At 72.6% G+C, this 115,343-nt stretch carries 93 protein-coding genes (2 of these 93 running past the window's edge); 24 read left to right on the top strand and 69 right to left on the bottom strand.

The window, feature by feature from the left end; translation table 11 throughout:
* Positions 1-520, top strand: partial view of an alpha/beta fold hydrolase gene (locus NYZ95_RS07595; RefSeq protein ID WP_262850320.1) — the 3' portion only. 296 nt of this gene lie to the left of the window's left edge; 520 of the gene's 816 nt are visible here — the last part of the coding sequence; its start codon lies off the left edge, out of view; the stop codon is at positions 518-520.
* Between the two features lie 61 nt (positions 521-581).
* On the opposite strand, the gene NYZ95_RS07590 is transcribed toward NYZ95_RS07595, so the two are convergent.
* The gene (locus NYZ95_RS07590) at positions 582-2,207 is read right to left on the bottom strand and encodes a GMC family oxidoreductase (protein WP_262850319.1); all 1,626 of its coding nucleotides are present in this window, start codon (positions 2,205-2,207) and stop codon (positions 582-584) included.
* A 132-nt stretch (positions 2,208-2,339) separates the two neighbouring features.
* Here NYZ95_RS07590 and NYZ95_RS07585 point away from each other — a divergent pair, with 132 nt between their 5' ends.
* Together NYZ95_RS07585 and acpS are read left to right on the top strand one after the other, a co-directional pair.
* Complete coding sequence (locus NYZ95_RS07585) at positions 2,340-11,432, top strand: type I polyketide synthase (RefSeq protein WP_262850317.1); 9,093 nt, start codon at positions 2,340-2,342, stop codon at positions 11,430-11,432.
* The gene (gene acpS, locus NYZ95_RS07580) at positions 11,429-11,821 is read left to right on the top strand and encodes a holo-ACP synthase AcpS (RefSeq protein WP_262850316.1); all 393 of its coding nucleotides are present in this window, start codon (positions 11,429-11,431) and stop codon (positions 11,819-11,821) included. Before NYZ95_RS07585 ends, acpS begins: the two co-directional genes overlap by 4 nt.
* Positions 11,822-11,912: 91 nt before the next feature.
* On the opposite strand, the gene NYZ95_RS07575 is transcribed toward acpS, so the two are convergent.
* Complete coding sequence (locus NYZ95_RS07575; RefSeq protein WP_262850315.1) at positions 11,913-12,539, bottom strand: TetR/AcrR family transcriptional regulator; 627 nt, start codon at positions 12,537-12,539, stop codon at positions 11,913-11,915.
* 126 nt (positions 12,540-12,665) lie between these two features.
* On the bottom strand, positions 12,666-14,147 hold the full coding sequence (locus NYZ95_RS07570) for a S8 family serine peptidase (protein WP_262850314.1): 1,482 nt from the start codon (positions 14,145-14,147) through the stop codon (positions 12,666-12,668).
* A gap of 238 nt (positions 14,148-14,385) precedes the next feature.
* On the opposite strand from NYZ95_RS07570, the gene NYZ95_RS07565 reads away from it, so the two are divergent.
* From NYZ95_RS07565 to NYZ95_RS07555, 3 genes are all read left to right on the top strand, one after another.
* The gene (locus tag NYZ95_RS07565) at positions 14,386-15,891 is read left to right on the top strand and encodes an acyl-CoA carboxylase subunit beta (RefSeq protein WP_262850313.1); all 1,506 of its coding nucleotides are present in this window, start codon (positions 14,386-14,388) and stop codon (positions 15,889-15,891) included.
* Positions 15,878-16,087: a biotin/lipoyl-binding carrier protein gene (locus tag NYZ95_RS07560; protein ID WP_262850311.1), complete on the top strand. Its 210-nt coding sequence runs from the start codon at positions 15,878-15,880 to the stop codon at positions 16,085-16,087. The genes NYZ95_RS07565 and NYZ95_RS07560 overlap by 14 nt, the downstream gene beginning before the upstream one ends.
* Before the next feature lie 101 nt (positions 16,088-16,188).
* Entirely contained in the window at positions 16,189-17,760 is a 1,572-nt protein-coding gene (locus NYZ95_RS07555) for an AMP-binding protein (RefSeq protein ID WP_262850309.1), read from the top strand.
* A gap of 15 nt (positions 17,761-17,775) precedes the next feature.
* Here the strand turns inward: NYZ95_RS07555 and NYZ95_RS07550 are convergent, their stop codons facing one another.
* The 6 genes from NYZ95_RS07550 to NYZ95_RS07525 all read right to left on the bottom strand — a co-directional run bounded on the left by NYZ95_RS07550 (position 17,776) and on the right by NYZ95_RS07525 (position 25,516).
* Entirely contained in the window at positions 17,776-19,437 is a 1,662-nt protein-coding gene (locus NYZ95_RS07550; protein ID WP_262850307.1) for an FAD-dependent oxidoreductase, read from the bottom strand.
* Between the two features lie 12 nt (positions 19,438-19,449).
* On the bottom strand, positions 19,450-20,355 hold the full coding sequence (locus NYZ95_RS07545; RefSeq protein ID WP_262850305.1) for an AurF N-oxygenase family protein: 906 nt from the start codon (positions 20,353-20,355) through the stop codon (positions 19,450-19,452).
* A 55-nt stretch (positions 20,356-20,410) separates the two neighbouring features.
* The gene (menD, locus tag NYZ95_RS07540; protein ID WP_262850303.1) at positions 20,411-22,102 is read right to left on the bottom strand and encodes a 2-succinyl-5-enolpyruvyl-6-hydroxy-3-cyclohexene-1-carboxylic-acid synthase; all 1,692 of its coding nucleotides are present in this window, start codon (positions 22,100-22,102) and stop codon (positions 20,411-20,413) included.
* Positions 22,099-23,016, bottom strand: a complete 918-nt coding sequence (locus NYZ95_RS07535; protein ID WP_262850942.1) for an o-succinylbenzoate synthase — start codon at positions 23,014-23,016, stop codon at positions 22,099-22,101. The genes menD and NYZ95_RS07535 overlap by 4 nt, the downstream gene beginning before the upstream one ends.
* A gap of 63 nt (positions 23,017-23,079) precedes the next feature.
* Entirely contained in the window at positions 23,080-24,444 is a 1,365-nt protein-coding gene (locus NYZ95_RS07530; protein WP_262850301.1) for a DUF2252 domain-containing protein, read from the bottom strand.
* Between the two features lie 19 nt (positions 24,445-24,463).
* Positions 24,464-25,516, bottom strand: a complete 1,053-nt coding sequence (locus NYZ95_RS07525; protein WP_262850300.1) for an AMP-binding protein — start codon at positions 25,514-25,516, stop codon at positions 24,464-24,466.
* A 45-nt stretch (positions 25,517-25,561) separates the two neighbouring features.
* Between NYZ95_RS07525 and NYZ95_RS07520 the strand changes: the two genes are divergently transcribed.
* On the top strand, positions 25,562-26,434 hold the full coding sequence (locus tag NYZ95_RS07520) for a 1,4-dihydroxy-2-naphthoate polyprenyltransferase (protein WP_262850298.1): 873 nt from the start codon (positions 25,562-25,564) through the stop codon (positions 26,432-26,434).
* Between the two features lie 9 nt (positions 26,435-26,443).
* Here NYZ95_RS07520 and NYZ95_RS07515 read toward each other — a convergent pair whose 3' ends face one another.
* The 3 genes from NYZ95_RS07515 to NYZ95_RS07505 form a co-directional block, all read right to left on the bottom strand.
* Positions 26,444-26,995: a hemerythrin domain-containing protein gene (locus NYZ95_RS07515; protein ID WP_262850296.1), complete on the bottom strand. Its 552-nt coding sequence runs from the start codon at positions 26,993-26,995 to the stop codon at positions 26,444-26,446.
* 101 nt (positions 26,996-27,096) lie between these two features.
* Positions 27,097-27,993, bottom strand: coding sequence for a diacylglycerol/lipid kinase family protein (locus NYZ95_RS07510; protein WP_262850294.1), 897 nt, complete (start codon positions 27,991-27,993; stop codon positions 27,097-27,099).
* The gene (locus NYZ95_RS07505; protein WP_262850292.1) at positions 27,990-29,591 is read right to left on the bottom strand and encodes an FAD-binding oxidoreductase; all 1,602 of its coding nucleotides are present in this window, start codon (positions 29,589-29,591) and stop codon (positions 27,990-27,992) included. Before NYZ95_RS07505 ends, NYZ95_RS07510 begins: the two co-directional genes overlap by 4 nt.
* Positions 29,592-29,650: 59 nt before the next feature.
* On the opposite strand from NYZ95_RS07505, the gene NYZ95_RS07500 reads away from it, so the two are divergent.
* Positions 29,651-30,316, top strand: a complete 666-nt coding sequence (locus tag NYZ95_RS07500) for a TetR/AcrR family transcriptional regulator (RefSeq protein WP_262850290.1) — start codon at positions 29,651-29,653, stop codon at positions 30,314-30,316.
* Entirely contained in the window at positions 30,313-31,878 is a 1,566-nt protein-coding gene (locus NYZ95_RS07495; RefSeq protein ID WP_262850288.1) for a glycerol-3-phosphate dehydrogenase/oxidase, read from the top strand. The genes NYZ95_RS07500 and NYZ95_RS07495 overlap by 4 nt, the downstream gene beginning before the upstream one ends.
* A 7-nt stretch (positions 31,879-31,885) precedes the next feature.
* On the opposite strand, the gene cds1 is transcribed toward NYZ95_RS07495, so the two are convergent.
* The 8 genes from cds1 to NYZ95_RS07455 form a co-directional block, all read right to left on the bottom strand.
* Complete coding sequence (gene cds1, locus NYZ95_RS07490; RefSeq protein ID WP_262850286.1) at positions 31,886-32,968, bottom strand: L-cysteine desulfhydrase Cds1; 1,083 nt, start codon at positions 32,966-32,968, stop codon at positions 31,886-31,888.
* 4 nt (positions 32,969-32,972) lie between these two features.
* Positions 32,973-33,239, bottom strand: a complete 267-nt coding sequence (locus NYZ95_RS07485; protein WP_262850284.1) for a DUF4229 domain-containing protein — start codon at positions 33,237-33,239, stop codon at positions 32,973-32,975.
* 33 nt (positions 33,240-33,272) lie between these two features.
* The gene (locus NYZ95_RS07480) at positions 33,273-34,895 is read right to left on the bottom strand and encodes a serine/threonine-protein kinase (protein ID WP_262850283.1); all 1,623 of its coding nucleotides are present in this window, start codon (positions 34,893-34,895) and stop codon (positions 33,273-33,275) included.
* A gap of 106 nt (positions 34,896-35,001) precedes the next feature.
* Positions 35,002-37,431, bottom strand: a complete 2,430-nt coding sequence (locus NYZ95_RS07475) for an ABC transporter permease (protein ID WP_262850281.1) — start codon at positions 37,429-37,431, stop codon at positions 35,002-35,004.
* Between the two features lies 1 nt (position 37,432).
* Complete coding sequence (locus NYZ95_RS07470; RefSeq protein WP_262850279.1) at positions 37,433-38,221, bottom strand: ABC transporter ATP-binding protein; 789 nt, start codon at positions 38,219-38,221, stop codon at positions 37,433-37,435.
* An 89-nt stretch (positions 38,222-38,310) separates the two neighbouring features.
* Positions 38,311-39,003, bottom strand: a complete 693-nt coding sequence (locus NYZ95_RS07465) for a response regulator (RefSeq protein ID WP_262850277.1) — start codon at positions 39,001-39,003, stop codon at positions 38,311-38,313.
* Positions 39,000-40,196, bottom strand: a complete 1,197-nt coding sequence (locus tag NYZ95_RS07460; protein ID WP_262850940.1) for a sensor histidine kinase — start codon at positions 40,194-40,196, stop codon at positions 39,000-39,002. Before NYZ95_RS07460 ends, NYZ95_RS07465 begins: the two co-directional genes overlap by 4 nt.
* 70 nt (positions 40,197-40,266) lie before the next feature.
* Complete coding sequence (locus tag NYZ95_RS07455) at positions 40,267-41,232, bottom strand: threonine ammonia-lyase (RefSeq protein WP_262850275.1); 966 nt, start codon at positions 41,230-41,232, stop codon at positions 40,267-40,269.
* Positions 41,233-41,279: 47 nt separating this feature from the next.
* Here NYZ95_RS07455 and NYZ95_RS07450 point away from each other — a divergent pair, with 47 nt between their 5' ends.
* On the top strand, positions 41,280-41,537 hold the full coding sequence (locus NYZ95_RS07450) for a PLD nuclease N-terminal domain-containing protein (RefSeq protein ID WP_262850273.1): 258 nt from the start codon (positions 41,280-41,282) through the stop codon (positions 41,535-41,537).
* A 13-nt stretch (positions 41,538-41,550) separates the two neighbouring features.
* Here the strand turns inward: NYZ95_RS07450 and ccsB are convergent, their stop codons facing one another.
* Genes ccsB through hemL form a run of 6 tightly spaced genes read right to left on the bottom strand, consistent with a single transcriptional unit; the run spans position 41,551 to position 47,466 of the window.
* On the bottom strand, positions 41,551-42,534 hold the full coding sequence (gene ccsB, locus NYZ95_RS07445) for a c-type cytochrome biogenesis protein CcsB (protein ID WP_262850271.1): 984 nt from the start codon (positions 42,532-42,534) through the stop codon (positions 41,551-41,553).
* Positions 42,531-44,183, bottom strand: coding sequence for a cytochrome c biogenesis protein ResB (gene resB, locus NYZ95_RS07440; protein WP_262850269.1), 1,653 nt, complete (start codon positions 44,181-44,183; stop codon positions 42,531-42,533). Before resB ends, ccsB begins: the two co-directional genes overlap by 4 nt.
* Positions 44,183-44,944 (bottom strand): cytochrome c biogenesis CcdA family protein, encoded by a 762-nt coding sequence (locus tag NYZ95_RS07435; RefSeq protein ID WP_262850267.1) that lies wholly within the window; start codon positions 44,942-44,944, stop codon positions 44,183-44,185. The genes resB and NYZ95_RS07435 overlap by 1 nt, the downstream gene beginning before the upstream one ends.
* Positions 44,937-45,503, bottom strand: a complete 567-nt coding sequence (locus tag NYZ95_RS07430; protein WP_262850265.1) for a TlpA family protein disulfide reductase — start codon at positions 45,501-45,503, stop codon at positions 44,937-44,939. The genes NYZ95_RS07435 and NYZ95_RS07430 overlap by 8 nt, the downstream gene beginning before the upstream one ends.
* Positions 45,500-46,156 (bottom strand): histidine phosphatase family protein, encoded by a 657-nt coding sequence (locus NYZ95_RS07425; RefSeq protein WP_262850264.1) that lies wholly within the window; start codon positions 46,154-46,156, stop codon positions 45,500-45,502. Before NYZ95_RS07425 ends, NYZ95_RS07430 begins: the two co-directional genes overlap by 4 nt.
* Positions 46,153-47,466: a glutamate-1-semialdehyde 2,1-aminomutase gene (gene hemL, locus NYZ95_RS07420; RefSeq protein WP_262850262.1), complete on the bottom strand. Its 1,314-nt coding sequence runs from the start codon at positions 47,464-47,466 to the stop codon at positions 46,153-46,155. Before hemL ends, NYZ95_RS07425 begins: the two co-directional genes overlap by 4 nt.
* A gap of 282 nt (positions 47,467-47,748) precedes the next feature.
* Between hemL and NYZ95_RS07415 the strand changes: the two genes are divergently transcribed.
* Positions 47,749-49,158, top strand: a complete 1,410-nt coding sequence (locus NYZ95_RS07415) for a lytic transglycosylase domain-containing protein (protein WP_262850260.1) — start codon at positions 47,749-47,751, stop codon at positions 49,156-49,158.
* A gap of 12 nt (positions 49,159-49,170) precedes the next feature.
* Here NYZ95_RS07415 and hemB read toward each other — a convergent pair whose 3' ends face one another.
* From hemB to NYZ95_RS07380, 7 genes are all read right to left on the bottom strand, one after another.
* On the bottom strand, positions 49,171-50,163 hold the full coding sequence (gene hemB, locus NYZ95_RS07410; RefSeq protein WP_262850258.1) for a porphobilinogen synthase: 993 nt from the start codon (positions 50,161-50,163) through the stop codon (positions 49,171-49,173).
* Positions 50,164-50,165: 2 nt separating this feature from the next.
* A complete protein-coding gene (gene cobA / locus NYZ95_RS07405; protein ID WP_372500460.1) occupies positions 50,166-51,836 on the bottom strand; it encodes a uroporphyrinogen-III C-methyltransferase in 1,671 nt (556 codons plus the stop codon).
* A gap of 51 nt (positions 51,837-51,887) precedes the next feature.
* Positions 51,888-52,811 (bottom strand): hydroxymethylbilane synthase, encoded by a 924-nt coding sequence (hemC, locus tag NYZ95_RS07400; RefSeq protein WP_262850256.1) that lies wholly within the window; start codon positions 52,809-52,811, stop codon positions 51,888-51,890.
* Complete coding sequence (locus NYZ95_RS07395) at positions 52,808-54,124, bottom strand: glutamyl-tRNA reductase (protein ID WP_262850254.1); 1,317 nt, start codon at positions 54,122-54,124, stop codon at positions 52,808-52,810. The genes hemC and NYZ95_RS07395 overlap by 4 nt, the downstream gene beginning before the upstream one ends.
* Positions 54,121-54,804 (bottom strand): redox-sensing transcriptional repressor Rex, encoded by a 684-nt coding sequence (locus tag NYZ95_RS07390; protein ID WP_262850252.1) that lies wholly within the window; start codon positions 54,802-54,804, stop codon positions 54,121-54,123. Before NYZ95_RS07390 ends, NYZ95_RS07395 begins: the two co-directional genes overlap by 4 nt.
* Before the next feature lie 157 nt (positions 54,805-54,961).
* Positions 54,962-55,231: a glutaredoxin family protein gene (locus NYZ95_RS07385; protein ID WP_262850250.1), complete on the bottom strand. Its 270-nt coding sequence runs from the start codon at positions 55,229-55,231 to the stop codon at positions 54,962-54,964.
* A complete protein-coding gene (locus tag NYZ95_RS07380) occupies positions 55,228-56,775 on the bottom strand; it encodes an AMP-binding protein (protein WP_262850248.1) in 1,548 nt (515 codons plus the stop codon). The genes NYZ95_RS07385 and NYZ95_RS07380 overlap by 4 nt, the downstream gene beginning before the upstream one ends.
* Positions 56,776-56,838: 63 nt before the next feature.
* Between NYZ95_RS07380 and NYZ95_RS07375 the strand changes: the two genes are divergently transcribed.
* Entirely contained in the window at positions 56,839-57,714 is an 876-nt protein-coding gene (locus NYZ95_RS07375) for an HAD family hydrolase (RefSeq protein WP_372500459.1), read from the top strand.
* 149 nt (positions 57,715-57,863) lie between these two features.
* Here NYZ95_RS07375 and NYZ95_RS07370 read toward each other — a convergent pair whose 3' ends face one another.
* The 10 genes from NYZ95_RS07370 to NYZ95_RS07325 form a co-directional block, all read right to left on the bottom strand.
* Positions 57,864-59,195 (bottom strand): lysophospholipid acyltransferase family protein, encoded by a 1,332-nt coding sequence (locus NYZ95_RS07370; RefSeq protein WP_262850246.1) that lies wholly within the window; start codon positions 59,193-59,195, stop codon positions 57,864-57,866.
* Complete coding sequence (locus NYZ95_RS07365; protein ID WP_262850244.1) at positions 59,188-60,171, bottom strand: NAD-dependent epimerase/dehydratase family protein; 984 nt, start codon at positions 60,169-60,171, stop codon at positions 59,188-59,190. Before NYZ95_RS07365 ends, NYZ95_RS07370 begins: the two co-directional genes overlap by 8 nt.
* A 16-nt stretch (positions 60,172-60,187) precedes the next feature.
* On the bottom strand, positions 60,188-60,289 hold the full coding sequence (locus NYZ95_RS07360) for a 30S ribosomal protein bS22 (RefSeq protein ID WP_100414870.1): 102 nt from the start codon (positions 60,287-60,289) through the stop codon (positions 60,188-60,190).
* A 110-nt stretch (positions 60,290-60,399) separates the two neighbouring features.
* A complete protein-coding gene (locus NYZ95_RS07355) occupies positions 60,400-61,590 on the bottom strand; it encodes an acetoin utilization protein AcuC (RefSeq protein ID WP_262850238.1) in 1,191 nt (396 codons plus the stop codon).
* 64 nt (positions 61,591-61,654) lie between these two features.
* Entirely contained in the window at positions 61,655-62,452 is a 798-nt protein-coding gene (gene proC / locus NYZ95_RS07350) for a pyrroline-5-carboxylate reductase (RefSeq protein WP_262850236.1), read from the bottom strand.
* 40 nt (positions 62,453-62,492) lie between these two features.
* Positions 62,493-63,230 (bottom strand): ABC transporter permease, encoded by a 738-nt coding sequence (locus NYZ95_RS07345; RefSeq protein WP_262850234.1) that lies wholly within the window; start codon positions 63,228-63,230, stop codon positions 62,493-62,495.
* A 7-nt stretch (positions 63,231-63,237) separates the two neighbouring features.
* Complete coding sequence (locus NYZ95_RS07340; protein ID WP_262850232.1) at positions 63,238-63,972, bottom strand: ABC transporter ATP-binding protein; 735 nt, start codon at positions 63,970-63,972, stop codon at positions 63,238-63,240.
* A gap of 5 nt (positions 63,973-63,977) precedes the next feature.
* A complete protein-coding gene (locus tag NYZ95_RS07335; protein WP_262850230.1) occupies positions 63,978-64,568 on the bottom strand; it encodes a TetR/AcrR family transcriptional regulator in 591 nt (196 codons plus the stop codon).
* Positions 64,569-64,618: 50 nt separating this feature from the next.
* A complete protein-coding gene (locus NYZ95_RS07330; protein ID WP_262850228.1) occupies positions 64,619-65,449 on the bottom strand; it encodes a sugar phosphate isomerase/epimerase family protein in 831 nt (276 codons plus the stop codon).
* Between the two features lie 30 nt (positions 65,450-65,479).
* Entirely contained in the window at positions 65,480-66,403 is a 924-nt protein-coding gene (locus NYZ95_RS07325; protein WP_262850226.1) for a Ppx/GppA phosphatase family protein, read from the bottom strand.
* Between the two features lie 48 nt (positions 66,404-66,451).
* Here NYZ95_RS07325 and NYZ95_RS07320 point away from each other — a divergent pair, with 48 nt between their 5' ends.
* The 5 genes from NYZ95_RS07320 (at position 66,452) to disA (ending at position 70,960) form a co-directional block, all read left to right on the top strand.
* Entirely contained in the window at positions 66,452-67,198 is a 747-nt protein-coding gene (locus NYZ95_RS07320; RefSeq protein ID WP_262850224.1) for a DUF3109 family protein, read from the top strand.
* 43 nt (positions 67,199-67,241) lie between these two features.
* Positions 67,242-67,880 (top strand): VOC family protein, encoded by a 639-nt coding sequence (locus tag NYZ95_RS07315; protein WP_262850222.1) that lies wholly within the window; start codon positions 67,242-67,244, stop codon positions 67,878-67,880.
* Between the two features lie 63 nt (positions 67,881-67,943).
* On the top strand, positions 67,944-68,390 hold the full coding sequence (locus NYZ95_RS07310) for a hypothetical protein (protein ID WP_262850220.1): 447 nt from the start codon (positions 67,944-67,946) through the stop codon (positions 68,388-68,390).
* Between the two features lie 60 nt (positions 68,391-68,450).
* Positions 68,451-69,851: a DNA repair protein RadA gene (gene radA / locus NYZ95_RS07305; protein WP_262850218.1), complete on the top strand. Its 1,401-nt coding sequence runs from the start codon at positions 68,451-68,453 to the stop codon at positions 69,849-69,851.
* 20 nt (positions 69,852-69,871) lie between these two features.
* Complete coding sequence (gene disA / locus NYZ95_RS07300) at positions 69,872-70,960, top strand: DNA integrity scanning diadenylate cyclase DisA (protein WP_262850216.1); 1,089 nt, start codon at positions 69,872-69,874, stop codon at positions 70,958-70,960.
* A gap of 21 nt (positions 70,961-70,981) precedes the next feature.
* Here disA and NYZ95_RS07295 read toward each other — a convergent pair whose 3' ends face one another.
* Complete coding sequence (locus NYZ95_RS07295; RefSeq protein ID WP_262850214.1) at positions 70,982-71,719, bottom strand: hypothetical protein; 738 nt, start codon at positions 71,717-71,719, stop codon at positions 70,982-70,984.
* Between the two features lie 46 nt (positions 71,720-71,765).
* Between NYZ95_RS07295 and NYZ95_RS07290 the strand changes: the two genes are divergently transcribed.
* Positions 71,766-72,650, top strand: coding sequence for an iron-sulfur binding domain-containing protein (locus NYZ95_RS07290; RefSeq protein ID WP_262850212.1), 885 nt, complete (start codon positions 71,766-71,768; stop codon positions 72,648-72,650).
* A gap of 68 nt (positions 72,651-72,718) precedes the next feature.
* Here the strand turns inward: NYZ95_RS07290 and NYZ95_RS07285 are convergent, their stop codons facing one another.
* Positions 72,719-75,253 carry an ATP-dependent Clp protease ATP-binding subunit gene (locus NYZ95_RS07285; RefSeq protein ID WP_262850210.1) on the bottom strand — a complete coding sequence of 845 codons (2,535 nt, stop codon included), beginning with the start codon at positions 75,251-75,253 and terminating at the stop codon, positions 72,719-72,721.
* 270 nt (positions 75,254-75,523) lie between these two features.
* On the opposite strand from NYZ95_RS07285, the gene NYZ95_RS07280 reads away from it, so the two are divergent.
* Positions 75,524-76,471 (top strand): class I SAM-dependent methyltransferase, encoded by a 948-nt coding sequence (locus tag NYZ95_RS07280; protein ID WP_262850209.1) that lies wholly within the window; start codon positions 75,524-75,526, stop codon positions 76,469-76,471.
* A gap of 12 nt (positions 76,472-76,483) precedes the next feature.
* Here NYZ95_RS07280 and NYZ95_RS07275 read toward each other — a convergent pair whose 3' ends face one another.
* The 9 genes from NYZ95_RS07275 to NYZ95_RS07235 form a co-directional block, all read right to left on the bottom strand.
* Complete coding sequence (locus tag NYZ95_RS07275) at positions 76,484-78,157, bottom strand: glycosyltransferase family 61 protein (RefSeq protein ID WP_262850207.1); 1,674 nt, start codon at positions 78,155-78,157, stop codon at positions 76,484-76,486.
* Between the two features lie 38 nt (positions 78,158-78,195).
* Complete coding sequence (locus NYZ95_RS20380; RefSeq protein WP_262850205.1) at positions 78,196-80,337, bottom strand: acyltransferase family protein; 2,142 nt, start codon at positions 80,335-80,337, stop codon at positions 78,196-78,198.
* Positions 80,338-80,429: 92 nt separating this feature from the next.
* Entirely contained in the window at positions 80,430-80,771 is a 342-nt protein-coding gene (locus tag NYZ95_RS07265; protein ID WP_262850935.1) for a histone-like nucleoid-structuring protein Lsr2, read from the bottom strand.
* 57 nt (positions 80,772-80,828) lie between these two features.
* Positions 80,829-82,334 (bottom strand): lysine--tRNA ligase, encoded by a 1,506-nt coding sequence (gene lysS, locus NYZ95_RS07260; protein WP_262850203.1) that lies wholly within the window; start codon positions 82,332-82,334, stop codon positions 80,829-80,831.
* Positions 82,335-82,365: 31 nt separating this feature from the next.
* The gene (locus NYZ95_RS07255; RefSeq protein ID WP_262850201.1) at positions 82,366-83,133 is read right to left on the bottom strand and encodes a type III pantothenate kinase; all 768 of its coding nucleotides are present in this window, start codon (positions 83,131-83,133) and stop codon (positions 82,366-82,368) included.
* A gap of 26 nt (positions 83,134-83,159) precedes the next feature.
* Positions 83,160-83,585, bottom strand: coding sequence for an aspartate 1-decarboxylase (gene panD / locus NYZ95_RS07250; protein ID WP_262850199.1), 426 nt, complete (start codon positions 83,583-83,585; stop codon positions 83,160-83,162).
* Positions 83,585-84,451: a pantoate--beta-alanine ligase gene (gene panC / locus NYZ95_RS07245; protein ID WP_262850197.1), complete on the bottom strand. Its 867-nt coding sequence runs from the start codon at positions 84,449-84,451 to the stop codon at positions 83,585-83,587. Before panC ends, panD begins: the two co-directional genes overlap by 1 nt.
* Complete coding sequence (locus tag NYZ95_RS07240) at positions 84,448-85,371, bottom strand: Rossmann-like and DUF2520 domain-containing protein (RefSeq protein WP_262850195.1); 924 nt, start codon at positions 85,369-85,371, stop codon at positions 84,448-84,450. Before NYZ95_RS07240 ends, panC begins: the two co-directional genes overlap by 4 nt.
* A 131-nt stretch (positions 85,372-85,502) precedes the next feature.
* Complete coding sequence (locus NYZ95_RS07235) at positions 85,503-86,525, bottom strand: DUF6270 domain-containing protein (protein WP_262850193.1); 1,023 nt, start codon at positions 86,523-86,525, stop codon at positions 85,503-85,505.
* Positions 86,526-86,626: 101 nt separating this feature from the next.
* On the opposite strand from NYZ95_RS07235, the gene NYZ95_RS07230 reads away from it, so the two are divergent.
* Complete coding sequence (locus NYZ95_RS07230; RefSeq protein WP_262850191.1) at positions 86,627-87,736, top strand: mannose-1-phosphate guanylyltransferase; 1,110 nt, start codon at positions 86,627-86,629, stop codon at positions 87,734-87,736.
* A gap of 13 nt (positions 87,737-87,749) precedes the next feature.
* On the opposite strand, the gene NYZ95_RS20375 is transcribed toward NYZ95_RS07230, so the two are convergent.
* Genes NYZ95_RS20375 through NYZ95_RS07200 form a run of 6 tightly spaced genes read right to left on the bottom strand, consistent with a single transcriptional unit; the run spans position 87,750 to position 96,032 of the window.
* Entirely contained in the window at positions 87,750-90,047 is a 2,298-nt protein-coding gene (locus NYZ95_RS20375) for a CDP-glycerol glycerophosphotransferase family protein (protein WP_262850189.1), read from the bottom strand.
* A complete protein-coding gene (gene rfbA, locus NYZ95_RS07220; RefSeq protein ID WP_262850187.1) occupies positions 90,044-90,907 on the bottom strand; it encodes a glucose-1-phosphate thymidylyltransferase RfbA in 864 nt (287 codons plus the stop codon). The genes NYZ95_RS20375 and rfbA overlap by 4 nt, the downstream gene beginning before the upstream one ends.
* A gap of 38 nt (positions 90,908-90,945) precedes the next feature.
* Positions 90,946-91,638, bottom strand: coding sequence for a class I SAM-dependent methyltransferase (locus NYZ95_RS07215; RefSeq protein WP_262850185.1), 693 nt, complete (start codon positions 91,636-91,638; stop codon positions 90,946-90,948).
* Between the two features lie 3 nt (positions 91,639-91,641).
* Positions 91,642-92,619 carry an NAD-dependent epimerase/dehydratase family protein gene (locus NYZ95_RS07210; protein ID WP_262850183.1) on the bottom strand — a complete coding sequence of 326 codons (978 nt, stop codon included), beginning with the start codon at positions 92,617-92,619 and terminating at the stop codon, positions 91,642-91,644.
* Complete coding sequence (locus tag NYZ95_RS07205) at positions 92,612-93,637, bottom strand: glycosyltransferase (RefSeq protein ID WP_262850181.1); 1,026 nt, start codon at positions 93,635-93,637, stop codon at positions 92,612-92,614. Before NYZ95_RS07205 ends, NYZ95_RS07210 begins: the two co-directional genes overlap by 8 nt.
* A gap of 10 nt (positions 93,638-93,647) precedes the next feature.
* Positions 93,648-96,032: a hypothetical protein gene (locus NYZ95_RS07200; RefSeq protein WP_262850180.1), complete on the bottom strand. Its 2,385-nt coding sequence runs from the start codon at positions 96,030-96,032 to the stop codon at positions 93,648-93,650.
* Between the two features lie 163 nt (positions 96,033-96,195).
* On the opposite strand from NYZ95_RS07200, the gene NYZ95_RS07195 reads away from it, so the two are divergent.
* Positions 96,196-98,049: a glycosyltransferase family 2 protein gene (locus NYZ95_RS07195; protein WP_262850178.1), complete on the top strand. Its 1,854-nt coding sequence runs from the start codon at positions 96,196-96,198 to the stop codon at positions 98,047-98,049.
* Positions 98,050-98,052: 3 nt separating this feature from the next.
* Here the strand turns inward: NYZ95_RS07195 and NYZ95_RS07190 are convergent, their stop codons facing one another.
* Together NYZ95_RS07190 and NYZ95_RS07185 are read right to left on the bottom strand one after the other, a co-directional pair.
* On the bottom strand, positions 98,053-100,188 hold the full coding sequence (locus tag NYZ95_RS07190) for an acyltransferase family protein (RefSeq protein WP_262850176.1): 2,136 nt from the start codon (positions 100,186-100,188) through the stop codon (positions 98,053-98,055).
* Positions 100,185-103,670: a CDP-glycerol glycerophosphotransferase family protein gene (locus NYZ95_RS07185; protein ID WP_262850174.1), complete on the bottom strand. Its 3,486-nt coding sequence runs from the start codon at positions 103,668-103,670 to the stop codon at positions 100,185-100,187. Before NYZ95_RS07185 ends, NYZ95_RS07190 begins: the two co-directional genes overlap by 4 nt.
* Positions 103,671-103,777: 107 nt before the next feature.
* Between NYZ95_RS07185 and NYZ95_RS07180 the strand changes: the two genes are divergently transcribed.
* Positions 103,778-104,389 carry an acyltransferase gene (locus NYZ95_RS07180; RefSeq protein WP_262850172.1) on the top strand — a complete coding sequence of 204 codons (612 nt, stop codon included), beginning with the start codon at positions 103,778-103,780 and terminating at the stop codon, positions 104,387-104,389.
* Between the two features lie 12 nt (positions 104,390-104,401).
* Here NYZ95_RS07180 and NYZ95_RS07175 read toward each other — a convergent pair whose 3' ends face one another.
* From NYZ95_RS07175 to wecB, 7 genes are read right to left on the bottom strand one after another with little or no spacing between them, the layout of a single operon-like run.
* The gene (locus NYZ95_RS07175; RefSeq protein ID WP_262850170.1) at positions 104,402-105,685 is read right to left on the bottom strand and encodes a nucleotide sugar dehydrogenase; all 1,284 of its coding nucleotides are present in this window, start codon (positions 105,683-105,685) and stop codon (positions 104,402-104,404) included.
* 13 nt (positions 105,686-105,698) lie between these two features.
* On the bottom strand, positions 105,699-107,297 hold the full coding sequence (locus NYZ95_RS07170; RefSeq protein ID WP_262850168.1) for a glycosyltransferase family 2 protein: 1,599 nt from the start codon (positions 107,295-107,297) through the stop codon (positions 105,699-105,701).
* Entirely contained in the window at positions 107,294-108,301 is a 1,008-nt protein-coding gene (locus NYZ95_RS07165) for a Gfo/Idh/MocA family protein (protein ID WP_262850166.1), read from the bottom strand. The genes NYZ95_RS07170 and NYZ95_RS07165 overlap by 4 nt, the downstream gene beginning before the upstream one ends.
* Entirely contained in the window at positions 108,298-109,404 is a 1,107-nt protein-coding gene (locus NYZ95_RS07160) for a DegT/DnrJ/EryC1/StrS family aminotransferase (RefSeq protein ID WP_262850164.1), read from the bottom strand. The genes NYZ95_RS07165 and NYZ95_RS07160 overlap by 4 nt, the downstream gene beginning before the upstream one ends.
* Before the next feature lie 57 nt (positions 109,405-109,461).
* Entirely contained in the window at positions 109,462-111,558 is a 2,097-nt protein-coding gene (locus tag NYZ95_RS07155; protein ID WP_262850162.1) for a glycosyltransferase family protein, read from the bottom strand.
* Positions 111,555-112,880, bottom strand: coding sequence for a glycosyltransferase family protein (locus NYZ95_RS07150; protein WP_262850160.1), 1,326 nt, complete (start codon positions 112,878-112,880; stop codon positions 111,555-111,557). Before NYZ95_RS07150 ends, NYZ95_RS07155 begins: the two co-directional genes overlap by 4 nt.
* Positions 112,877-113,977, bottom strand: a complete 1,101-nt coding sequence (gene wecB, locus NYZ95_RS07145) for a non-hydrolyzing UDP-N-acetylglucosamine 2-epimerase (RefSeq protein WP_262850159.1) — start codon at positions 113,975-113,977, stop codon at positions 112,877-112,879. Before wecB ends, NYZ95_RS07150 begins: the two co-directional genes overlap by 4 nt.
* Positions 113,978-114,094: 117 nt before the next feature.
* On the opposite strand from wecB, the gene galE reads away from it, so the two are divergent.
* Both galE and NYZ95_RS07135 read left to right on the top strand, forming a co-directional pair.
* Positions 114,095-115,096, top strand: a complete 1,002-nt coding sequence (galE, locus tag NYZ95_RS07140; protein ID WP_262850158.1) for a UDP-glucose 4-epimerase GalE — start codon at positions 114,095-114,097, stop codon at positions 115,094-115,096.
* A 94-nt stretch (positions 115,097-115,190) separates the two neighbouring features.
* Positions 115,191-115,343, top strand: partial view of a bifunctional glycosyltransferase/CDP-glycerol:glycerophosphate glycerophosphotransferase gene (locus tag NYZ95_RS07135; protein WP_262850156.1) — the start only. Its footprint extends 3,372 nt past the window's final position; 153 of the gene's 3,525 nt are visible here — the first part of the coding sequence; the start codon lies at positions 115,191-115,193; its stop codon lies beyond the right edge, outside the window.

The raw sequence follows: 115,343 nt of genomic DNA, 5'->3' as shown, positions 1-115,343 counted from the left end.
CATGTCCTCCGGCGCCGCGCTGGCGCTCGAGGCCGTCGCCGCGGGCGTGACCGTACGACGCCTCGCCGTCTACGAGCCGCCGTACACGGCCGAGGTCACCGGCCCCGCAGACGTGCGCCGCACCCGCAAGGAGCTCGAGGCGATCCTCGCCGACGACGCGCGCGGGCCGGTCCGGTTCGACGACGCGGTCGCCGCGCTCATGACGCTCACCGGCATGCCCCAAGAGGTCGTCACGCTCGTACGGCACACCCCGGTGTGGCGGGAGTACGCGGCGCTGGCGCCCACCCTCGCGTACGACCTCGCGCTCCTCGGCGACGGGATCGTGCCGCGCACGCGGTTCGAGGCGATCGACGTACCGACGCTCGTGCTCGACGGCGCCGCCAGTCCGGAGCTGCTGCGCCGTCCGTCGCGGATCGTCGCGTGCGTCGTCCGCGCGGCCGCGTACCGCTCGCTCCCCGACCAGACGCACGACGTCGACCCGAACGCCCTCGCGCCCGCGCTTGCCGCGTTCTTCGCCTGACCTCCGACCCGCGCGCGACGCGTTGGTGCCTCAGTGGTCACCGACGGCGATCACGTGACCACTAGCGCACCAACGCGGCACCGGACCCGACCCGCGCCGGCGGGAGCACCCGGCCACGCAGGAGATCCGCCGCCTTCTCCCCCACCATGATCGTCGGGGCGTTGGTGTTGCCTCGCGGGACGACCGGCATGACCGACGCGTCCGCGACCCGCAGCCCTTCGACACCCCGCACCCGCAGCTCCGGATCGACCACCGCACCCTCGCCGGACCCCATCGCGCAGGTGCCGACCGGGTGGAACAACGTCTGGGTCTGCGCCCGCGCGTGCGCGACGAGCTCGGCCTCGGTCGGGACGGCGCGCCGTGCGTTCGGCAGCCACAGGTCCTTGAGCAGCCGCGCGAGCGGGCCGGTCGACACGGTGTCGAGCAACCGCTGCGTCCCGGCGACCATCGCGTCGAGGTCGGTCTGGTCGTCGTAGTAGGCCGCGTCGATCTCCGGGTGCCACGTCGGGTCGGCCGACCGCAGCCGCAGCGACCCGCGGCTCGCCACGCTCACCAGCGTCGGCGCGATGGTCATCGACCGGACCTTGGGCTCGTGCATGCCGTTGTCGTAGAACGCGCTCGGCGCGACGTGCGCCTGGAAGTCCGGCGCCGCCAACCCGTCGCGGGTGGCGAAGAACGCGCCCGCCTCCCCGACGTTCGACGCGAGCGGCCCCTTGCCGGTGGCCTTCCACCGCAGCAGGTTGCCGAGCGACGACGCCTCCGCGAGGTCCGTCGTGTCCCGGGTCGCCCACACCAGCGGCAGCGCCGGGTGGTCGTGGAGGTTCGCGCCGACCCCGGGCACGTCCGCGACCACGTCGATGCCGTGCTCGCGCAGGTGGGCGGCCGGCCCGATGCCGGAGAGCATGAGCAGCTGCGGGCTGTTGACGGCGCCGCCGGAGAGGACGACCTCGCGCTCAACCCGCGCCACCTGCTCGGCGCCGGCCGCACGGTACGCGACGCCGGTCGCCCGGCCGCCCTCGATCACGACGCGCGTGACCAGGGCGTCGGTGAGCACCGTGAGGTTGGGACGGTCGAGGGCCGGACGCAGGTACGCGTCGACGACGGACCAGCGCCGTCCCTTGCGGCACGTCACCTGGTACTGCCCTGCCCCGTCCTGCGACGCGCCGTTGAAGTCGTCGGTCGCCTTCAGGCCCGACGCGACCGCCGACTCGACCCACGCCGCGGTCAGCGGGTGGGTGTAGGTGCGGTCCTCGACGTGCAGCGGACCGTGCTGGCCGTGGTACGGACCGCCGAGGCGGGTGTTGCCCTCCGACCGCAGGAAGTACGGGAGGACGTCGTCGTACCCCCAGCCCGTCGCCCCGTACGCGTCGCGCCACGTGTCGTAGTCGACCCGGTTGCCGCGGATGTAGATCATCGCGTTCATCGAGGAGCAGCCGCCGAGCGCCTTCATCCGGGGCCAGTAGGCGGTGCGGCCGTTGAGCTGCTTCTGAGCGACGGTGGTGTAGCCCCAGTCCCACCGGGTCTTGATGAGCTGCGAGAAGGCGGCCGGGATCGCGATCTCGTCCGCGTCGTCGACCGGCCCGGCCTCCAGCAGGAGGACAGACACCGACGGGTCCTCCGTGAGTCTTGCTGCGACCACCGCTCCGGCGCTGCCGGCTCCCACCACCACGTAGTCGTACGACGTCATGGCCGAAGTGTGGCATGCCTCACATACCCCGGGAAAACATGAGGTTTGCCTCACGAAAATGTTGAGGTTTCCCTCATGTTCGGGTCATCATGAGGACTTCCGCACATCCACCTGAGGAAGTTCGAGGGCCACGTGACGATCATCGACACCCCGACCACCCGGACGACGCACGTCGACCACCGTTCGCGGCTGGTCGACGCTTTGAACGACGGCACGCCGTACGCCGTCGCCTTCGGCGGCCAGGGAAGCCCGTGGCTCGAGCCGCTGAGCGACCTGCTCCGCACGTTCGCCCTCGGCTCCTCGATGCAGGCCCTCTGCGCGGACGCCGAGTCCCGCCTCGAGCCCGTACGAGGCGATCTCGACCGGCTCCCGTACGCGTTCACGCCGCTGGCCTGGGCCGACTCCCTCGCCGTCGCCGAGTCGGCGGCCTCGGAGGACGCGCCCGCGACGCCGGACGCCGACCTGCTCGCGCAGCCCGCGGTCTCCGTCCCCGGCATCCTCCTCGCCCAGCTCGCCGGCCTCCAGGCGCTGGCGCTGCAGGGCCTCGACCCCGCGACGACTCCGCCGACCGCGGTCGCGAGCCACTCGCAGGGCGTGCTCGCCGCGGAGGTCCTGGCCGGACGCGACCCGGCCGACGTCCTCGCGCTCGCGCGGCTCGTCGGTGCGGGCATCCAGCTCGCCGGGCAGCGCGGGGGTCTGCTCGGCGACACGATGCTCGCCGTACGACGGGTCGATCCGGCCGAGGTCGAGCGGTTGCTCGCCACGATCGACGGCGTCGACGTCGCGGTGGCGCTGCGCAACGGCCGCCGTACCGTCGTCCTGTCCGGCCCCGCCGCCGACCTCGCCACCGTCCAGCGCCGCCTCGAGGCCGAGGCCGCCGCGCAGGCTGCGCTGCGCGAGCGCAAGGTGACGGGCGGGACGCCGTTCTCCCCCGTCTTCGAGACCCTCGACCCCCGCGCCGCCTTCCACCACCACGGGATGCGCCCCGCCGGCGACCTGGTCGCCGGGTGGGCCGAGCGCTGCGGCCTCGACCCGGAGTGGGCGCGCGACGTTGCGGTCCGCGCCGTCATCGCACCCGGGGACTGGGTGGCCACGCTCGAGTCCGCGCTCGACTCCGGCCCGGAGTGGATCCTCGACCTCGGGCCCGGCAACCTGGCCTCGCTCCTCGCGTCGTACGAGGCGACCGCCCGCGGTGTCGGCCTCGTCGCACCGACGACCCGCGAGGGCCACCGCGCCCTGACCACGCCGGGGGCTGCGCCGCGCCGCCGCGAGGCGTGGACGGCGTACGCGCCGAAGCCCGTCACGCTCCCCGACGGCCGTACGGTCGTCGAGACCCGCTTCACCCGCCTGACCGGCCGCTCGCCGATCCTGCTCGCGGGCATGACGCCGACCACCGTCGACCCCGCCATCGTCGCCGCCGCGGCCAACGCCGGCTTCTGGGCCGAGCTCGCCGGCGGCGGACAGGTCACCGAGGGCATCTTCGCCGAGAACGTGGGACGCCTCGACGACCTGCTCGACGAGGGACGGACGTACGCGTTCAACGCGCTGTACCTCGACCCCTACCTCTGGAAGATGCAACTCGGCCAGCAGCGCCTCGTCCAGCGCGCCCGTGCCGCCGGCTCAGCCGTCGACGCGGTCGTCGTCAGCGCCGGCATCCCCGAGCTCGAGGACGCCGTCGCCCTCGTCGACGAGCTGCGCGAAGCCGGGATCTCGTACGTCGTCTTCAAGCCCGGCACCGTCAAGCAGATCCGCGAGGTGCTCGCGATCGCCCGCGAGGTCGCGCCGGTCCCGGTCGTCGTCCACGTCGAGGGCGGCAAGGCCGGCGGCCACCACTCCTGGGAGGACCTCGACGACCTCCTCCTCACCACGTACGCGCAGCTGCGCGAGCAGGACAACGTCGTCGTCTGCGTCGGTGGCGGCATCGGCACGCCCGACGCGGCGTCGGCGTACCTGTCCGGCGCCTGGGCGCGCCGCCACGGCTACCCGGCCATGCCGCTCGACGGCATCCTGGTCGGCACCGCCGCGATGGCGACGCGCGAGGCGACCACGTCGCCGCAGGTCAAGCAGATGCTCGTCGAGACGCCGGGCACCCCGGACTGGGTCGGCGCAGGCCGTGCCGCCGCCGGGATGGCGTCGGGGCGCAGCCAGCTCGGCGCCGACATCCACGAGATCGACAACGCTGCGTCGCGTGCGGGCCGGCTCCTCGACGAGGTCGCCGGCGACGCCGAGGCCGTGCAGGAGCGGCGCGAGGAGATCATCGCCGCGATCGCGCCGACGGCCAAGCCGTACTTCGGCGACGTCGACGCCATGACGTACGCCGCGTGGCTGACGCGCTTCGCCGACCTCGCGTACAGCGACGCGTGGCTGGACGTCTCGCTGCGCGACCGCTTCCACGCGATGATCCAGCGTGCCGAGGCCCGCCTGCACACCGCCGACCGCGGCGAGATCCCGACGCTGTTCGCCGACGGCACCAGCGTCGAGGACCCGCACGCCGCCCTCGCGACGCTGCTGGCGTCGTACCCGCACGCGAGCGACGTGATCCTGCACCCCGCCGACGTCCGGATCTTCGTCGACGTGTGCCGCCGCCCCGGCAAGCCGGTGCCGTTCGTGCCGGTGCTGGACGGCGACGTCCGCCGCTGGTACCGCTCCGACTCGCTCTGGCAGGCGCACGACCCCCGGTACGACGCCGAGGCCGTGTGCATCATCCCCGGCCCGGTGGCGGTCGCCGGCATCACGCAGGTCGACGAGCCGGTCGCCGAGCTGCTGCGCCGCTTCGAGGACGAGACCGTCGACGACCTGCTCACCGCCGGTGCGCTCACGACGCGCGTCGCCGGCCGACGCCGGGTCGACGCCGCCGACGACGTGCTCGGGCTCGTGCTCGCCGCCCCCGACGTGTCGTGGGCCGGCCGGACGGTGCGCAACCCCGTCCACCGCCTCGGCACCGACTGGGTGATCGTCGAGCCGTCGCGCGCCGAGCACGCCGAGACCGGCGCCGTGCTGCGTACCGAGGGCACCGACGCGGTGCTCGAGGTCGGCCTCGGCGGCGGCCGTACGCTCACGCTCCGTCTGCAGGTCGCCGACGCCGCCGACGGCGGAGCCCCGCTCGTCAGCGCCGACGACGCCGTCGCCGCCATGCGCAGCCTCGCCGGGCTCGCCGCCGGTGATGCCCTGCCCGAGGTCGACGGCGACGTCGCCCGTACGACCGTGCAGTGGTCGGCCGACCTCGGCTGCGACCACGCCGCGGTGAGCACCGGCCCGCTCGTCCCGGGCGCCCGTCCGGCGCCCGACGCGCTGGTCGGTCTCGCCTGGCCGGCCGTGTTCGCCGTGCTGTCGCACGCCCACGTCGAGGGCGCGGTCCCGCTCGTCGAGGGCATGCTCGACCTCGTCCACCTCGACCACGCGCGCGCGCGCGCCGGCGCGCGGCCGGGGCCCCCGCCCGCGCGGGCCGGCGGGGCGCCCCGCCACGACGTCACCGACACCGGTGTCGGCCGCGTCGTGACGATCGACGTGGAGCTGACCACCGAGGCGGGGGCACCCGTCGCCACGCTGCGCGAGCGCTTCGCGATCCGCGGGCGGACCGGGGACGTCGACCTCACCGATCCCGCCGTCGCGGGAGGCGCGGCACGCGGCCCCGTGGCCGACACCCCACGCCGCACGCGCGCCGAGAAGACCGTCGTCGCCCCGAGCGACCTGCGGGCGTTCGCCGCCGTCACCGGCGACCACAACCCGATCCACACCAGCACCGCCGCCGCCCGCCTGGCCGGGCTCGGCGAGCCGATCGTCCACGGCATGTGGCTGTCGGCGGCCGCGCAGCACCTCGTCGCACCGCGTCGCATCGACGGCTGGACGACGCGCTTCCTCGCCCCCGTACGCCCGGGTGCCGAGGTCGAGCTGCGTGCCGTCCGTACGGGGCTGGACCAGGGGGCCGAGATCCTCGAGGTCACCGGCCGCAGCGAGGGCGAGCTCGTCCTCGCCGCCACGGCACGGGCCTTCGCGCCGCGCACCGCGTACGCGTTCCCGGGCCAGGGCATCCAGCACGCCGGCATGGGGATGGCGGGCTACCAGCGCAGCAAGGCCGCCCGAGAGATCTGGGACCGGGCCGACGCGCACACGCGTGAGGTGCTCGGGTTCTCCATCCTCACCGTCGTCCGTGACAACCCGACCGTCGTCGTCGCGAACGGCGTCACGCACAAGCACCCCGACGGCGTCCTGTTCCTCACGCAGTTCACGCAGGTCGCGATGGCCGTCCTCGGGTCGGCGCAGATCGCCGAGCTCCGTGAGGCCGGCGCGTTCGTCGAGGACGCGGTGCTGGCCGGCCACTCCGTCGGCGAGTACAACGCGCTCTCGGCCGTGTCGGGCGTGATCAGCCTCGAGGCCGTGATCGAGGTCGTGTTCCAGCGCGGCTCGGTCATGCACACCCTCGTGCCGCGCGACGCCGACGGCCGCAGCGACTACCGCCTCGCGGCGATCCGCCCGAGCCAGATCGGCCTCGCCGACGACGAGGTCACCGCGTACGTCGCGCGGATCTCCGACGAGACCGGCGAGTTCCTGGAGATCGCGAACTACAACCTGCGCGGCTCCCAGTACGCGATCGCCGGCACCGTGAAGGGCCTCGAGGCGCTCGAGGCCGACATCGCGAAGCGCCGCGCCGAGTTCGGGGGCAAGGCCGCGTTCATCCTCGTCCCGGGCATCGACGTGCCGTTCCACTCCCGCGTGCTGCGCGGCGGTGTGCCGGACTTCCGTCAGCGCCTCGAGGAGCTGCTGCCGGAGACGATCGACCCGTCGATCCTGCTCGGCCGCTACGTCCCGAACCTCGTCCCTCGCCCGTTCACGCTGGACCGCGCGTTCATCGCCGAGATCGCCGCGACCGTGCCGTCCGAGCCCCTCGACGAGGTGCTCGACGACTACGACGCGTGGGCCGCGACGCCCGGCCGGCTGGCGCGACGCCTGCTCGTCGAGCTGCTCGCCTGGCAGTTCGCGAGCCCGGTGCGCTGGATCGAGACGCAGGACCTGATGTTCGGCGACCTCGGCGTCGAGCGGTTCGTCGAGGTGGGCGTCGGCAACGCGCCGACGGTCGCCAACCTCGCCTCGTCCACGCTCAAGCTCCCGACCTCGCCGGACCGTCCGATCGAGGTGCTCAACATCGAGCGCGACGCGGCCGCGGTGTTCGCGACCGACACCGATCCGGAGCAGGCACCCGCAGACGACGCACCCGAGGAGCCGTCCGCGGCTCCCGCCCCGAGCGCTGGTGCTGCGGCGGTTCCCTCCCCCGCCGCAGCACCGGCTCAGGCACCGGCCTCCGCCGAGCGGCCGGCCGACCTCACGTTCGACGCCGCCGACGCCACCAAGGTCCTGCTGGCCTGGTGGACCAAGATGCGGATCGACCAGATCGGTGCGGCCGACTCGATCGAGTCGCTGTGCGACGGCGCGTCCTCGCGACGCAACCAGCTGCTGGTCGACCTCGGCGGGGAGCTCTCGCTGGGCGCCATCGACGGTGCGGCCGACGCCGACCTGCCGACGCTCTCGGGCCAGGTCAAGGGCCTCGCCCGGGCGTACAAGCCGTTCGGTCCGGTGCTCGCCACCGCGCTCGGCGACCACCTGACCAAGGTGCTCGGCCCGACCGGCAAGCGGCAGTCGGCGATCACCGACCGTGTCACCGGCGCGTGGCAGCTCGGTCCCGGCTGGGCCAGCCACGTCACCGCCGAGCTCGCGCTCGCGACCCGCGAGGGTGCCAGCGTACGAGGGGGTGCGTTCGGCGACCTCGACGTCGCGGCGGGCTTCGACGCGGCGGTCGACGCCGCGGTCCAGGCGGTCGGCGCACGTCACGGCGTCGCGGTCGCGATGCCGAGCACCGGGGGTGGCGGCGACGTCACGGTCGACGCCGCCGCGCTGGGCGAGATCACCGCCGGCATCACCGGACCCGACGGCGTCCTCGCCTCGACGGCGCGTCACCTGCTCGGCAAGCTCGGGCTGGAAGCCACGGCCGAGGCGGCACCGACCACGAGCGAGGCCGACGCCGCCGTCCTGGCGCAGGTCGAGGCCGAGCTCGGCACCGAGTGGGCACGGCTCACGGCCCCCGCCTTCGACGCCCGCCGCGCGCTGCTGCTCGACGACCGCTGGGCCAGCGCCCGCGAGGACGTCGCGCGCATCGCCGCGGGCGAAGACGTACCGGTCGCGAACGGCGCGTTCGCGGGCACCGGCGAGGACGTCGCCGCGCAGGCCCGCTGGTGGGCTGCCCGTACCGACGACCCGGTCCTCGCCGACCGGCTCGCCGCGATCGCCGACGCCGCGCTCGACACCGCCCCCGGGCCGTGGGCCGACGACGTCGCCGTCGTCACCGGGGCGAGCGCAGGGTCCATCGCGTCCGCCGTCGTGGGCCGGCTCCTGGCCGGAGGTGCGACCGTCGTGGCGACCACGTCGCGCCTCGACCAGCGCAAGCTGCGGTCGTTCAAGGCGCTCTACCGCCGGTACGCCCGCGGCGGCGCCCGCCTGTGGGTCGTCCCCGCCAACCTGGCGTCCTTCGCCGACGTCGACGCGCTCGCGTCGTGGGTCGTCGAGGAGCAGACGACAACCGCCGCGGGCGTGACGACCGTGACCAAGCCCGCGTACGAGCCCACGCTGGTGCTGCCGTTCGCCGCGGGCCCGGTCTCCGGCGACATGACTGAGGTGGGAAGCCGCAGCGAGGTCGACATGCGCATCCTGCTGTGGTCGGTCGAGCGTCTCGTCGGGGCGTTCGCCACCCACGGCCGTGACCACGACCTCGCGTCGACACTGCACGTCGTCCTGCCCGGCTCCCCGAACCGAGGCACGTTCGGCGGCGACGGCGCGTACGGCGAGGCGAAGGCCGCGCTCGACGCGATCGTCGCGAAGTGGTCGAGCGAGTCCACGTGGAGCGAGCGCGTCACGCTCGTCCACGCGATCATCGGCTGGGTCCGCGGGACCGGGCTGATGGGTGGCAACGACCCGCTCGTCGAGGCCGTGGAGAAGGTCGGTGTCCGCACCTGGTCGACGGACGAGATGGCGGACGCGCTCCTCGAGCACGCCACCCCCGAGGCACGGGACAAGGCCCGCAAGGCCCCGTTGACCGCTGACCTCACCGGCGGGCTGAGCGAGGCCGACCTCGACCTCGCCGCGCTCGCACGCGAGGCGTCGGCGGCCGTCGGGGAGAAGACGCCGCCCGAGCCGGCAGAGTCGCTCATCGACGCCCTCGCCCCGTCTCCGGCGCAGCTGCCGGTACGACCCGAGGTGTCGTGGCCGAGCCTCTCGGCACGCCCCGAGGACCTCGTCGTCATCGTCGGCGCCGGTGAGCTCGGCCCGTACGGGTCGGCGCGCACGCGCTTCGAGTACGAGGTCTCCGAGGAGCTCTCGGCGGCCGGCGTCCTCGAGCTCGCCTGGTCCACCGGGCTGGTCGCGTGGGACGACAACGGCGGCTGGTACGACGTGGAGTCCGGCGACGCTGTGGCCGAGTCGGAGATCCACGCGCGCTACCACGACACCGTGGTCGAGCGGTGCGGCATCCGACGCTACGGCGACGACGGCGCGCTGGTCGACGCCTCCACGCCCCTGCTCGCCCGGGCGTACCTCGACGAGGACCTCACGTTCTCGGTCAGCAACGAGGCCGCGGCGCGCGCGATGTACGACGCCGACCCCGACCGTACGGTCATCGCACCGGCAGCCGACGGCGAGTGGACGGTGACCCGCAAGGCCGGCACCGAGATCCGCGTCCCGCGACGCCTCGCCCTCACCCGGACGATCGGCGGCCAGATCCCGACCGGCTTCGACCCCGCGGTGTGGGGCGTCCCGGCTGAGATGCTCGAGTCGCTCGACCGCGTGGCCGTGTGGAACCTGGTCTGCACCGTCGACGCGTTCCTCTCGTCCGGGTTCAGCCCGGCCGAGCTCATGCGCTGGGTGCACCCGGCGGCGGTCGCCAGCACCCAGGGCACCGGCATGGGCGGCATGACGTCGATGCGCTCGCTCTACGTGGACACGCTCCTCGGCGAGGCGAAGCAGAACGACATCCTCCAGGAGGCGCTGCCCAACGTCATCGCTGCGCACGTCATGCAGTCGTACGTCGGCGGCTACGGCGCGATGATCCACCCGGTGGCGGCCTGCGCGACGAGCGCGGTGTCCGTCGAGGAGGGCGTGGACAAGATCCGGCTCGGCAAGGCCGACTTCGTCGTCGCCGGCGGGTTCGACGACCTGTCGACCGAAGGCATCGTCGGGTTCGCCGACATGTCCGCGACGGCCGACTCCGAGGCGATGCTCGCCAAGGGGATCGACGCGCGCTTCGTGAGCCGGGCCAACGACCGGCGCCGCGGCGGGTTCGTGGAGAGCCAGGGCGGCGGCACGCTGCTGCTCGCCCGTGGCGACGTCGCCGCGCGGATGGGCCTCCCGGTCCTCGGCGTGGTCGCGTACGCGGGCTCGTTCGCCGACGGCGTGCACACGTCGATCCCGGCACCCGGGCTCGGCGCCCTCGCGGCGGCGCGCGGCGGTGCGAGGTCTCCGCTGGCGCGCGGACTCGCGGCGGTCGGGCTCGGCGCGGACGACGTCGCGGTCGTCTCGAAGCACGACACGTCGACGGCGGCCAACGACCCCAACGAGTCCGAGCTCCACGAGCGCATCGCCGCCTCGCTGGGCCGCTCGGACGGCAACCCGCTGTTCGTCATCTCGCAGAAGACGCTCACGGGGCACTCGAAGGGTGGCGCCGCCGCGTTCCAGATGATCGGGCTCTGCCAGGTCCTCGGGAGCCAGGTGCTGCCGCCGAACCGCAGCCTCGACTGCGTCGACGACGTGCTCGACGAGAACCCGCACCTGGTCTGGCTGCGTGAGGCGCTCACCGCACCGGCGCCGCTGCGCGCGGGTCTCGTGACGAGCCTCGGCTTCGGACACGTCGCCGCGCTGGTGGCGATCGCGCACCCGGCGGCGTTCCTCGCGACGCTGTCGGACGAGGAGCGCGACACGTACGAGCGGGCGGCGCGGGCGCGCGAGGTCTCGGGCCGGCTGCGGCTCGTGCGCGCGATGTACGGCGGCCCCGCGCCGTACCAGCGACCCGCCGGGCGCCGCCTCGGCGACTCCGGTGTGCGGGAGCGGGAGGCTGCTGTCCTCCTCGACCCGCAGGCACGCCTCGGCACGGACGGGACGTACGCGGTGGGTGTTGGGAGCACTCCGTACGGCCAGGGATCGTCGGTGCCGGGTATCGGGGACGGCGAGCCGGGCACGCCGTGAGCGTGCTCGGGGTGGGCGTGGACCTGGTCCACGTCCCGTCGTTCGCCGAACAGCTCGCGCAGCCGGGAAGCCGGTTCGCCGAGCTGTTCACCCCCGGGGAGCGAGGTGACGCGTCAGATGGTTCCTCCGATCGCGCGCGTCACCTCGCCGCCCGGTGGGCCGCGAAGGAGGCGGTCGTGAAGGCGTGGTCGGCGTCCCTCTACGGGCAGCCGCCGGTGGTCGACGAGTCGAAGGCGCTCGCGGCGATCGAGGTCGTGAAGGACGCCTGGGGACGCCCGGCGATCGTCCTGCACTCCCCCGTACGGGAGCACCTGGACGCGGCTCGGCTGCAGGTGTCGCTGTCGCACGACGGCGACTACGCGATCGCCTACGCCGTCCTCACCACCTGACCGCGAGAGACTCCCCGCACCCTCGCGAGAGACTTCCCGCGCAGTCGCGAGAGGGGTCTCTCGCGAGCGGGCGCGGCGTGACTCGCGGGGGTCAGCCGGACTGTTCGGCGGCGAGCAGGTACGAGCTGAGGAGCCGCTTCAGCTCGATGACGGCCTCGGAGTGCTCCTGGCCGTCGCGGATCGAGAAGTTGAGCATCGAGTACGCGACGTGGACGAGGACCTCGGCGATGATCTTGCGGCGGGCCCGCGGTGTCTTCGGGGTGAGCGGCGCGAGCACGTGCGCGACGTCGGCAGCGAGCTCGCGCTCGGTGACGGCGGCGGTCGCGCGGGTCGCGGGCGTCGACTGCACGGCATGCCAGACGGCGCGGCGCGACGGGTCGGTCACCCACAGGGCGGCGATGTGGTCGACGAGCTGGTCGAGCAACCGCAGCCAGTCCAGCGTGGGCAGCTCGGCGGCGAGGCGGGCGAGCTCGGCCCGGACGGCGACGACGTCCTGCCGGTCGAGCTCGCAGACGACGACGTACTTGTTCTGGAAGAACTGGTAGATCGTGCCGATCGGGATGCCGGCCCGGTTGGCGACCTCCTCGAGCGTGAACGACTCGAACCCGGACTCGAGAAGGAGGTCGCGCGAGGTCTGCAGGATCAGGTCGAACTTCTTCTGACTCCGCTCCTGCGTCGGCCTCCGCCTCGGCTCGAGGATCTCGACGGTCGCGTTCACGCCTCCAACCCTACCGATGCGTAAGTTCCGCTGGGGGGAAGTGGGGCGGCGCGTGCAAACGCGAGTTGCCCACGCCACGCAAGCGCGGCGCGACCCCGTACGAGGCCACGCCGCGCGTGCAGAGGATCAGCGTCCCCCTGTGGCGTCGAGCGCGTCGACGAGACCGTCACCGAAGAAGCCGTTGTAGGCGTCGGTGCCGGTGCAGCGGGTGTCGGTCGGGCACGGCTTGTCGTCGGCCTGCGCGCGGACCAGCGCGACCAGCTCGCTCGGCGACGCGTCGGGGTGCGACGCCTTCAGCAGCGCCAGCACGCCCGCCACGTGCGGCGAAGCCATCGAGGTGCCGGACTTGAGCCCGTACCCGCCGCGCAGCACCGTCGACAGGATCCGGCTGCCCGGGGCAGCCACGTCGATGACGCCGTCACCGTAGTTGGAGAAGGACGACTTCAGCCCCGCCTGGTCGGTCGACGCGACCGTCACGACTCCGGGCAGCTCGGCCGGGATGTCCTCACAACCCTCGTCGATCGGACGCGTGACCGGCGTGGTGTCGTTGGGGCTCGTCGTGTCGGTCGTCTTGTTGGCGAGGTCGTAGTTGGAGTTGCCGGCGGCCGCAGCGCTGACGACTCCGTTGCGCTCGGAGTACGCGACGGCGCGACGCACGGCCTCCTTGGCGGCGGCCTGGTCGGGGTCGTTGGTGCACCAGAACATCCACGGGTCGACGTAGTAGCTGTTGTTCGTCACGTCGACGCCGTGCTCGGCTGCCCAGACGAAGCCGCAGACCGCGTACTCGGGGTAGATGAACCCGTCGTCGTCGACCACCTTGATCGAGGTCATGAGCGAGTTCGGGGCGACGCCGACGATGCCGATGCCGTTCTTGGCGGCAGCAATCGTGCCGGCGACGTGCGTGCCGTGGTCGCTGGTCGTCGGGATCCAGGCGGCGCGCCGGGTGTCCGGCACCCCGTACGCGGTGCACCCGACCGAGTTGCCGGCGTCGAGGTTCGGCGCGAGGTCGGGGTGGGTGTCGTCGATGCCGCTGTCGAGGACGCCGACGGTGACGTCGCGGCTGCCGTCGCTGGCCACGTCGGCCTTGATCTGGGTCATGTCCCACTGCTGTGCCTCGAGCGGGTCTGCGGCGAGCACCTCGGTCGCCGACACGCCCTGGCGGATCTCGAACGCCGAGCGGGTCTCGGTGCTGCGGGTGAGCGCCTTGGGCGCCACGGCGTCGGGGGTCTTCACGGCCGCGGTACGGGTGGCGCCGACCGACTGGACGGCGTGGCCCTTGGCCTCGGCGACGACGTCGCGGCGGAAGGTCTCGCTGGTCGCGTGCGCGACGACGACACCGATCTGCGGCCACGACTGGACGACAGTGCCGCCGGCGTCGCGGACCGCACGCTCGGCCAGACGGGTCTGGCCGGGGTTCGGCTTGCTGTTGACGACGTAGCTCATGAGCTCGCCGTCGGCGCTGCTCGCGGCGTCGTCGGCGGCTGCGGGGCCGGTGGTGAGGGCGGCGGCGACGAGGCCGACGCCGCAGAGCGCAGCGGCCGCGGCGAAGGGGCGCCGAGAACGGCCGCCTGGGCGGGAGAGGGGGCGTGGTGTTGCCGAGCTGGCCATGAGGTGGTGTCCTCCACTGCTTGTCGGCCCGCGATCGGGCACGCCCGCACCGGTGGGTCGGGGTGCCGTCTCGGGGGATTTCCGTGACTGGTGAGCGCCACCGTAGACCTGTTGCGGCTCATGCGCCGATCAGGCGCTGAGAGCCACGACACGCCGCCGTACGGGTTGACAAGAACATGAGGTACCCCTCATCTTTGTAAGCAGTCCTGAGGCTTCCCTCATGTTTTAGGAGACCGAGTTGACCACGATCAACACGGAGACCGCAACCTCCGACCACCGCGCCCGGCTGGCCCGCCGCCGCCAGGAGCGGTTTCGTCGCGTCGAGCCTCGCGGGCGTCGTGAGTTCACGGCGCGCGAGCGGGCAGAGATGCTCGTCGACGCCGGGTCCTTCGTCGAGATGACCCCGATGCGCGTCGACAGCGACGGCAAGGGCGCGGGCGTCGTCATCGGGTGGGGTCGTGTGGAGGGCCGTGGCGTCGTCGTCGCGAGCCACGACGCGGCAGTGGCCTCCGGCGCGATCGGCGCCGTGATGGCCGAGACGATCCAGAAGGCGCAGCGCTTCGCGATCGACAAGGGCTACCCGATCGTCTACATCAACGACTCCGGCGGCGCGCGGATCCACGACGGGATCCTCGCCCTGCACGGTTGCGGAGAGATGTTCGCGCTGAACGTCAAGGCCCAGAAGCGGGTGCCGCAGATCTCGCTGATCCTCGGCCCGTGCGCGGGAGCAGCCGCGTACTCCCCCGCCCTCACCGACTGGACGATCATGGTCCGCGAACAGGGCCAGATGTTCCTCACCGGACCCGACATCGTGAAGGCGACGACCGGCGAGGACGCGAGTGCTGAGGAGATCGGTGGTGCGCAGATGCACACCGAGACCAGCGGCGTCGCGCACCTCGAGGTGACGAACGAGGGCGAGGCCTTCCACGCGACCCGCCTCCTGCTGTCCTACCTCCCCTCGCACGTCGGCGGCCCCATGCCGCTGGTCGCGCCCCGCCCACCGGACCCGGTGGCCGCCGAGCGGCTCCCGTACGTGGTCCCGGACAAGGCGAGCGTGGTCTTCGACATGCGCGAGGTCGTCGACGGCGTCCTCGACGCCGGCCCGCGACTGGAGCTGATGCCGGCGCACGCGCCCAGCGTCCTCACGCTGTTCGGGCACCTCGACGGCCGCCCCGTCGGCGTCCTCGCGAACCAGCCCGCCTCGCGCGGTGGCGTGCTCGACGCGAAGTCGTCGGTCAAGGCCGCCCGCTTCATCGAGTTCTGCGGCCGCTTCGGCCTGCCCGTCGTGACGTTCGTCGACGTCCCCGGGTTCCTCCCGGGCACCGTCGAGGAGTCCCGCGGCGTCATCACGCACGGCGCCAAGCTCCTCAAGGCGTACGTCGAGGCGGAGTCCCCGCTGCTCACGGTCGTCGTCCGCAAGGCGTACGGCGGCGCGTACATCGCGATGGGCTCGCGCTCGCTGGGCGCGGACTACTCCTGGGCCTGGTCCGGCGCGGAGATCGCTGTGATGGGGCCCGGAGGGGCCGTCGCGCTGCTGCACCGTCGCACGCTGCGGGACGCCGCCGACCCCGAGGCCGTCCGCGACGAGCTCGCCGCCGAGTACCGCGAGAACGTCGCCCGCCCGTACGTCGCAGCCGAGGCCGGGATCCTCGACGACGTGATCCTGCCCGAGGAGACGCGCGACCGGCTCGTCGACGCGATGGCGACCCTCGGCTACGAGGGCGGTGCCGATGCACGCCGCTAGGGCCGAGATCGTGGGCAACGTGTGGCGCCTCGTCGCCAAGGAGGGCGACCGGGTCGACGCCGGTGACCTCGTCGCCGTCCTCGAGACGATGAAGATGGAGATCCCGGTCGTCGCCGGGGCGCCGGGGACCGTACGCCTGCGCGTGCGCGAGGGCGAGATCGTCCAGGAGGGCGACGTCATCGCCGAGATCGGCTGACGGAGGGCGGGCGACCGTCCGGCGCACGGCGTCCACCGCTCGCCGCTCGACGGCTCCCCGTACGCCGGGTCGCGTGATAGGACGTGATCAGGGTCACTCGCGTGACCGCGCCCGCCGCCGACCGTACGAGGTGCACGATGTTCTTCCCGCTGACCGTCCGCGACTTCCTCGACCGCGCCGTGACCGTCTATCCCGACCGGGTGGCGGTCGTCGACGAGCCGGACCAGCCGGCGCCGTCGTGGGGCGAGATCACGTACGCCGAGCTCGGGCGGCGCGCCCGTTCCCAGGCGGCCTACCTCGACGACCTGGGCGTGCCGCGCGGAGGCCGCGTCGCGATCGTCTCGCAGAACTCCGCCCGCCTGCTGACGTCGTTCTTCGGGGTCTCGGGGTGGGGCCGGGTCCTGGTGCCGATCAACTTCCGCCTGGCGGCTGCCGAGGTGGAGTACATCGTCGCCCACAGCGGCGCGGAGGTGCTGATCGTCGACCCCGAGGTCCGCGGCCTGCTCGACGCCGTCAGCGCGAAGCACGTCCTGGTCATCGGCGAGAGCGACGAGCCGATGTGGTCCACGCACGGCGACCCGCAGCCGTGGGAGGAGCCGGACGAGAACGCCACGGCGACGATCAACTACACGTCCGGGACGACCGCGCGGCCCAAGGGCGTGCAGCTGACCCACCGCAACCTGTGGACCAACGCGAGCATCTTCGGCTGGCAGGCGTCGGTGAACGACCGCGACGTCTACCTCCACACGCTGCCGATGTTCCACGCGAACGGCTGGGGCATGCCGTACGCGGTGACCGGGATGGGCGGCCGGCACGTCGTGATCCGCAAGATCGACGGCGCCGAGATCCTCCGCCGGGTCGAGCGCCACGGCGTGACGTTCATGTGCGCGGCGCCGGCCGTCGTCCAGGCGGTGCTCGACGCGGCGAAGACCTGGGACGGCGAGATCCCCGGCCGCGACCGGGTACGCATCATCGTCGCCGGCGCGCCACCCCCGACGCGCACGATCGAACGGGTGCGCGGCGAGCTCGGGTGGGAGTTCATCCAGATCTACGGCCTCACCGAGACGTCCCCGCTGCTGACGATGAGCCGGATGCGCGAGGAGTGGGAGGACTTCGAGCCTCTCGAGCAGGCGCGCCTCCTCGGCCGGGCAGGTGCGCCTGCGGTCGGGGTCCGGCTCATGGTCGACGACACGGGCGAGGTCCTGGCGCAGTCCAACCACAACCTCGACGCCTACTGGGACAACCCCGAGGCGACCGCGACCGCGCTCGACGGCGGCTGGTTCCACACCGGTGACGGCGGCACCCTCGAGGACGGCTACCTCACGATCGCCGACCGCAAGAAGGACGTCATCATCTCCGGCGGCGAGAACGTCACGTCGATCGAGGTCGAGGACGCGCTCATGCTCCACCCGGCCGTACGCGAGGTCGCCGTCATCGGCATCCCGGACGACAAGTGGGGCGAGCTCGTGACCGCACTGGTCGTCGTGGACCCCGACGGCGGCGAGGTCAGCGAGGACGACCTCATCGCGCACACCCGCCAGCACCTCGCCGGCTACAAGTGCCCCAAGCGCATCGAGTTCCGCGACGAGCTCGCGCGCACCGCCACGGGCAAGCTGCAGAAGTTCAAGCTGCGCGCGCCGTACTGGGAGGGCCGCGAGCGTCAGGTCAACTGACGCGACGGCGCCGTCTCAACTGACGCGACGGCGCCGTCGACGACGAGCGGCGGTGGCGGCCTCCAGCAGCTCGGGCACGGTGGCGAGCTTGCGGCGGGGCCGCCCCTGCGCCGCGCCGGCCAGCCGCTCCGCGCGGTCGATCGCGCGCATGCCCCGCAACCCGACGGTGTCGGGACGACGGCGCTTCAGGAGCGCGGCGAAGTCGCGTGCGGAGCGTCGCGGGACGGGCAGCCGGTCGGCCGACGCGTCCTCGACCAGTGCCGCAACGGTCTCCTGGGCGCAGGCACGGTTGGCCCCGATGCCCCCGCGCGAGCCTCGCTTGACCCAGCCCACGACGTACGTCCCCGGGACCGGCGCGCCGTCCGGACCGAGCACGCGCCCCCGGTCGTTCGGCACGGTGGCCGTCGCCTCGTCGAAGGGGAGGCCGGGTACGGGCGTCGCACGGTAGCCGATCGCGCGGACCGCAAGCTCGGTGCTCAGGACGCGCTCGGCGTCCCCGTCGCGCAGCCGCACCCCTGTCACCGTCGTCTCCCCCTCGTACGCGACCGGTGTGCTCCAGAACGCGAGCACGACGCGTTTGCCGGGCGCGGGCGCAGCAGCGGTGTCGAGCGCGACGCGAGGGATGTCGCGCAGCAGGGCGGCCTTCGACCCGACGGGCGCGCCGTCGACGACCGCCGCCGTACGAGGGTGGTCCTCGACGACGAGGTCCACCCCGGGCAGCGTCCGCATGCCGACGAGCTCGGCACGCGAGTACGCGGCGTCGTCGGGACCGCGGCGACCGACCACGACGACCTCGCGCACCGCGCTGCGGCGCAGGACGGCGAGGGCGTGGTCGGCGACGTCGGTGCGCGCGAGGTCGTCGGGGTCGCCGAGCAGCACCCGGGCGACGTCGAGCGCGACGTTGCCGTTGCCGAGCACGACCACGCGCTCCGACGACAGGTCGACGACGCGGTGCTCACGGTCGGGCTGGGCGTTGTACCAGGCGACGACCTCGGCGGCAGAGAGGCTGCCGTCGAGCTCCTCGCCGGGGATGCCGAGACGCTTGTCCTGCGCGGCTCCGACGGCGTAGACGACGGCGTGGTGGTGCGCGAGGAGGTCCTCGTGCGTGACGTCGGCACCGACCTCGACGTTGAGCGCGACGTCGACCCGCAGGTGGTCGTACGTCCAGGCGAACGTGTCCTCGATGCGCTTGGTGCCGGGGTGGTCCGGGGCGACGCCGGACCTCAGCAGCCCGCCGGCGACCGGGAGGCGGTCGATCATCGTCACGTGCGCGGGCGAGCTGGTGAGCAGCGCCCGCGCGGCGTACGCGGCCGAGGGACCGGTGCCGACGACGGCCACCCGCAGCTCCCCGAACGCCTGCGGGACGGTCGTCGGGAACGTCAGTGCGTCCCACGTCGCCGACTCGGGGTGCGCCTCGAAGTACGCGCGGTTGAGGTCGGCGAAGACGACGTCGGGCCCGCGCAGCAGGTCGACGGGGACGATCGCGCCGGTGGGGCACGCGTCGGCGCAGGCACCGCAGTCGATGCAGCCGGACGGGTCGATGAACACCATCTCGGACGCGCTGTCGCCGACACCTCCGGCAGCGCGCTCCTCGGGCGTGGGGTGGATGCAGTTGACGGGGCAGACCGCGACGCAGGTGGCGTCGTTGCAGCAGCCCTGCGTGACGGCGTAGGCCATGGAGGTCGCGCCTCAGATCATGTGGACGGACTGGTAGATCGGCATCACGCGACGCGTGAGCAGACCGCAGTCGGCGAGGAAGTCCATGAGGTGAACGCACGACAGCCGCATCATCGCCTTGCGGTGCGGGTTGTTCCTCGCCTCGTCGAGGGCGCGCTCCTTGTCGAGACCCACGTTGACGTACACCTCAGGGCTGACCATCGCGCGGGCGATGAACCAGGCCGCGCCCGCGAACAGGCGGGCCGACATCTCCCTCCGGAACCGTCCGGCGTTCTCGAGCCCCGCCTTGATCTCGGCGCGGGCGAACTTCATGTGCCGCGCCTCCTCCACGACATGGATCTTGCTCGTCGTGCGCACGATGTGGACGACGTTCTCGCCGCGCATCCAGTCGCGCTGCATGACGTCGAGGATCTCCTCGGCGATGAGGATCGGCCCGTACGCCTGCTCGGCGCGCGCGGTCGACTTGAGGAAGCGGGCGAGCTCGACGGTCGCGCGCGGGGGAAGGTACTGCGGGATGCCGAGGACGTCGCAGGTCCGGGCGAACATCAGCGAGTGGCGGCACTCGTCCGCGATCTCGGTCAGAGCGAACCGGAACTCGGGGTTGGCCGGGTTCTTCGCGTACTGGTCACGGAGGATCAGCTGCTGCAGCATCATCTCGAACCAGATGCCGGTCTGCATGATCGAGCCGACCTCGTGACGGGTGAGCAGGACGCGCTGCTCCTCGCTCATCTCGTCCCACAGGCGCGTACCGAAGAGCGTGCTCCACTCGGGGTTGAGCCCGTAGTGGTCGTCGGGGATCGGCTCGTCCCACGCCACCTCGGTCTGCGGGTCGTACGACAGCGCCGCCGAGGACTCCAGCAGCCGTGCCGTGACGTCGTCGATGGTGGCCTGCTCGCGGAACAGAGTCGCAGCGGTCATGGAGCCCTCCCGGTTCGCCAGAACGTGACGGGCTTCATGTTACATCGCCGATGTCTTAATGCAACCGTGCTGCGGCCCTGATCTTCTGATCGATCGCGCGACGGTCGCTGCGGTCGACGCGAGCCTCCACGACGCGCAGGCCGCCCGCGGCCGACAGCGCCGCCTCGAGCTCGTCCGGCGTCGTCGCGAGCCGGTGCTCCACGCCCATCGCCGCGCAGAGCCGGCCGAGGTCCACCCGCGTCGGCGTGGCGAAGACCCGCTCGAACGACGCCGCGTACGGCACGTCGCCCTGCTCCAAAGTCGAGAAGATGCTGCCGCCGTCGTCCGAGGCGACGACGAACGTGAGATCGGGCCTCGGCTCGCCCGGTCCGATCACGAGGCCGTTGCTGTCGTGGAGGAACGTGAGGTCGCCGAGGTACGCGAGGGCCTGGGAGCGGGGACGCGCCAGCGCGACACCGAGGGCCGTGGAGACGACGCCGTCGATGCCGGCGAGGCCCCGGTTGGACGTCGCCATGCGGCGCTCGCCGACCGGGTACGGCACCGCCATCACGTCGAGGTCTCGGACCGGGTTGGACGAGCCGACGACGAGCACGCCACGCGGTCCGACCGCCTCCGACACCGCCCGTGCGACCTGCCACGGGTTGAGCGCGTCGTCGCCGAGCACGATGTCCTCCACCGCCGTCAGCGTCGCGACGTCGGCGCGCTTCCACTCCTCGAACCACGCCGGATCGTCGCTGCCCTCGACCCGCACGGCCGGGTACGCGGCCGCGATCCGGTTGCCCGGGTCGGTGAAGGGAGGCGCCCCGACCCCGAGGACCTCGACGTCGTCGCGCGAGAGCAGGCGGGTGATCGGACGCGACAGCGTGGGGTGCCCGAAGACGACGACCCGCTCGATCCGGTCCGCCAGCTCGGGCAGCCCGAGCAGCAGCCGATACGTCGCGAGCGGCTGGGTCCCGTTGCGCGCGCCCGAGGTCGGCTCCGCGAACAGCGGCCATCCGGCCTCCTCGGCCAGCAGCCGCGCGGCCGGTCCGGCGTCGTCTCCCGCGACGACCACCGTCCGCGGACCGAGCGGCAGCGTCGAGGCAGGCTCGGGCGTGACCGGGCCCGGACGCCGCCACGGGGCCCCACCGGGCCGACCCGCGAGCGCGTCCGGGAGCCCGCCCTCGACGTCGTCGAGGCCGGGCACGAGCGGCTCGCGGAACGCCACGTTGAGATGCACCGGCCCGCCCTGCGGCCTCGCCATCGGGCCCTCGCCCGTACGCCCGACCGCCGCCGCGACGACCCGCGCGACGGCAGCGCGCCAGGCGGCGCCGCTCGCCGGGACCACGTCCGGCGCCGCGAGCTCCACGTACGCCCGCACGGCGTCGCCGTACAGCTTCACCTGGTCCGTGGTCTGGTTCGCCTCGGTCCCGCGCAGCTCGGCGGGACGGTCGGCGGTGATCGCGATCAGCGGCACCCGCGCGTGGCTCGCCTCGAGGACGGCCGGGTGGAGATTGGCGGCGGCGGTGCCGGAGGTGGTGACGACGGCGACCGGTCGGTGCGAGCCCTTCGCGAGGCCGAGCGCGAGGAACCCGGCGCTGCGCTCGTCGATGCGGACGTGCAGCCGCAGGTCACCGCGCGCGTCGGCGGCGTGCAGCGCGAGCGCGAGCGCGGCCGAGCGCGACCCCGGCGAGAGCACGACGTCGCGCACCCCGCTGCGGGCGAGCTCGTCGACGAGCACGCGCCCGAGTGCGGTCGAGGGATTCACGACACCACCGCCCGTACGTCCGAGAGTCGCGACGCCCATCGTACGGAGAGGTCCGGTGGTGGCTCCTCGGCGAGGAATGCCGCCGACGGCTCGGGACGCCCCACGGGCAGCACCCCGTCGCGCGGCACGAGCGGCTCGGCCACGACGTCGCGCTCCAGCAAGGTGACGGTGCCGAGCCCGCACGCGTACGGCAGCTCCGGCAGTGCCGCCGCCAGCGCGACTCCCGCCGCGATGCCGATCGACGACTCCAGCGCGCTCGACACGACGACCGGCAGCCCGATCCGCTCGGCGATCTCCAGGCACGCCGTCACCCCGCCGAGCGGCTGCACCTTGAGCACCGCGATGTCGGCGGCGTCCAGCTGGGCCACGCGGTACGGGTCCTCGGCGCGCCGGATCGACTCGTCCGCGGCGACCGGGACCGTGGTGGCGCGGCGGACCTCGGCGAGCTCCTCCACGGTCCGGCACGGCTGCTCGACGTACTCCAGACCGCCCGCCGCACGGTCGAGCACCCCGAGCGCGGTGATGGCCTCCGCCACCGACCACGCGCCGTTGGCGTCGACCCGCACCTTGCCGCCGGGGCCGAGCGCGTCCCGCACGGCAGCGACCCTCGCCTCGTCGTCAGCGAGGCTCTGACCGGGCTCGGCGACCTTCACCTTGGCCGTCCGGCACCCGTGCCCGGCGGTCACGATCCGCGTCGCGGCCTCCGGCCCCACCGCCGGGACGGTGCAGTTGACCGGCACCACGTCTCGTACGGGCGTGGGCCACACCGTGGACGCGCCGGCCAGCGCCGCGTCGTACCAGGGGCGGGACTCGGGCGCGTCGTAGTCCCAGAACGGGCTGAACTCCGCCCACCCCGCCGGACCCTGCAGCAGCAGGCCCTCGCGCACGGTGATGCCCCGGAAGCGGGTCCTCATCGGGGTCGTGTACGGGATCCAGGTCAGGTCGGGGTCGCTCACGCCCGCCACGGTATTCCTGCCTCAGACGCCCCGCTCGGCCGGGATCCGACCGGCCGCGGCCGCTGCCGCGAGCGCGGCGTGGTCGCGCTCGACCTGGTCGGCGTACGCCACCGCCCAGTCCGCGATCGCGACGTCGAAGGAGTCCGAACGGCCGAGGTAGCCCGCGACGAACGCCGCGCTCGGGCTCTGCGCGTGGCCGCGGGCCAGCTGGGTGGCGCACAGACGTCCGTAGTTGACCAGCTGGGTCTGCGTCAGCGCCGCCACGTCGACCGAGCCCTTCATGTCCCGCAGCTGCCGGACGTAGAACGACCGCCGTGGACCAGTGAACCAGCCGAGGAACGGGTCGGAGACCGCCTGCAGGATGCGCTGGGCACCGACGACGCGAGCCCCCTCCCCCGCACCGGACGGGAGATGCGTCCCCGGAGGAGGCACCGCCGGGACGCCCCCGTACGAGGAGAGCACCGACTCCGACGCCTCCTTGATCTGCAGGAACAAGGGAGGCCCACCGGGGCCCTCGAGCAGCGCCACGTACGCCTGCGTGCCGACGCTGCCGACCCCGACCACCCGCATCGCGACGTCGGCGAGGACGAACTGTCCGAGGAGCAGCGCGACGTCCGAGCGCAGGACGCTCGCGTAGTCGGCCAGGACCTGCTCGGCGAGCGCGGCAGCCTCGCGGGGCGGGTGCCGGACCAGCGGAGGGTCGTCGACGATCCGGAGGCGTCCGCTCTCGTCGGTGGTCGTGAGGCGGTGGAGCACCTGCTCCGAGGTCCGGCGTCGCGCCTTCTTGAGGGTCTTGCGGAGCAGGCCCCGGCCGTGGTCGGCCACGTGCTCCTCGAGCCACGTCTCGTCGACGGAGGCGTAGTAGCGCTCGAGCGCCGACCGCGTGAAGAGCTCGGCCAGGCGCGTGCGGTACTCCGCCGCCACCGCCGTCGCCGCCTCCCTCGTGAGCGCGTCGTCGAAGCCCTGGTCGCGCCCGGCGACCACGAGGCTCGCAGCGAGACGCTTGACGTCCCACTCCCAGGGGGCGTTGCTTGCCTCGTCGAAGTCGTTCAGGTCGAACACGAGCCGGCGCTCGGGCGACGCGTAGAGCCCGAAGTTGGCCAGGTGCGCGTCGCCGCACGCGACGACCTGCACACCGGTCGACGGCCCCGCGGCCAGGTCTGCGGCCATGAGGGCCGCGCTGCCGCGGTAGAAGGCGAACGGCGACTCCAGCATCCGGCCCCACCGCACCGGGACGAGGTCGGGGATCCGGGTGGCGTTCTGGGAGTCGAGCAGCGCGACGGGGTCGCGGTCGAATGTCGCGATCAGGCCGTGGGCGCGCCGCGGCACCGACTTCCTCGCGGCACGCCCCGCCTCCTGCTGCTCGCTGACCAGCCGTCGGACCATCCGGCCAGGCTAGGCGCGTTCACCCACGAGCGGCGAGGGCTTGCACCGCCTGGCGGTCGACCTTCCCGTGGTCCAGCAGCGGGAGGGCGTCGACCAAGACCGCGCGTCGCGGGGCCCACGTCCGCGGCAACCCTGCCGCCTCCACGCCGTCGCGCAGCGCGGCGAGCGGGACGTCGCCTGCCACGACCGCGACGACCGCCTGCCCCCACTCGGGGTCGGGGACGCCGACGGCCACGGCGTCGACGACCCCGTCGACACGGCGCAGTGCCTCTGAGACGCGAGGGAGCGCCACGTTGACGCCACCCGAGATCACGACGTCGTCGGTGCGCCCGAGGATCCGGAGGCGTCCGTCGGCGTCGAGCTCGCCGAGGTCGGAGGTCCGCAACCAGCCGTCGTGCAGCACCTCGGCGGTGGCCTCCGGGTCGCCGTCGTACCCGTCGAACAGCACGGGCCCCGCGAGCCACACCCGACGGTCGACGTCGATCCGCAGCGCCACGCCGTCGAGCGGGACACCGTCGTAGACGCAGCCGCCGGCCGTCTCGCTCATCCCGTACGTACGCACGACCCGGACGCCGGCGTCCTCGGCACGGGCGCGAAGCACAGGGTCGAGCGCGGCACCCCCGACGAGCAGGGCGTCCAGCGAAGCGAGCGTGCCGAGGTGCCCGGACTCCGCGAACCGGTGCAGCTGGGTCGGGACGAGCGAGGCGTACCTGCGCGGGCCGTCCATCGCCTCGATCGCCTCCGCCATGCTCGGGTGCTCCCCTGACACCACCGGGCTCGTCCCGGCGAGGAGCGAACGCGCGATCACCTGCACGCCCGCGACGTACTGGGCGGGGAGGTCGAGCAGCCACTGGCCCGGGCCCCCGAGCCGTGCATGGGTCGCGTGCGCGGACGCCGCGACGGCACGCCGCGACAGCAGCACGTCCTTGGGGCGCCCGGTGGACCCCGACGTCCGGATGATCAACGGCTCCGGCTCGGGCTCGGCCGCGAGCCACCCGCGCAGGGCCGCCTCGACCTGTCGAGGGCCTCCGCTCACCGGGCGCAGGGTGCCGCCGACCTCGTCGTTCTCCACACCCCCCACGCTATCGCCGAGCCCGAAGTGCGAAGATGGACAGTCGTGGCAACAGCATCGCAGTGGATCGCAGGCGCCCGGCCCCGTACGCTCCCGGCCGCGGTCGCCCCCGTCGTGGCCGGCACCGGAGCCGCGCTCTTCGCCGACGGCGCCGTCTGGTGGAAGGCCGTCGTCTGCCTCCTCCTCTCGCTCGCGCTGCAGGTCGGCGTGAACTACGCGAACGACTACTCCGACGGCGTCAAGGGCACCGACGACGACCGTGTCGGCCCGATGCGCCTGGTCGGCTCGGGTGCCGCCAGCGCGGGCGCGGTCAAGCGCGCGGCGTTCGCGTGCTTCGGCGGCGGCGCTGCCCTCGGGCTGGTGCTCGCCGCGACCTCGGGCTGGTGGCTGCTCCTCGTCGGCGTGGCCGCGATCGCCGCCGCGTGGTTCTACACCGGCGGCTCGCGCCCGTACGGCTACCGCGCGCTCGGCGAGGTCAGCGTGTTCCTCTTCTTCGGCCTGGTCGCGGTCCTCGGGACCACGTACGTGCAGGTCGGCGCGTTCACGTGGCCGAGCCTCGCGGCATCGATCGGCATCGGCGCCCTCGCCTGCGCGATCCTCGTCGCCAACAACCTGCGCGACATCCCCACCGACACCGTCAGCGGCAAGCGCACGCTCGCCGTGGTGCTGGGCGACCGCGGCGCACGCGTCTTCTTCGTCGTGCTGCTGCTCGTCGCGCTGGTCACCGTGTGGTGGCTCGCCTCGTACACGCCCGCCGCGTTGTTCGGGCTGCTCGCGTTCCCGTGGGCGCTGCGGGCGGCGACGCCGGTGGCACGCGGGGAGCGCGGGCTGGGTCTGCTCCCCACGCTGCGCGACACCGGCATCGCCGAGCTCGTCTACGCCGTCGGGATCGCGGTCGGTCTGGCGCTGGGCGCCTGACCGTACGGGTCACTCCTCGTCGTCGAGGAGCCCCTTGCGCTTGTCGCGCTCGACGATCGCCCGGACGTTCTCGAGGCGCCCGCAGTCGGCGTCGACCTGAGCGTTGCGCTCCCGGGCGAACGCCTCGCCGAGCGCGTGCCGGGTCCGCTCCGCGACACCCTCGCGCGCCGGGTTGAGGATCGTCAGCTCCTCCTCGGTCAGGTGGTGGTTGACCACCCGCGCGAGCTCCTCGACGGCGTCGTCGAAGGCCTGCGTGTCGGTCCCCTTCAGCTCGAGGACGGCCAGCAGGGCCTGGTTGCCCTCCGCGTGCTCCTCCTCGCCGTGCTCCTCCTCGTGCGCGTCGATGGCGTCGCGGCGGCGAAGGGTCGGGTAGACCTCCTTCTCCTCCGCCTCCGCGTGCGCGACGTGCAGGGCCGCGAAGGCCCACCGCACGGCGTCTCGGTCGGCGCTGGCGTCGCGCAGCTGGCGCAGGAGGTCCTCGAAGCGCCGGTGGTCGTCGAGGATGAGGTCGATGACGTCGCCCGAGACGGGACGACCGAGGTCGATCGCGGAAGTCGGCATGCCGCCAACGTACGCGATCGGCGGTCACGCGGGACGGTCGCGCGGTGTCCCCTGGAACGTGGTGCGGACGGGACGGCACCCGCCTCATCACGAGGGAGACGCTAGTCGGGGACGACCACTCGCAGCGCACCCGCACGCAGCCGTACGGTCACGGGGAGGGTGCCGATCTCGTCACCGTCCATGCACAGCGGGACGGGCGCGTCCGCGCTGATGGTGACCGTCGTCGTCCGGTGGACGTCGACGGCGGCGCGCTCGACGTGCCGGCCGGTCTTCGCCTCGGCCATGTACGCGGCCATGTTGCGCCGCCCGAGGCCGTCGGCCCGCGCGACCATGACGTCGATCAGGCCGTCGTCCACCTCGGCCGACGGCACGATCTTGAGCCCGTGGCCGTACCAGCCCGAGTTGGCGGCGATCACGCTGTGCGCGCGCACCGTACGCTCGCCGTCGTCGCTGGTGAGGGTGAACGTGGGCGGGCGCCACGTGACCATCGCGAGCGGGCCGCCCGCGCGGTAGGCGAGGATCGCGGGCACCCGGCGGAGGCGGTTGATGATCCGCGTCGCGCGCGAGTCCACGCCGACGTAGAGGTTGCCCGGCACGATGACGCCGTCCGCGTCCATCACGTCGATCGCGCGGACGCGGCCTGCGAGGAGCACGGCGGCGAGCGTCTCCGCGTCGTCGGGGAGTCCGAGCTTGTGCGCGAAGTCGTTGCCGCGTCCGCCCGGCACGATCCCCATCGTCCCGCCACCGGCGACGACGCCACCGGCCACGTCGCGCACCATGCCGTCGCCGCCCACGGCGACCGCGACCCGGCCGTCGCGAGCGACGGACTCAGAGATCTCGGCCGCGTGCGCGGCGCTGTCGGTCACCACGGTCGCGACGTCGGCTCCCCCGTCCTTCAGCAGCGCGGCCACCGGGTCCCAGCGGCTCTGCGCAGCACGGCTCCCGGAGATCGGGTTGACCAGCGCGGTGAACGCGCCTCCCGCACCCGCGGCGCTCATCGCGTCACCAGCACGCCGGGGTTGAGGATCCCGGCCGGGTCGAGGGTGGACTTCACAGCGCGCAGCACCTCGGTGCCCAGCGGGCCGATCTCCTCGGCGTACGTCTCGCGGTGGTCGCGACCGACGCCGTGGTGGTGGCTGATCGCGGCACCCGAGGCACGGATCGCGGCGTTCGCGGCCGCCTTGGCGCTCTCCCACTGCGCAAGCGCCTCCGGACGCTGCGGGCAGGCCACCGTGAAGTAGAGCGAGGCACCGGTCTCGTACACGTGCGAGATGTGGCACATGACCAGCGACGGCAGCTCGTAAGCCAGCAGCGCCGCTTGCACCGCCTCGGTGACGGCCTGCTTGAGGGGACCGACGTTCGACCAGAACGTGGCGGTCTCCAAGGTCTCGACGAAGGCGCCGGCGTCGAGCAGGGGGTCGCGCAGGTACGGCCCGTGGAACCGGCCGACGCGCCACTTCTCCCCCGCCTCCTCACCCAAGGCGACGCCGCCGCACTCCTCGAGCACCGCGCTCGCGGCCGCCCGGCGCGCCTCCACCTCGGTCGGCTCCCCCTCGTACCCCGTGATCGCGAGGCACCCGGCGGAGCCGCTGCCCGCGGACGCCGGGTCGGCGAGGTTGAGCGCCGTCTCGACCTCGTCGGACAGGCGCAGCACGGTCGGGAGCGGCCCGTCCTGCGCGAGACGGCGCACAGCTTGCGCCCCGTCGTCGAACGACGCGAAGCGCCACCCCTCGAAGACGCGGACGCTCGGCACCGGCCGCACCCGGACGGTCACCGACGTGATCACGCCGAAGATCCCCTCCGACCCGAGCAGCAGCTGGCGCAGGTCGGGCCCGGTCGCCGACCTCGGGGCGGTGCCCAGCGTGAGCGTGCCGCGCGGCGTCGCCACGACCAGGCCCACGACCATGTCGTCGAAGCGCCCGTACCCCGCCGAGGACTGCCCCGCCGAGCGCGCCGCCGCGTACCCGCCGATCGACGCCCCCTCGTACGACTGCGGGAAGTGTCCGAGCGTGAAGCCGTCGGCCTGCAGCAGCTCCTCCGCGCGCGGGCCGCGCGTGCCGGCCCGCAGGGTCGCCGTCCGGGAGACCGGGTCGAGCGCAGCCAGCCCGTCCAGGCGCTGCAGGTCCAGCGCGACCACACCGTCGAACCCCTCACGCTCGGGCGCGAGCCCTCCCACGACCGACGTGCCTCCCGAGTACGGCACGACTGCCACGCGGGCGTCGCTGCAGACCCGCAGGACCTCGACGACCTCGTCGTGGTCGCCGGGGCGCAGCACGAGGTCGGGGGCGTCGGACGCGTCGCCCGCGCGCATCTTGAGGATGTCGGGCGTCGACCAGCCGCGGGTGTGCCGGAGGCGGTCGATCGCGTCCTCGCTGACGTACGCGGCACCGACCACGCCGGCGAGCGCCTCGCGGGTCTCCTGCGGCACCGCCGAGCCCGGAAGGACGACGTCCTCGGGCGCGACCGGGGTGGCGACCGGGTGGATGCCGAGGCCGTCCAACGTGGCCTGGAGGCTGTCGGGGAGCGTGACGGCGTGGGCCGGATTCCCCCAGCGGTCCGGGGCGAAGTCCACGACGGGTGGGTTCAGCTCCGACATTCGACGTGCTCCGATCTCGACGAGGTCCGCGCAAGCGGCGGTGCTAAGTTGAACACATCATGCCAGAACGTTTAAATGCGCGATCCGATCTTGAACGGGTCCGCGCCCAGCCCACGGCATCGGGCAAGGCCATCCCCGAGGACCGCATCCTCGACGCCGCCGCCGACGCCGTGCTCGAGGTCGGTCCGGACCGCCTCACGATGGCCGACCTCGCCGTCCGCGCGGGCGTCGCACGCGGCACCCTCTACCGCCGCTGGGAGAACGTCCGCGCTGTCGTCGCCGCGCTGCTGACCCGGGAGTGGGCGCGCGTCGTCGCCGAGTCCGTGCCGCAGGACCTGCCCACCGCCCGCGAGCGCCTGGTCGCCGGCGCCGTCACGACGATCACGACGATCCGCGCCCACCCGATCCACCGCGCGATCGTCGAGTCCGACCCCGACCTCCTCGTCCCGTACGTCTTCCAGCGCCTCGGTCGCGCACCTGCCCACATGCTCAGCACGCTCGAAGAGGGGCTGCGCGCCGGCCACGCCGACGGGTCCGTCGAACGGATCGACCCGCTCCTGCAGGCCCGTACGGTCCTGCTGCTGGCGTGGTCGTTCGTCGTCACCGCACCTGCGGTGGTCGGGTCGAGCACCGGCGCAGGCCCTGAGCTGGACGCCCTCGACGCCCAGCTCGCCCTCGCGCTCGACCAGTACCTCTCCCCCGGCCCCGAAGGGCCTCGCGCATGACGCCCCGCCCGACGAGCACCCTCGACCGCCGGCGCCGCGCCCGCGACCTCGCGCACCTGAGCGACCTCGCGGCACGGCGCGAGCCGGTCGACCTCCTCGTGGTCGGCGGTGGCGTCACGGGAGCGGGCGTCGCCCTCGACGCGGCCGCACGCGGTCTGTCGGTCGTCCTGGTCGAGAAGCACGACCTCGCCTTCGGCACGAGCCGCTGGAGCTCCAAGCTCGTGCACGGCGGGCTGCGCTACCTGGGGACCGGAGACGTGGGCGTGGCGTACGAGAGCGCCGTCGAGCGCGGCATCCTCCTCGCCCGCACCGCGCCCCACCTGGTCCGTCCGCAGCCGCACGTCTTCCCGCTGCTCGACTCCGTCGACGCGGTGGCGGCCGCGATGGTGCGCGCGGGGTACGTGGCCGGTGACGTCCTGCGCCGCGCCGCCGGCACCCCGGCCGCGGTGCTGCCGCGCTCGCGCCGCCTGTCCGGGGTCGAGGTCCAGCGGTACGCCCCGACCGTCCGCGCCGACGGGCTCCGCGGCGGCTACGCGTTCTGGGACGGGCAGCTCGCCGACGACGCCCGCCTGGTCGTCGGGATCGCCCGTACGGCCGCCGCGCTCGGCGCTCGCGTCCTCACGCGGACCGCTGCCGTGGAGGTCTCCGGGAGCGGCGCGGTGCTGCGTGACGAGCTCACCGGCGAGACGCTCGCCCTCGACGCGCGGACCGTCGTCAACGCCACCGGCGTCTGGGCCGGCACGCTCACCGAGGGGATCGCGATGCGCCCGAGCCGCGGAACGCACCTCGTCCTCCGTGCCGAGACCTTCGGCGGCCTCTCCTGCGCGCTCACGGTGCCCGTCCCGGGCCACCGCACACGGTTCTTGCTCGCGCTGCCGACCGACGACGGCCGTGTCTACGTCGGCCTCACCGACGAGGAGGTCGAGGGCGACGTCCCCGACGTCCCGACCGCGAGCGAGGCCGAGGTCGACTTCCTCCTCGACACGATGTCGCGCGCGCTGCGACGGCCGCTCAGCCGTACCGACGTCGTCGGGACCTTCTCAGGCCTCCGTCCGCTGCTCGACGCCGGGGACGACCAGACCTCCGACCTGTCCCGCAAGCACGTCGTCCTCACCGCCGACGACGGGCTGGTCAGCGTGGTGGGCGGCAAGCTCACGACGTACCGGCGGATGGCGCAGGACGCCGTCGACGCCGCCCTCGCCACACGGGGGTGGACGACCTCGGGCCGCGAGGCAGGCCCGTGCCGCACGGCAGGCCTGCCGCTGGTCGGAGCCGCCGACCGAACGACGCTGGCGGGCCTGGACGCACCCCGCCGGCTCGTCGCCCGGTACGGGACGGAAGCGCTCACGCTCGTGGCCGAGAGCGGCGGCGACCCCGCAGCGCTGGCGCCGATCGCCCCGCACCTCCCGGTGACGCCGGCCGAGCTCGCCTTCGGCGTACGCCACGAGGGAGCCCTCGACGTCGACGACCTGCTGGAGCGGCGTACCCGGGTGGCGCTCGTGGACGCCGACCGCGCGCTCGCGCTCGCGTTCGCCGAGGAGGCGCTGGCCCTCGCCGAGTGAGCGGGAGTCAGCCCTCGAAGACGCCGGTCTCCTCGTACGCCGCGAGCGTGGCCTCGTACGGAGCGATGTCGAGGCCGTGGAGCTCGAGCCATTCGTCGTCGTAGTACGTCGAGGCGTAGCGGTCCCCGGAGTCGCAGAGCATCGTGACCACGCTCCCGCTCTCGCCGTGGCGGCGCATCCGCTCGATGACGGTGAGCGCGCCCCAGAGGTTCGTGCCGGTGGAGGCGCCCACGCTGCGCCCGAGCCTGCGGGTGCACCAGCGCATCGCCGCGACCGAGGCGGCGTCGGGGACGCGCAGCATGTCGTCGATGACGCCGCCGACGAAGGACGGCTCGATCCGCGGACGGCCGATGCCCTCGATGCGCGACGGTGTCCCCGTCGTGTAGTCGGAGGTGTCGAGGTCCCAGCCGTCGAGGAACGCCGAGTTCTCCGGGTCGGCGACCATCACCTGGGTCGCGTGCCGCTGGTAGCGGACGTAGCGGCCGATCGTCGCCGACGTGCCACCCGTCCCGGCGCTGACGACGATCCACCGCGGGACGGGATGACGTTCCTGCGCCATCTGGGCGAACACCGACTCCGCGATGTTGTTGTTGCCCCGCCAGTCGGTCGCCCGCTCGGCGAAGGTGAACTGGTCCATGTAGTGCCCGCCGCACTCGGCGGCCAGGCGCGCGGCCTCGGCGTACATGTCCGGTGGGCGGTCGACGAAGTGGCAGCGGCCGCCGTACCACTCGATCAGCTCGATCTTGGCCGCGCTGGTGCTGCGCGGCATCACGGCGACGAAGGGGACGCCGATGAGGCGGGCGAAGTACGCCTCGCTCACCGCGGTCGAGCCGCTGGACGCCTCCACGATCGTCGTGTCGGGTCCGACCCAGCCGTTGCACAGGGCGTAGAGGAACAGCGAACGGGCGAGGCGGTGCTTGAGGGAGCCCGTGGGGTGCACGGACTCGTCCTTCAGGTAGAGCTCGACGCCCGGCGGTCCGGGAAGGGGAAAGACGTGCAGGTGGGTGTCGGCGCTGCGGTTGGCGTCTGCGTCGACCCGGCGTACGGCCTCGTCGACCCATGCCCGGCGGGCGGGCGACGACCGGGGCACGGGATCAGTCCACGTCTTCGGCGCTGCGTGCCGCCTCGAACCGCTCGTGCATCTTGTCGGAGCGGGCCTTCAGCGAGAGGGCGACCTCGTCGCGCATGCCGCGCAGGAAGATCAGCGCCGCGATCGCCGAGATGACGAGGGAGATCAGCGCCACCCACAGCCCTGTCACGGCGTTCCATTCGAGCCAGATCGTGGACAGGCCACCGATGACGACGAAGGCCACGACGAAGAAGCCGAGCCGGGCGAGGGTGTAACGGACGAACGCACTCACCCTTCGAGGGTACCTGCGCGGCGTTGCCGCACGTCAGCCGGTATGCAGAGGAGTTGCCTCGGTCCTCGGGCTGGGCAGCGCGTCGTTGTCCTCGGTCGGCGTCGGCGGCTGCGGGGACGGCGAGGGAGTGGTGGGCGCCGGGGTCGTCGGCGCCGGGGTCGTCGGCGCCTCGGTCGTCGGCGCCGGTGTCGTCTGCGTCGGGGTCGTCTGCGGCGGCGTGGTCCGGGTCGGGGTCGGCGTCGTGCGCGTCGGCGTCGGCGACTCGGTCGTCGGCTGGGTCCGGGTAGCCGTCTGCGTGGGCTCCGTGGGCGTCTGGTCCGTAGGCGTCCGCGTCGTCGTGGGCGTCGTGGGCGTCGGCGTCGTCGGCTGCTCGGGGTCACCGTCGCCGGAGGCCAGGGCCCACCATGCGATGCCCGCCGCGGCGAGCACCGCCACGGCCGCCAGGATCCACGGGAGACGTCGCGACCACGCCCCGTCCTTCTCACCGGAGCCCGGGGGCTCGGTGGGCGGGGGCTCCTCCGCCGACGCAGGGGCCGGCTCCTCGACCGGCACGGCAGCGTCGGGATCCTCGACCGTGGGCACCGGCGCGGTCTCCTCGACCGGCGCCTGGTCGGACGCCGTGTCCTCGAGCGCCTTCGCGGAGGCCGCACCGGCGAGGACTGCCGTCGCACCCGCGACCGTCGGCGCCTGCTCGGCCGGATCCTGCTCGGCCGACGCCTGCTCGGTCGGGTCGTCCTCGACCGGCGCCCCTCCGATCACGGTGTCCTCACCCGTCGGGTCGCCCACGACGACACCCGCCGCCGCGAGGGCGGCCGCGACGTCACCGCCGTTCGCCACCGCACGCAGCGCCGACGCGGCCCCGCGCGCGTCCGGCCGGTCGTCCGGGTCACGACGCGTCATCGCGCCGAGCGCCAGCGCCCACGCCGCACCCAGCTCGGCAGGGATGCGGGGAGGACGGTGGAGGCGGGCCGAGAGCGTCTCCACCCGCGACCCGGGGAACGCCTCCTCACCTGTCAGCGCCTCCAGCAGCACCAGCCCGAGGGCGTACACGTCGGCGCGAGGCCCGACCTCGTCGAGCACCGCCTGCTCGGGGCTGAGGTAGCGCGCGGTCCCGACGAGGAGGTCGGGAGAGGTCAGCCGGGTCCCCTCGAGGTAGCGGGAGACCCCGAAGTCGGTGAGCTTGACCAGGTACGACCCGTTGGTCTGCTCCACGAGCATGACGTTCGACGGCTTGACGTCGCGGTGGATCACCCCGGCGTCGTGGATGGCGCCGAGCGCGTCGCCCAGCTGGGCCCCGATGTCGGCGACCACCTCGGACGCGAGCGGGCCGCCGAGCAGGGCCCTGCTCAGGGTCTGCCCGGCGACGAACTCCATCACGAGGTACGGGTGGTCGCCCTCGGGCTGGACGTCGAAGACGGTGACGATGCCGGGGTGCGAGACGCCGGCGCCGATCCGCGCCTCCATCTCGTGGCGGCGCAGCGCGTCCTCCGCCTCGACACCGGCCTCGGCACGCATCATCTTGACCGCGACGACACGGCCGAGCAGCTCGTCCCGGGCACGGTAGACGTCGGCCATGCCACCCCGGCCCACCAGCGCCAACAGGCGGTATCGCCCGTCGACGAGCTCACCGACCCGGTCGTTCGCCGGCTCCGACATCGACGACGGCCCCACCTTTCGCGTCCTGGCTCGCCGTGCCCTCCGACAGGCGACTGTCGTCTCCATTGTGGGGGGTGGGCGAGCCAGGCCGAAACCAACGAGCCGCTCAGAGCGTGGCGATTCCTTCCGCCGGGGCGACGCGGGTGGACCTGCGGGCCGGCAGGACCGACGCCGCGAGCCCGGTCAGGGTCGCTGCGGTGAGCACGATCGCGACCTGCCCCCACGGGACCGACAGCCCGGCGTCCTCGATGAGACCAGCGGTCGCTGCGCGTACGCCCAGCCACCCGTACGCGGTGCCGAGCGCGGTGCCGAGGACGGCACCCACGCCGGCCATCAGCAGCGCCTCGGCACCGAGCGTGGCGCGCAGCCCGCGCCGGCTCAGCCCGAGAGCACGAAGCAGCGCGTTCTCGCGGGTCCGCTCGAGCACCGACAGGCTCAGCGCGCCCGCCATGCCGACCGCGGCGATGAGCACCGCCACGGCCAGCAGGCCGACCGTGACCGCGAGCAGCACGTCGAGCTGGAGCGCGACCCAACCGCGCTGGCTCAGGCCACCGACGACCTGCCCGTCGGCCGGAGCCAGCGTCGCCACGTCGGCCATCACCTGCTCGGCCGGGGCGCCGTCGGCACCGCGGGCCCAGACCGCGCGAGGCTCGCCCGAGACGCCGAGCCCCCCGAGCGTTCCCGGGGCCACCAGCACGACCTCGCCCACCGAACCGCCGCCGCGCGGCCGCATCGTCACGACGTCGCCGCTGCCGCGGACCGCCGCCGTCTCGCCGTACGAGAGGTCGCGCGCGCTCGAGAGCTCCACCCCGATGACGATCTCACCCGGCGCCGGTACGGCGTGGTCCCCGCGCAGCACCGCTGCCGCTGCGTCGTCGACCTCCAGGGCCAGCATCGTGTGGCCGTCCATCGTGATCGGCGCTCCCGTCACGACCGCGACCGCCTCCACGCCGTCCAGCGCGGCGACGTCGCGGTCGATGCCGGCCGGCAGCGGGTTCTCCGAGGCGACGAGGCCGACGTCGAGCGCGTACGACTCGTCCAGGTCGCGGTCGACGGTGGTCCGCAACGACGCGGAGCCGACGACGACCGTCGTGATGAGCGTGACGCCGACGAGCAGCGCAGTGGACGACGACGCCGTACGACGCGAGTTGCGGACCACGTTCCCTGCGGCCAACCGGCCCGCGACCCCCGTCCTCCCGACGAGAGGCCCGACGGCCCGCAGCACGGCCGGGATCACCAACGGTGCCAGCACGACGACACCGAGGAAGGACAGCATCCCGCCTCCGAGGCCGAGGACCAGCCGGTCCCCCGTCCCGACCGCCAGCCCTGCGGCGCCCGCCGCGACGAGGAGGACGCCCGCAGCCGCCCGTACCCGACCTGCGCGTCCGTCGAGCCCGGTCGTCTCGTGCGGCCGCAGCGCCTCCAGCGGAGCGAGCCGCGCGACCCGGCGGGCCGGGAGCACCGTGGCGCCGACGACGACCAGCACCCCCAGCGCGAACGGGACCGCCATCCCGACCGGCGTCACCGACGCCGCCCCGAGACTGAGATCGCTCGCCCACGCCTTCAGGGCGGCGACCGCCGCCAGGCCGAGTCCCCAGCCGACGACCAGGCCGGCGGCCGACGCCACCACCCCCAGCACCAGCGACTCGGCCCGCAACGCCCTGACGACCTGCGTACGCGTCGCGCCGACGCAGCGCAGCAGCGCCAGCTCCTGCCGCCGCTGGGCGAGCACGATCGTGAGCGTGTTGGCGATGACCAGCGCGCCGACGAACGCGGCGACGGCGGCGAACACGAGGACGAGACGCTGGAGGATGTCGATGTCGCGCGTGGCGCTCCTGATCTGCTCGTCCACCCACGCGTCGCGCGTCATGACGGTATGACCCTCGACCGCGGCGGAGTCGGCCAGCGCGGCGACGACGTCCTCGCCCCCGGTCGTGCGGACGGCCACGTCCACGGCGGACGTGAGGTCACCCAGCGCCGTCACCGTCTGCTCGTCGACGTACACCGACGCGCCGAGCGCGCCGCCCGCGCTCTCTACCAGGCCGGTGACGACGACCTCCGGCGACGTGCGGTCGCCCTCGATCCTCAGCACGTCGCCCACTGCGACCCCGTACCGCTCGGCCGTCGAGCGGGAGACCAGCGCCTCCCGCCGGCCGTCGGCCGGCCGGCCCTCGACGACCTCCTGCCACCGCAGCCCTTCGTCTGCGGCGACAGTGCCCACGCTCATCAGGTGGCGCGCCGGACCGACACCGACGTAGAGGAACGTCCGACGGTTGGCGACCGCCGCCTCCACCCCGTCGACCCGGGAGACCTGCTCCGCGACCTGCACCGCCGCCGCCGGGCCCGCGTCGCGCATGTCGACCGCCGCGTCCGCACCGGCGTACTGGGTGACGATCTCCGCCCGTGCCCCGTCGCGGGCCGCACCGCTGAGGGCGTTGACCGCGACCATGAACGCCACGGCCATGACGATCGCGACCCCCGCCGCCACGTACCGCCGGGCGTGGCCGCGCAGGGAGCCCCACAGGACCGTCCGCACGTCAGCCTCCCAACCCGGCGATGGCGGCCACGACGTCGTCGGCGCTCGGACGCACCAGCGTGCCGGCGAGGCGGCCGTCGCGCAGGAGGACGACGCGGTCGGCGTACGCGGCGGCGCTCGGCTCGTGCGTCACCATCACGACCGTCTGGCCGAGCTCGTCGACCGAGCGACGCAGGAAGCCCAGCACCTCCGCGCTCGAGCGGCTGTCGAGGTTTCCGGTGGGCTCGTCGGCGAACACCACCTCCGGCGACGAGAGGAGCGCGCGGGCGATCGCGACGCGCTGCTGCTGCCCTCCGGACAGCTCAGGCGGGCGGTGGGTGAGCCGGTCGGCCAGCCCGAGCACGTCGACGAGCTGGTCGAAGCGGCGCCAGTCGGGCTCTCGGTTCGCCAGCTCCAGCGGCAGGAGGACGTTCTGACGTGCCGTGAGCGTAGGGATCAGGTTGAAGGCCTGGAAGACGAAGCCCACGTGCTCGCGACGGAACCGCGTGAGGGCGTTGTCGTCGAGGCTGCCGAGTGCGATCCCGGCGACGCTCACGTCACCCGAGGTCGGGGTGTCGAGGCCCGCGAGGCAGTGCATCAAGGTGGACTTGCCGGACCCCGAGGGGCCCATGATCGCCGTCAGCCGGGCGCGCTCGATCTCGAGGTCGACCCCGGCGAGCGCGTGCACCAGCGCGTCGCCGCGCCCGTACGTCTTGACGAGGTCCCGGGTGCGGGCGGCGACGGCGTCGGCAGGCAGGTGGCCGGCCGCGGAGGCCGGCGGCGCGAGCGGTGCGGCAGATGTCGAGTTCATGCCTGCCACGCTAGATTTTCCGCCCCCGCGGCCTCGTCGGTCCGAGGACCCGTCCGTGCCCGGGCGGCGTCATACCGTGGTCGTACGCGTCAGGGCGCGGGGCGCACCAGACCGGCGTCGTAGGCGAGCACGACGAGCTGGACGCGGTCGCGGCTCCCGGTCTTCGACAGCAGCCGACCGATGTGGGTCTTGACGGTCGGCTCGGCGACGAAGAGCCTCTCGGCGATCTCCCCGTTGCTCAGCCCCTGGGCCACGAGGAGCAGCACCTCCCGCTCACGCTCGGTGAGCGCGTCCAGGCGGGTGTCGGAGGGTGCGTTCTCGTCAGGCAGCTGGTCGGCGAACCGGTCGAGCATGCGGCGCGTGGCGCTCGGCGCGACGACGGCGTCGCCACGGTGGACGTCGCGGATCGCGCTCAGGAGGACCTCCGGCGGTGCGTCCTTGAGGAGGAACGCCGAGGCCCCCGCCCGCAGGCCCGCGTACACGTACTCGTCGAGGTCGAACGTCGTCAGCACGACGACCCGCGCGGTGACGCCTCGCTCGGTCAGCGCCCGCGTGGCCGCGACCCCGTCGAGGCGCGGCATCCGGACGTCCATGAGGACGACGTCCGCGCCCGTCACCGACAACCGCTCGACGGCCTCCAGCCCGTCGGCCGCCTCCCCCACGACCTCCATGTCGGGCTGCGACTCGACGAGCATCCGGAACCCCGCCCGCACGAGCTGCTGGTCGTCGACGAGGAACACCCGCAGCGCGCGGTCCTCGGAGCCTCCTGGCAGCACGCTCACCTGCGCTCCTTCTCGTACGGGATCTTCGCCTCGACCCGGAACCCGCCGCCCAGCAGCGGCCCCGCCTCCACGCTGCCGTCGTGCAGCGCGATGCGCTCACGGATCCCGAGGATGCCGTGCCCGCCTCCGGCGGTCGCCACCGACCCGGTGCTCGGGCCGCTGCCGGGGACCGGGGTCGGCGCAGACCCGCCGTCGTCCTCGACCCGGACGAGCACGTGGTCGTCGGCGACCGCGACCTGCACCCGCGCCCGTACGCCGGGTGCCGCGTGCTTGAGCGTGTTGGTCAACGCCTCCTGGACGACGCGGTAGACGGTGAGCCCGGCGGCGGGGTCGACGGCCCCGGGGTCGCCGACCAGCTCCGCGCGGACGTCGAGCCCGCTGCCGCGCACCTGCTCGACCAGCGCCCCGACGTCGGCGGCCGTGGGCATCGGCGCGCGCTCGGCCTCGACCGCGTCCTCGTCGCCGCGCAGCAGGCCGAGCAGGCGCCGCATCTCGGCGAGAGAGCTCCGGGAGGTTCGCGAGATGGTCTGCAGCGTCTCGGCCGCCACCTCGGGACGGGTCCGCGACGCGTACAGCGCGCCGTCGGCCTGGACCACGATGACCGACAGGCTGTGGGCGACCACGTCGTGCATCTCCCGTGCGATGCGGGCGCGCTCGGCCGCGGCGGCGATCGTCGCCTGCTGTGCGGCGTCGCGCTCGAGCTGGCGCGCCCGGTCCACGAGCCCGGCCACGTACTCGCGGCGCGTCCGCATGTACGCGCCCAGCGCCCACGGCGCCAGGAGGACGGAGAACATCATCGCGGTGGTCAGGACGAACCGCGACGGCGTGAGGACGCCGTCGTACCAGTCCAGCGTCGAGGTGATCGCAGCCAGGAGGCCGACCCCCAGGGCTCCGCGTCGCGCCCACGTCGGGCCGTACGCGGAGATCGCGTACATCGCCAGGAGGATCGCGACGTCGGCGTACAGCGGGACGTCGTTGAGCACCAGCTGGCCCGCCATCAGCAGCGAGACGCCCACGAAGGAGGCGACCGGGGCCGTACGGCGCCACGCGAGCGGGAGGAAGATGAGGATCTGGTAGACCGCGTCGATGTCCCCGTTGCCGGGGAGGACCGCGAACGGGATCAGCGGGAGGACGAGCATCCCCACGAGCGCAGCGTCGTACCAGCCCGGGTGGTCCCGGACCCACCTGACCATCGATCTCACCCGGTCAGCGTAGGCGCCATCGACACTCCGCCCATCAGACCACGGTCTGATCTCGCGTCGGTCAGCGCAGGAGCGGCGCCAGCGTCTCCGTCGCCACGTTGCCGCCGGAGGCGATCGCGACCGTGGTCCCACGGGTCGGCACGATCGTGCCCGACAGCACCGCAGCGGCAGCGACCGCGCCGCTCGGCTCGACGACCAGCCGTGCGCCTCGGACCACCGCGGTCACCGCAGCGAGGATCTCGTCCTCCGACACGGTGACGACGTCGTCGACGAAGGCCTGGATGTGGTCCCAGTTCGAGAGACCGACGGAGTCCGTCCGCAGTCCGTCGGCGACGGTGCGCGAGGTGTCGGTGACCGACCACACCCGCCGCTCGCCGGCCGCCCACCCCTCGGCGAGGTCTCCGGCGAGCTCGGGCTCGACCGCGACCACCGCGACCTCGGGGCGCAGCGCCTTGACGGCCGCGGCGACGCCGCTCACCAGCCCGCCGCCGCTGACGGGGACGACGACCGTGCCGAGGTCAGGGACCTGCTCGACGAGCTCGAGCCCGACCGTGCCCTGCCCGGCGATGACGGCCGGGTCGTCGTACGGCGGGATGAGGACGGCACCGGTCTGCGCCGCGATCTGCTCGGCACGGGCGAGGCGCTCGGCCGGCGGCACGATCACGATCTCGGCGCCCCACCGGCGGGTGGCCTCGACCTTCAGCGTCGGCGCGTTGTCCGGGATCACGATCGTGGCGCGGACCCCGGCGGCGCGCGCCGCGTACGCGACGGCCTGGGCGTGGTTGCCGGACGAGTGCGTCACGACCCCGCGGTGACGCTGCGCCTCGTCGAGCACGGCGATCGCGTTCGTCGCACCGCGGAGCTTGAAGGCCCCGGTCGGCTGGAGCGACTCCGCCTTCAGGTGAAGCGGCATCTCGCCGTCCGGCTGGACGAGGGGGACGACGGGCGTCCGCAGGCACGTCGACGCCACCCTGCCGGCAGCGGCCTCGATGTCGGAGAGGGTCACCAGGTGGGGGGATGCGCTCATGGCTCCAGCCTAGGCACCGGCCTCGACAGCCCGAGTAGGCTGGGCACATGGCAAAGGCGATCCCGATCATCATCGTCGTCGCACTCGCGGTCTACACGCTGTTCGACGTGATCGCCACCCCGCGTGACCGCATCCGGGTGCTGCCGAAGGCCGTCTGGGTGCTGCTCGCGTTCGTGCCGGTGCTCGGTGTGCTCCTCTGGCTCACCATCGGCAAGGCCCGGACCAAGCCGTCGGGCCCGCCGCGTCCGCAGCGCCCTATCGCCCGCGGCCCGGACGACGACCCGGACTTCCTCCGCGGCCTCTGACGGCGGCTGGCCGCTACTTGGCGTACGAGTGGAGCCCGGGGAAGAAGAGGTTGACCCCGACGAAGCTGAACATGAAGGTCGTGAAGGCGACGAGCGCCAGGATCGCGGCGGCCTTGCCCTTCCACCCTGCGGTCGCACGGGCGTGCAGGTAGCCGGCGTAGGCGACCCACGTGATGAACGCCCACACCTCCTTCGGGTCCCAGCCCCACGGACGACCCCAGGCGTGCTCGGCCCAGATCGGACCCGAGATCAGCGCGGCGAACGTCCACACGGGGAACGAGAACGCCGTGACGCGGTACGCGAGCTGGTCCATCGACGCAGCGCTGGGGAGCCGCGAGAGATAGCCCTTCGCGCCGCCCTTCGCCTCCGCACGCGACTTGACCAGGTAGAGGATCGACGCGCCCGCACCGATCAGGAAGCCTGCGCCGGCGACGATCGCGGACGCGACGTGGATGACGAGCCAGTACGAGTCGAGCGCCGGCACCAGCGGACCGGCCGGCACGTAGACCGTCATCGACAGGCCGAGCATCACCACGGAGAAGCCGAGGACGAGCGGGGCGAGCCACTGGACCTTCATCCAGACGACCATCGCGAGGTAGCCGACGAGTACGACGGAGATGCCCGTCATGGCGAACTCGTACATGTTGCCCCACGGCACCCGCTCCGCCGCCAGGCCGCGTGTGACGACCCCGGCCAGGAGGATGCCGAGCCCGAGGACGGTCAGCGAGAGCGAGATCCGACCGGCGAGGTCGCTGCGCTCCTCGGCGACGACGGCCTCCTCGGGCACGTCGTCCGACGCCTCGGCCGACGCCCCAGCACCGCCACCGACTCCGGCACCGACCAGCGCCGGCTCGGCGACCGAGGCGGACTGCTCGGCGCGCACGGCCTTCGACCCGAACGCCCACTGCGCCACGGACGCCAGCCAGGCGAGGGCGAGCACCGCTGTCGCCGACGCGATCGCGTAGTTGGAGAAGTTCGCGTAGTCCTCGAGTGTCATGTCTCGCCCTTGGTCGATTCGGGCGTCGTGCCCTCCGACGCCGTGTCGTAGTCAGCCTCAGTATGCCCCGTGCGCTCCCTGAGCCGCTCCGCGAGGTCGTCGACGCTCTGCTCGACGTCGCTGCGCGGGACCCGGTCCAGCGCCGCGATCTCGACGAGCGTCGTGCCGTCCTCGCGACGCCGCGCCCGCACCCACGTACGGCGGGGACGGATCATCAGCGACAGCACGAGCCCGAGCGCGCCGATCGAGACGCCCCACAGCGGCACCATCACGCCCGGCTGCGCACTGAACTGGAACCGCGCGAACTGGCGCAGCTCGACGAACTCGATCGTGCCCTTGCCGTCCGGCAGGGTGACTGCCTCGCCCGGGGTCAGCATGATGCGCAGCGGCTCGCCGTCGTCGCCCATGAACTGCGTGAGCTCGTCCTTGTCCAGCACGTAGACCGACTGCGCCTCGCCGTCGTCGAGCCCGAGGTCGCCGTAGTAGGCGAACAGCCCGAGGATCGGGTTGGCGGCGGCCGGGTGCGCCGACACCGGGATCTCGTCCTCGCCCGTCGAGACCGCGGTCGGCAGGAAGAAGCCCTGGAAGCCCAGCTGCGAAGGACGGGCGTCGGGGACCTTCACGACACCGTTCGACGTGTACGTGGGGTCGGCCGGCAGGAACGGCACGGCGTCGTCGAAGACCACGCGGCCCTTGCCGTCGGTCACCCGGATCACCGGCGCGTAGCCCTGGCCGACGAGGTACACCGAGGCGCCGTCGACCCGCAGCGGGTGGTTCACCTTGAGCTCGTACGGACGGGGCTCGTCGCCCGGCTTGTCGGTGACCGTCCCGTACGCGACGAAGCTGCGCGGCGCGCCCCGCTGCGGCCCCTCGAGCTCGAAGCGCGAGTCGAACTCGTCGAGCGTCATCGAGAACGGCGGCAGGTCGTCGGTGTCGAAGAGCCCGCCGGCAGTGAACTCGTCGAACTGCGTGAGCGTGTTGGAGTAGCCCCCGCCCTCGGCGACGATCGCGTTGCCGCGGTAGCCGAGAAGATTCATGGACGCGACGCCGACGAGGACGACCACCAGGCTGATGTGGAAGACGAGGTTGCCGAGCTCGCGCAGGTACCCCTTCTCGGCCCGCACCTCGCCCCCGACGACCGCACCGGAGTCGTCGGTCTCGGTGACGGTGTCCTTGCGGGCCATCCCGAGGGACTTCGCCGCGTCGGCCAGGACCGACTCGACGTCGGCCGTCGTCTCGTACGACGCCGACGCGGGCAGCCGCGAGAAGTTGCGGGGGGCCTTCGGCGGGCGAGCCCGCAGCGCGCGGGCGTACACGCCGATGCGCGGCACGATGCAGCCGATGAGCGAGATCATCAGCAGGATGTAGATCGCGCTGAACCACACCGACGTGTAGACGTGGAAGGCGCCGAGCTTGTCGAGCACCGGCGCGAGGTCCGGGTGACGCTCGAAGTACGCGGCCACGGCACGCGGGTCCACGCCGCGCTGCGGGACGATCGAGCCCGGCACCGCCGCGAGGGCCAGCAGCAGGAGGAGGAACAGCGCCGTCCGCATCGACGTCAGCTGACGCCACGCCCAACGCAGGGTCTCGACGAACGAGAGGGCGGGCGCCGCACCCCTGGCCTTCGGTCCGCGATTCTTGTCGGCCATCACACCACCGGTTCGAAGCTGCCGACCCACGAGGTCAGCTCGGTCATCAGCTGCCCCCACAGCCCGGTCAAGAGCAGCACACCGACGACGACGAGCAGCCCGCCGCCGACGAGTGCGATCCCCCGCTGGTGACGGCGCACCCACGCCGTCGCACGCGCGAAGCGGCTGAACGCGAACGCCGCCAGCAGGAACGGCACGCCGAGGCCCACGCAGTACGCGGCGGTGAGGAAGGCGCCACGCCCCGCCGTCCCCTCGTTGTACGCCAAGCCGAGCACCGCGCCGAGCGCCGGGCCGATGCACGGGGTCCAGCCGATCGCGAAGAGCACCCCGAGCAGGGGCGCCACCGCGAGCCCGACCGACGGCACGGCGTGGACGCGGACGTCACGCTGCAGCCACGGCACGAATCCCATGAAGGCCAGGCCGAGCAGGATCACGACGATGCCCATGACGATCGTGAGCGGCCGCTCGTACTCGCGCAGCTGCATCCCGACCGAGCCGAACAGCACCCCGTACGACACGAAGACGGCGCTGAAGCCGAGCACGAACAACCCGGCCCCGAGCACGAGGCGGCCACGCTGGCGCGCCGACTTGCCGTCGGCGGCGACCTCGGCCGCCGTCATGCCGGAGACGTACGAGAGGTAGCCCGGCAGCAGCGGCACCACGCACGGCGAGAAGAACGACACGAGTCCCGCGAGGAGCGCCACGGCCGTTGCCATGATCAGCGACCCCGACAGCACCGTGTCGTACGCCCAGTCACCCATCGGAGGCGTCCTCGATCAGCCCTCGCAGCGTCGGCTCGGAGACCGAGCCGAGCATGCGTGCGGCGACGGTCCCGTCGGGCGCGATCACCCAGGTCGTCGGCACCGCCATCGAGGGCAGGCTGTCGCGGAAGCCGAGCACGGTCGTGCCGGCCGGGTCGAAGAGCGAGGGGTAGGTGATCCCGAAGTTCTCGTCGTAGGCCTTCGCCGCCGCGCGCGAGTCCCGGATGTTGATCCCGAGGAACTGCACGTCGTCACCGGTCTCGGCGGCGACCGCCGCGAACGCCGGGGCCTCCACGCGGCACTCGGCGCACCACGACCCCCACACGTTCACGACCACCGTCTTGCCGGCGAAGTCAGCCAGCTTGATCGGGTCCCCGTCGAGGGTCTCGCCCTCGAGCGCGGGTGCGGGCTTGCGCTCGTCCGCCTTCGGCGCCGTGATCGAACCGTCTCCGGCGACGAAGCCGCCCGTCGTCTCGTCGGCCTGGGTGGACGACGAGCAACCGGCGAGCAACGCCAGCGCGGCGGCGGTGGCGGCGAGGCGGACGAGGCGCACGGTCACGCCCCTCCGACGAACTTCTTGCGGAGCTTGGCAGGGATGAGGTCGCCCGCCGGCTCGTTGTACGCGACGGCAACCGGCACGTCGCCCTCGTACGTGACCGAGGTGACGCTGGCCAGCGAGCACTGGCGCTTGCGCGGGTCGTGCAGGTAGCGGCGACGCTCGACCGTCAGCCGCGCCACCCAGATCGGCAGCTGGTGCGAGACGATGACGGCCTCGTGACCGCGGGCGGCGTCGCGCGCGTCGGCCATCGCCTCGAGCATGCGGGCGGCGATCTGCTTGTACGGCTCGCCCCACGACGGCTTGTTCGGGTTGCGCAGCATCCACCACACGCTGGGGTGGCGCAGCGAGCCGTCGCCGACCCCGAAGGTCCTGCCCTCGAACTGGTTGCCAGCCTCGATGACGCGGGGGTCGGTGGTCACCTCGAGGCCGAGCGTCTTGGCGATCGGCGCCATCGTCTCCTGTGCCCGCTCCAGCGGGGAGGCGACGAGGTGCGTGATGTCCTCGCCCTCGAAGTACTCGGCGCCGCGCTCGGCCATCTGCCGCCCGAGGTCGGAGAGGTGGTAGTCGGGAAGCCGGCCGTAGAGGACGCCTGCGGGATTGTGCACCTCGCCGTGCCGCATCAGGTGCACGGTCGTACGGTCGCTGCTGGTCATGCGGCCATTGTCGCCGCAGCAGCGCGGGCCGCGGGCTCCAGGGCCCGCTCGATGTCCGCGAGGGCGTCGTCGTCGAGCGCGTCGGAGACGAACCACGCCTCGAACGCGCTCGGCGGGAGGTAGACGCCGTGGTCGAGCATCGCGTGGAAGAACGCCTTGTACGCGGGTTGGCTCTGCGCCTGCGCGTCGGCGAAGTCGACGACGGGCTCGGTACGCCCGAGGAAGACGCTGAAGAGGTTGCCCGCGGCCTGCACCACGTGCGGGACTCCCGCGGCGTCGAGGGCCTTTGCCGCGAGCCCCTGGACGGTGACCGCGACCTCGTCGAGGTGGGCGTACACCGCGTCGGTGGCGAGGCGCAGGGTGGTGAGCCCGGCCGTCGTCGCGACCGGGTTCCCCGAGAGGGTGCCGGCCTGGTAGACCGGCCCCTCGGGCGCGAGCTGGCGCATGATCTCCTCGCGGCCGCCGAACGCCGCCGCGGGGAACCCGCCGCCCATCACCTTGCCGAACGTCATGAGGTCGGGAGCCCAGCCCTCCCGGGCGCCGTCGAGCCCCCAGTGCCCGCTGCGGCTCACCCGGAAGCCCGTCATCACCTCGTCGGAGATGAAGAGCGCCCCGTGCTCGCGGCAGGTGTGCGCGAGGAATTCGTTGAACCCCGGCAGGGGCGGGACCGCGCCCATGTTGCCGGGCGCCGCCTCGGTGATCACGCACGCGATCTGGGCGCCGTGCTCGGCGAACGCGGCGGCAACCGCCTCGCGGTCGTTGTACGGGAGGACGAGGGTCTGCGCCGTCGACGCGGACGGGATGCCGGGGGTGCCGGGAAGGCCGAAGGTGACGACGCCCGAGCCGGCCTCGACGAGCAGCGCGTCCACGTGCCCGTGGTAGCAGCCGGCGAACTTCACGACCAGGTCGCGACCGGTCCAGCCGCGGGCCAGCCGGATCGCCGACATGGTCGCCTCCGTACCCGAGGAGACCATGCGGACGAGGTCGACCGGCGTCCGCGCGACGATCTCCTCGGCGAGCGCGACCTCCGGCTCGCTGGGCGTGCCGAACGAGGTGCCGCGGGCCGCTGCCTCGCGCACCGCCTCGATGACCTCGGGGCGGGCGTGGCCCAACAGCATCGGACCCCACGACGCAACGAGATCGACGTACGTGTTGCCGTCGACGTCGGTGAGCCGCGCTCCCTTGCCCTCGCGCATGAAGCGCGGGGTGCCACCCACGGCGCGGAATGCCCGGACGGGCGAGTTCACCCCGCCAGGAGAGACGGCGCGGGCACGGTCGAACAGGATCTGCGAGATGTCGGAGCCAGCCACCCCGCCATTGTCCCCGACCAGGACAAGGATCCCAGGTGGGTGGTCAAATCGGTCCTTCTCTCGCCAGCGACCGCGAGATGTGGTGCGATGGGCTTCTGGCCTTCGGACGACAGGCGTAGACGGCCCGAGTCCGGTCTAGGCTGGAGGCTGAGGAAGTGCTGAATATCCTGGCGAGTGTTAGCCAGATCACCAGCACTTCTCTAGGGTGGACTTCGGACACAGGGTGACACCGGATGTTCGGAGAGATCGCGAGATCGGGCTCACGAGGAGTTGAGGGGACGCATGGCGGGACGCGAGGAGCGCAACGCGAAGGGCGACAAGAGCAGCAGCTGGTGGCAGACGACCGCCGCGCTCCTCCCCTGCGCGCTCATCGCCGGCGCCTGGGGTGCTGCCGTCGCGATGCCCGGTCAAGCCGGCCCTGTCGACGCCGCGGCGTACACCGCGTACGACGAGGGTGCTCCCGAGGTCCCCGTCAGCGGTCCCAACCTCCAGATCACTCCTGGCCAGGACCCCGTCGAGCAGCAGTCGCTGAGCCAGGTCGCCGCCCCGCTGGGCGTCGCGGCCCCCGCAGCCGGCATCCCCGGCCCCGCGCTCGCTGCCTACCAGCGAGCCGCCAGCGTGATGGCCGCGACCAAGCCCGAGTGCAAGCTCTCGTGGGAGCTGCTCGCCGCCATCGGCCGCGTGGAGTCCAACCACGGCCAGTTCGGCGGTGCGACCGTCACCAGCACGGGCGCGACGACGCGGGCCATCATCGGCATCCCGCTGAACGGCACCAACAACACCGCCCGCATCCCCGACACCGACAAGGGTGCCTGGGACGGTGACGCCACCTGGGACCGCGCCGTCGGTCCGATGCAGTTCATCCCGTCCACCTGGCAGTCCGTCGGTGTCGACGCCGACGGCGACGGCAAGGCCGACCCCAACAACATCAACGACGCGGCGCTCGGCGCGGCTGTGTACCTGTGCGTGGGCGGCCACGACCTCAGCACGGAGGCAGGCGCCCGGGCGGCCCTGATGTCGTACAACCGCTCCACGGCGTACGCCGACCAGGTCCTCGCGATCGCCCGCAGCTACAGCTCCGCCAACCCGCTCGGGCTGCTTCCCAACGCGCCGTTCCCCGGCGCCCCGTCGCTGCCGCTCGGCCCGCTGGGTCCGGCGCCGCTGTCACCGCTGCCGGGCGGCCCGGAGGCCGGGTCGTCACAGCCGACCCCCACGATCGTCGCGCTGACCGTCAAGCCTCCGAAGCCGGTCGAGCCGCCGAAGGGCGGGCTCACGCTTCCGCCGACCAACCCGCCGAAGACGCCTCCGACGGACCCGCCGACGGACCCGACGACGCCTCCGCCGACCGACCCGACGACGCCTCCGACGGACCCGACGACGCCTCCGCCGACCAAGCCGACGGATCCCGCTCCGACGGACCCGACGACGCCTCCGACGGACCCGCCGACCCAGCCGGACCCGACCACGCCGCCGCCGAGCGAGCCCAGCACGCCGACGCAGCCGGACCCGACCGACCCGCCGACCACCCAGCCGGCGCCGGAGCCGACGGTGACCGAGCTCGCGCAGGCGTTCTGCGCCGGTCTGAACGTCTCGGGCGACACGCTCGACGCGTGCGTCAACGCCTACGTCGAGGCCAGGCCGAACGGCAAGGAAGCCGCCGAGGCGGCGGCCACGGCTGTCGCCAACCGCTGACCCGGCAGCGCCTCAGCGCGCGAGCCGGGCGGCGTACTCGCTCGCCCAGTAGGTGAGGACGATGTCGGCGCCCGCACGGCGGATCGAGAGCAGCGTCTCGGCGATCGCCGCGTCCCGGTCGATCCACCCCTTGGCGGCGGCCGCCTCGACCATCGCGTACTCGCCGGAGATGTTGTACGCCGCCACGGGAACGTCGACCGCTGCCCTTACGGACGCGACGACGTCGAGGAACCCCATGGCGGGCTTCACCATCACGAGGTCGGCCCCCTCGGCGACGTCGAGCGCGACCTCGCGGAGCGCCTCGCGCCCGTTGGCCGGGTCTTGCTGGTACGTCCGCCGGTCGCCCTGCAGCGACGACGAGACGGCCTCGCGGAACGGGCCGTAGAAGGCGGACGCGTACTTCGCCGCGTACGCGAGGATGCCGGTGTCGGTGAGCCCTTCGGCGTCGAGCGCCCGTCGGACCACCCCGACCTGGCCGTCCATCATGCCGCTCGGCCCGAGCAGGTGGGCGCCCGCGCGTGCCTGCGCGCGCGCCATCTCGGCGTAGATCTCGAGCGTCGCGTCGTTGTCGACCCGACCGTCCGCGGTGAGGACGCCGCAGTGGCCGTGGTCGGTGAACTCGTCGAGGCAGAGGTCCGACATCACGACCAAGGCGTCCCCGACCTCCGCGCGGGCGTCGCGGATGGCCACGTTGAGGATGCCCTCGTCGGCGACCGCCCCGGAGCCGGTGGCGTCCTTGTGCTCGGGCACGCCGAAGAGCATGACGCCACCGAGGCCGAGCTCGGCCGCCTCGGCGACGGCCTTGCGCGCGGACTCGCGGGAGTGCTGGACGACGCCCGGCATGCTCGAGATCGCGCGCGGCTCAGACAGCCCCTCCGCCACGAACATGGGCAGCACGAGCTGGCGCGGCTCCACCGACGTCTCCGACACCATCCGGCGCATGGCCGAAGTGGTGCGGAGGCGTCGGGGTCGGACCTCGGGGAAGGAGCCGTCACGCGTGGCCATCATCAGCTCCTGCGGCGCGAGCCCTTGGTGCGCTGCGACGGCTTGGTGACCGGGTCGCCTGCCTCGATCATCGCGAGGCGACGCTTCGCGCCGAAGTCGGCGAGGGCGTCGGCGAGGACCTCGGCCGACGGCGTCGGCGCGACCACGTCCACGCGCAGGCCGTGCTCCTCCGCCGTCTGCGCGGTCGCGGGACCGATGCAGGCGATCACGGTGGTCGCGTGCGGCTTGCCGGCGATGCCGACGAGGTTGCGGACGGTCGAGCTCGAGGTGAAGACCACCGCGTCGAACTTGCCGGTCTTGATCGCCTCGCGGGTCGGCGCCGGCGGCGGCGCGGCGCGCACGGTGCGGTAGGCCGTCACGTCGTCGACCTCCCAGCCGAGCTCGACCAGGCCCGCGACGAGCGCCTCGGTGGCGATGTCGGCGCGCGGCAGGAACACGCGGTTGATCGGGTCGAGCAGCTCGTCGTACGGCGGCCAGTCCTCGAGGAGGCCGCGTGCCGACTGCTCGCCGCTGGGGACCAGGTCGGGACGGATGCCCCAGGCCGTGATCGCCTCGGCCGTCTTCTCACCGACGGCCGCGACCTTCAGGCCGGAGAACGCCCGGGCGTCCAGGCCGTACTCGTCGAACTTCTCTCGCACGGCCTTCACCGCGTTGACGCTGGTGAACGCGACCCACTCGTAGCGGCCCTCGACGAGACCGCGCACGGCCTTGTCCATCTGCTGCGGGTTGCGCGGCGGCTCGACGGAGATCGTGGGGACCTCCTCGGAGACCGCGCCGTAGCTGCGCAGACGGTTCGCCAGCGTCGCGGCCTGCTCCTTCGTCCGCGGCACCAGGACGCGCCAGCCGAAGAGCGGCTTCGTCTCGAACCACGACAGGGTCTCGCGCAGGTTGACGACGTCACCCACGACGGTCACCGCGGGCGGCGCCATCTTCGCGGCCTTGGCGTCAGCGGCGACCTTCTCGAGCGTGGAGACCAGCGTCGACTGCTCCGTGGTCGTCCCGACCCGCGTCATCGCGACCGGGGTCTCGGGGGCACGGCCGGCCTCCATGAGGCCGTTCGCGACGTCCTTGATCGTGTTGACTGCGCTGAGGATGACGACGGTCTGGTCGCCCGCGTACGGGGTCCAGTCGACCTTGGTCTCCCCCATCCGCACGACAGCCACCTCGCGGTGCGAGCGGCTCGTCAGCGGGATCCCCGCGTACGCCGGGACGGCGGTCGCCGACGAGATGCCGGGGACGATCTCGAACGAGATGTTGGCCTTGTCGCAGGCCTGGGCCTCTTCGGGTCCCGTCGCGAAGGTGAACGGGTCGCCGACGAGGAGACGGACGACGTTCTTGCCGCTCTTGGCGTGCTTGACCACCAGGCGGCCGCGCGCCGACGGGGTCAGCACCCCGCCGTCCTCGCCGTGGCCGCCGTCGACGACCTCGGCACCCTCGGGCGCGAGGGCGGCCTGCTCCGGCGACTCGATGATGACGACGTCAGCGGCGTCGATCAGCTCCTTGGCGCGGAGCGTGAGGAGGTCGGCGTCACCCGGTCCTGCCCCGACGAAGCTCACGTGGCCGACGGGACGCCTCACGGCGTCCGGGGTCGCGTCGGCGGCGGCACTGCCGGCAGGCACGGCCTGCTCCGGCTCGCTCGCCTTGCGCTTACGGGTGGCGGTGGAGGTGCTCACGGTTCTCTTTCCTCGTCTGCCTCTGGGTGACTGACTCACGGGGGTGTGGGTTCATGGGGCCACGACTCGCACCAGCGAGTCGGCGCCCTCGGCGAGCATCTCGGCAGCGAGGCGCTCACCGATCCCGACCGGGTCCTGGACGGATCCGGTCGCGGACAGTCGTATGGACGGTGCGCCGGAGGGATCTCCGACGAAGGCGCGGAGCCACAGCTGGGGTGTCCCGTCGTCGTCGACGACCTCGGCCCACGCCCCCACGGGGGCCGAGCAACCCGCCTCCAAGGAGGCGAGCAGACTGCGCTCTGCGGTGACGGCGGCGCGGGTCGCGTCGTCGTCGAGGCGGGCGAGCAGGCCGGCGACCTCGGTGTCGTCGGCACGGCACTCGCACGCCAGTGCACCCTGCCCGGGTGCGGGGAGAACTTGCAGCGGATCGAGGAGCTCGGTCGCCTCTTCGATCCTGCCCAGCCGACGCAAACCGGCCGCGGCGAGGACGACGGCGTCCAGCTCGCCGTTGCGGACCTTGCCGAGGCGGGTGTCGACGTTGCCACGCAGGCCGACCACCTCGATGCCGAGGCCCAGCGCGTTGAGCTGAGCGGCACGCCGCGGGGAGCCCGTACCGACCCGTGAGCCGGGCGGGAGCTCACCGAGCGTCAGACCGTCGCGCGCGACGACGGCGTCGCGCGGGTCGACGCGAGACGGGACCGCCGCGAGGGTGATGCCCTCGGCGGGCGCCGTCGGGATGTCTTTCAGGGAGTGCACGGCCACGTCCACCGCACCCTCGAGCAGGGCGTCGCGCAGCGCCGAGACGAACACGCCCTGACCACCGAAGTCGGTCAGCGGCCGACTGTTGCGGTCTCCCTCGGTGGAGATCGTGACGAGCTCGGTCTCGACCCCGGTGAGCTCGGCGAGGCGTTCGGCGACCTGCGCGGACTGCGTGGTCGCCAGGGCGCTCGCCCTCGTACCGACACGGAGCGTCATACCCGCCCACCTCCGTTCGAGAGCGGCTTGTCGACCGAGCTGACGGCCTCGATGACCGCCGGGTCGAGAGCGAAGAGATCCGCCAGCGCATTGGCGTACGCCAGGGCGTCGGGCCGCCCTGCCATCTCCTTGATGCGTACGGTCGGCTGGTGCAGCAGCTTGTCGGCCACGCGGCGCACCGTCTGGCGCAGCTCGGCGACGACCTCCGGGTCGACGTCGCGGAGCCGACCTTCGAGGCGTTCGACCTCGGCGTCGACGACCGCGGTCGCCATCGAGCGCAGCGCCACCACGGTCGGGGTGACCTTCGCCGCGTGACGCGCCGCGAGGAAGGCAGAGACCTCGCTCGAGACGATCGCGCGGACGGCGTCGATGTCGGCGGCGCCCTTCTCGTCGGCGAGCATCTCCTGCAGCGCGGCGAGCCCGAGCACCATGACGCCGGGGAGCTCGCTCACGTCGTCGTCGAGGTCGCGCGGGAGCGCGAGGTCGATCATCACGTACGGGGTCGTGCGGCCCTGGGTGGCGCGACGCACCTGGTCGGCACCGATGACCGTCCCGGTCGCGCCGGTGCACGAGACCACGAGGTCCGCGCCGACGAGCGCGTCGTCCAGGTCCTCCCACGCGACCGCCGTGCCACCGATGCTCTCGGCGAGACGCTCGGCGCTGGCGTGGGTGCGGTTGGCGACGTGCACGCTCGCGACCCCGCGCCGGGCCGCAGTGGCCGCGGCGAGGGACGCCATCGCACCGGCACCTACGACGAGGACGCGCATGTCCTCCAGGCGGTGGCCGGCCTTGGCGACGAGCTCGAGGGACGCGGCGACCAGCGACGGGCCCGCCCGGTCGATCTCGGTCTCGGCGTGGCCCCGCTTGGCGATGCGCAGCGCCTGCTGGAAGAGGACGTTCAGCGCAGGGCCGACGGTCGCGTCGTCCTGGCCGCGCTGGAGCGCTGCCCGGACCTGGCCCAGGATCTGGCTCTCTCCGACGACCATCGAGTCGAGCCCCGCGGCGACCGAGAACAGGTGGGCGACGGCAGCGTCGTCGTAGTGCACGTAGATGTGGCGCAGCAGGTCGTTGCGGGTCAGGCCCGAACGCGCGACCAGCAGGTCGGAGATGTCCTCGACGGACCCGTGGAAGCGCTCGGCCTCGACGTAGATCTCCACGCGGTTGCACGTCGACACGACCAGCGACTCGCTGACGTGGCTCGCCTCGAGGGCCTGCTGGGCGACCTTGGCGACCTCGTCACCGTCGAGCGCCACCTGCTCCAGCACGGAGACGGGGGCGCTGCGGTGCGAGACGCCGACGACGAGGACGCTCATGCCTCGACCTCCACACCGGGAGCCCGCTTGCGCTGCTCGTGGTACGCGAGGATCTGGAGCTCGATCGACAGGTCGACCTTGCGGACGTCGACGCCCTCGGGGACGGTGAGGACGGCCGGCGCGAAGTTGAGGATGCTCGTCACACCCGCCGCGACCAGGCGGTCGGCGACACCCTGCGCGGCGTCGCCCGGGGTCGCGATGACGCCGATCGAGCAGGCGTGCTCGGTGACGACGCGGTCGAGGTCGTCGGTGTGGTGGATCGGGAGGTCACCGTGGACCTCACCGACCCGGGCGCGATCTCCGTCGACGAGCGCGACGATGCGGAACCCGCGCGAGCGGAAGCCGCCATAGTTCGACAGCGCCTGGCCCAGGTTGCCGATGCCGACGATCACGACGGCCCAGTCCTGGTTGACGCCGATCTCGCGCGCGATCTGGTAGCGGAGGTACTCCACGTCATAGCCGACACCACGGGTGCCATAGGATCCGAGATACGACAAGTCCTTGCGGAGCTTGGCGGAGTTGACCCCCGCCGCTGCGGCCAGCTGCTCGGACGACACCGTACGGAGTCCGGTCTCACCGAGACCGGTCAGAGCCCGCAGATAGACCGGGAGCCGTGCGACCGTCGCCTCGGGGATTCCCGAGACCGGCCGGCCGTTGGCCTGCGCTCGCAGCTGGTTCACATCGCTCCTGGCACCGCGGAAGGGATCGGAATGTTGCCGGCGGGTTAACGCCGGTGAACACCGGCTGCTCCACTGTAAGAGCTTGTGAACGTGAGAACAAAATTGAGGACCACCTCCTGACACCGTGAGACGGGTCACGCCCCGTCGTTCGCGGGTCTCAGGCGGTCAGCGCCGCGCGCAGGCGGTCCGGATCCACGCGCCAGAAGTCGTGCTGGCGGCCGTCGACGAAGGTCACCGGGATCTGCTCGCCGTAGACACGCATCAGCTCGGGGTCGCCGCTGATGTCGACCTCGCGCCAGGTGGTCCCGAGGTCGGCGCACACCTGCTCCACGAGGGCCACGGCGTCCTCGCACAGGTGACACCCCGGCTTGGAGTACACGACGACCCGCGTCGTCCCGGTCGCCTCGTGTGTCGGCTCCGTGCTCACGGCAGTCCCAGCACCCCTCGTCGCGCCTCGGCCGCCCGCAGACGGCTCTTGGAGATCTCGCCCGTCGTCGTGTGCGGCAGCGAGTCCACGACCACGATCTCACGCGGCACCTTGAAGCGGGCGAGGCGGCCCTCGGCGTGCTCGCGGACGGCGGTGGCGAGCGCTTCGGCGTCCGCTCCCGGGCTCGACGGGACGACGTACGCCCTGACGGCCTCACCGGTCTCGCGGTCCTCGACACCCACGGCGGCGACCTCGGCGACACCCGGGGCATCGGCGAGGACCTCCTCCACCTCACGGGGGAAGACGTTGAACCCGGAGACGATGACGATCTCGCGGAGGCGGTCGACCAACGTCAGGTCACCGTCCGCGTCGAGGATGCCGACGTCGCCGGTCGCGAACCAGCCGTCCGCGTCGGGCCCACCGGTCCCGTCGGGCCAGAACCCGCTCAGCAGGTTCGGCCCCCGCAGCCAGATCTCGCCCGGATCCCCCAGCTCGGCGTCGTCGCCGTCCTTCTCGACCAGGCGCAGCTCGAGACCCTCGACGGGGGCCCCGACAGAGGCGGGCTTGCCGTCCGGACGGCCGAGTGTCGTGGTGACGACCGGCGCGGCCTCCGTGAGGCCGTACCCCTGCTGGAGCGGGTGGCCCGACGTCACTGCGAACTCTTCGACGAGGTCGGGGTCGATCGGCGCGGCGCCGCTGAGCAGGAGGCGCACGCCCGCCAGCGCCTGCTGGACGCCGGGCCGGCCCGTCCACGCCGCGACGACCGGCGGGGCGACGGGGACGACCGTCACCCCGTGGCGTACCACCACGTCGAGGGTCCTGACCGCATCGAACCGGTCCACGAGGACGCTGCACGCCCCCTGGTGAAAGGCCTGGCCGAGCACGGCGTTGAGGGCGAAGACGTGGAAGAGCGGAAGCATGACGACCACCACATCGTCGGGTCGTACGGGCGGTGGGTCGACGGCGGCGACCTGCTCGAGGTTGGCCAGCAGCGCCCGGTGGCTGAGCATCACGACGCGCTGCTCGGTGGAGGTCCCCGAGGTCGCCATCAGCAACGCCACCGCCTCCGGGTCCGGAGGCGCGGGCGGCAGTCCGTGCGGAACGGGCGTGACCTGCAGCAGGTCGGCGTACGGCCGTACGTGCGCATCGCCGGCGTACTCCCCTGCGACGACCGTCGGCAGTCCCGCTCGCGCGAAGGCGTCAGCCCACTCCGCCTCGCACACGACGAGACGCACGCCGGTGCCGGCGCACAGCGCGGTGACCTCGTCGCGTGGCGCGCGGGGGTTCGCCGGGACGACGATCAGGCCGAGCCGGAGCGCGGCGAAGTACGTGACCGGGAGCTCGAGCCGGTTGCCGAGCACGAGCGCGACCCGTTGACCGGCGATCAGGCCGTGCGCGGAGAGCCAGGCGGCGACACGCGTGACGTGGTCGTCGAAGGCGGCCCAGGTCAGGGCACGCTCTGCCCCGTACGCCTCCACGAGTGCCGTGCCATGAGGGTCGGCCAGCGCCTGCCGGGCCACGATCTCCGCGACGTTCACCGTCATGGCGACGAGTCTGGCACAGACAGGTGGGTCCGCGGCGGCTGCATGATCGGTAGTCTCGTGGCCGTGGAAGCGAACGGCTACCGACCGCCCCGCAATCTTCGTGCGCGCTCGATGCTCGCTGGTGAGGCGTCTGCTGCTGCCGCCGAGGTCGAGTCGACCTTCGACGTGCCGCCCGATCCGGAGGCGGCCGCCTTCTTCGACGTCGACAACACCGTGATGCAGGGCGCGTCGCTGTTCCACCTGGCCCGCGGGCTCTACAGGCGGCGGTTCTTCACCACCCGCGAGCTCGCCAGCGCGGCGTGGAAGCAGGCGTACTTCCGCTACGTGGGTGTCGAGGACCCCGAGCACGTGGAGTCCGCGCGGGCAGCGGCACTGGCGTTCATCGCCGGTCATCCGGTCAGCGAGCTCGAGCAGGTCGGCAACGAGATCTTCGACGAGACCATGGCCAGCCGCATCTGGCCCGGGACGCGGGCGCTCGCGCAGCGTCACCTCGACGAGGGGCAGCGGGTCTGGCTGGTCACGGCCGCGCCGGTCGAGATCGCGCGCATCATCGCGCGACGCCTCGGGCTGACCGGGGCGCTCGGCACCGTCGCCGAGTCCGTCGACGGCGTCTACACCGGCAGGCTCGTGGGCGACATGCTCCACGGTCCCGCCAAGGCGGACGCGATCCTCGCGCTCGCCAGGGACGAAGGACTCGACCTCGCACGCTGCTCCGCGTACTCGGACTCCTTCAACGACCTCCCGATGCTCTCCCTCGTCGGCCGCCCCTGCGCCATCAACCCCGACGCCCACCTGCGCGACCACGCACGGCGCGAGGGCTGGGAGATCCGCGACTTCCGTACGGGTCGCCGAGCCGCGCGGGCAGGGCTCATCGGCGCCGCCGTCGCCGGCGCTGCCACCGGCGCCGCGCTGGGCGCCGTCCGCTCCCGCCGCCCCTAGCCTCCCCCCCCCGCTCGCGAGAGACCTCCCGCCCCCTCGCGAGAGGGTTCTGCCCCACCGGCGAGAGAGTGTCGCCGTACCGGCGAGAGGCGTCTCTCGCGAGTACGCGCGAGGTCTCTCGCGAGTACGCGCGAGGTCTCTCGCGAGCGTTAGATGAAGGGGTGGCCGCGGTCGACCAGGAGGGCGTACAGCGTCTGCTGGATCGTCTCGCGCACCTGGTCGGTGACGTTGAAGACGAGCATCGGGTCGTCGGCGGCCTCGGGTGGGTACGCGTCGGTACGGATCGGGTCGCCGAACTCGATGATCCACTTGCTCGGCAGCGGGACCAGTCCGAGCGGGCCGAGCCACGGGAAGAACGGGGTGATCGGCATGTAGGGGAGGCCGAGCAGGCGCGCCAGCGACGGCACGTTGCCCACGAGCGGGTAGATCTCCTCCGCGCCCACGATCGAGACCGGCACGATCGGCACGCCGGCGCGCATCGCCGCGGAGACGAAGCCGCCGCGGCCGAAGCGCTGCAGCTTGTAGCGCTCGCTGTACGGTTTGCCGATCCCCTTGAAGCCCTCGGGCCACACCCCGACGATGTGCCCCTCGGCGAGCAGGCGCTCGGCGTCCTCGTTGCACGCCAGGGTCGCCCCCATCTTGCGGGCGAGCTCGCCCACGAACGGCAGGGTGAACACCAGGTCGGCACCGAGGAGCCGGAGCGTACGGTGCGCGTGGTCGTTGACGATGAGCGTCGTCATCGCGGCGTCGACCGGGATCGTGCCCGAGTGGTTCGCCACGACGAGCGCTCCCCCGTCGGACGGGATGCGCTCTGCCCCGCGGACCTCGATCCGGAACCACTTCTCGGCGATCGGCCGGAGCGCGGCCATGCCGATCGCGTGCAGCTGGGGGTCGAGACCGAAGGTGTCGACCTCGTAGTCGCCGGTCAGGCGCCGGCGCAGCTGCGCCAGGAGCTGCGCCGCCTTGGCCTCCCAGTCGTCGCCGAGAACGGTCTGGGCGCCTTCGGTCAACGCGCTGACCCAGTCGGAGAGAGGGATGCCGGGACGAGCGTCTCCCTGGTCGTCCGAGGGCTCGTCGGCGTCGTGGATCAGCTCGAGGCGCGGGACGGGCGGCGTCGGCGCAGGCGGCTCCGGCGGTGACGCCGTCGGCTCCTCCTGGGGCGTCACCGCGATGATCTCGACCGGGCTCCCGAGGGGAGGCACGTCGGCCTTCGGGGCGATCTGGACCGTCGGCGTCTCGGGCTCGACCGACGCGGGCTGTACGTCGAGCTTCTTCGCCGCCTTCTTGGCCGGCGCAGCCGTCTTCGCAGTCTTCTTGGCCGGCGCAGTCTTCTTGGCCGGCGCCGCCTTCTTCGCTGCCGCCTTCTTGGCGGAGCCACCAGCGAGCGAGCGCGCCGCCGACGACGGCGTCGACTTGCCCGTGCCCCGGCCAGGACGCCCACGGGTCCCCAGGGGAGCGTCGTCCTTCGGCTCGTCAGCCACGCGCACCTCCCAGTGCTGAGAGGACGCCCGGCTCGATCGCCTCGGCGAACGCGTCCAGGGTCTGAGGAGTGGAGTAGAGGACCTCGTAGCCGAGCTCGCGCTCGAGCTTGCTGCCGTCGACCACCCGGCCGTACATGAACAGCCGGGACAGCTCGGGCGTGAAGTCGGAGCTCATCAGCCGCACCATGCGCTCGGTGACCCCGTTAAACCCGACCGACGGCAGCCGCAGCAGCGGTCGGCCGAGCCGGCGACCCATCTGGCTCAGCGTCAGCACACCGGGGCCGACGACGTTGAACGCGCCGGTCACGTCGCCGGTCGCGGCGAGGGCCAGCACGTTGAGCGCGTCGTAGGGGTGCAGGAACTGCAGGCGCGGGTCGTAGCCCAGCATCGCCGGCAGCACCGGCAGCTTGAGGTACTCGCTGAACGGCGACAGCACGTCCGCGGCGAGCACGTTGCCGAGCCGGAACGTCGACACCGCCACGTCGGGGCGGCGCCGCCCGAACCCGCGGACGTACGCCTCGACGTCGACCGCGTCCTTCGGGAAGCCGACGGCGATGCCCGAACGGGCCGCCATCTGCTCGGTGAACATCGCCGGGTTGCGCGCCGACGTGCCGTACACGGCGGTCGACGACTGGACGACCAGCCGCTCCACCGTCCGGGAGTTCTGGCAGGCGGCCAGGAGCTGCATCGTCCCGATGACGTTGATCTCCTTGACCGCGCTGCGCGACCCCAGCTGACGCTGCGGCGGAGCGACGTTCATGTGCACCACGGTGTCCACGTCCTCGACCGCGAGGACCTTGCCGACGACCGGCGTCCGGATGTCGGCACGCACGAACTTGATGCCGTGCATGTCACCGCTGGGCGGCGAGACGTCGAGTCCCACCACCTTGTCCACCCCAGGCGTCACGACGAGACGGCGCGCGAGCCTCGAGCCGAGGTCGCGCGCGACGCCGGTCACCAGGACGACGCGGCCCATCGTGATGCGGGGAGGACTACTTGCCGAGCTTGCGACGCTGGACGCGCGTGCGCTTCAGAAGCTTGCGGTGCTTCTTCTTCGACATCCGCTTGCGGCGCTTCTTGATGACAGAACCCACGGTTCACCTTCTCTGAGTCTCACGCGTGCCCCGGACGTGGGACAGCACCAGCCAAGGGTACGGGCAGCGCGGGCACGAGCGCCAAACGCCCCTCCTGACCGGGCGAGGGATCACGGCATCGGGTCGAGGCCCCAGAACGGGAAGATCTCGTTGCGGGTGGCGAGGATCTGCCGGTCGAGCCAGCTCGCCGGGTCGTAGCCCTGGGCCCAGTCGCGGTACGAGGTCGAGCGTCCGTCGGTCATCCGCAGCGGCGCGCTCCCGCCGCCCTTGATCTCGACGACGCGCTTGCGCCACGCCTCGGGGGTGGGGGTGTCGGGATCGATCGGGTGGCCGGCGACGATCGCCATCAGGTGCGCCCAGGCACGCGGGACCACGTCGAGGACGGCATAGCCGCCCCCTCCGTACGCGACCCAGCGCCCCTCGCAGACCTCCTCGGCGAGGTCGCGCAGCGCCACGTACGACGCCCGCTGGCCGTCGACGCTCAGCATGAGGTTGGTGAGCGGGTCGTCCATGTGGGAGTCGCACCCCTGCTGGGTGACGAGGACGTCCGGCTTGAACTCGCGCACGACCTGCGGGACGACCGCGTGGAAGGCGCGCAGCCAGCCGGCGTCGGAGGTGCCGGGCGGCAGCGCCACGTTGACGGAGGTGCCGACGGCGTCACCGCTGCCGGTCTCGGAGGGCAGGCCCGTGCCGGGGAAGAGCGTCTGCGGCGTCTCGTGCAGCGAGACCGTCAGGACCCGGGGGTCGTCGTAGAAGACCGCCTGGACGCCGTCGCCGTGGTGGGCGTCGACGTCGACGTACGCCACCCGCTGAGCGCCGTTGTCCAGCATCCAGCGGATCGCGACCGCGACATCGTTGTAGATGCAGAAGCCGCTGGCCCGGTCGGGCATCGCGTGGTGCAGCCCGCCGCACACGTTGAGCGCGTGCAGGCTGTCGCCGGTCCACACTCGCCGGGCGGCCTCGACAGACGCGCCCACGATCAGCGCGCTCGCAGCGTGCATGTCGGCGAAGGCCGGGTTGTCCTCGGTGCCGATGCCGACCGACGGGTCGGGGTGTGAAGGGTCGGCGCTCACCGCACGCACCGCCTCGACGTAGCGCGGCGTGTGCACCGTCTCGAGCAGCGCGTCGTCAGCCGGCTCCGCACCCACGCGCACCAGGTCGTCGCCGATCACGCCGAGCTCGGTCGCGAGGTCGAGCGCGAGGTCGACCCGGATCGGCGCCATCGGGTGCGAGGGCCCGAAGTTGTAGCCCGTCAGACGGTCGTCGCAGACGATGCTGGCGCGCCCGGGTGCGTGATCCATGCCACCCAGCGTAGCCCCGGTGTGAGCGGCGTCTCGCCCCTCTCCCGTCCCGGGGTCGACGGCGTCAGCCGCCGATCTCGCTCGAACGGTCACGAGCCGCCCTGGTCGCGCTGAGGAAGGCCGCGCGGATGCCGCGGGCCTCGAGCTCGGCGAGCGCCGCGGCCGTCGTCCCGCCTGGGGAGGTCACGCGCTCGCGCAGCACCGCCGGGTGCTCGCCGGTCTCGGCCGCGAGCCGCGAGGCGCCGACGAAGGTCTGGACGGCGAGCTCGGTCGAGGTCGTCCGCGGAAGACCGAGGTGGACGCCCGCCTCGATCAGCGCCTCGATCGCCAGGAAGACGTACGCAGGCCCTGACCCCGAGATCGCCCCGGCGGCGTCCTGCAGGTGCTCAGGGAGGCGGACGACCGACCCGACGGCGCTCATGATCTCCTCCACGACACCGAGCTGCGCGTCGTCGCAGTAGGCACCCGGCGAGATCACGGACACGCCCGCTCCGACCTGGGCCGGGGTGTTGGGCATGACGCGCGCGACGGGGGTGCCCTCAGGGAGCGCCGACTCCAGGCGCGCGGTCGTGAGCCCGACGGCGAGCGAGACGACGAGCGCGTCCGGCCGCAGCCGGGGGCCGATCTCGGTGAGCACCCCGTGCACGTCGTACGGCTTGACGCCGACGAGCACGACGTCCGCCTTCGCCGCAGCCGTGACAGCGTCGGTGACCTCCACGCCGTACGAGGAGCGCAACGCCTCCGCGTGCTCCGGACGGCGGACCGCCAGCACGAGGTCAGCAGGCGCCCACCCCCGTGCGAGCATCCCGGAGACGATCGCCTCCCCCATCGCGCCGGCACCGACGACCGCAACTGTGCTCATGGTCTGAGGATAGGGGTGCGGACGCGGGCGCGTTCTCGGCTCAGGGCGTACGCCGACGCAGCGTCGCCGCGCCGAAGAGCAGCCCTGCGACCACGAAGCCGACCAGCACCAGGACGTCGACCGTGAGGTCCCCCGTCCAGTCGGCGTGCGTCGCCACCTGCGCGGCGGCGTCGACCGCGTACGTCAACGGGGTCACCCACGACACCCACTCGAGCACGTCCGGGAGCTGGTGGGTCGGGACGAGCAGCCCGCAGACGAGCAGCTGAGGGAGGACGAACGCCGGCATGAACTGGACGGCCTGGAACTCCGTCGCCGCGAACGCCGACAGCGACAGCCCGAGCGCCGTCCCCAGCAGCCCCGAGAGCACCGCGACGCCGACGAGGCGACCCATGCCGCCCTCGACGTCGAGCCCGAGGAGCCACACCGACAGACCCGCGACCAGCGTGCCCTGCAGGAGCGCGACGAGCCCGAAGGCGAGCCCGTAGCCGACCAGGAAGTCGAGCTTGGCCATCGGCAGCGTGAACAGCCTCTCGAGCGTCCCCGACGCCCGCTCCCCCAGCGTCGTGATCGAGGTGACGAGGAACATGACGACGAAGCCGAAGACCCCGAGCAGCTGCGGGCCGATCCGGTCGAACAGCGCGCCCGCGTCGGAGTAGACCCACCACAGCAGCGTCATGAGGACGCACGGCACCACCAGCATGAGCGCCATCGTGCGGCGGTCGTGCCGCAGCTGGGTGAGCACCCGCACAGCGACAGCGGCGGTGACGCGGCCGGTCATCGGGGCGTCACCTCTGCGCCTCGGCGACGAGGGCGAGGAACGCGGCCTCGACGTCGGTCGTGCCCGTACGGCTCAGCAGCCCGGCCGGGGTGTCGGTGGCCAGCAGCGCGCCGTCGCGCAGCAGGAGCAGCCCGTCGCACCGCTGCGCCTCGTCCATGACGTGGCTCGAGACCAGGAGCGCGGTCCCGTCCTCGGCGAGGCGGGCGAAGAGGTCCCACAGGCGTACGCGGAGCACGGGGTCGAGGCCTACCGTCGGCTCGTCCAGCACGAGCAGCCTCGGAGACCCGAGCAGCGCGATGGCGAGCGACACCCTGCTGCGCTCACCACCGGAGAGGTGGTCGACCGGCGTCCCGGCGTACCGGTCGAGGTCGACCAGGCTCAGCACGCGGTCGACCTCGTCGGCGGAGCACCCGAGGACCCGCGAGAAGAAGCGGAGGTTGTCGGCGACGGTGATGCCGCCGTAGACGCTCGGGCTCTGCGTCATGTAGCCGACGCGGTCGCGCAGCGACGGCGACCCTGCGGGCTCCCCCAGGACCTCGACACGACCGCCTGCGACGCGCTGCACGCCGACGACCGCCCGCATGAGCGTGGACTTGCCGGAGCCCGACGGCCCGAGCAGCCCCGTCACAGCCCCCTCCGGGACGGTGCACGACAGTCCGGGCAGGACGTCTCGTCCCCGCCGGACGACGTGGAGACCGTCGATGACGACGGCGTCGCGCTGCCCGGCCGGGGCCTCGGTCATCGCGCCTACTGGCCTTCGTCCCCGGTCAGGGCGAGGTAGCCCTGCACCGTCGGACCCACGACCTCTGCGATCGTGTCGACCGGCAGGGAGGCGACGGGCTCGACCTCCAGCAGGTAACGGGCCGTGAGCAGGCCCAGCATCTGCGTCAGCAGCAAGGCGGAGGTCAGCGGCGGAGCGTCCGGGCAGTGCTTCTCGACCAGGGCGGCGACCTGTCCCTTGAGGACCAGGTCGCGGGCGATCTCTCCCTGCTCGACGCTGCCGAGCCCGCTGCGGGTGGCCGCGACCACGGCCTCCCGGTTGGCGGGATCGTCCCAGCACGACAGCAGCGCGTGGACGAAGGTGCGCCCGACCTCGTCGTACGGAGCCTCGAGCACCGGCTCCATCACGTCGCTCATCCCGCGCGGGAGCGCGAGCGCGGCGGCAACCAGCCGCTGCTTGTCTTTGAAGTAGTGGTGCACCAGCGCCGGGTCGACGCGCGCGCGCCGCGCGACGGCGCGGATCGACGTCCCGTCGTACCCACGCTGCGCAAGCTCTGCTCGCGCAGCCGCGACGATCTCGCCACGCGTGTCCGGAGCGCCCGGCCGCCTACCCGCCATGCGCGAAGCGTACGACTCGACGCGGTCACCTTCGCGACGAAATGCACCGGTCAGGGATCGGTAGACACCACGGCGGACGCCAGGTGGAGCCGGGTGAACGCGAGCGCCTCGGCCAGATCGGCCTCGCGCTGGGCGCGGTCGGCGGCCTTGCGCGTCGTGACCTCGACGGCCACGTCACCGGCGTACCCCTGCTCGGCGAGACGGCCGAGCAGCTCCCCGACGGGCTGATGACCACGGCCGGGCACCAGGTGCTCGTCACGCGCGGATCCGGTGCCGTCGCCCAGATGGACGTGCGCGAGCCTGCGCCCGAGATCGGCGGCCATCTCCAGCGGGTCTGTACCCGAGGTGGCGCAGTGCGAGACGTCCAGCGTGACGTTCTCGTACCCCAGCACGACCGGGTCCCAGCCCGGGGCGTACGCCTGGAACTCTCGACGGCCCGTGCGCCAGGGGTACATGTTCTCGACGGCGAACACGACGCCGGTGCTCTCCTCGAGCCGGGCCACGCCCTCCTCGAACGCCCGCGCGTACTCGCGCTGCCAGCGGAACGGAGGGTGGACGACGACGAGGCCGGCACCGCACGCGCGCGCCATCTCCGCGCTCTTCTCCAGCTTGACCCAGTGGTCGGTCCCCCAGACGCGCTGGGTGATGAGCAGGCAAGGGGCATGGACGGAGAGGACAGGGACCTCGTACTGCTCCTGGAGCCCGACGACCGCGTCGATGTCCGCGCTGGTCGCGTCGGTCCCCACCATCACCTCGACGCCGTCGTAGCCGAGCCGCCCGGCGATCTCGAAGCCGACCTCGGTCGACTCCGGGTAGACCGACGAGGTCGAGAGCGTCACCCGTGCGGACGGCACGGAGACGAGTGGTGCGGGGTCCGTCACGGCTCCAGGTTACGCGGTGTCACCACGGACTCACATGTGGTCGTGACGCTCGAGCAGGACACCTTCGCGCAGTGCCCACGGGCAGATCTCGAGCTCGGGGAGCTCGAACAGATCCATCACCGCGTCGGCCACGACGGCCCCCGCCACCATCTGGTGGGCGCGGTTCGCGGAGACGCCGGGCTGCTGCGCGATCTCGGCCAAGGACATCGTCCGCAGCTCCTCGAGCTGCGCCCGCAGCACGTCGTGGCGCAGCACCCGCCGGGCGTACGGGCCGGCCTCCGAGGGCGCGGCACCGGAGAGCCGGGCCAGCGAGCGGAAGGTCTTGCTGGTCGCGACCACGTGGTCGAACCCGCCGCCCCGGCGCAAGGTCCCGGCGGACTCGGCGATCTGCTGGCGGACGAACAGCCGCAGCGCCTCGTACTGGTCGTCGGTCGGCACACCCTCGGGGAACCACTCGCGCGTCATCCGTCCGGCCCCCAGCGGCAGCGATGTGCACACCTCAGGGGTCTCGTCGCGCCCCGTGGCGATCTCGAGGGAGCCTCCGCCGATGTCGAAGACCCCGAGCCGCCCGGACGACCAGCCGAACCACCGTCGTACGGCGAGGAACGTCAGCCGCGCCTCCTCGTCGCCCGAGAGCACGTCGAGCCTCACACCCGACTCCGACTCGACCTTGGCGAGGACGGCGTCGGCGTTGACCGCGTCGCGCACGGCGGACGTCGCGAACGCGATCACCTCGGCGCACCCCTTCTCGGCGGCGACGGCACGTGCCTCGTCCACGAACCGCACGAGCGCCTTGACCCCACGGGCGTCGACCGCGCCGTCGTCGTCGAGGTGCTCGGCGAGCCTCAACGGCTCCTTGTAGGTGAAGGCGGGCAGCGGAGGCGCACCGCGGTAGGCGTCGACCACGAGCAGGTGGCCCGTGTTCGAGCCGATGTCGAGGACTCCGATGCGCATGCTTCGAGCGTACCGACCAGAGCTGGTGAATCGTTCTATGGTGGAGACGTGCCCGAGGTGATGCTCGACTTCCCCCGTACGTGGGTCGAGTTCGCCGACCCCGCGGACGACGACCAGGTGTTCCGCTGCGACCTCACGTGGCTCACGTCACGCTGGACCTGCATCTTCGGCAACGGGTGCCGCGGGATCTACGCCGACGCGCCCGACGTGGGCTGCTGCACGCTCGGCGCGCACTTCGCCGACGACGAGGACTACGAGCGCGTCGCCCCGTACGTCGCGAAGCTCGGCCGCAGGGACTGGCAGCACCGCAAGGAGGGTCTCGCCCACGGGTGGACCGAGCGCGACGAGGACGGCGAGCTCAAGACACGTACGTACGAGGGCGCCTGCATCTTCCACAACCGCGAGGGCTTCGAGGGCGGGATCGGCTGCGCCCTGCACAAGTGGGCGCTCGACCATGGCGAGTCACCGGTCGCGGTGAAGCCCGACGTCTGCTGGCAGCTGCCGATCCGCCGGCAGTTCCGCGAGGTCGACCGCGGCGACGGCACCTCGTACACCGAGGTGGCGATCGGGGAGTACACCCGCGCGGGCTGGGGACCCGGCGGTCACGACCTCGACTGGTACTGCTCGGCCAACACCGAGGCTCACGTCGGCCGCGAGCCGGTCTACGTGAGCAACGCCGACGAGCTCACCGCACTGATGGGCCCGAAGGGCTACAAGAAGCTCGTCGCGCTCTGCGAGGAGCACCTCGCGGGCGACCACCGCCGTACACGACACCGCGCCGACCCTCGCCCCTGACCCCCTGCCTGTCCGGAATGTGTCCCGGGTCACAATGGCGCACATGCGACTGGACCACCTCTCGTTCGCCGCCGGCCCGGACGGCCTGGCCGCGACCACCGACCGGCTCGGGGCGCTTCTCGGCGCGCAGTTCCTCGACGGCGGCAACCACCCCCGCTTCGGCACCCGCAACATGATCTTGCCGCTGGCCGGCGACCAGTACGTCGAGGTCGTCGCGGTGCTCGACCACCCGGCGTCGGACAAGGCCCCGTTCGGTCAGGCCGTGCGCGCTCGGACCGATCTCGGCGGCGGCTGGCTCGGCTGGGTCGTCCGCGTCGACGACATGGCACCGGTCGAGCGGCGGATGGGACGGCACGCGGTCCCGGGCAACCGCCGCCGTCCTGACGGGTTCAACCTGGAGTGGAGGCAGATCGGGGTGCGCGGCACCCAGTCCGACCCCCAGCTGCCGTTCGTCGTCCAGTGGGAGGTCCCCGACGAGGAGCACCCCTCGCGCAGCGGCCCGGCGACGGTCGCGCTCTCCTCGCTCGAGATCGCCGGCTCGCCCGACCGCGTCACCCAGTACCTGGGCGAGTCCGTCCTCGACGCTCTCACCGACGTCGACGTGCGGTGGGTCGCCCCGAACGGCATGCCCGGCATCGTGGCGGCGACCTTCGTCACCCCGGGCGGCGAGGTCCGGATCTGACCTGGTTGAACTGAGTACGACAGCGGATGGTCCACGGCTCAACCGGGTCACACTCTGGAATGCATGAGCAGTGTCCTCGGATTCACCGGTCACCTCGGTGCGGCCACGACCGTCGTGGTGTCGATGGCCGTCACGTCGGTGCTCGGTGCCGTCGGGATCAACCTGCTCGTCTCGCAGAACGCCGATGCCGCGGGGTACGACTCGGCAGCGGTGATGGCAACGGTCGTGGCGCTGTGCTGCTTCGCCGGCGCGCTGGCGCTGATGCGGCAGACGGGACGGCTCCGTCCTGCGCTGTGGGGCTACCTGCCGGGTCTGCTCGCCGTGCTCACCGCGGGCCTGCTCGTCAGCGAGGGAAGCGTCCGGGCGGCCGAGGGCGCCGTCTCTCCCCTGCTGGGCCTTCTGCTCCTGCTCGTCCCGTCGACCTGGTTGCCGATCTACGCCGCGGTCCGCGCCCACCTCGAGACGCGCCGCGAGGACGTCAGCGCCCGTTCGTGGCGCGGGCGACTGTGATCCACAGGGTTCGGGCGAGCCGCTGCCGGCGTGTCAGCCCTCTCGCCTAGCGTGTCGCCCATGGCGAGGAGCACGACGACGTTCCGCTGCAGCGAGTGCGGCTGGACGAGCGCGAAGTGGGTCGGACGGTGCGGCGAGTGTCAGGCCTGGGGCACCGTAGACGAGGTCGGCGGCGCTACGGCCCAGCGGACGGCGTCGACCTCCGTCACCCGTGCCGCGCAGCCGATCGCCCAGATCGACGTCGAGACGTCGCGCTCTCGGCCGAGCGGGATCGCCGAGCTCGACCGGGTCCTCGGCGGCGGGTTCGTCCCCGGCGCGGTCGTCCTTCTCGCGGGCGAGCCGGGAGTCGGCAAGTCCACCCTGCTCCTCGAGGTCGCCGCGCGATGGGCCCGCGGGCTCGCGACCACGCTCTACGTCTCCGGAGAGGAGTCCACCGCGCAGATCCGCCTGCGGGCCGACCGCACCAAGGCGATCCACGACAGCCTCTACCTCGCGGCCGAGACCGACCTCGGCGCGGTGCTCGCGCACATCGACGAGGTGAAGCCCTCGCTCCTGGTGCTCGACTCCGTGCAGACCATCGGGTCGAGCAGCATCGACGGCGTCCCGGGCGGCGTCACCCAGGTCCGCGAGGTGGCCTCGACGCTCATCCAGGTCGCGAAGACCCGCAACATCCCGACCGTCCTCGTGGGGCACGTCACCAAGGACGGCGCGATCGCCGGACCCCGGGTGCTGGAGCACCTCGTGGACGTCGTCCTCCAGTTCGAGGGCGACCGCAACACCAGGCTCAGGCTCGTCCGGGCGGTCAAGAACCGCTTCGGCCCGGTCGACGAGATCGGCTGCTTCGACCTGTCCGAGGAGGGCATCGTCGAGGTCCCCGACCCGACGGGCCTCTTCGTCTCGCGGCACCACCAGCCGGTCTCCGGCACCTGCATCACGGTGACGATGGAGGGACGGCGACCGCTGCTGGCCGAGGTCCAGTCCCTCGTCTCCCCGACCGAGCTCCCCCAGCCGCGACGGGCGACCAGCGGCCTCGACAGCTCCCGCATGGCCATGATCCTCGCGGTGCTGTCGCGTCGCTGCGGCCTCGTCCTCGGCCGCAGCGACGTCTACGCGGCCACCGTCGGCGGCGCCCGACTGAGCGAGCCCTCTGCCGACCTCGCGACCGCCGTCGCGGTCGCCTCTGCCGCCACCGACACGATCGTCCCCAGCGACCTCGTCGCGCTCGGCGAGGTCGGGCTGGCCGGCGAGGTCCGCCGCGTCACCCACCTCGGCCACCGGCTCCGTGAAGCCGCCCGGCTGGGCTTCCGCCGCGCCCTCGTGCCCCGCGACGGCGCGGACGCGACCGCGGACGCACGGAAGGTGCCAGGCCTCGCCGTCGTCGCGGTCGACGACCTGGCGGGCGCGTTGCGCGAGCTCGGCATCGGTGCAGGCACCAGCCACTACACTGATCGCAGTCATTGAACCAATCTCGCGGGGGAACTGTGTCGATCAACGATCGGGCCGGCGGTACGCCGTCGATCCTTCGGGCGACCCTGGCCTCGGTGGCTCCCGGCACGGCGCTGCGCGAGGGCCTCGAGCGCATCCTGCGGGGACGCACCGGCGCGCTGATCGTCCTCGGTCAGGATCGCGACATCGAGGCGCTGTCGACCGGCGGCTTCGTCCTGGACGTGCCCTTCACGCCGACGGCCCTGCGCGAGCTCGCCAAGATGGACGGCGCCATCATCCTCGACAAGGGCGCCACCCGGATCCTCCAGGCCGGCGTCCACCTGATGCCCGACCCCTCGATCCCGACCCACGAGACCGGCACCCGCCACCGCACGGCCGACCGTGTCGCTCGACAGACCAACGTCCCCGTCATCTCCGTCTCGGCGTCGATGCACATCATCGCGCTCTACGTCGACGGCACCCGCCGGGTGCTCGAGGAGGCCGGGGCGATCCTCGGCCGCGCCAACCAGGCGCTCGCCACGCTCGAGCGCTACAAGCTGCGTCTGGACGAGGTCTCCGGTGCGCTCTCGGCCCTGGAGATCGAAGACCTCGTGACCGTACGCGACGTGGCCGCGGTCGCGCAGCGCCTCGAGATGGTGACCCGCATCGCCGTCGAGATCGAGGACTACGTGCTCGAGCTCGGGACCGACGGCCGCCTGCTGTCCCTCCAGCTCGACGAGCTCGTGACCGGCGTCGAGGCCGAGCGTGAGCTGATCGTCCGCGACTACGCCCCCTCCGGGCGCCGCGGCAAGCCGCCGGTCGAGGTCCTCGCCGACCTCTCGGCGATCGTCTCCGGCGACCTGGTCGACCTCTCGGCGATCGCGCGCGCCCTCGGCCTCGGCACCGGCGAGCACCTGGAGTCGGCGGTGTCCCCGCGCGGCTACCGCCTGCTCGCGAAGGTCCCACGGCTGCCCAACAGCGTCATCGAGCGGCTCGTCGAGCACTTCGGCACCCTCCAGAAGCTCCTCGCGGCGAGCATCGAGGACCTCCAGGCCGTGGACGGGGTCGGGGAGCTGCGCGCCCGCAGCGTCCGCGAAGGGCTCTCGCGCCTCGCCGAGTCGAGCATCCTCGAGCGCTACGTCTGACCGCCCGGAGCCGCTCTCGCCTCAGGGAGTCGGCGCGGTGGTCGGGCTCGCGGAGGGCTTGGCGCCCGGTGTCGTCGCCGTTGCTGTGGGCGTAGGGGTCGGCGTCGGGGGCGCGGTGAGGGTGAACGCACCGATCGCGGCCTCACCACCGAGCAGCGCGGCCTTCGCCTTGTACTCCCCGGGCTTCGCAAAGGCTCCCGGCTCGTCGCACGTGTCTCCGTCGGCGCGTCCGCTCCACCCGATGTCCACCACCGTGGCCCACGTCGGGTGCACGTCGACCGTACGGCCCTCGACGCGGTCGCAGTTCTGCGTGTCCCACACCTTGCCGTCGGCGTCGGTGACGGCGAGGACGAACGTCGTCGGGTCGATCCGCACGGTGCACGGGTCCTTGGAGGAGCTGACCACACGGAGCGTCACCGGGACCGCGCGCCCCGCCAGCGTCCCTGCGGCGACCGACGGCACGACCTGGACCGACTCCGGGGCGCAGGGTCCGGCGACCGCGCCGAGCTGGACGGCGACCTCGACGTCCTTGGCCTTGCGGTCGCGAGGCGGAGGCGTCGTCGGGGTAGGGGTGGCACCGGCTGCGGTCGGCGTAGGCGTCGGGGTCGGCTCGGGCGCGTCCGCGTCGGCGTCGTCTCCCCCGCCGATCACCCGGGCGGCCAGCCAGACGAGCAGCAGGACGACGACGGCCACGACGACCCGCCGACGCCAGTAGACGCCGGGGGGCAGCTTGCCCGCAGGCCGCATCACGGAGCTCACGCCCACACGCTAACCGTCACCGCCCTCGTGACAGGATCGACTCGCCATGGTCGCCCCGAGCTCCTCACCACTGCACACCGCCGTCGTCGACTGGTTCGCCGCGCACGCCCGCGAGCTGCCCTGGCGTCGACCGTCGACCACCGCGTGGCACGTGCTGGTCTCGGAGATCATGCTGCAGCAGACGCCGGTCGAGCGCGTCGCCCCGGTCTACGACGCGTGGGTACGCCGATGGCCGACCCCGGCCGACCTCGCAGCCGAACCAAGCGGCGAGGCCGTCCGCGCGTGGGGCCGCCTGGGCTATCCGCGCCGGGCGTTGCGCCTCCACGCAGCGGCGACGGCGATCCGCGACCACCACGACGGCGTCGTCCCCGACGACCTCGACACCCTGCGGTCGCTGCCGGGGATCGGCGAGTACACCGCCGCAGCCGTCGCCGTGTTCGCCTACGGCCACCGTCACGCCGTGCTCGACACGAACGTCCGACGGGTCCTCGGGCGGCTCCTCGGCGGGGATGCGCTCCCTGCGCCGGCGATCACCGCCGGCGAGCGCGCCCGTGCGGTCGCCGTCCTGCCGGAGGACGAGGCGACCGCCGCGCAGTGGTCGATCGGTCTCATGGAGCTCGGTGCGCTGGTCTGCACCGCGCGCTCGCCCCGCTGCGGCGACTGCCCCGTACGCACGTGGTGCCGATGGCACGAGGCGGGCCGGCCGGCGTACGAGGGGCCGGCGAGACGGGCCCAGGCCTACGCGGGGACCGACCGCCAGTGCCGGGGCCGGCTCCTCGCGGTGCTGCGCGAGTCGGAAGGACCGGTCGCAGGTGGGGCCTTGCGGGCGGTCTGGGACGACGCGACGCAGCGTGAGCGCGCCCTCGACGGGCTGCTGGACGACGGGCTCGTCGTGCTCGCCGGCGACGACGTCTACGCACTGCCCGGCTGAGCCACCCTCGGCCCCGACATGACGAAGGGGACCCCTCTCGGGATCCCCTTCGTCGAGTCGTGCGTGACTCAGCTGGCCGCGGCACCACCGTTGGTGCCACCGTTGCCGCTGCCGGCAGCCGCCTCGAGCGGCGTGTCGGGCAGCTCGGCCTTGGCCTCGCCCTTGAACGTGAACGTCGCGCTCGGGCCCTCGCCCTCGACGTCGACCAGCACGATCTGGCCCGGCCGGACCTCGCCGAAGAGCAGCTTCTCGGCGAGGGTGTCCTCGATCTCGCGCTGGACCGTACGGCGCAGCGGACGGGCACCGAGCACCGGGTCGAACCCACGGGCCGCAAGGAGGTTCTTGGCGGCCGGCGTGAGCTCGAGCGCCATGTCCTTGTCCTTGAGCCGCTTCTCGACCGAGTCGAGCATCATGTCGACCATGTCGATGATCTCGTCCTGCGTGAGCGGCGGGAACACCACGATCTCGTCGACACGGTTGAGGAACTCGGGACGGAAGTGCTGCTTGAGCTCCTCCGACACCTTGGCCTTCATCTTGTCGTACGAGCCCTGGACGTCGCTGGCCTGGCTGAAGCCGAGGTTGACACCCTTCGCGATGTCACGCGTGCCCAGGTTGGTCGTCATGATGATGACGGTGTTCTTGAAGTCGACGACCCGGCCCTGCGAGTCGGTGAGCCGACCCTCCTCCAGGATCTGCAGGAGCGAGTTGAAGATGTCCGGGTGGGCCTTCTCGACCTCGTCGAACAGCACGACCGAGAACGGCTTGCGGCGCACCTTCTCGGTGAGCTGGCCACCCTCTTCGTAGCCGACGTAGCCCGGAGGCGAGCCGAACAGCCGCGAGACGGTGTGCTTCTCGGAGAACTCGCTCATGTCGAGCTGGATCAGCGCATCGTCGTCACCGAAGAGGAAGTTCGCCAGTGCCTTGGACAGCCACGTCTTGCCGACGCCCGAGGGGCCGGCGAAGATGAACGACCCGCCGGGGCGGCGCGGGTCCTTGAGGCCCGCACGCGTACGCCGGATCGCCCGCGACAGGGCCTTGATGGCCTCGTCCTGGCCGATGACGCGCTTGTGCAGCTCCTGCTCCATGTTGAGCAGACGCGCCGACTCGTCCTCGGACAGCTTGACGATCGGGATGCCGGTCGCGAGCGCGAGAACCTCGGCGATGAGCTCCTCGTCGACCTCCGCGACCTCGTCCATGTCACCGGCACGCCACTGCTTCTCGCGGTCGGTCTTGGCCGACAGGAGCTCGCGCTCCTCGTTGCGCAGCGACGCGGCGGACTCGAAGTCCTGGACGTCGATTGCGTTCTCCTTGCGGCGGCGGACGTCGGCGATCTTGTCGTCGAAGTCGCGCAGGTCCGGCGGAGCGGTCATCCGACGGATGCGCAGCCGCGAGCCGGCCTCGTCAACGAGGTCGATGGCCTTGTCGGGCAGGAACCGGTCCGAGATGTAGCGGTCGGCCAGCGTCGCCGCGGAGACGAGCGCCTCGTCGGTGATCGTCACCCGGTGGTGCGCCTCGTAGCGGTCACGCAGGCCCTTGAGCATCTCGATCGTGTGCGCGATCGACGGCTCGGCGACCTGGATCGGCTGGAAGCGGCGTTCCAGCGCGGCGTCCTTCTCGAAGTGCTTGCGGTACTCGTCGAGCGTCGTCGCGCCGATGGTCTGCAGCTCACCGCGGGCCAGCATCGGCTTGAGGATGCTCGCCGCGTCGATCGCGCCCTCGGCCGCGCCGGCTCCGACGAGGGTGTGGATCTCGTCGATGAACAGCACGATGTCGCCGCGGGTGCGGATCTCCTTGAGGACCTTCTTGAGGCGCTCCTCGAAGTCACCGCGGTAGCGCGACCCGGCGACGAGCGCACCGAGGTCGAGCGTGTAGATCTGCTTGTCGCGCAGGGTCTCGGGGACGTCGCCACGGACGATGTCCTGAGCGAGGCCCTCGACGACCGTCGTCTTGCCGACGCCGGGCTCGCCGATGAGGACGGGGTTGTTCTTGGTACGGCGCGACAGCACCTGCATCACGCGCTCGATCTCCTTCTCACGCCCGATGACCGGGTCGAGCTTGCCCTCGCGGGCAGCCTGCGTGAGGTTGCGACCGAACTGGTCGAGGACCAGCGAGCTGCTCGGGGCGGACTCGCCGGCCGGTGCACCGGAGGAGGCGGTCTCCTTGCCCTGGTAGCCCGACAGCAGCTGGATGACCTGCTGGCGCACGCGGTTGAGGTCGGCGCCGAGCTTCACGAGCACCTGGGCGGCGACGCCCTCGCCCTCGCGGATCAGGCCGAGCAGGATGTGCTCGGTGCCGATGTAGCTGTGGCCGAGCTGCAGCGCCTCGCGGAGGCTGAGCTCGAGGACCTTCTTGGCACGCGGAGTGAACGGGATGTGGCCGCTCGGCGCCTGCTGGCCCTGGCCGATGATCTCCTCGACCTGCTCGCGGACGGCTTCGAGCGAGATGCCGAGGTTCTCCAGCGCCTTGGCCGCAACGCCCTCACCCTCGTGGATGAGACCAAGAAGGATGTGCTCGGTGCCGATGTAGTTGTGGCTGAGCATGCGCGCCTCTTCCTGGGCGAGCACGACAACACGACGGGCGCGGTCGGTGAACCTCTCGAACATGCAACTCCCCTTGATCCGAGACCCTTCTCCAGGTCGGGTCTCTCAGTCCGTTCCATGCTAGTCGTGACCGCCAACGGCGGTGGCACGCCTGAGCACGCGGGATTTCCCTGATTACAAGGGATCTCGGGCCCTGACCCTTCCGTTGTTCACGCAGGGCGAACACCACCGGCGGCGCTGTTCGCCGAGGGCGAACAAATCGCTGGTAGCGTGAGCGCCGTTCCGCCAGAAGGCGGAGACCTCTCGGCGTCCGTCCCCCAGGTGGAGTTGCAGATGAGCATCCGAAGCACCGTTCGTTCCCGTCTCGAATCGGTAGTCGGAGAGGAGCGCGCCCGCTCGGCGGCACGTACCGAGCGCGCCGTCCGCACGCGCCTCGCGCGCGCGATCGCGCCGCCCCCGCCGAAGAAGAAGAAAAAGAAGCGCCCGAAGCCGGCCGCCGCCGTCCCGCGGCCGAACGAGCCGTACACGCCGCACCCGACGCCGACCATGTCGCGGCACCAGCTGCTCGCCGGGCTGCACGAGCGCCTCCAGCCCCGTACGTACCTCGAGATCGGGGTCCGCAACGGTGAGAGCCTCGCGCTGTCGTCCACGCGCTCGATCGGCGTGGACCCGGCGTACAACGTCGATCGCGAGATCCAGGCCGACGTCCAGCTCGTCCGCACGACGAGCGACGAGTTCTTCGCGCGGGAGGACCCGCTCGCCCACTTCAGCGGCGTACCCGTCGACCTCGCCTTCATCGACGGCATGCACCTGTCGGAGTTCGCGCTTCGCGACTTCCTCAACACCGAGCCTCACATGGCGCGGACCGGTGTCGTCGTCCTCGACGACATGCTTCCCCGCAACGCGACCGAGGCCGCACGGGACCGCCTCACGAGCTCGTGGGCGGGCGACGTCTACAAGGTCGCCGAGATCCTGCGGCGCAACCGCCCCGACCTGCTCGTCCTCCTCGTCAACACCTCTCCGACGGGGACGGTCGTCATCGTCGGGCTCGATCCCGCCAGCGCCGTCAAGGACGCCGTCTACGAGGCGGAGGTCGCGTACTGCCTCGCCCCCGACCCCCAGGAGGTGCCGCAGGGCTACCTGGACCGGTCCGAGGCCGTGAACGCGAAGGAGCTCCTCGGGCTCAGCGTCTGGGAAGAGCTGGCGAAGCGGCGCGACGACAGCGAGCCGGCCCTCGACGACCTCTGGGAGCAGCTGCGAGGGCTCGCGACGGGGCGGTGAGCGCCCGCGCGCTCACAGCGCGTCGAGCACCTTCCGCAGGTCCGCGCCCTCGGCGTCCAGGTCGAAGGTGAAGCCCGACCCGAACGCCGCCGCCGACCAACCCCCGTCGGGGTGCTCGATCTCGGAGCGGCTCCAGATGACGTCGAGGGAGTGGCCCCGCGCCGCGGCGATGAAGAACTCGTTGCGAGCCGTGTAGGCCTCGGGCGAGATGATGATGCCCTTCTTCGGCTCGTCGCAGAAGGCGAGGGTGAACAGCGCGCTCCCCGCGAACCCTGCGACGACGTCGGCGGCACGGAAGAGCGCGGTCTGCTCGGGGACGGAGTGCTCCTCGGGGAAGATCACCTCGAAGCCGTACTCGGCGAACAGCCGCTCGACCTCGTCGGCGTTGCGGCACGACCGCTTGAGCGTCGGCCGACGCGAGCAGAAGATCCGGCGAGGACGCTCACGCTCCTCGGCGTGCTCGAGGAGCCCGCGACCGATCCGGTCCCACACCTCGGTGATCGCCGGGTTGACGTAGTACGAGCCCGACAGCATCGGGGTCGCGGCGTAGAGGCGTTCGGGGCGTACGGGCGCATCGAAGACGTGGACGTCTCGCGGCTCGATCCCCATCGCCCCGAGGATGTCGACCTCGAAGGGCAGCAGCTCCTGCGGCTTTCGGCCCCGCTGCAGCGTCAGCAGGACCTTGAGGTCGGGCTCGAGCTCCCTCGCGCGGTCGTACGCCCACAGCCGCGAGATCTGCTCGGTCATCAGGTGGCCGTAGTGACCGGGCCACTCCGAGTCGAGGTAGAAGTACGCACCGGGAAGATCGACCGGGGTGCCCCCGAGCCGCTTCGGCGTGGCGAAGTCAGGGAGGACCTCGTCGACGTAGGTGTTCGTCGTCCGGGTGGCCGGGAAGTGACGGTAGGTGTCGGGGAGGAGAACACCGTGGCTCTCCACGATCTGGCCGCGGCGGCAGGTCGGCCGGTGGTACGTGCGCAGCTGGTGGATCGGGACGGCGTACTCCGGCCGGATGCGAGGGTCGGGCGTCGACGCGTTGTCGTGGTACTCGCACCGCGACACGAGCGTCGTCGCGGGGAGCTCGGCGACGACCCGGCCGAGGTCCGGCCTCGACGCGAGAAGGTTCCCGACCTGGCTCTCGCGGATCTTGGAGCGGAACCTGCGGCCGGTCGTCGCGACGACGAGCCCGTCACGCCGCTCCCACCCGCTGACGGCGGCAGCGAGGCCCCGCGGTGCGCCCGCGGTCTCCTCCTCCGCACCATCGCGCACGGCCTCGAGCTGCGCGAGCAGCGACGGCAGGCCCTCCGTGCCGGCGTCCTCCGGGACGGAGGCCACGTACGTCGCGTCGCGCCGCAGCAGCGGGAAGGTGCGCAGAAAGGTCGTCGGCTGCTCGGCCGGCGACGAGAGATCGACGACGACGGCGAACGGGCCGGCTGCGGTCAGCCGCGTGTGCTCGGCAAGGCTCTGCGTGCCGCCCGGCGTCACGACGACGCCCCGCTTCGGCCAGCGTGCGCGGAAGAGGTCGGCCAAGACCTCGGCGTCGTCACCGCCGCAGACGAGGATCTGCTGTCGGGGGCGCTCTTCGAGGGCCCGGCGCACCTCGCGGAACTCGTCCGCGAACGGTCGCCGCGCCGCGGCGGCCGGGATTTTCGCGCGCGACCGCTGGAGCCGACGGAGCGCATTGATCATGGGGACATTGAACCAGGTGGGTGAGCAGGTCCCGGGGCTCACCACCAGCGAGCGAAGGCCCGGCGAAGCCTCTGGTCGAACGCGTCGGTCGTCGTGGCCACGTACGTGGCGGTCAGGTGGCTGGCGTCGAAGTAGACGGTGACGCCTCCGACCACCGCGGGACAGCGCCGCTCGCGGCAGATCTGGTCTGCCATGTCGATCAGCGCGACCCTTCGGCGCGGGATCCGCGTGAGCGCCTCGACGGTGGGGTCGGGGCGCTCGGCCGCCTCCCTCGAGCGTCCGCACCGGCGGTAGTCGCTCTCGGTGGCGAGGCACTCCGGGACCGCGTAGCCGAGGGCGGGGTTGTCGCGGACCACCGCGACGCGAGCACCGGCGCGCGTCAGGCGCTTGAGCACGCGGGAGTAGCCGTCGGCGTAGGGGCCGACACTGTCCTCGCGCGAGCGCCCCTCGGCGGAGGCGGCCATCATGTTGCTCATCACCACGGCGTCGAACTCCTCCGACGAAGCACGCCGGGCGACCTCGTCACCCCAGTCGAAGCACGCCTGCGACTGCGCCTCGGTGTCGAAGTGCAGACGGGTGTTCGTGAGCGCGCACCGCGAGGCGAGGAAGGTGACGATCCGCCACTCCCGCTTCTCGGCGATGCGTTCGAGCGCGGGCAGCCACTGGCCTGCGTGGGAGTTGCCGACCAGCGCGATCGTCCGCCGCGGGTCCGGCGAGCCGAACTCGCAGCGGATCACCTCGTAGTCCGGGAGGTTGGCGAAGCACTCCTTCCCGCCGGACACCGACGCGTACGCGTTCGCCTTGTCGTTCGGCGCATCGGCAGGTGTGGGAACGATCGGACCTGAACGGGTGGCGACCTCGCACGTCGGATCGGTGAGGGCCGCCGCACCGAAGCACGGGGCCCCCTCGGCCAGCGCGCGTTCCCGGGCTTCGCGGGAGACGCCTTCGCGATGGTCGACCTCGGCGAGCTGGGCAGTGGCGAGGGCGACGACGACCGCCATCCCCGCGGCCGACGCCAGATAGGTCGGCCAGAGCGCGCGCGCCCACGAGGTCCGCCGGAAGGGGTCCTCGACGAACCTCTTCGTCCACGCGGCGAGCACGAGGCTGGCGACGAGGACGGCCGCCTTGTCCAAGAGGCCCAGCTCTCCCCCGCTGGCGTACGGCACGAGGACGACCAGCGGCCAGTGCCAGAGGTAGACCGAGTACGACACGTCGCCCAGCCACTGCACGGGCCGCGCCGCCATCGGGCCGGCAGGTGAGAGCCGGCCACGAGGTGCGCGGGCCGCGATGACCGCCACGGTGCCGAGCACGGGAAGAGCCGCCTGCCATCCCGGGAACGGCGTGGAGCCGTCGTAGGAGATCGCGGCCCAGAGGACCGCTGCCAGGCCGGCCCACGCGAGCACCGCACGAACGCCGACCGGCACCGAGAACGCCGCGCCGTCCTCACGCCGGTCCCGGGTCGCGAGCATCGCCACGAGCACGGCGAGCAGCGCCCCGGCCCCGAGCTCCCACATCCTCGTCGGCGTGACGAAGTACGCCCGCGCCGGCTCGGTCGCGGTCAGGTGGACCGAGTAGACGAACGAGGCAGCCACCCCGAGCCCCAACCCCGCGAGCAGCACCGCGTTGCGCGGGAGCCGGAGACCTCGTGCGAGGACGATCAGCAGGAGGATCACGATCGGCCACACGAGGTAGAACTGCTCCTCGACCGACAGCGACCAGTAGTGCTGGACGGCCGTCGGGGCGTTCTCCGAGGCGAGGTAGTCGACGGAGTCGGCTGCGAGGACCCAGTTGACGACGTAGAGGGTCGCCGCCCGCACCTGCGTGGCGGTGCTGGCCCACACCGTCTCGGGGGCGATGAGCCGCGCCGCGACGAGGGTCACCCCCAGGACGAGGAGCGAGGCCGGGAGGAGCCTCCGCGCGCGTCGGGCCCAGAACTCAGCGAGGTCACGCCCCGACCGGGGCGGCCGACGGAGGAGGTGGGTCGTGATCAGGTAGCCGGAGATCACGAAGAAGACGTCGACGCCGATGAATCCGCCGGTCAGACGTCCGGGCCACAGGTGGTAGACGAGGACCAACGAGACGGCGACCGCGCGCAGAGCCTGGATGTCGGCGCGGAGCCCGGTGCTGGGCTTCGTCACGCCGGGCGAGGTCGGTCCACCGAGGATCGTGGGAGTGGACACGCGCGACTGACCTCGGGGGCTCGACGAGAAGAGGATTCAGCGATGATAGACGGCCCGGTCACGGCCCCCTGTCGTGACCGGGCGTCTCGGGCTCAGCGTGCGGCTTCGTAGGCGGACCGGATCTCCTCCGACACGCGCCCGCGCTCGGACACCTCGTAGCCGTTGTCGCGTGCCCACGCCCGGATCTCGGACGCGCTGCCTGCACCGGCGCTGCGGCGACGACCCGAACCGCCGCCCGTCGACGCCTTGCGGCGGCCGCCGCGAGCCTTGCGCGCCTCAGCCACGTACGGCGCAAATGCGTCGCGCAGCTTCTTGGCATTCTTCGTTGAGAGGTCGATCTCGTACGAAACGCCGTCGAGCGCGAACGAAACGGTCTCGTCCGCCGTTCCTCCGTCGATATCGTCGACGAGGATCACCTGAATTTTTTGCGCCATGGCAGGCACAATACGCCCTGCATGAATTCCCGACAATATCGGGGTCGGGAATTCTTGTCAGGCCTCGCGCGACGCCGGGAAAAGAATTGCCTCGCGAATACCGACGCCCATCAGAAGCATCACCAGGCGGTCGACGCCCAGGCCCATGCCACCGGCCGGCGGCATCCCGAACTCCAGCGCCCGCAGGAAGTCCTCGTCGACCTCCATCGCCTCGGGGTCTCCTGCCGCCGCGAGTGCCGCCTGCTCGGTCAGCAGCTCGCGCTGGAGGACCGGGTCGTTCAGCTCGGAGTAGGCGGGGGCGAGCTCGACACCGTTGATGATCAGGTCGAACGCCTCGGCCAGACCCGGCTTGCTGCGGTGCGGCTTGGCGAGCGGGCGCACCGACTGCGGGTAGTCGGCGACGAAAGTGGGCTGGATGAGCGTGTGCTCGACGAGCTTCTCGAAGAGCTCGAGCACGATCTCACCGGCGCCCCACCCGTCGCGCAGGGCCACCTCGTGCTCGGCCGCGATCTTGCGCAGCGTCTCCTCGTCGGTCTCGAGCGTGACCTCCGCACCCACGGCCTCGGAGACGAGCTCGTGGATGCTCGCCCACCGCCACTCGGCCTCCAGGTCGATCTCGCTCCCGTCCCGTCCGGTGACGACCGTGCGGCCGACCGCACGGGCGGCGTCGCGGACCAGGTCGCGGAGCAGGTCGGCCATGGTGTGGTAGTCGCCGTACGCCTGATAAGCCTCGAGCATCGCGAACTCGACATTGTGCGTGTTGTCGACGCCTTCGTTACGGAAGGTCTTGGCGATCTCGTAGACGCGGTCGACACCACCGACCAGCGCGCGCTTGAGATGAAGCTCGAGCGCGATGCGCAGAAGCATCTCCTGGTCGAATGCATTCATGTGGGTCGCAAATGGACGGGCTGCCGCGCCGCCGTTGGTGAACTGCAGAACCGGCGTCTCGACCTCGATGAATCCGCGCGAATCGAGCGTGCGACGCAGCGACTGCAGAATCTTCGCCTTTGCACGGACGACCTCGCGCGCCTCGGGCCGCACGACGAGATCCACGTAGCGCATCGTCGCCCGCAGCTCCTCGGACAGCGGGTTGTGCTCGTTGGGGAGCGGTCGCAGAGTCTTCGCGGCGACCTGCCACGAGCGCACCTGGATGGACAGCTCACCGCGACGGCTGGTCACGACCTCACCCTCGACGGCGAGGTGGTCGCCGATGTCGACGAGTCCCTTGAAGTCGGCGAGCGACTCCTCCCCCACCTCGGCGAGCGAGAGCATCGCCTGGATCTCCGAGCCGTCGCCCTCGCGCAGCCGGACGAAGCACAGCTTGCCGGTGTTGCGGAGGAAGATCACGCGTCCCGCGGTCGCGACGGTCTCACCGGTGTGGGCGTCCGGGCCGAGCACCTCGGCGTCGTGCGCGGCGACGATCTCACGGATCGTGTGGGTGTACGGGACGGTGAGCGGGTACGGGGAGACACCCTTGTCGAGCATCCGCTGACGCTTCTCGCGCCGGACGCGCATCTGCTCCGGGAGGTCGTCGGCGGGCACGGCGGAAAGGGCGTCGGTCATGCGTCCAAGGGTAGACGGCGCGCCTTCGCGGCTAGGCGTTGCGTGCGGCCACGATGCGCAGGCCGATCAGGGTGAGGTCGGGCTCGTGGTGGGTGATCGTCGTGCACTCCCCCAAGACGACGTCGGCGTGGCTGCCGGTCGCGACGACCGTCACGTCGTCACGGTCGAGCGCACGGGCCATCCGCGTCACGATCCCGTCGACGAGGCCGGCGAAGCCGAACACCATGCCCGACTGGATCGCCTCGACCGTGTTCTTGGCGATCACCCCACGCGGACGGGTGAGCTCGACGGAGCGGAGCTGGGCCCCGCGACGCGCCAGCGCGTCGAGAGAGATCCCGACGCCCGCCGCGATCGAGCCGCCGACGTAGCGGCCCCGCTCGTCGATGACGTCGAACGTCGTCGCGGTGCCCAGGTCGACGACGATGCACGGGCCGCCGTACAGCTCTCCAGCCGCCACGGCGTTGACGATCCTGTCCGCCCCGACCTCGCGGGGGTTGTCCATGAGGATCGAGACTCCCGTACGGGTGCCGGGCTCCACGATCGAGACGGTGCAGTCGTCGTAGTGGCGTCCCAGGAGCGTCCGCATCTCGTGCAGGATCGCCGGGACCGTGCAGGACAGGGCGACCGCGTCGACACCGGCGATGTCCCGCTCGGCGAGGAGCCCACGGATCATGAGGTGCCACTCGTCCGCCGTACGGGTGTCGACCGAGGCGACCCGCCAGCTCGCCACCAGCCGCGACCCGTCGAACACACCGACCACGGTCTGGCTGTTGCGGACGTCGAGACAGAGCAGGCTCACCGCTCCATCATGGCGCAATCGCCCTCTCAGTCCGCTGCGGCTGCCGTCACGTCGCCACGGACGTCGCCCGACCCGGGGACAGGCGCGGCAGCGTCCGACCCGGTGGCGACGATCTGGTTCTCGCGGTCGACGAAGACGACCCGCGGCTCCAGGGCGCGGGCCTCCGCGTCGTCCATCTGGGCGTACGCGATGAGGATCACGAGGTCGCCCGGGTGCACGAGGCGCGCGGCGGCACCGTTGATGCCGAGAACGCCCGAGCCCCGTTCTCCCGCGATCGTGTACGTCTCGAGCCGCGCCCCGTTGTCGATGTCGACGATGTGCACGAGCTCCCCGGGGAGGATGTCGGCGGCGTCGAGGAGGTCGGCGTCGACGGTGACCGAGCCGACGTAGTGCAGGTCGGCCTGCGTCACGGTCGCGCGGTGGATCTTGGACTTCATCATCGTGCGGAGCATCAGCGGTCCTCCTGCGACCCGAGGGTGACGGCGACGTTGTCGATGAGGCGGGTCTGCCCGATCCGGGCGGCGACCAGCAGCCGCACTTCGCGGCCTGAGACGGGCGGGCTGAGGTCGGGCGATCGCAGCGCCAGGTAGTCGACCGCGACGGCACTCTCGGCGTCGAGGACCTTCGCCGCGGCCGCCAGCGCGGCATCTTCGCCGCGCACCGCAGCGTCGCGGCCTGCCGTCAGCGCCTTGGACAGGGTCACGGCGAGCGCGCGCTGCTCAGGGTCGAGGTAGCGGTTGCGGGACGACATCGCGAGCCCGTCCTCCTCGCGCACGGTCGGGCAGCCCACCACGGTGACCGGCAGGCAGAGGGAGCGCACCATCTGGCTGATCAGCACCAGCTGCTGGTAGTCCTTCTCACCGAACACGGCGACGTCGGGCCGCACCAGTCCCAAGAGCTTCGCCACCACGGTCAGCACCCCGCGGAAGTGCGTGGGCCGGACCGCGCCCTCGAGCTCGGCGCCGAGCGGACCCGGGTCGACCGTCACCCCGCTCGCGTCGGGCCCGTCGGGGTACATCTCCTCGACCTCCGGGTGGAAGACGACGGCGGCTCCCGCGGTCGTCAGCCCGGCGAGGTCGCGCTCGAACGTCCGCGGATAGCGGGCCAGGTCCTCACCTGCGCCGAACTGCGTCGGGTTGACGAAGATCGAGACCACGACGAGGTCGGCGCGCTCGCGTGCGTACGAGACGAGGCTGAGGTGCCCCGCGTGCAGCGCCCCCATCGTCGGGACGAGAGCCACCGTCTTCCCGTCACGGCGGGCGGCGGAGAGGGCGTCGTCGAGGGCAGCGCGCGTCGTCGCGACGACCGGCGCGCTCACGCGCCGGTCCGAGTGCCCTCGTCGGCGACCAGCGTCGCCAGGACGTCCCACTCGGACTCGCGGAGGACGCGGCGGATCTCGACGGCGCCCTGCGGGTCGAGGCGTCCGTCGGCCACCGCGTGCGCGGACGTCGCACGTGCCATCGCCACGTACGCGTCCATCGTCGGCACCGGCTGCTCGGCCATCGCGGCCACGTGCGCGCGTACGGTCTCGACGTCACCGCGGACGACCGGCCCGGTGAGAGCGGCGTCCTCGTACGAGAGCGCGTTCTCGAGCGCGGCCGTGAGCAGCGGGCGCAGCACGGCAGCGGGGTCCTCGGCACCGGCGCGGCGCAGGATCTGCATCGCCTGGGAGACGAGGGTGACGAGGTGGTTCGCGCCGTGTGCGAGCGCGGCGTGATAGGTGGTGCGGTCCTCGTCGCGGATCCACATCGGCCGGCCGCCGAGGTCGGCGACCAGGCCCTCCGCCACCTCGCGCTCTCCGTCGCCGGCCGTCAGCCCGAAGACGCAGCCGGAGAGGCGGTCGAGGTCGAGGTCGGTGCCGGTGAAGGTCATCGCGGGGTGGAACGCGACCGGGCGGGCTCCGACGTGGGTGGCAGCTGCCAGCACCCCGAGGCCGTGGCGCCCGCTGGTGTGGACGACGACCTGACCCGCCCGCAGGTGCCCGTCGAGAGCGAGCTCGGCGACGAGGCCGGGGAGGGCATCGTCGGGGACGGCCAGCACGAGGAGGTCCGCGCGTGCGGCGACCTGGGCGGGCGAGAGCACAGGGACACCGGGGAGAAGGGTGTCGGTACGGGTGCGCGAGGCGGCGGACCGGCCGCTGACGGCGACGATCTCGTGGCCGGCTTCGCGCAGCCGGGCGGCGAGCACCGCTCCGACGCGACCTGCGCCGACCACGCCGACGGCGTGGTGGGACTTCATGGAAGTGCCTTTCGTTCCAGTCCCCGGGCGGGGTACCAGACAAACGGACTCATTCAGTCTACGTGCGCGAAACCCTGCTGTAACTCGGTTGTGGGCCGGGTCACACGCAGCGGTGGTCAGCTCTCGCCGGGCTAGGAGGCCCGGTCGCGACGGAGGCGGGAGACGACCCGGCGGACGGGGGTCTGCTCGAGGCGCTCGACCCGGGCCCGCAGCCGTGCGACCTCCTCCTTGCGCGCCGCGAGACGCGCCTTCACCGCCGCGAGCTCCGCCTCGCGGGCGGCGAGCGCCAAGGCGGGCGTCTCGCCCGCGGCGCGCTCGATGTCGGCGACCATCTGGCGAGTCGGCTCTGCCCCGTCAGCGAGGACGATCTTGTGCAGCTCGGCCAGGAACCGGTGGTAGTAGTCCATCCGGTAGTGCACGTAGAACGGTCCCCACGGGTGCTCGTCGTAGGTCGGGAAGGACTCCCCGGTGAGGTCGATCGACGCGGCACCGAAGGCGTCGACCGCGTAGCGGTCCATCCGTCGCCAGAGCGCGTTGGCGGCTTCGACGTCGATACGTACGTTGTTCCTGTGCTTGCGCAGGCTGACAGGGCGCGGGCGGTCAGGGACGGTGAGCTGGTCGGTGTGGTGTCCGTGGTGCACCACGACACGTGTCTCTGGGAGCGTTGAACGAACCTGCGCCGCGAACGTGTCGAGCGCCTCCGTCCACAGGGCGAAGTACGCGTCGGGGTCGTCCACACCACGCAGAGGGGTCAGCCTCCCCTCCTCGCGCAGGCGCTGGTAGAGGTCGGTGTGTCGGACCTTCCACCGGTTGTCGGTGAGGAACCGTCCGTCGTCGAGTCGGACGACCCCGAAGTGGGCGTCCCCGAAGAAGTCGAGCAGGAGATAGTCGGGGCGGGTCTCGACCAGCCCGGTCAGGAACGACTTGTCGAACTCGGTACGGACGTTCCACAGGTCGTAGTCGGACATCGCCTTGGTGGGCTCCCACGCCTCCGTGACGGGATCCGAGACGAGGCTGATCACCGACATCTGGTTCTGCATCAGGTCGCAGCGGTACGACGCCTTGTACGTCGGGTTGAACCGCGTGTTGAAGTTGTCTCGGGTGATGCAGGAGCCGAAAACCGCGACCGAACGCGGGTCGGAGGTGCTGTCCATCTGCGGTACCTGTCGGTCGGGAGCGATCGCGCCTCCGGATCGTACCTGGCGGGCCCGGCTACGCTGAGGCACCGCGACCTGCTGGCCCCGGAAGGACACCGATGAGCGCCCACGTTCCCTCGCTGCACGCCATCATCCCGGCCGGCGGGGCAGGGACCCGGCTCTGGCCGCTGTCTCGGGCGGCACGTCCGAAGTTCCTCCTCGACCTCGACGGGAGCGGCCGGTCGCTGCTCCAGCAGACGCGGGACCGCCTCGTGCCGCTCGTCGGGGCCGACCGCATCACCGTCGTCACAGGGCGCCAGCACCACGAGGCCGTGGTGGCGCAGCTGCCCGACGTCCCCTCCCGCAACGTCGTCGCGGAGCCGTCGCCGCGCGACTCGATGGCGGCGATCGGCCTGATGACCGCGCTCATCCGAGACCGTGAGCCGGACGCCGTCGTCGGCTCCTTCGCCGCCGACCACCTCGTGCACGACCAGCCCGCCTTCGCCTCCGCCGTCGAGCAGGCCGTCCAGGTCGCCCAGGCGGGGTTCGTGGCGACGATCGGGATCGAGCCGACGTCTCCCTCCACGGCGTACGGCTACGTCGAGGCTGGAGCGCCGCTGTCCGAGGTGCCTGGCGCACCCGACGCGACGACGGTCCGGCGGTTCGTCGAGAAGCCGCCCGCCGACGTGGCGCGCGACTACCTGCGCAGCGGCGACTTCCGGTGGAACGCGGGCATGTTCGTCTCTCGCGCCGACGTGCTTCTCGACCACCTCGGCGCCCAGCTGCCACGCATGCGGGAGGGCCTCGACGAGATCGCCGCCGCGTGGGACACCGCTGCGCGCGACAGCACGCTCAGCAGGGTGTGGCCGACGTTGACCAAGATCGCCATCGACCACGCGATCGCCGAGCCCGTCGCGGCCCAGGGCGGGATCGCGATGCTGCGAGGCGGCTTCGGCTGGACGGACGTCGGGGACTTCGACGCCGTCGCGGACGCGCTCGGCGTCGGCCGCGGTGAGAGCGGGGTCGTGGGTGCCGCCGACGACGCCGTGGTGGTCGACGGCAGCGGCCTCGTCGTCACGTCCGGACGGGCGGTCTCGGTCGTCGGGCTGACCGACGTGGTCGTCGTCGACACCCCGGACGCCGTCCTCGTGACGACGCGCGACCGGGCGCAGGAGGTCAAGGACGCCGTCGAGCACTGGCGCGACGCCGGACGCACGGACCTGCTCTGAGGACCCGCCCGTCTCAGACGTCCCGGTAGACCGCGTCCACGACGCGTTCGGCCGCACGCCCGTCGTCGAGCGGGTTGTACGTCTCGCACCACGTCCGGTAGCGCTCGGCGTACCTGGTGGCCGTCCCCTCGAGGTCACGCAGGACCTCGACGACCTCGTCGGTGGTCGAGACGACGGGCCCCGGAGCGCACTCCTCGAGGTCGAAGTACGTCCCTCGGCGTCGGTCGCGGTAGTCGTCCAGGTCGGGAGCGTAGAAGACCAGTGGACGCCCGGTGACGGAGAAGTCGAACATGATCGAGGAGTAGTCGGTGATCGCGACGTCCGCGGCCAGGAAGAGGTCGTTGATCTCCGGGTAGTCCGTGACGTCGCGTACGCGCGCGTGGCTCGAGGCGCTCTCCCAGCGGCGGATGTTCATATGTCCCCGCTGGAGGACGACGCCGCCCGGTCCGAGCGCGTCGGCGACGCGTTCGACATCGAGGAGCTGCGGCATCAGGCGCTGCCGGTCCCGCCAGGTCGGCGCGTACAGCACGACGTGCGCGTCCGCCGGCAGTCCGAGGCGGGCACGTGCCTCGCGCCGCGCGCCGTCGTCCGCGCGGGCCAGGGCGTCGTTGCGCGGGTACCCGAGCTGGAGGATCTCGCCCTCGTACCCCCAGACCCGCCCGAAGACCTCCGCACTGTGCGGGTTGCCCGCCAGGAGGACGTCCCATCGCGCGACGGACCGCTTGAGCGCCGGGAGGAAGCGCTCCTGGTCCGCCCGGACCGTACCGCGGTCGCTCCCGAGCCGCTTGAACGGCGTCCCGTGCCAGGTCTGGACGATGGTCTGACCGGGGCGGCGGCGCAGCATCGGCGGGACCCCGGCGTTGAACGTGAGGTAACGGGCGTGGGCGACGACGTCCCACCACTCCCGCGAGCCGATCAGGACACCTCGGCCTCCCTCGGGCACCGGGACCGAGAGGTCGGCGAGGCCCCAGACGAGGTCGACTCCGGTGCCGCGCGCGAGCAGCTCGTCGTGGATCGCGCGAGCGCTGTCGGTCGTGCTGGCGCCGTAGTAGCACTCGAAGTACGCCATCCGCGCCGGTGCGGAGGGCGTCTCGTCGTAGCGGCGGCGGAGCCTCTCCTGCGCCGCAGGACCGCGCTCGTCGGGGCGCAGGGGCGGCGACGTCACGACCGCGAGCCGGTTGCCGCTCGTCGCGACGACCTCGGTGCGGCAGCGCGCACCGTCGACGGAGAGCGGCAGGTCGGGAAGGCCTGTCGGCTCGCACACGACCGGGACCTCGAGATCGCCCGAGGCCCACGCGAGCTCGTAGCGCCCCGACGGCAGCACCGAGTCCTCGCCGTACCAGCCGGTCACCGCGAGCGGGACCGCAGCGGTGAACCGCGCGCCGCGCGCGTGCACGCTCACCTCGGCCACCCGCCGCGGACCACGAGCGACCACCCGCGCGCCGCCGGGCGCGAGCCCCCAGGCGGTGCCTTCGAGGACGACGGCGTCGTCCGAGACGTGGACGTCCTCCACGACCGCGGCCGGGGCCCTCGTGACGCCGACTCGCCCGTTGCGTCGCCGCACGGTCCGGACGCCGGTGGCGGGGTCGCCGACGGCCTCACCCGTCGCGGGACCCCAGACGACGGGCGAGCGACGGCCTCCGGAGGACACCACCAGGTCGGCGTCCTCGGCGCGGGCCTCGTCGAGGCGCACCAACCAGGCCCCGCCCCTCGTCCGTGGACAGGGGACGACCTCTCCCCCGGACCCGCCGTACCGGAGCCCGACGTCGGCCGTCTCCACGGCGTCGATCGACAGTGCGAGGCCGCCTTCGTCGACGGCTTGGTGGCCCAGGACGGCCACGACGGGCTCCGCGGCGACCTCCAGCCCGGACTCCTCCCAGCTCAGGCGGACGAGCCAGCCGTCGCACGCCCCCGCCGTGCCGAGGCGGCGACTGGCCCCACCGGCCGGGCGGTCGTTCCACGGCGCCACGACGGTCTCCCCGTCGACGAGGGCGCGCACCTCCACCCGCGCACGAGACGCCGTCGGCACCGGACGGCGCCGCCTTGCCGGTCGGGACACCGCCCAGCGCGCACGCCGCCGACCGCCCCCGGCGGCAGGGACGAGCGGCTCGAGATCGAGCCTCGCGGTGAACGCGTCCTCTGCGCCTCGGTCGACACCGACCCGTGTGACGACGATCCCGTCGCCGTCGACGACGACCAGCTCTTCCACGGTCACGCCGGCACCCGCGCGGCCCTCGATCTCCACCGTGCGGGGAGACGTCCATCGGGCCGACACGAGCGTGAGCAGCGGACCGCTCGCGTCGGTGCTCACTCCTCCAGCAACCCGAGGAGGTAGTCGCCGTAACCGCTCTTCACCAACGGCTCGGCCCTCTCGCGCAGCTCGTCGTCGCTGAGGAAGCCGACGCGCCACGCCACCTCCTCGGGGCACCCGACCTTGAGGCCCTGCCGGCTCTCGAGCGTCCGGACGAAGTTGGAGGCGTCGTTGAGCGAGTCGAACGTCCCGGTGTCGAGCCAGGCGGTGCCCCGCGGCAGTACCTCGACATACAGCCTGCCCTGCTCCAGATAACGGCGGTTGAGATCGGTGATCTCGAGCTCTCCGCGCGCCGACGGACGCAGCGACGAGGCGATCTCGACCACGTCGTTGTCGTAGAAGTAGAGGCCCGGCACGGCGTAGCGGCTCTTCGGCGCGGCCGGCTTCTCCTCCAGCGACAGCGCCCGTCCGCTCTCGTCGAACTCCACCACGCCGTACGCGGTGGGGTCGCTCACCCAGTAGCCGAACACCGCGGCACCCTCGACCGACGCGAAGCGCGCGAGGTCGGTGCCCATGCCCGGCCCGTAGAAGATGTTGTCGCCCAGCACGAGCGCGACCGAGTCGTCCCCGATGTGCTCGGACCCGAGCAGGAACGCCTGCGCGAGGCCGTCGGGACTCGGCTGCACCACGTACGACAGGCTGACGCCGAAGCGGCTCCCGTCACCGAGCAGCCGGCGGAACTGCGCGCTGTCCTCGGGTGTGGTGATGATGAGGATGTCGCGGATGCCCGCGAGGATCAGGGTCGACAGCGGGTAGTAGACCATCGGCTTGTCGTAGACAGGGACGAGCTGCTTGCTCACACCGAGGGTGATCGGATGCAGGCGGGAGCCGGTGCCTCCGGCGAGGATGATGCCGCGCATCCGCACATCGTAGGGGGCGTGCGGATTCGGGACACGCATCAGCGGACGGTCGCCTCCAGGAGGAGGGAGACGCCAGAGCGCGATCTGACCGGGAGATGACGCTCGGCGCGGATGATCGCGCTCAGCCCGGCGTTGACCACCGGCGACAGGGCGGTCAGGTCGTTGTCCTCCACCGAGCGCCGACGCAGCGCGACGACGGGGCGCAGCAGCACGTTCCACGACCGGACGTCGTCGATGGTGAAGCGTGGGCTGTCGAACAGCCCGACGAGCGTCGCCCGCGTGTAGCGCCGGACGTGCCCGACGGCCTCGTCGTGGGCACTCCACAGGCGCGGGTCGGCGGGGACCGCGATGAGCACCTTCGCGCCGGGACCGGCCACCCGCGCGATCTCCTCGACGACCCGTTCGTCCTCCTCGATGTGCTCGAGGACGTCGTAGGCGACGACGAGCCCGAAGTGGTCGTCAGGGAACGGGATGTCGCGCGCATCGCCCTGGACCACGTCGAGGCCGCGCTCCTTCGCGAGCGCGACGCCCTCGTCGGAGTACTCGAGGGCCGTCGCCTGCCACCCAGCCGCTTCGACGACGCGCGTGTTGCCACCCGCACCGGCGCCGATGTCGAGCGCCCGGCCCGGGGTCAGCCCTCGGATCGCCCGCCCGATCAGGTGCCGGCGCTCGCGGAACCACCAGTGCCGGTCCTCGAGGTCGGCCATGTTGCGAATCTGCGCGCTCTCCACGGATCAGACCCTAGTTCCTGGGGCGGTCAGACCGGCGCGCATCCGCTGGGCGACGTCGGCGACCGTCGCGGCGATGCCGACGGGGAGCGGCGTCCGGATCTGCCGGTCCAGCTCGCGAGCGACGGTCGACCGCATCCGCAGGTCCCGGACTTGGAAGCGGGCGCCGGGCGACGAGGCGGTCACGAACGGGACCCTCCGCCGCACGATCCGGTTGAACTCGCCGAGCAGCGCCCCGATGGTCGTCGGCCGGCCCGATGCGAGGATCTTGACGGTCGAGGTCCCCGGCTCGGTATCCCGTACGGTCGCCTCGACCGCGCGCACGACGACGTCGGCGCAGTCGCCCACGTACAGATAGTCACGAGCGGTGTCGAGGGAGACGTAGAGAGGCAGCGGCTCCCGGCGCAGGTACGACCGTGCGAGCTGGGAGACGAGCCCCTGCTGCTTGCCGAGGTCCTGACCCGGGCCGTACAGGTTGGCGATGCGGCCGACCATCGCACGCAGGCCGTCCTCGGCGCACGCCCGCCCGGTGAGCTCCTCGATCGCGAGCTTGCCGAACCCGTACGGCGCCAGCGCACGCACGGGGGACCCCTCGGTGAAGGGTGCGCCGCTCGCGCCCGCGTACACCGCCCCGGCAGACGACGCCACGAACATCGCGCCGCGCCCGGTCCCGCCGTCGGCCAAGGCCGGGCGCAGCTCCTCGAGCAGGGCTGCGTACGCCGTGACCTCGGCGTCGACGTCGGCGGCCGAGGTTCCGACGACCGCCGCCCCCGCCGTCCAGACGACGTTCCAGCTGCCCCCGCCCGCAGAGGCAACCATCGAGCGGACGCCTTCGCGGAACGCGGCGCGGACCTGGTCGACGTCCCCGCCCCACGGGATAGCGACGCGCTGGACCCGGTGCCCTCGCCCTCCGGCGGCCCGGCACACGTGCCCGCCGAGAAGGCCGGAGGCCCCGACCACCCAGGTGACGGGCGCCTCAGGCATCGTCCACCGGCGTCCTGGGCGCTCGTCGGCCCAGCGGTCCTTCGGCGGGGTCGGAGGTGAGCAGGTAGGTCGGGCGCCCCATCGCCATGTTGACCGCGACGCCGAGGTACTCGGCGAGCGTCCCCAGCGAGAAGAGGATCGCTCCGGAGGAGATGAGGACGACGGTGATGATCGAGGACCACCCCGGCTCGACGTGGTTGCCGAAGAGGCGCCCGATCACGACCGCGGCGGCGAAGAGGACGCCGACCAGCGCGAACGCCGCGCCCAAGAGGCTCACCACGCGCAGTCCTCGAGTCCCGCTGGTCAGGACCATCCGCCAGAAGTGCGAGACGAGGGTGCGCAGCCGGTAGCCGGACCTCCGCTCGCCTTCGTCGCGCAGCGTCACGGGTGCCGTGGCCACGGGACCCGCGACCCATCCGAGGGCCACGTCGAGATAGACCCCGGAGCCGGCGTAGGCCGCCACGCTGCGGGCGATCTCGCCGAGGACGAGCCGGTAGCTGTTGTAGAGCGTGACCTCGCGCGCTCCGGCGAGGTGAGCGATCATCCACTTCGCCCCGCGGGAGGCGCCGTTGCGGGCGAACCCGTGCGGCGGCTGGTTCGTAGGACGTCCGTAGACCACCGACGCCTGCTCGGCGAGAGCCGTGTCGAGCAGCACGCCGAAGTCGTCCGGGTCCTGCTGCCCGTCCTCGTCGATGGTGACGACCCAGTCGCCCCCCGAGGACGACATCCCCGCGAGGGTCGCCGCGTGCTGACCGAAGTTGCGGCTCAGCCAGAGGGTGCGGACGAACGGATAGCGCTGCGCGAGCTCGCGCATCACGCGTGGCGAGTCGTCCGGACCCACGTCGTGGACGAGGAGGACCTCGCTCACCTGGGCGTGGTGGCCGTCGGGCGTGACGAACCCGTCGACGAGTCCGGCGAGCTCCTCGACCACGGCCGGGAGGTGCCGCTCCCCCTGGTAGACGGGGATGACGACAGAGATCTGATGGCTCCCGAGATCGCCGAGCTGGGTCGGGGTCACAGCGGCCACGCTAGCGGCGGTCAGGGTCGCTGTCAGTGCACCTGAGCCGGTACACGGACACATGGCCCTCGCGGTGGACCAGACGGAGGTAGTCGTCGATCTGCGGCGAGACGTCGCTCGCCCGGTCGTCGACGAGCGCCCACCGGGCGCCGAAGTCGTCGCACAGCTCGTCCACGACCGCGCGCGTGGGTTTCTCGACCAGCGCCCGGCTCAGCGCCAGACGCTCCGGCCAGGGAGCCGGTCGTCGCGTGAGGGGGACGGTCGAGTCCTCCGCGAGGTTGGCCGGCGCGAAGGCCCAGTCCCCCAGCACCATCCGCAGGCCGGTCGCCCCTGCGATCCACATCGAGTTCACCGGGCAGTCCGGACCGTACGCGGACGGCGGCCCGCAGAAGATGTTGGTGACGAGGACGTCGTCGAGGTCAGCCTCCTCGCGCAACCACGTCGCGGCAGCGAGCTGGTCGCCCTCGACGTAGTACGAGGCGACTGGGTTCGGCGAGCCGGGGACACGCTGGTTCTGGTCCACGAAGACGGCCGCCCCGGGGACGACCGCGGCGTACGCGAACACCGTGATGGCCGTCAGGAGGGACAGACGAGACGTCGCCCGCTTCCGCCAGGCCACCCAGACCAGCGGCACGACGACCACACCGACGCCGACCACGAGCGCGTACGGGCGCAACCGGTCCCACACCCTCTCGGGGACCGTGCCCACGAAGTCCCACGGCGCGATCTGCGAGGCGACCCACCCGGCGGAGGCACCGGCCACGACGAGGACCACGAGCGGTCCCAGCAGGCGGCCCACGCGTGCGCGCGCCGGCACGAGACGCACGGCGCCGGCGACGACACCGGTCGTGGCCAGCGGGAGGGCGACGGTCCAGAAGTAGTGCTGGCCGTACGCCGGGTGGGCGAGGATCCACGAGACGGCGAACCCTCCCGCGCACGCGCCCCCGACCCACACCACGCCCGGGTCCTGGCGCAGGACCGGATGGAGCGGCCCGACGAGGACGAGAAGACGTGGCAGCTCTGCGAGCAGCCGGAGGCCGATCAGCGCCGGGACGACGAGCGTGGCCCAGGGAAGCCCCTCCTGCAGTGCCGGGACGATCCACCTCTGCTCGCCGTACACGGAGGTCTGGTTGCCGAAGACCTGCTGGTAGAGCGGGTCCAGCGCGGTGACGGCGAACAACCGGATCCGGCTCCCGCTCGTGCTGCCGATGACGAAGCGCCCGGCCACCAGGACGAGGACGGCCGACACCGCGACCACGACGAGCATCGACCAGCGCACCCGCCGCCTCCCCACGAGGTCCCCCAGCACGACGAGCAGGGCTCCGCTCACCACGATCGGCAGGACGCTCGGCTTCGTCCCGACCCCGACGAGGAGGGTCAGCAGGAGGGCGACCCACAGCGGCCACCGCGCACGTCCCTGAAGGACGTCGAGGACCGGGCCGACCAGCCCCACCAGCACGATCATCGCGAGTACTCCCGACGGGCTCGTGACCACGAAGCCGTCACCGATGCGCTGGCCCCAGAGCTTGCCGAACATCCACGCCGACGGGGCCACCATCACGAAGAACGCCGCAACCGGTCCTGCCCACCACCGGCGTACGTCGCTCGTGACCGCACCGTCGCGCAGGCGCAGGACCGGACCGTCGAGGAACCGGTGGGTCGCAGCGGCGGACGCCAGCAGGAGGACGACCAGCGCCGGCACCATCCAGAGGCCGTGCATGACGCCCGCGATCGGCAGTCCGGCGAGCCCCGAGGTGGACGTGATGTGGGCGTCGGCGAACCAGTGGTAGCGCAGCGGCTCGCCCACCGCGAACGGGTCGTCGGGAAGGATCGTGCGCCGCAGCTCGTACGAGATCGCGGTGTTGTACCAGAGGTCACGGGTGTAGGAGCCGCCCTCGGGGGGCGTCGGCATCGCGCGGAGGTACAGGAGCCAGACCCTCGCCGTCGCCAGCGCGACGACCGCCGCCATGGCGAGGTGCCAGGCGGCCGGGGTCCCCCGGCTGCGGCGCCGTCTCGGGAACCACAGCGGCCGCAGCCGCGGCGACACGACGAACGCGATCGCGACGCCGACCGGTAGGAGGAAGACGAGCCGCGGCGCACCGACGGCGGTGGCGGCCGCCCAGCACACCAGCTGGGCGACGATCCCCAGGACTGCCCCGAAGCCGAGCTCTTGGGAGAGGGTGGACACGCCGGCCACGGCCCGCCAGAGCAGCACTCCCGGCAGGGTCGACACGAGCACCCACACCGCGAGATAGCGTGCGGCTTCGTCGAGATCGGCGCCCCTTGCGGTCATCACGACCAGCATGGTGGTGACGACAGCAGCCCAGGAGACGACGGTCACGACGCCCGAGAGGACGAGGCCGACCGAGGGTCTCCTCCGCTGTTCCGACGCCACCCGGGCCTCCGCGTCTCGCTGCCGGTTCGCTCGGCTCGATGTAACCACACGGCTGGTCCATCCCGAGGACGGCGCGCGCCGCCGACCGTCGTGCCCGCACGGCGCCGCGGGTCTACGCTCGATCTCAGCGTGCCTGAGCAGCCATCCCCTGGAGGACCTGGTCATGAAGGTCAGCGTCATCGTCCCGACCTACTCGCCCGGTGAAGGCCTCGACCGCGTCGTGGGCTCCCTCGACGCCCAGACGATGGACCAGGCCGACTTCGAGGTCGTCCTCGTCGACGACGGCTCGCCGGACAACACGTTCGCCCGGTTGCAGGAGCTCGCGTCCGAGCGCCCGAACTACGTCGTCCGTCAGATCGACAACTCGGGGTGGCCCAGCCGGCCACGCAACGTCGGCCTCGACCTCGCCCGAGGCGAGGACGTCGTGTTCATGGACCACGACGACTACCTCTACCCCGACGGCCTCCGCGCCGCGCACGCGTACGCCGTCGCACAGCGTGCCGACGTGCTCAGCGCGAAGGAGACACGGACCTCCGACTGGTTCGCGTACGAGGGCGTCTTCGGCGCCGACGTGCCGGCCGACCGTCCCAAGACCCCGGCGCACTACGGTCCGTGGACCACCCACAAGCTGTTCCGGCGTGCGTTCCTGGTCGAGCACGGCATCCGCTTCCGCGAGGGCGTGCGGGTGCTGTTCGAGGACGTCCTCGTCGGCATCTCGGCCTATACGCACGCCGAGCGCGTCGCGGTGCTGTCGTCAGTGCCGTTCTACCAGTGGGTGCACGTGCCCGGGCACAACCACTCAGGCACGTACGGCACCGACGGCGCCGAGTACGTCCGGTCGATCGAGGCGATGTTCGACCACGCCGAGGCAGAGGCAGGGGGCACCGACTTCGCGGAGTGGGTGGCGCGCTACCAGTACCGCGTACGCGTGCTGGGCCAGCTGCTCGGACCCGCACTCCTGCGCCGTGAGGACGAGGACCGCGACGAGGTGGTGGCGCTGGTCCAGCGACTGATCGCCGACCGGGTCCCGCCCGCCTTCGACGTGGGCCTCGCGCCGGTGGCGGCGGCCCGCGCTGCGCTCGCCCGAGGCGGCACGGCCGACGACGTCGTGGCGCTCGCGCGCGCCGACCAGGGAGTTCGTCCCAAGCCGGTGACGACCGAGGTCCGGTGGGACGACGACGGCGTGCTGCACGTCGACGTGCGGGTCCGGTGGGAGGACGGGGACGCCGGCGCGCTTCGTCTGAGACGCGACGGCGACCGCCTGCTCCGCACGTTCCCCGACGGGCCCCCGGCGCACCTCCCGGAGTCGCTGCTCGACGTCACCGACGCCGTCGGTGCCGCTACGGCCCACCTCACGATCACGAGCCGCAAGGGCAAGGTGGGCTGGCCGGTCGCCTCGACGGCGCAGAGCAGCGTCGTCCCGCTCGACGAGGACCACGTCACCGTCGAGACCCAGGTCAGCGGGACCGTACGGTTCGACGGGCCGGAGCTCGGGCGCCCGCTCGAGCCCGGGATCTGGGACATCGCCTGCCGTGCGGCCGTCATGGGCTACGGCGGCCACGTCCACGTGGTGCACGAGGGGAAGCCCCGCGTGCTCGGCCGGGGCGCGACCGTCACGACCGCCTACTCCACCGCCTCCGGGCGTCTGTCGGTCGACGTGGGCGGCGACGCCGTCTCCGTGCTGTCGTTCACGACGTGCGACAGGGAGGCTGCGGCCACCACACGGCGCGGGCGCGGCGTCCAGCTCGAGGTGCCGTTCGACGGTGCCGTCGTCACCGGCGAGGCCGAGCTTTCCGCCACCGCGGTCCTGCGCCCGCGCGACGGGTCCGAGACGCGTCGGACGCCGAGCACCGTCCGCGTCGACGGTGACGGCATCCTGCTGCGGGCGCTCCTGGACCCGCCGCGCGGACACCACGAGCTGCGTGTCCGTACGCCCGGTCGCCGCAAGGCGGTCACGGTTCCCGTCCAGATCGTCGTGGGACGCCTTCGGCGCACCGCCGTCCGCGCGCTTCGCTGAAGGTCAGCGGCCCGCTCGGGCGAGCGCTGTCGCGAGAGCCTGGTCGAGGACCGGCCACAGGGTCTCCACATAGGTCGCGGTGAGGTGGTGGTGGTCGCTGTAGACCGTGACACCTCCGACCGCGGCAGGACAGCGCTTAGGGCGACAGATCCAGTCGTTCATGTCGATGCTCTGCGCACGCCGATCGCTCACCCGCGCCACAGCGGCGACGAACGGGTCATCCGGTTCGACCTTGCTGCGGGCGCGCCCGCACGGCCGGTAGTCGTCAGGGTTCTCCGCAAGACAACGCGGGACGTTGTGGCCCAGACCCGGGTTGTCCGCGATCCCGACCACCTTCGTCCCGCCGTCGACGAGCCGACGGATCACGTCGGCGTACCCACGCTCGTACGCCGGACCGCTGGTGGCCATCGTGCGTCCGCCGGCCGGACCGGAGATGTAGTTGCTGGTGACCACGAGGTCGAAGCCGCCCTCGACGATGCGGTCGACGACCTCGTCGCCCCACGCCTGGCACGCCTTGTTCACCTCGTCGCTCGCCACATCCTGGTACGTCGACGTGGCCGCGCACGTCGAGGCGACGAACGTCGTGATGCTCCAGCGCCTCTTGTCGGCGACCTCCTCCAGCGCCGGCAGCCACTGGGCGGCGTGCGAGTTGCCGAGAAGGGCGACGGAGAACGACGCGTCGTCGACACCGAACCCGCACTCGACGACGACGTACTCCGGCCCCGACGCACGGCAGTCAGGTCTGCCGGACACGACCGTGTAGATCTCCGACACGTCGTGCAGAGCATCCGCCGGTGCCGGGAGGAGCTCATCCGACCGCGTGACGACGTCGCAGGAGTCGTCGGCGAAGGCAGCGGCACCGAAGCAGGGGCGGTCGCCTGCCAGCGCGCTCTCCAGCGCGGCGCGGGACTCCGCACGTCGATCCTCGACCTCGCGCAGCTGGAGCGTCGAGAGGGCGACGACGACCGCCATCGCGACGGCGGCGACGGCGTACACCCGCACGAGGGACGATCCTGCTCCCGGACGGCGGAAGCGGTCCTCGACCCACCGCTTGGTCGCAGCGGCAAGCACGAGCGTGGTCGCGAGGATCGCGAGCTTGTCGGTGGGGCCCAGGCCGCGACCGAGAGCGGCAGGGGCGAGCACGATCAACGGCCAGTGCCAGAGGTAGACCGAGTAGGAGACGTCTCCGAGCCACTGCACGGGGCGGGTCGCGAGCAGGCGCACCGGGGAGCCGCCCGTACGGGGCGCGTCCGCGACGATCACCATCGCCGCTCCCAGCACCGGGAGCGCGGCCTGCCACCCGGGGAAGGGCGTGGCCGCGGAATAGGTGAGGCCGGCCCAGGCGACGGCGGCGAGTCCGCCCCACGCCACGACGGCGCGGACCGGATGAGCAGGGTGCGGCGAGCGCGAAGCCGCGCGCGACGCCACGAGGACCGCCGCGAGGGCGCCGATCCCCAGCTCCCAGACCCTGGTGGTGGTCACGAAGTACGCGCGCGCCGGCTCCTGCGCGGTCGCCACGACCGACCACGTGAACGAGGCGACGACGACCGCCGACAGGCCGATCGCCGCGACCGCGATCATCGACGACCGCCGGCGACGGGCGACCCACGCCAGCGCGAGGAGCAGCACCGGCCAGAACGCGTAGAACTGCTCCTCCACGGAGAGGGACCAGAAGTGCTGGACCGGAGTGGGGTCGGCAGCCGACGCCAGGTAGTCGACGGAGTCCGACGCGAGCACCCAGTTGACGACGTACAGCGCGGAAGCCCGGACCTGACGGGCGGTCGCCTCCCACGCCGTCTCGGGCGCGAGGAGACGCGACGCCACGAGCGTGACCAGGAGGACGAGCAGCGACGCCGGGAGGAGTCGGCGGATCCGCCGGCTCCAGAACGTCGCGAGATCGCGCGCCGAGGAGGGCGGCCGCCGCAGCAGGTGGCTCGTGATCAGGAACCCGGAGATGACGAAGAAGACGTCGACGCCGACGAAACCTCCGCGGACCGTCCCGGGCCACAGGTGATAGACGAGGACCAGGCCCACCGCGATCGCGCGAAGACCCTGGATGTCCAGACGTGGCATCGCCGCAGCACCAGGAGCCTCGCCCTGACGTCGCCGGCCCGGCGCTGTCGCCGCGAACCCGCTCACCGAGCCTCCCCGCCGCCGCTCTGGCCGCTCGCGTCCAGCAACAGGTCGACCAGGCGCTCGGCGGCACGCCCGTCGGCGCGGTCGTTGAACCGACGGTTGAACGCGTCGTACTCCTCGGCGTACGCCTTGCGGACGCCGTCGAGGTCGTGCAGCGCGGCGACGACCTCGTCGGCGGACCCGAGCAGCGGGCCCGGCGCGGACTCCTCGAACGGGAAGAGGAAGCCGCGGCCGCCCGCGGTGTACTCCTCGAGGTCGGGGACCAGGAAGAGCATCGGCCGACCGGTCAGGGCGAAGTCGAAGCGGATCGACGAGTAGTCGAACACCCCCACGTCGGCCGCCAGGATCAGGTCGTTGACCTGCGGGTGGTCGCTGACGTCGATCACCTGGGCACCGGCCGCCCCCGCCACGGGCACGTGGAAGCGGTGGCCGCGCAGGAGCAGCACGAAGTCCTCGCCGAGCTCGCGAGCGGCCGACGCGGGGTCGAGGTGGGTCACCGCCGGCGCGGACTCGTACCCGGTCGCGACGTCGTCACGCCACGTCGGGGCGTAGAGGACCGCGGTCTGGCCGCCCTCGATCCCGAGGGACCGGCGTACCTCCTCTCGCCGGAGGGCGGCAGACGGGCCGACGAGGGCGTCGTCACGTGGCAGGCCCTGGTCGAAGATCGGGCCTTCGTAGCCGTACGACTCGCGGTAGTAGCGGTTCATCTCCGGTGTCGGCGTGAGGATGAGGTCCCAGTCACGCATCGTCCGCGCGAGCTCGGCGGCGACACGACGGGGGGTGTAGTGCTTGGCCCGCCAGAGGCCGAGACCCATCGCCTTCGACGGATAGCCGTGGAAGGTCTGCAGGAAGTGCTGCTCGGGGCGCTTGCGGAACTCGCGGTCGAGGTCGACGTTGAGGACCAGGTGCCCCGCGGTGGCCAGGACCCGGTGCCAGGCCTCGCTGCGGCGGACCAGCGGGACACCCCCCTCCGGCACGCTCGCCGCGAGGTCGGGGACCCCCCAGTAGCGGGCCTGCGGCGCCCCGCGGCGGGTGAGCTCCTCGTGGACGGCCAGCGGCGTGTCGGTCGCGACGGACCCGTCGTACGACTGCAGGTAGAAGACGTCGGGGTCGACCTCCGTCGCCTCGTCCTCGTAGCGTCGCCGCAGGCGCTCCTGACCGTACGGCGAGTCCGTCGCGTCGTCGAGCGGCGGCCCGAGCACCACCGAGGCGGTGCGTGCCGCGCCCTTGCGGAGCTCCACCCGGTGCTGGCTGTCGACCTCGACCCAAGGCGTACGGGCGAGCAGAGCGTCGGACGCCAGCGCGACGGAGGTGGTGCCGCTGGCCCGGACGACGAGGCGGTAGGCCCCCGACGGAACGGCACGTGCCCCGTCCGGCCCACTCGTACGGTCGAACGTGGCGACCACCTCGTCGCCCTCGGCGGCCTGCGTCCGAGGCCGCAGGACCGTCGTGTCCGACTCCAGCGAGAACGCGGCGTCCTCGGGCGCCGTCGCGAGCCAGCGTCCCCGTACGGCGAGCGCGCCCGCGCCCACCTCGACGTCCGTCACGCAGAAGCGGCCGCCCACCTCCTGGAGCCCGAGATTGCCTGCGTCCGTGGAGACCGCGGCGACGTCGGCGCCTTCGGACCAGCCCGTGGGACCCTCCGGCGCGAACGCCAGCGGCACCGAGCGGCCCGAGCGGTCGGCGCCGCGGACGGTCCATGTGAGCGGGGCGACGGCTCCTTCGGGCTGGGGCTGCGGCGGGAGCTCCAGCGTGGCTCGCCCGTCGACCACCGGCGCCGACACCTCGGTCCCGTCCACGCTCGCGAGGAGGCGCTCGAGCGGCCTGCCCGTGACCTCGACGGTGACCGCGCGCCCCACGACCCGGCAGGCGGCGGCCTGCGCGGCAGGACGCCACAGCTCGACCGCCCACGGGCTGCCCGCCGGCGTCCGGGGGACGCGGACCCAGCGCTCGTCGAGGCGCCGCGCGCGGATCCGGGCCGCCGAGCCGGCGGCGTAGGTGTCACGCACGTGGTCCTCGCGGACCACGCCACCGATCTCCATCCGGATGCGCAGCGTGTACCGCCCCTTCGCCTCCCCGAGCGTCGACGGGTCGATCGTGAGCTGGAACGCTCCACGGTCATGGTTCTGGTAGCGCTGGGCGGCGAGGCGGGTGACTCCCGGGTCGTCGTACGGCGTGACCGGGAGCAGGACCGTGTCGCCGTCGGGCGCTTCGAGCCAGGCGTCGAGCCGGGGGACGTCGCGCTCCGTCGCGACGTAGGGGATCCACGCCCAGAGGTGGACCAGCAGCCGGCCGTCCTCGTCCCAGGCGCACCGCCGGACCACGGATCTCAGCACGATCTCCTCCGGGGAGAGGCGGCGGACGTCGTCCGGCAGGTCCTCGGGCAGCTCCAGGATCGCCAGCACCTCACCGTCGACGACGGTGGTCGGGATCTGACCCCGGTCGTACCAGCGGCTCGCGACGAAGGCCTCGAGGTCGCTCCGCCGGTCGTGCGCGACCAGCCACGCCTTCGCGCGGCTCTCCACCGGCAGCGCCGCCCGCTGCGTCTCAGCCAGGGCTTCGGACCAGCGGGCCACGGCCGCCACGAGGGCGTCCCACCCTTCCTCGTCCGCGTTCTCGACGTCCTCGAGGAGCCGGGGCAGACCGACCGCGAGGACCGCGGCGCACAGCTGCGCGCGGAGGGGGGCGGGGGCCGACGCGGCCACCCGGTCGACCGCCGCGCTCCAGCGGGCCGCGTGGCGGGCGTAGCGCGGCTGGGTGCCGATCGGCGCCCCGATCTCGCGTCCGTGGCGCTCGTAGACGACGCGGTCGACGAGGTCGATCGGCGCGTCGCCGCACAGAAGCTCCAGCGCGGCGGTCTGCAGCTCGGGGTCGAGAGCGCCGTCGAGGAACGGGCTGGCGGCACGCCAGGCAGTCGTCCGGACGACCTTGTTCTCGAGCGCGTCGTCGTGGAGGAGCCGCGGAACGTCGGCGACCTGGACCGCCGACCCCTCGCGAGGACCCGTCGTCGCGGGGTAGCGCACGCCACGGCGACCGACGAGACGACCGACCGCGAGCCCCGCACCGGACTTCTCCAGCGACGCGACGAGCGCCGCGTAACCCCCGGCGCGTGGGAGGCCGCCCCCGGCGGTCAGCACGACGTACGGGGTGGAGGTCGCAGCGACGGCGGCCTCCCACGCCTCGGCGGCGCTGGCCTCCCCCGCCACCTGCCGGACGCGGGGATCCTCTGCCGCCGCCCGGGCTGCGACGTCGTGGAGCGTGGACGACGGCCCGTACGGGGCGAGGACCACCTCGACGTCGATCCCCGGCTGGTCGAGGGCACGACCGACCACCTCGGGCAGGAACGCAGCCTGGGTCTCCTTGATGGCGACGACGACCGTGAGGAGGGGACCTCCCGCGCCGTCCGCCTGCGCGTCGTCGGTCGCGGGACTGCGCAGCCGGTCTCTGACACGCTGCAGGCGCGAGCGGAACCGTCCACCCGTCATCACGGCATCTTCTCCATCTCGCCGGAGACTATCTCAGCCGCCTGACGCCGTGGGACGAGCGGTTAGGATGCGCAGGCACCCCCACCGGTCTGCCGAGGAGGCACACGTTGTCCGCTACCGTCAAGGCGACCGCCCAGGTCGCCGACTCCGCCAGGCTCGGCGACGGCACGACGGTCTGGGAGCTCGCGCAGATCCGGGAGGACGCGGTCCTCGGCGAGCAGTGCATCGTCGGCCGCGGCGCGTACGTCGGCAGCGGTGTCCGGATCGGCGACCGGTGCAAGCTCCAGAACCATGCGCTCGTGTACGAGCCGGCGCAGCTCGGTGACGGTGTCTTCGTCGGACCCGCGGCGGTCTTCACCAACGACCACCTGCCCCGCGCCGTCGACCCCGACGGGGCGCTGAAGCGTGCGAGCGACTGGGAGCCGGTCGGCGTGACGGTCGAGACAGGCGCCTCGATCGGGGCTCGCGCGGTCTGCGTCGCTCCCGTCCGGATCGGCCGGTGGGCGATGGTCGCCGCAGGCGCGGTCGTCACGACCGACGTCCCCGACCACGCGCTCGTCGTCGGCGTCCCCGCCCGCCGGATCGGCTGGGTCGACCGGACGGGCCGACGCCTCGAGCCCGACGCCGACGGCGTGCTCCGCTCCGCGCACGACCATCGGACGTACGTGGAGGTCACCTTGCCGGACGGCACACAGGTGCTCGAGGAGCAGGACGCCTGAGCCTGGCGCGGCTCAGCCGCCGATGACGACCCGGCGTACGCCCTGCCAGAGGTCGGGATCGGTGACCCGGCGTCCGTCGACGAGGACGGTCACGCCCGGCAGGTCCGCAGGGGCGAGACGTCGGTACTCGTCGTGGTCGGCCTGGACGACCGCCGCGCCCACGGCCTCGCCGCGGTGCGGCGGAAGGCCGAGCGCCGCCAGCTCGTCGGCGATGTAGAGCGGGTCGGAGACGTACGGCACCGCGCCGCGCGCACGCAGCTCCTCGACCGTGCCGAACACCCCCGAGAACGCGGTCTCCTTCACCCCGCCGCGGTACGCCGCCCCGAGCACGAGGACGGCCAGGCCGTCGAGGTCGCCGTACGCCGCCGCGAGGAGGTCGACGGCGTACGCCGGCATCGCCGCGTTCGCCTCACGGGCCGACCGCACGACCGTCGCGGACGGGTCGTTCCACAGGTAGAGCCGGGGGTAGACCGGGATGCAGTGGCCGCCGACGGCGATCCCCGGCCGGTGGATGTGGCTGTAGGGCTGCGTGTTGCAGGCCTCGATGACGGCCTCCACGTCCACGCCGATCGTGTCGGCGTAGCGCGCGAACTGGTTGGCGAGCCCGATGTTGACGTCGCGGTAGGTCGTCTCGGCGAGCTTCGCCAGCTCGGCCGCCTCGGCAGAGCCGAGGTCCCACACGCCGTTCGGGCGGTCGAGGTCCGGGCGCTCGTCGAAGTCGAGGACCTCGCCGTAGAAGGTGACCCCCGCGCGCGCCGACGCCTCGTCGATGCCGCCGACCAGCTTGGGGTAGCGGCGCAGGTCGGCGAACACCCGACCGGTGAGCACGCGCTCCGGGCTGAAGACGAGCGAGAAGTCCTCGCCCGCACGCAGCCCCGAGACCTCCTCGAGCATCGGCGCCCAACGGTTGCGCGTCGTGCCGACGGGGAGCGTGGTCTCGTAGCTCACGAGCGTGCCGGGGCGCAGACCCTCGGCGACCGACCTGGTGGCGGCGTCCATCCACGCGAAGTCGGGGACGCCGTCGCCGTCGACGAACAGAGGCACGACCAGCACCACCGCGTCCGACTCGGCGACGGCCGACGGCGTGTCGGTGGTCGCCGTGAGGAGGCCGTCGGCGACGACCTTCTGCAGCAGGACGTCGAGGTTGGCCTCACCCGGGAACGGCACGACACCGCGGTTCACCAGGTCGACGACGCGCTCGTCGACGTCGGCTCCGACGACACGGTGGCCCTTCGAGGCGAACTGCACCGCGAGCGGCAGGCCGATCTTGCCCAGCGCGACGACACAGATCTGCATCGCTTGCTCCTTCTTACTTCTCGTTGGGGAGGACGGTCGAGCGCTTGCGCGCAGCCGCCTTCCCGGAGGGGGGACGTCGAACCACGAGGACGAGGGCGCCACCCTGTCGCTTCGCGACGTAACGGAGCCGACGCAGGCGTCGTCGGACGTCGGCGACCTGCCGCGGCTCCGGCGGGTAGACGGGCCGGTCGTAGACGAAGGACCCGACCCGCAGGCGGAGGAAGACCTCGGCGCGGTACGGGAGGGCACGCGACGCGAACCTCGACGGGTCCACGACCGCCTCGAAGCGGGCCCCGCCGTCGCTCGCGCTCAGCGACACCTGGGCCTCCTCGCCGTCGAGCGGCGTCGAGGCGTCGACGCGGCGGGAAGCCCTCGGAGAGCCGTCCGCGCCGAGGTCGGCGACGACGACGCTGACCTGGGGGGCGCTGCCCGGAGTGACCTTGAGGGTGCCGCGGATCTGGAGCCGCCCCTCCTTCCACGCGACAGCTTCGACCGAGGTGCCGCGGACGATGCGGTCCCAGGTGGACTCGCGCGTCACCTCGTACCAGGAGTCGGGGTAGGAGACCTCGCTGTCACGGAAGCCCGGCCACGCGGAGTAGGCGACCTCGGGCTCGAGGTGGAGCGGCACGACGGCCTCGTCGCGCTGCAGCGCGATCACCTGGCGGAGCCGCGCCACGTCCCCGGCCTGCGCGAGCCGCATCCGGCTGCGCGCGCTCGCCCAGAGCGACCGCGCGATGCCCTCGGTCAGGTAGCGGTCGCACAGCTCGCCGACGCCGGCGGCCAGGCTCACCTGGTCCTCCTCGGACAGGGCGAGGAAGTCGGCGCGCAGGAGCTTATTGAGCTCCCAGACGAAGTGGCGGCGGAGGACGGCGTCGCGACGCTCGCCCGCCGGGAGGATGTCGGCGATGCGGTCCATCAGGGCGCCCGTGCCACTCAGCCGCTCCTGCCACGGCGTCGCGTACGAGATGTTGCTCGCGGTCTCACGCTTGACGGCGAAGTAGTAGTCGTAGTCGGCGAGGACCGAGATCCTGCGCGCGCGGGCCATCGCGGCGACGGTGAACGGCTGGTCGCTCCCGATCCGCAGACCGAGCGGGTACCGGATCCCGTGCTCCTCGAGGAGGCTGCGGCGGAAGAGCTTCGTGTTCGAGAGAGCGAACGGGAGCTCCTCGCCGTACAGGTCGAGGTCCTTGCGGGTCTCGGCGAAGACGTCCTGGTGGACGTAGCGGCCGCCGACCCCGACCATGCGACCGAAGACGACGTCGGCGTCCCAGGCGTCTGCCGCCTCGACGAGACGCTCGAGCGCCTCCTCCCCCAGGTAGTCGTCGGCGCCGATGAAGTAGACGTAGCGACCGGTCGCGAGGTCGAGCCCGGCGTTGCAGGGCGCAGCCGGCCCGCCGGAGTTCTCCTGGTGCACGACGACGACGGTGCCGGGGTGCGCGGCCGCGCACCGGTCGAGCAGCTCCCCCGACCCGTCGGTCGACCCGTCGTCGACGGCGACGATCTGGAGGCGGTCCGTGCCGAGGGTCTGCCCCAGGAGCGAGTCCATGCAGCGCTCGAGGTACGGCATGGTGTTGAAGACCGGTACGACGACCGTCACGTCGGGGGTGCTCATGGTCGTCTCGCGCCGTCGACCTTCGTCGTGGACCCGGTCTCGGCCGAGCGCAGCACCGCCTCGGAGATCTCCACGGTGCGCAGCCCTTCGCGGAGCGTGACGATGTCTGCCGAGCGACCGAGGACCGCGTCGCGGAACGCCTCGTGCTCGACGAGGAGAGGCTCGCGGCGCGGGATCGCGTACCGGGTCATGTCCCCCTCGGACACACCCCTGAAGTTGCGCGAGATCTCCCACTCCGACGCGACGGCACCGTTCGCGTAGAACGTCAGGTCGGCGGTGAGCGTGTCGGCGACGAAGCACCCGAGGTCACCGGTCACGATGGTGCAGCGTTCCTTGAGCGGGCTGAGCCAATTGACGATGTGGTTCGCCATCGTCTGGCCCTCCAGCTCGGCGACCACGACCACCATGTCCTCGTGCTCGCGCCCGCTGCGCCGCGACGTGTGCGCGGCGACGGACCGGTAGTCCTGCTGAGTGACCCAACCGGTGAGGTCGATGTCGTGGGTCGCGAGGTCCTTCACGACGCCTACGTCGGCGATACGGGCGGGGAACGGCCCCTGCCGCCGGGTCACGACCTGGTAGATCTCGCCGAGCTCGCCGGCCTCCAGCCTGGCCCGCAGACTCTGCAGGGCGGGGTTGTAGCGCTCGATGTGACCGACGCCGGCCACGAGGCCCTTCGCCTCGAACGCCTCGACGAGGCGCGCCGCAGCGTCGGCCGAGTGCGCGAGCGGCTTCTCGATCAGCGCGGCCACCCCGGCGCCGGCGAGGGCGAGGCCCACCGTCTCGTGCTCGGCCGTCGGGCACGCCACGACGACGTAGTCGACCCCGAGCTCCAGCAGCGCGTCGAGAGAAGGCACTACCGGCACGCCGCTCGGGCCGCGTGCGCCCGGCACCGGGTCGACGATGCCGACCAGCTCGACCTCGGCGAGACCGGACAGGACTCGGGCGTGGTTGCGCCCCATCGCCCCGAGCCCGACGAGACCGGCGCGGAGCAGGGCGGCACTCATCGCGCCGCCTCGTTCACGGCGGCGACGATGCGACCGAGGTCGTCGTCGGTCAGGCTCGGGAAGACCGGGAGCGAGACGACCTCACGGGCGGCGCGCTCGGTCTCGGGCAGCTCCCAGCGGCTGTCCGGGCGTCCGTCGGCGTCGAGGAAAGGCCGCAGCCGGTGGATCGGCGTCGGGTAGTACACCGCGCTGCCGACGCCGTGGCTGCGCAGCGCTTCCTGGAAGGCGTCGCGGTCGCCGTCCACCCGCACCGTGTACTGGTGGTAGACGTGCCGGTAGCCGGACGGCTCGGTCGGGACGACGACGCCCTCGAGCTCAGCGGACAGGCGCGCCGCGTTCGAGCGACGCCGCTCGGTCCACTCCGCGAGCCGGGTCAGCTGCGACCGGCCCACCGCTGCGGCGACGTCGGTGAGGCGGACGTTCGCGCCGACGATCTCGTTGGCATAGCGCTGCTCCATGCCCTGGTTGCGCAGGAGCCGGAGCGTGCGCGCGATCTCGGCGTCGCCCGTCGTGACCATCCCGCCCTCGAGGGAGTGCATGTTCTTGGTCGGGTAGAAGCTGAAGCAGCCGGTCGCACCGAAGGAGCCGACGGCTTGGCCGTCGACCTGCGCGCCGTGGGCCTGTGCCGCGTCCTCGATGATCGCGAGGCCGTGCCGGTCGGCCAGCGCGCCGAGGCCGGCCATGTCGGCGGGAAGCCCGTAGAGGTGCACGGGCATGATCGCCGCCGTCCTCGGACCGAGCGCTGCGGCGACCGCGTCGGGATCGAGCGTGAAGGTGACGGGGTCGATGTCGGCGAAGACCGGCTCGGCACCGACCAGGCGTACGGCGTTGGCGCTCGCGGCGAACGAGAAGGACGGGACGACGACCTCGTCTCCCGGGCCGACGCCCATCGCCATCAGCGCGACCTGCAGAGCCGAGGTCCCCGAGTTCACCGCGACGCAGTGCCGACCGTCGACGACCTTGGAGAACTCGTCCTCGAAGGCGGCGACCTCCGGACCCTGGACGACCATCCCCGATCGGAGGACCCGGACCGCGGCCTCGATGTCCTCCTCAGAGATCTCGGGCCTGGCCGGCGGGATCACCGCAGAAGCCGGATCCACCATGGGTTGAGCCTCCTTGCTCATCGGGCTGCCCGCAGCGACGCGAGCGGGTTGATGCTATCAACCGAGCAGAAGGGCCTCGTACGCATCACCGGTGGCGGCGATGTCCCACCGCGCGACGACCTCGGCGGAGACTGCCGCCGACGTCGCACGCCACGAGGGCAGGTCCTTCGTGGCGGCGAGGATGCGTGCTGCCGCCTCGGCCGGGGTCTCGACGACCCACTCGGACGGGTAGAGCGTGCGGGGGCCGTGCTCGGTCGCGGCGAAGAACGGCCAGTCGCGGACGACCGGGACCGCGCCGCTCGCAGCCGCCTCGATCAGCGCCACCGGGGAGCCCTCCCGCACCGACGAGCAGAGGATCGAGCCGATCCCGACCGCCGCCTCCGGCAGGTCGGTGGTGAAGCCGTAGTCCTCGATGGCGCCCTCGGCGCGCAGGGCCTCGAGCTCGCGCTCGAACGCCTCGCCGTACGCGTCCGCCGCCGCGCTCAGGCGACGGTCGAAGGGGTGACCCACCAGCCGCAGGCGGTAGCGCGGGTCGTGAGCGCGCAGCTCGCGCAGCACCGCGAGGGCCCAGCGGGGGTCCTTCGCCACCACCTGGTAGCCGATCAACCCGACGGTGAACCGCGCGTCGTCGGCCTTCGGGCGTACGAAGCGCTTGAGGTCCATGGCGTTGGGGACGACGTGCACGCGCGGACCGCCGGGTGCCTCGAGAGCGGGCACCTGGGCGATCGTCAGGTCCTTGAGGTGGTCGCTCACGAAGATGAAGTCGTCGATCCTTGACAGGTCGAGCAGGTGCGGCCAGGGGGTGAACGCCTCGTAGCTGTGGAGGCGGACGACGATCCGCGTCGTCCCCGGGTCCACCATCGTCAGGAGCCGGACCAACGGCGTGACCCAGTCGATGAAGACCACGTCCGCCCAGTCGAGGTGCTCCCTCAGCGACTTCTCGGCGAGCGCGAACGCCGGCCCCTCGTCCGCGAGCAGGGCGGCGAGCATGCGGCGAGGGTCGCGAGGCAGGGTGGCGGCCTTGCCGACGGTGGCGAGGTCCAGCTCGCGGATCTCAGCGTCCGGGTGCTCGACGAGGTGGTCGCTCAGCTGCCCGACGAAGTTGGTGTTGCCGTGCGTCGCCACGATGATGCGCGCAGGACGTCCGGCGGGCGGCGGAGCAGCCGGCAGCTGCCGGCCACGACGTCGGGACACGGCGGCGACCGCCGCGCTCGACCGGAGCGGAGCGGTGAACTCGCGCGGGTTCTCGGCGAGAGGCGACGTCGTGGTGTCGAGGTGCACGGCACGGTGGAAGCCCAGACGCACGGCTTGCAGCACCGAGGCGGCCGCGCCCTCGGCGTCCCCGGCGCGGTGGAGCTTGTCTGCGTAGTCGAGCTCGGTGGCGACCGCGTCGCGAAGCATCGGCGGCGTGATCCCGCGGTCGATGAGCCGCTCGGCCACCGTGCCGAGCAGGTTCGCGCGGTGACGGACCGGGAGCGTCGCGAGGACGGCGTCGGCGAGCGCACGCGCCTGCTCGGTCTCCCCAGAGGCGTACAGCGAGGTCACCGCCGGAGCAGCGAGCGCCGCGCGGCGCCCCGGCGACAGGCGCCGCGAGGCGACGAACCGGGTCCATACCGGGCGTACGGGTCGGCTCAGGACGGCCGACGACGCGGCGGTGGCGCGCGCACGCCGGGCGACGGCAGCGCGGGCTCGCGCCCGACCGGGCCGGCCCGTGTCGTCACGTCCCTGTCGTCCGGCGTCCGGCGCGGCCTTCCGGGCGAGGAGGGCCTCGTAGCCGGGCATCGCCCCGTGGCGTACGTCGGCGCTCGGATTGAGGCGGGAGATCCGCCACGCGGAGTAGACCGCGGCGGTGTCCAGGGCGACCACGACGTCGGCCTCGCGGCACCGCGCGATCAGCTCGTCGTCGCGCTCGACGTGCATCCAGGTCTCGACAGGAGCCGAGACCGTACGACAGGTGCGGAAGAACTCGGGGTCGGACTCGACGTGCCGCCGGAGGGACCGGACGCTGTCCGCACCCAGGTCGGCGTGGGTGGCCTCGACGTCTGTCATTCCGGCGAGCACCACCTGCGCGCCCTCGGCCTGGAGCTTGGCGATGACGCGGCCCAGGGACTCCCGGCCGGGCGTGTAGCCGGCGAGGAGGACGACCGTGCTCATGCGGTGGCCTCCTCGCGCTGCACGAGGGCGGCCAGCGCCCTCACCGCAGGCTCCATCTGGTGAGGCCGCTCGAACGGCGCGGCGTGCGCCCGGGCCTGCGCGCGGAGGCTCTCGGAGGCACCGACGGCGAGTCGTGCGGCCTGACGGAAGCTCTCGGCGAGCTCCTCGACGTCCAGCGACGGCGTCCCTGCGAGGAGCGGGTAGCCGCGCAGGACGTGCGCCGCGTCGTGGTCGCGGTCGTGGGCGGGGACGATCGGGAGACCGGTCGCGGCGTACTCGTAGACCTTGCCGGAGGTCACGTAGCCGCCGCCGATCAGGATCAGGGTGAGCGCGTCCCAGCGCTCGTACGTGGACGCGACGTCGCCCTTGGCGACGGGACCCCCGAAGACGACGCCGTCCTCGGCGGACTCCGAGAGCACCTGGGCCACGGCGTTGGTCTCGCGCCGCGCCCCCGAGGAGACGTGGCCGCGGACCTCGAAAGTCGCGCCGCTCAGCAGCGGCTCGGACGCACGCGCCTCACGCCACGCGTCGAGGACGGTCTTCAGCATCGCGGCGCCGAAGTTGAGGGTGCCGAGGTAGCCGAAGGTGAGGGGGACCGTCGAGGCCTCTGTCGACGGCACCGGGCGGCTCTGCGCGTCGAACCCGTTGCGAACGACGTGGATCCTGTCGGCGAGCGCGGGGTAGCGCGTGCGGTAGTGGCCGGCGATCGGCTCGTTGACGACCCAGACGGACAGCGCGTCCCCGAGCGTCTCCCGCTCGATGCGCCCGCGACGCGAGTCCTCGTCGAACGCCACCTCGCCCTCGACGACGTCGATGGACCACCCGTCGCGGAAGTCGATCGCGTACGGCACGCCGTGCGTCTCGTACAGGTGCCGTGCGGCCGAGAGCAGGACGTACGGGGCACAGCTGGCGAGCACCAGGTCGACGGGGTCCTCGGCATGGATCTCGTCCGCCGCGGCGGCCAAAGCCTTCTTCCAGCGCCCGTAGATCGGCTCGGGGAAGGGCTTCATGGACCGCTTCCGGTAGGCGTTGAGCCACTTCGCGGGGTCGAGCGCCCGCTCCTCGGAGAAGCTCCGCACGTCGGTCTCGAGGTCCGGGCGCCGCAGCGGCAGCTCGACACGACGGACCCCCGGGTGGAGGCCCTCGAGCAACGAGGGGTCGACTCCGAAGTCCTGCCGCCACATCGCCTCGTCGGCGTTCACCACGGTCACCCGCCACCCGAGCGCGGCGAACTGGTTCGCCGTCTCACGGAGCCGGTAGGTCGAGCTCTTGGCGGCCGGCGGGAAGCCGATCGCGAAGAAGAGCAGGTGAGGCGCCGTCATGCGGTCGTGTCCGAGGCCGTCGACGCCAGGACGTCGACGACGCGTCGAGCGGCCCGACCGTCGCCGTACGGCATCGAGGTCGGCGCAGCGCCCGGCTCACGCAGGACCAGGTCCGCCCACTCCTTGCGGTCGAGGAGGTGCGGGTCGGGGACCAGGGCGTTCCACCCGTCGTCGAGCGTCTCCACCCACTCCGTCTCCGTCCGGACCGTCGTGCACGGGGTGCCGAGGAGGAAGGCCTCCTTCTGGAGACCGCCCGAGTCGGTCACGACGGCACGCGACCCGAGGACCGCCTGCACGAGCGCGGCGTACGCCAGCGGCTCACCGACGCTCACCGAGCCGCGGGCGAGGGCGAGGCCGTGGCGCTGCGCGGCGGCGACGAGCCGCGGGTGGGCGAGCAGGGCGACGGGGACGGGGAGAGCGGCGAGGGCGTCCAGGATCTGGTCGAGCCGCGCCGGGTCGTCGGTGTTGGCCGGCCGGTGGAGCGTCGCGACGACGTACGGCTGGTCGCGGTCGAGGCCCGCGACGTCGGTGAGCGTGGGGATGCGCCCGGCGAGCACGTCGTCGCGGATGCCGAGGCAGACGTCGACCATCACGTCACCGACGAGCACCGAGCGCTCGGCCAGCCCTTCGCCTGCCAGGTGCTTCATGGCGAGCTCGGTGGGCGCGAGCAGGAGGTCGGCCGCGTGATCGGTGAGGACGCGGTTGTGCTCCTCGGGCATCGCACGGTTGAAGGAGCGCAGGCCCGCCTCGAGGTGGGCGAGGGGCAGCTGGAGCTTCACGGCCGCGAGGGCCGCCGCCAGGGTGGAGTTGGTGTCGCCGTACACGAGCACCCAGTCGGGGCGCGTCTCCTGCAGGAAGGCCTCGAGACCGGTGAGCGCCGCGGCAGTCTGCTCGGCGTGCGAGCCGGAGCCGACGCCCAGATGACGGTCCGGCGCGGGGATGCCGAGCTCCTGGAAGAAGACGTCCGACAGGTTGGGGTCGTAGTGCTGACCCGTGTGGACGACGAGGTGCTCGTGGTCGGACGCGGCGAACGCCTTCGCCACGGGTGCCAGCTTGACGAGCTGTGGACGTGCGCCCACGACGCTGACGACTCTCAATCTCTTCCCCACCTCGGTGTCGAACGACTCGGCGAGGGTACCAACCGGAGCCCGTCTCCCCCTGCGGCGACCTCGCCCGCCCCCGCCCGCAGGCCCGGCGAGTAGCCTGGCGCCACCATGAAGGTCCTCATCACCGGTGGCGCCGGCTACATCGGCTCGACGATCGCGACAGCGCTGATCGAGGCCGGCCACGCCCCCGTGCTGCTCGACAGCCTCGTACGCGGCCGCCGCGAGTTCGCGTCGGGTCTCCCGCTGTACGTGGGCGACGTGGGCGATCCGCAGACCGTCCGCCGCGTCTTCTCCGAGCACCCCGACATCGCGTGCACGGTGCACTGCGCGGCCCTCGCCGTGGTGGGCGAGAGCGTCAGCGACCCGATCTCCTACTACGAGAGCAACGTCACGGCGTCGCTGCGGTTCTTCGAGACGCTCCTCGAGGTCGGCCGGCCCTCGGTGATCTTCTCCTCCTCTGCCTCGGTCTACGCGCCGAACGAGACGTTCGAGGTCACGGAGGAGTCGCCGCTGGCTCCGGCCTCGCCGTACGCGTGGACCAAGCGGATGACCGAGCAGATGCTCACCGACGTGGCCGCGGCGACCGCTCTCCGGGCGATCTCGCTGCGGTACTTCAACCCCGTCGGCGCCGACCCCACCGGCCGGACCGGACCGTACGACCCGCGTCCGACCCACGTCCTGGGCCGGATGCTCGCGGTGGCGCAGGGCGACCTGCCCGAGTTCGTGATCACCGGGACGGACCTTCCGACCCCCGACGGCACCGGCATCCGCGACTACCTGCACGTCTGGGACCTGGCCCGCGCCCACGTCGCCGCCGTCGAGCGCTTCGACGCGGTGCTCGAGGCCGAGGGCGCCCCCTCCGCGGTCCTCAACCTCGGCACGGGCTCGGGAGTCTCGGTGCGCGAGCTCGTGGACACCTTCGAGCGGGTGAGCGGACGCCCCCTGCCCGTCCGGGAGGGTGCACCGCGTCCCGGTGACGCCGTCGGCGCCTACGCCAACGTCGACAAGGCCCAGAAGCTCCTCGGATGGCGGGCCACCTCCTCCCTCGACGACGCGCTGCGCAGCGCGATCGAGTGGGCCGGTCGCTGGCGGGCCGCCACCTCGGCCTGAGGTGCGCTGACGCCAGGACGGGGTCGCCCACCGGGTACAGTCTTTCCTCGGCGCGATCCCCTCCTGTTCTGGTACGAAGGAGCCTCTCCACACCATGGCCCGAGACACCGCCTTGTCGCGCGCGGCACGCAGAGCCTGGCACTGGCTTCCCAGCGGGGTACGCGGACGGGCGGGTGGGCTCAAGCCGCCGCGCCTGAGCGTCGTCATCCCGGTCTACAACGTCGAGGAGTACGTCGAGGAGTGCCTC

Origin of the sequence: Mumia quercus, assembly GCF_025506335.1 — a bacterium.
Lineage (GTDB): Bacteria > Actinomycetota > Actinomycetes > Propionibacteriales > Nocardioidaceae > Mumia > Mumia quercus.
Note: the sequence above shows the minus strand (reverse complement) of the source record. Positions and strands in the feature narration are given on the sequence as shown.

Excerpts from the sequence above, each read along its gene's own strand:
- NYZ95_RS07425 (WP_262850264.1), bottom strand. The coding sequence starts at position 46,156 with ATGACCAGCAGCGACCGTACGACCGTGCACCTGATGCGGCACGGCGAG.
- NYZ95_RS07435 (WP_262850267.1), bottom strand. The coding sequence starts at position 44,944 with ATGGGTGACTGGGCGTACGACACGGTGCTGTCGGGGTCGCTGATCATG.
- NYZ95_RS07290 (WP_262850212.1), top strand. The coding sequence starts at position 71,766 with ATGGTCGCCCCGAGCTCCTCACCACTGCACACCGCCGTCGTCGACTGG.
- NYZ95_RS07545 (WP_262850305.1), bottom strand. The coding sequence starts at position 20,355 with ATGACCGCTGCGACTCTGTTCCGCGAGCAGGCCACCATCGACGACGTC.
- NYZ95_RS07495 (WP_262850288.1), top strand. The coding sequence starts at position 30,313 with ATGACGCCCCGCCCGACGAGCACCCTCGACCGCCGGCGCCGCGCCCGC.
- NYZ95_RS07235 (WP_262850193.1), bottom strand. The coding sequence starts at position 86,525 with ATGGACAGCACCTCCGACCCGCGTTCGGTCGCGGTTTTCGGCTCCTGC.
- NYZ95_RS07570 (WP_262850314.1), bottom strand. The coding sequence starts at position 14,147 with ATGGCCAGCTCGGCAACACCACGCCCCCTCTCCCGCCCAGGCGGCCGT.
- NYZ95_RS07510 (WP_262850294.1), bottom strand. The coding sequence starts at position 27,993 with ATGAGCGCCGCGGGTGCGGGAGGCGCGTTCACCGCGCTGGTCAACCCG.
- NYZ95_RS07535 (WP_262850942.1), bottom strand. The coding sequence starts at position 23,016 with ATGAGGACCCGCTTCCGGGGCATCACCGTGCGCGAGGGCCTGCTGCTG.
- NYZ95_RS07280 (WP_262850209.1), top strand. The coding sequence starts at position 75,524 with ATGAGCATCCGAAGCACCGTTCGTTCCCGTCTCGAATCGGTAGTCGGA.
- NYZ95_RS07500 (WP_262850290.1), top strand. The coding sequence starts at position 29,651 with ATGCCAGAACGTTTAAATGCGCGATCCGATCTTGAACGGGTCCGCGCC.
- ccsB (WP_262850271.1), bottom strand. The coding sequence starts at position 42,534 with ATGACACTCGAGGACTACGCGAACTTCTCCAACTACGCGATCGCGTCG.
- NYZ95_RS07325 (WP_262850226.1), bottom strand. The coding sequence starts at position 66,403 with ATGCGCATCGGAGTCCTCGACATCGGCTCGAACACGGGCCACCTGCTC.
- NYZ95_RS07310 (WP_262850220.1), top strand. The coding sequence starts at position 67,944 with ATGAGCAGTGTCCTCGGATTCACCGGTCACCTCGGTGCGGCCACGACC.
- NYZ95_RS07480 (WP_262850283.1), bottom strand. The coding sequence starts at position 34,895 with ATGTCGGAGCCGGCGAACGACCGGGTCGGTGAGCTCGTCGACGGGCGA.
- NYZ95_RS07195 (WP_262850178.1), top strand. The coding sequence starts at position 96,196 with ATGAAGGTCAGCGTCATCGTCCCGACCTACTCGCCCGGTGAAGGCCTC.
- NYZ95_RS07345 (WP_262850234.1), bottom strand. The coding sequence starts at position 63,230 with ATGACCGGCCGCGTCACCGCCGCTGTCGCTGTGCGGGTGCTCACCCAG.
- NYZ95_RS07355 (WP_262850238.1), bottom strand. The coding sequence starts at position 61,590 with ATGGATCACGCACCCGGGCGCGCCAGCATCGTCTGCGACGACCGTCTG.
- proC (WP_262850236.1), bottom strand. The coding sequence starts at position 62,452 with ATGAGCACAGTTGCGGTCGTCGGTGCCGGCGCGATGGGGGAGGCGATC.
- NYZ95_RS07335 (WP_262850230.1), bottom strand. The coding sequence starts at position 64,568 with ATGGCGGGTAGGCGGCCGGGCGCTCCGGACACGCGTGGCGAGATCGTC.
- NYZ95_RS07470 (WP_262850279.1), bottom strand. The coding sequence starts at position 38,221 with ATGAACTCGACATCTGCCGCACCGCTCGCGCCGCCGGCCTCCGCGGCC.
- hemC (WP_262850256.1), bottom strand. The coding sequence starts at position 52,811 with ATGACGCTCCGTGTCGGTACGAGGGCGAGCGCCCTGGCGACCACGCAG.
- NYZ95_RS07365 (WP_262850244.1), bottom strand. The coding sequence starts at position 60,171 with ATGGGCCGCGTCGTCCTGGTGACCGGCGTCGCGCGCGACCTCGGCTCG.
- lysS (WP_262850203.1), bottom strand. The coding sequence starts at position 82,334 with ATGACCGACGCCCTTTCCGCCGTGCCCGCCGACGACCTCCCGGAGCAG.
- NYZ95_RS07315 (WP_262850222.1), top strand. The coding sequence starts at position 67,242 with ATGCGACTGGACCACCTCTCGTTCGCCGCCGGCCCGGACGGCCTGGCC.
- NYZ95_RS07505 (WP_262850292.1), bottom strand. The coding sequence starts at position 29,591 with ATGTCGGAGCTGAACCCACCCGTCGTGGACTTCGCCCCGGACCGCTGG.
- NYZ95_RS07210 (WP_262850183.1), bottom strand. The coding sequence starts at position 92,619 with ATGCCTGAGGCGCCCGTCACCTGGGTGGTCGGGGCCTCCGGCCTTCTC.
- NYZ95_RS07150 (WP_262850160.1), bottom strand. The coding sequence starts at position 112,880 with ATGACGGCGCCTCACCTGCTCTTCTTCGCGATCGGCTTCCCGCCGGCC.
- radA (WP_262850218.1), top strand. The coding sequence starts at position 68,451 with ATGGCGAGGAGCACGACGACGTTCCGCTGCAGCGAGTGCGGCTGGACG.
- NYZ95_RS07275 (WP_262850207.1), bottom strand. The coding sequence starts at position 78,157 with ATGATCAATGCGCTCCGTCGGCTCCAGCGGTCGCGCGCGAAAATCCCG.
- hemB (WP_262850258.1), bottom strand. The coding sequence starts at position 50,163 with ATGGCCACGCGTGACGGCTCCTTCCCCGAGGTCCGACCCCGACGCCTC.
- NYZ95_RS07530 (WP_262850301.1), bottom strand. The coding sequence starts at position 24,444 with ATGGTCCGACGGCTGGTCAGCGAGCAGCAGGAGGCGGGGCGTGCCGCG.
- NYZ95_RS07515 (WP_262850296.1), bottom strand. The coding sequence starts at position 26,995 with ATGCCGACTTCCGCGATCGACCTCGGTCGTCCCGTCTCGGGCGACGTC.
- NYZ95_RS07230 (WP_262850191.1), top strand. The coding sequence starts at position 86,627 with ATGAGCGCCCACGTTCCCTCGCTGCACGCCATCATCCCGGCCGGCGGG.
- NYZ95_RS07590 (WP_262850319.1), bottom strand. The coding sequence starts at position 2,207 with ATGACGTCGTACGACTACGTGGTGGTGGGAGCCGGCAGCGCCGGAGCG.
- NYZ95_RS07165 (WP_262850166.1), bottom strand. The coding sequence starts at position 108,301 with ATGAGTGCCGCCCTGCTCCGCGCCGGTCTCGTCGGGCTCGGGGCGATG.
- NYZ95_RS07460 (WP_262850940.1), bottom strand. The coding sequence starts at position 40,196 with ATGGTCAGGTGGGTCCGGGACCACCCGGGCTGGTACGACGCTGCGCTC.
- NYZ95_RS07380 (WP_262850248.1), bottom strand. The coding sequence starts at position 56,775 with ATGACGGTGAACGTCGCGGAGATCGTGGCCCGGCAGGCGCTGGCCGAC.
- resB (WP_262850269.1), bottom strand. The coding sequence starts at position 44,183 with ATGGCCGACAAGAATCGCGGACCGAAGGCCAGGGGTGCGGCGCCCGCC.
- NYZ95_RS07155 (WP_262850162.1), bottom strand. The coding sequence starts at position 111,558 with ATGAGCACGGTCGTCCTCCTCGCCGGCTACACGCCCGGCCGGGAGTCC.
- NYZ95_RS07450 (WP_262850273.1), top strand. The coding sequence starts at position 41,280 with ATGGCAAAGGCGATCCCGATCATCATCGTCGTCGCACTCGCGGTCTAC.
- NYZ95_RS07265 (WP_262850935.1), bottom strand. The coding sequence starts at position 80,771 with ATGGCGCAAAAAATTCAGGTGATCCTCGTCGACGATATCGACGGAGGA.
- NYZ95_RS07170 (WP_262850168.1), bottom strand. The coding sequence starts at position 107,297 with ATGAGCACCCCCGACGTGACGGTCGTCGTACCGGTCTTCAACACCATG.
- NYZ95_RS07175 (WP_262850170.1), bottom strand. The coding sequence starts at position 105,685 with ATGCAGATCTGTGTCGTCGCGCTGGGCAAGATCGGCCTGCCGCTCGCG.
- NYZ95_RS07285 (WP_262850210.1), bottom strand. The coding sequence starts at position 75,253 with ATGTTCGAGAGGTTCACCGACCGCGCCCGTCGTGTTGTCGTGCTCGCC.
- NYZ95_RS07560 (WP_262850311.1), top strand. The coding sequence starts at position 15,878 with ATGCACGCCGCTAGGGCCGAGATCGTGGGCAACGTGTGGCGCCTCGTC.
- NYZ95_RS07415 (WP_262850260.1), top strand. The coding sequence starts at position 47,749 with ATGGCGGGACGCGAGGAGCGCAACGCGAAGGGCGACAAGAGCAGCAGC.
- NYZ95_RS07455 (WP_262850275.1), bottom strand. The coding sequence starts at position 41,232 with ATGAGCGCATCCCCCCACCTGGTGACCCTCTCCGACATCGAGGCCGCT.
- NYZ95_RS07240 (WP_262850195.1), bottom strand. The coding sequence starts at position 85,371 with ATGAAGTCCCACCACGCCGTCGGCGTGGTCGGCGCAGGTCGCGTCGGA.
- panD (WP_262850199.1), bottom strand. The coding sequence starts at position 83,585 with ATGCTCCGCACGATGATGAAGTCCAAGATCCACCGCGCGACCGTGACG.
- galE (WP_262850158.1), top strand. The coding sequence starts at position 114,095 with ATGAAGGTCCTCATCACCGGTGGCGCCGGCTACATCGGCTCGACGATC.
- NYZ95_RS07395 (WP_262850254.1), bottom strand. The coding sequence starts at position 54,124 with ATGAGCGTCCTCGTCGTCGGCGTCTCGCACCGCAGCGCCCCCGTCTCC.
- NYZ95_RS07160 (WP_262850164.1), bottom strand. The coding sequence starts at position 109,404 with ATGGTGGATCCGGCTTCTGCGGTGATCCCGCCGGCCAGGCCCGAGATC.
- NYZ95_RS07340 (WP_262850232.1), bottom strand. The coding sequence starts at position 63,972 with ATGACCGAGGCCCCGGCCGGGCAGCGCGACGCCGTCGTCATCGACGGT.
- rfbA (WP_262850187.1), bottom strand. The coding sequence starts at position 90,907 with ATGCGCGGCATCATCCTCGCCGGAGGCACCGGCTCCCGCCTGCATCCG.
- NYZ95_RS07185 (WP_262850174.1), bottom strand. The coding sequence starts at position 103,670 with ATGACGGGTGGACGGTTCCGCTCGCGCCTGCAGCGTGTCAGAGACCGG.
- NYZ95_RS07550 (WP_262850307.1), bottom strand. The coding sequence starts at position 19,437 with ATGGCCTACGCCGTCACGCAGGGCTGCTGCAACGACGCCACCTGCGTC.